The organism is Armatimonadota bacterium (assembly GCA_028871815.1).
GTDB lineage: Bacteria > Armatimonadota > Chthonomonadetes > Chthonomonadales > Chthonomonadaceae > REEB205.
Genome location: JAGWMJ010000003.1, coordinates 115,343 through 230,685 on the forward strand (window position 1 = coordinate 115,343; position 115,343 = coordinate 230,685).

Genomic DNA, 115,343 nt, shown 5'->3' on the forward strand with positions numbered 1-115,343 from the left:
GCGAGGTCGCGCTCGGCGCCGACGGGCAGGCTGATGGCTGCGCTCAGTTTTCGCGACAGGATGGCATGGTCCACCCGATCCGCAGCGATGGGTGTAAAGTCGATTGTCCGAGCCGGCGTGAGCATCGTCTGCAGGTCGGTTGGCATCCGACCCACAACGCCTACACGAATGACCTTGTCATGCTCCTTTTGAGCTTGTGTTCCGATAAGAAGCCCCATCAGGGCCAGGAGCAGTGGCGTTACGACCAGTGGCGATATGATGACCGACCAGAGCGTCCTCTTATCCCGAAAAAGCTCGCGCGTCTCTTTCCGGAAAATGAGTCCAGCCAAACGCTTTGGATTGGCCGGCATCAGTCGTTCTCCTCTCGTCTGGCCGCACCGCCCAGCACCGACGCCGGCGGACGATCCTGTGCGCCACTCGCGCCGATCAGGTTGAGGAAAACCTCCTCAAATGCAGTGCAGCCGGTGGCAGCCCGCAGTTCCGCCAAAGTGCCCAGTGCTGCGAGCCGGCCCTCATAAATGACTGCAATCCGGTCGCATAGCAACTCTACTTCACTCATAATGTGGGTCGAAAAGATGACTGCCCGTCCCTGGCTCTTGCAGCCACGTATGAACTCCTTGATGGAGCGTGCGGCCAAAACGTCCAACCCTGTGGTCGGCTCATCGAAGAACATGACCGGCGGCTCGTGCACAATGCATCTTGCAATCGCCACGCGCTGCTTCTGACCCGTGCTCAGGCGATCGCAGCGTCGATCCGCGAACTCCTCGATCTCCAGCTGGTCGAACAGGCTGCTGCAGCGCCGCCTCAGTGCGTTTCCATGCAAGCCGTGCAGCGCCCCAAAGTACTCGACATTCTCGCGCGCCGTCAGCCGTTCGTACAGTGCCATTGACGCTGAGAGGAAGCCGATACGTGCGCGAACCTGACTTGCGTGAAATCGAATGTCGAAACCGGCAACGGAAGCAGTGCCACTCGTCGGCGTGATGAGGGTGCTCAGCATTCGCAGCAGCGTAGTCTTGCCGGCGCCATTCGGCCCAAGGACTCCAAGGATCTCGGACTGGTGGCAGCTCAGCGAGATCCCATCGACAGCCCGGATCGTCCCGCGCTTCCGATCTGAAAAGTGGCGAACCAACGAATCGCACTCCAGCATCGCGCCTCCTGACGAACGGTTAAGTTCGGCTCTGGTAATGACGGCGAATTCCGCTACTTCGTTTCGCGAGCTACAACGGCGAGCGCTCACCGCGTTTCAGCAGTACACAGAAGAGGGGCGCCCCTACGAATGATGTGATCACACCGATCTGAAGCTCGTGAAGAAACACGCGTGAAAGCCAATCGGCCAACACCAGCATCGTGGCGCCGCCGACAGCGGACAGAGGAATCAGCCTTCGATGATCTGGTCCGGATATCTTGCGGCAAATATGTGGTACCACCAGGCCGACGAATGCGATTATTCCGGCCGCCGATACCGCCGCAGCAGTACAAACCGCGCCAGCGACAGCAATACGCCGCTTTAAGCGCTCCACGTTTACGCCCAGATGCAGGGCGGCTTCCTCACCAACCGCCAGGAGGTTTAACTCCCTCGCGCTGGCGTACAGCGCCAGTCCGCCAAGGATCCCGATCGGCGCCAATATCGCAACCACGCGCCAATCGACAAACTGCAGCGAACCGAACAACTGCGACATCACGTCGGCGCCACGACCGGAGTCACCGGCTCGTTGCGCCAGCGTTACCATCAGCGGAACAAACGACCAGAGAAACGTACCAACAACCACACCAGCAAGAAGGAAGCTGTGTACCGCAATGCGCCCGCCAACCGAGGCAAAGCGGTAGACCAACATCATGGCCGCGATTCCCGCTGCAAACGCAGCAACGGGCTGCGCAAGGCCCGCGAACAGCCCCGTACCACCGAGCAGAATAACGACCATGGAACCGACTGCGCTGCCCGAAGAGACACCTACCATGTACGGATCAGCGAGCGGGTTCCGCAGTAAGCTCTGAAACGCAACTCCAGCCATGGCCAGCAGCGCTCCGACCAGGGCGCCGCCCAGAGCACGCGGCATTCGCAACTGCCAAACGATGGCGTCCGCCGCAGCCGTGCTGCCGTGCAGCCGTGGCACAGCCGCACCGACGAAAGGCAGGTGACGCGCAACGGTTTGAAGCACCACTACCGGTGTAATCAACCTCGCAGCGGCAGGATCGCCCATGCCGACATCCAGTAGGACGGATGTACCGAGAAGCACGCATGCTCCGGCGCCAAGCCAGTACCATCGGAACCGGCGGCTGCCACGCAGGTCAGTCGGGTATTCTTCTCCGTCTCTAGCGCTTGGGAACGACATTCGGCGACCCTGCAAACGCGCGAGTGTTAAACAGACGCGGATGAAGATACTCGGCGAGCTGCAATGCGGCACGCGCCAGGCGGGGTCCCGGTCGCTCGAGCGTTTCCGGATCGGATGGCGCAAAGAACCTTTTAAATCGAATCGCCGGCACGACGTTCCAGCCCGGCAGTCGCATTAGGCTTGCCTGCAGATCGGGCGAGCAGATGATGTCATCCGGTCGAGCCGCGATAACCTCCTCTGAGGAGATGATGCCGCCACTCGCGGCGGAGTGCGCGATGTTGGCGCCTCCGGCAATTCGTACGACGTCGTCAATGAACGATCCGGACCCGGTTGTGTAAACCGGGTTGGCTCCATAAGCGATAAGCACCTTAGGATGTGACTTTGCCCGAGCTGTACGGTCTGAAAGACGCTTGAATGCCCCGCGCATGCTCGCAACAATCGCCCCAGCTTTGGCGGATGCACCGCAGGCGGTACCGATCATCTGAATGGCGCGATAAACGCCGCGGATCGTTCGTGGATTCACGACCAATGTGGGGATGTCAAGCCTGCGCAAAGCGGTTATGGTAGGGCCGTTGATACTCTGCACGGCAACCACAAGGTCGGCGTTGCGCGCCAAAACCGCCTCTTCTCGAATTGGGTAACCGCCAACTTTGGGTACCTGACGCGCCGCCGCCGGATAGTCACATGCCGTCGTATCGCCTACCACACTGCGGCCAACCCCCAGGTCAAACAGAATCTCGGTATTGCTCGGCGCCAGCGATACAATGCGGGCCGGCTTGGCGCTCAGCGTTATGCGTGCGCCGGTGTCATCAACAATCGTACGTGGCCACACTCCGTGCGCCACAGAAATGGACGAAACGGCGTGACGCCCTCCGGCGCATCCGCTGCACAGCATAGGTAGCATCACAGCGGCTGTTACAAGCGTGAGAGGTCGTACAAAGCTCCTGAGGAAGCGCAGGGTAACGGTATTGAAAGTGGTAACTCCATCGACCAAAGTCGGCCAGTTCAAACCGCGGGTGCGGTGGTGCGCAGCGCCAATGCGCGCAGCTGTTCAACCTCGCCGCGCGTCATTTCGCGCCACCGACCGCGTGGTAGACGTCCCAGCTTCAGTGGGCCAATTGCAACACGACACAGCGCGGTCACCGGGTGTCCAACGGCCTCAAGCATCCGCCGCACCTGACGGTTACGGCCTTCAAACACCGTAATCTCCAATGCGTCAGCGTCCGGCACGGTCAGCGCCGGCAATCGGCGCACATGGCTCGGTTGCGTTTTACCGTCCTCCAAATCGACGCCGGAACGCAAAACGTCCAGCGTTTCAGGTTGCAATATGCCCTTGACGCGTGCCCGATAAACACGGGGAACGTGGTGGCGTGGATGCATCATGAGATTTGCGAACGCGCCGTCGTTCGTTAAGAGTAACAGTCCACTGGTTTCTCGATCCAGCCGCCCAACCGGGTAGAGTCGACCCATATCCGACGGCGCGAGGTCCAACACGGTCTTTGATGCATAACGGTCGCTGGTGGTACTGGTAACGCCGGTAGGCTTATGCAGAACCAGGTACCGATGTAGCTCACTTAACAGGGATACGGATTTACCATCCAGTGTAATCCTGTCGCGCGTGGGATCCACTTTCACGCCTAACTCCAGACGGTTGTTACCGTTTACCGCTACCCGCCCGCTGGCGATCAGCAGTTCGCTGGCCCGTAGTGACGCCACTCCGGCGCGCGCGAGAAGCTTGTGAAGACGTTCTGGTTCTGCGCTTGACCGGGGCATTGCGTAAGGATACCAGAAGCAGGAGCAGCAGGATGGAACAGATCCAAAAGCCACCGAATGCCGCCGTATTCTGGCGCGCTGCCGCGTGCGGCACGGGACGTTCTACCACCAGCGGAGTACTACACACAGGCTGACCGTCGAGCAGTACGGTATCTTCACCGGCAATACCATGCATCGCCACCGGCGCCTGAAGCGCATGGATACTGCTCTGGACACGTACACGCGGGGTCGTTCCGCGCAGCACGTCGTAGTGGAGGTCGGCCAGCGTCTCAACCGACACGTGTGAGACGGTGCCGCCCGATACATGACATCGCCCAACCATGGTGCCGGCCCTTTCCGCGATCTTTGGCGTAAAGGCGCCGAAACCGTAGTTCATGAGCTCAGTCGTCTCGTTCAGATAGTTGGGGCTGTGGAGGACCACGGAGATGAGATGCAGTCCGTCGCGAACGGCGGAACCTACGAAGCAGTGCCCAGCCGGTACGGTCCAGCCGGTCTTTACGCCGTCGGCGCCGGGATAATCTGCGAGGAAGTGGTCATGCGTGCGAATTGCCTCATCCTTCACATCGATCGATCGCTGAATGTCGATGAGCCTTGTCCGGAATACGGCGGCCAGGCGGGGATCGGTAAGCGCCACACGGGCGAGGGTCGCCAGATCGCGCGCCGATGTAAAGTGCCCTGGCGCGGTTAGCCCATGGCAATTGGCATAGTGAGTATTCGTCAAGCCCAGTGCGCGGGCGCGCTTGTTCATCAGCTGTACAAAAGCAGCCTCGCTGCCTGAGGTTGCCTCTGCTGCCGCCACACATCCGTCGTTTGCCGAGCGCAAGATCATGGCATAGAGCAGATCATGCGCGGTCAGGCGCTCGCCGGTCTTCAGGTGGAGGGAGCTTTCGCCCACGGAGGCGGCATATTTGCTTACCGTGATCAACTGCTCCGGTGGCACGCGCTCGCAAAACAACATGGCTGTCATAATCTTGGTGGTACTGGCCATCGGAAGACGGTCATCGGCGTTGTGCGCGTAGAGCACCTGCCCGGTGTCACCGTCAACAAGAATGGCGCTCGTGGCTTGAATAACCGGGACAACAGGTAGGCGCGTTTGTCTCAGCGCCAGGGCGGGCGACGCCAAACTTAATCCAGCCAGCGCGCACCCCATAAGTCGTACGAAGAAGGTCAGTGCGCTCCGGGCCCTACCGCGCGTGGCGCCGCTCAACCTCTCGGAAAAAAGCACCTTTTTTGTCGCGCGAATCGAGTATAATGACCCGGTCAAGGCTGTCGCCGCGATATATCGATTTGTGCGGCCTGGGAATGGGAGATGCTCTTTGGCACAGGTTATTGTTAAGCCGGGTGAAGGTATTGACATGGTTTTGCGCCGCTTCAAGAAGCAGACGATGGAGAGCGGCATTTTGAAAGAAGCCCGTGCGCACGAGCGCTACGAGAAGCCGAGTGAGCGGCGCCGACGCGAAGAGGCCGCTCGACAGCGCAAGTTGGCCAAGGCACGACGCATCGAGAACCGCGACGTTCGCTAGTTCCGGTTGAGGGCGGACGTCCGGCACTGCATCGCCCGCTGGCCGATCTGCCTCATCTAGGGTGGTGGTTGAGTTGGCGGCGTTTTACCACTGCCGGAACCGGTACCACCGGCCTGCGTTCCAGAGTTACCGCCTTGCGTGCCGGATCCTCCGTCCGGCGAACCGCCGTGACCGCTGCCCGCTCCACCCGCCGCGGTCCCGCCCAAAGCGCCGCCGCCGGACGGAGCGCTTGGCACCGGTGAAGTCGATGGGCTCATCGGCGGTGCGGCTCCGGGCGGCAGGACCGCCGGTTCATCCACACTCACCGGCGGAGTGAGTTCGGAACTTCCGCCAGTAACCGCAGCTGCCGAGCGCCGTCGCCAGGGCCGACTTGCGATCGTCCGTCTACGCACGCCCGTGTACCGCACCATGCGCATGTCGGGTACATCCACGTTCACGGGCGCGTCTGGATTGTTGTTAAAGAACACGCGCCGTATCATCGCCTCACTTTGCGGGACTTGCGTATAGACGTAACTCGGGCCTTCGGTGGAGGGCAGCGTGTCGAATTCAACCGAGGTATGTGGCACCTGCCGAGCAAAGTTGACCAGCGTTAGCAACTGGTCGTCGGTCATATCCGTTTGAATGTTGTTGGTCACGGCGTCCAAAACATCGGGCAGTGAGGCCCAGATCGCCGGGTCCTTCGCCTTCTGCCGCATCGCGGCGAGAAACTCATGCTGGCGGTCCAGCCGCATCAGGTCGCTGTCTGAGTGGCGGATGCGTACGAAACCCATCGCCTGGTAACCATTCAGATGCTGGAACCCGGGCGATAGGTGCACGTGCAGGTTCGCCCAGTTGTCATCGTAATTTAGAGGTTTGTTCACCAGCAGCGATACGCCGCCCATCGAGTTGACGATCTTCTGGAAGCCCTCAAAGCTCATGCTGATGTACCGGTCGGTACTGATGCCGAATACGCGCTGTACAGTCGCTTCTGTCAGCTGAGGACCGCCGAATGCATGAGCGGCATTGATCTTGCAGATACCATGTCCCGGTATCTCGACGGCTGTGTCGCGAGGGATGCTGACCACCGTGATGGTGTTGTTGAGGAAATCCACGTGGGCGATCATCAGCGCATCCGTACGTGCCGGGGAATTCAGGATAGGTACGGGAACGCCGTTCTCGTAATCGTGGTCACAACCCATCAGGGCAATGTTCACCGCCGTCTGGCCAGGGAAAAAGTTGTCTGGCGTGTAGTTCGCCCCTACGCCATGCAAGAGTGAGGTTACCGGATGGCTGAGGCCCGTAAGAACGACGTTGCGAAATATGCGGTTCCGCCACATTCGGCCGGCAAATGCCCCAACTCCTGCAATCAGCACAAGGGACGTAACGGCCGTCATGCGACGTACAAGCACCCAGCCTCTGCGCGGCGCCTTCCGAGCGGCAGGCGCATTGCCGGCTTGTGCAGCCTTTGCCCGCCGGGCTCGCACCTGTGCGTCGGTCAGCCGTCGCGCCCCAACGCCCTTTGTGGAACCACCCGTTTCGTTGTCAGACAAATCACGTTCCTCACCGGGATCCGCGGAGATAAACGCGGATTACCACCGAATCGTCACCACAGGATAATATACTACCCGCGCCGCGCGTCTGGCGCACTCAGCATATGCCCACGTGCCGTCTGCCTTACATCGGCCCGCCGGCGGATCGATAAAACGATGTTGATCACAACAGCAGCCCTGCTTCTTTCGCTAACGAATGCGTCCAGCGCAGCTCCGCCAAACCCATGGCCGCCGCGCCGATTTTCCATCTCGGCCTGGTGCGCGCCACCAGTTGCCTATACCAACCTCACGACATACCAGGCTATGGAGCATGCCGGGCTCACACTGGTAATGCCACCGCTTGGCCAAGCTCCTACCGTGACAGAAAACCTGCACATTCTGGATCTCTGCCGAGCGTGCCACATGCAAGCCATCATCGCCGACGCGCGAATGCCTGCCGGCATGTCTTCAGCCGGCGCGACGGCAGCCGTAGCGAGTATCGCAAAGGATTACGCGCATCAGCCCGCGCTCCTCGGTTACTTCCTGGCCGACGAACCCGGCGCAGACGCTTTTGCCAACGAAGGATCGGTGATTGCGGCGTTTCGTAGAGCGGATCCTTCACACATTGTGTACGTCAATCTCTTTCCAAACTACGCCACCACTAATCTGCAACGGCCACAGAGTCAACTGCAGACTAACACGTACCACGGTTACGTCACGAAGTTCGCAGCGGAGGCGCGTCCGTGGTTGATCTCGTGGGACTACTATACGCTGCTCATCTCGCACGATCGGAACGGCTTCTTTTCAAACCTTGCCGAATGCCGGACGGATGCCGCCGCCGCCGGTTTGCCATTCTGGCAGATTGTACTCTCTACCCAGATATTGAGTTATCGGTCTCCCACGCTAGCGGAGTTACGGTTCCAGGCACTGCAAACGCTGGCATACGGCGCGCACGGGCTCCTCTGGTTCACCTGGTGGCCGCCGGATTCCCAGGGCCTCAAGAGCAGCCACGACGTGGTGGACGCAACCGGAAAGCCGGCAGCGCTCTTCGGCGACATCTCGACCGTGGATGCCGAGACGTCAGAAATCGCGCGATGGCTTTATACTGCTCTGTCGCTCCAGGTCTATCAGACCGGCGATATCCCGGCCGGCGGCAATCCGCAACCACCGGATGCGATGGCATTCACAACTTCAAAAACCAACTGGACAATCGGAGTATTTCGTGGTGGTGATGGGTTTGTGTATGTGCTCGCAGCAAATCGCGACTATACAGCCCCAGCCACCATGGATCTGTCTCTGGAATCCAACGGTGACCCGGTTCAGATGCTGGATCTGCACAACGATCGATGGGTTTCCGCTGCCGGAAAGCCCGATGATAACAACAACATGGTTGTGCCGATAACGGCTGGTCCGGGCGACGCGGTACTGCTTCGGTGGCAATAACCGCGACGTACTATCGAGCCATATTCCGCAAGACAAACCAGAGGTTCGCCGGACGTTCGGCCATGCGGCGCATAAAGTACGGGTACCAGTGAGTGCCGAATGGCACGTAGACGCGCATGCGATATCCTTCGGCAACCAGTGCAGTCTGCAGATCACGCCGAATGCCATAGAGCATCTGGAATTCGTATGCCTCCGGCTTGATGCTATGCTCGGCGGCGTAGCGTTGAACCCCGGCGATCATCGCCGGATCATGCGTGGCGAATCCGTGGTACAAGCCGGAATCGAGTAGCATGCCGGCCAGACGAAGATAATTCGCGTCAACTTCGTGTTTGTGCCGAAAGGCAACAGTAGCTTGCTCCTTGTAGGCGCCTTTGCACAAGCGTACCCGCACACCGGCCTTGAGCAGGGCTTTGACATCCTCCTCGCTTCGGTAAAGATACGCTTGAATCACCACGCCCACATTGTGCTGCGCCGGTGTACCATTCCACATCGCCATGCACGTATCGAGGGTGCGCTGCGTGTGGGAGCTGTCCTCCATGTCGATTCTTACAAAACCGTCGGAACCTGCAGCCGTGAGGATCCGACCGAGGGTTGCGCGGCACAACTGTTCATCAAAATCGAGGCCGAGCGCCGTCAGCTTCACCGAGATATTCGCGTCCAATTGCTCGCGGCGAATGTGCTGCAGCATCTGAAGGGCTACGCACTCCGCCGCCTCAACCTCGCCGGCATCGGCTACACTTTCGCCTAGAAAATCGAGCGACACCGCAATCTTCTGTGCGTTCAGCTGTCGGATCGGCTCAGTAGCTTCCTCAAGCGAGTCGCCCGCCACGAAACGCCGGGCAAGGCGCCTGGAAAGCCTGTTGTTCCGTGCGTACACTTCCAACCAGTGCGAGCCGGCAAGCTGAAGCAAAAGCGTGCGTACGACCAACGGAGTGTGCTCCCGAGCGTTGATTGGCAGGTGCGTGCCCGTGCGGGGCCGAGTCCAGTTATATCATAGACTCTGGGCATGGCGATTTGCGCCCGTATGCCGGTCCGCTGGCGTAACGCAGCTCGATATACCATTCTAAATCGACTACGGAGATGGCATGCAGAGTTTCTACGATTTGGATACGCCTGCGCTCATTGTTGATTGTGATCGGCTTGAGCGAAATATCACACGAATGTCACGAAGGGCAGAGGCAGGCGGAAAGCGGCTCATGCCGCACGCCAAAACCCACAAGTGCCCTGAAATCGCTCGACTACAACTCGCCGCAGGGGCGGCGGGTCTGACTTTGGCGAAGGTTTCAGAAGCCGAAGTCATGGCCGATCTGGGAGTGAACCTCTTCATTGCGAACCAACTGGTTGGTCCGCACAAATTGGAGAGGCTGACCAGTGTGCTGCGCCGCGTGCCGGTTCGCATTGCCATTGATGGAACCGATACTCTTCCCGCGCTGGCCGCCGCCGCTGCGGCCGCCGGCACTCAGATTGAGCTTTCGATAGAAGCGGATACCGGTCTCGGACGGGCTGGCGTACGCAGCGAAGGCGAAGCTGTAGAGTTGGCGCGTGAAATCAGCGCACGACCCGGGCTTCATCTCCACTCCATCTTTACGTACGAGGGTCACGTGATGCGCCTTGCCGAGGAACATGCGCGCGCCGCTGCAGCCGCAGCCGTCGCGAAGCAACTGCGCCATCTGGCCGAGGCTTTGGCTGCTGCCGGCACGCCCGTCGAGCATGTCAGTGTGGGTTCTACACCGGCGTCGCAATACATGGCCGGCGAGCCCGGAATCACCGAAATGCGCTGTGGAGTCTATGTATTCAACGACCGGATGGAGATGCGTCTAGGCGTGCCCGAGGAGGATTGCGCACTTTCCGTCCTTACTACGGTGATAAGCGTCCGGACCGACGGCCGGATAATCGTGGACGCAGGAACAAAATCCCTGGCCGGAGACTGCCCATTCGAGGATCGAACCTACGGATCAGTCATCGGATGGCCGAGCCTAAAGTTTGCGGCGGCCAGTGAGGAGCACGGACACCTTCAGCTGCAGGAGGGTAGGGCGCCGCGCGTCGGCGAGAAGCTGCGGATCATTCCCAACCACGCGTGCACATGTATCAACATGCATAACCAGATGACGGCGGTACGCAATGAGGCCATTGAGGCGGTATGGCCCATCGCTACGCGCGGCTGTGTCCAGTAACCGGCGAAACCATCATTTCCCAGCCAGAATTCGCTCGTCGCCCTGCCGTTGAGTGAATCCGATCTCGTCCAGGTATTCGAGCGCCTGAAGCGCGAACTTTCGGTTCGTGGCAAATCGGTCGCGGAACCGCCCGACTGTCACAGAGCCGTTCCGGAGCACCTCGTCACGTACAGCCACTTTGATTGTGTCGAGGGTTTCCGTCAGATAGTACAAACCGTCGCCGATGGGCGCAAAGCGACCCAGTGATACCCCGGCTGCCACCAGCGCCTGAACTGCATCCCGATGCGCCTTGACGTTGGCCGCCACCTCGTCCATTGCAGGCGTTACAACGCCGGAATCGCGATAGATCGCTTCGATTCGCTGCAGGAGCTCGGTCTGCCGCTCGCTCAGCACGAGCCGAAATCCGGCAATACGGACCAGCGGTCCGTCCGTTTCCAAAACGCCCGCACTGCTCCAAAAGGCGATCAGCGCCGCAAAAAGCTTGCTTTCGACGCGTCGAGACAGGGCTGCTCGAAACTCCTCGCGCTGGGCGCCGGCCCGGAGCGGGTTGGTTCGATGGTACTCACCCAGCCACGCCACTGCACGGGCGGTCAGACGATCGGACTGCTTCGTGTGCGCAATACCCCAGTTCGCCAGCGCGAGGGCATCGCCGCGCTCGAACAGGGTCTGCTCCATCGCCACTGCGTCGGTTGCGGAAAGGCCCATTCGTGATGCAAACTCTGCATGCGAAAGGCCGAATTCCTCCTGGCTCAAGAGTGCGGCGCCCATCGCCGCGCCAGGCGCCTCCTCGCGCGCCTGAAGTGCTTCCAGCTGACGCCGGACGGAAAGTCGATTGGCTTTTGGCTGCGGGTCGGCCACTCGACCACCTGCAAGGGTCGCGCTCGGCGAACCCGCACGGATGATTACAAGATCGCCGCGCAAACAGGCGAGCGCACGATCACTGCGGAATCGTGCAAAAACCGGCCCAATTGGCGCCATCGCATTGCCGACCCGCAATCTTCCCAGGCTTTCGGCGGCGCCGGTATGGAGTCGCACGCGCATTCCGTCACGCAGTCGGTGTCGCTGCGACGGCAGCCAGCGGAGTACCAGGTCGAGTTGCCGCGCGGCCGGGATCGCTCCCGGCACGCACAACTGAAAGCCGCGCTCCACCGCGGATGGATCGATGCCGGCCAGATTGACGGCCGTTCGTGTACCAGCCTCCGCGACGTTCACCTTCGAGCCATGCACCTGGATGCCACGAATCCTGGCCGTGAATCCGCGCGGTGCGATCTCCACGGTATCGCCGGCGCGAAGCAACCCGGATGCCAGGGTTCCCGTCACCACGGTACCAAATCCCGCCATCGTAAACACGCGGTCCACCGGCAGCCGCGGCCCCAGTCGTAAATCCCGTTCAGCCGCACGGCTTGCCGCCGCCATCAACTGCTGTCGCAGCTGCTCCAGGCCGCGACCGGTACGCACCGAGACGCGTACGATCGGTGCGCCGGAAAGTCTCGTTTCGGCGATATGCAGCCGAATATCGGCTTCTACCTCATCGGCCCACTCCTCCTCAACCAGATCGGCTTTGGTTATCGCCACAACGCCGTTAGAAATCTCCAGGAGGTCGAGGATCTCCAGATGCTCAGCTGTCTGTGGCATTACGCTCTCATCTGCGGCAACCACCAACAGGGCTACGTCGATTCCCGTGGCGCCAGCCAGCATATTTCGGATGAAGCGTTCATGTCCGGGTACATCCACAACACCCGCGATTTGACCGTTCGGCAGCTTGAGCGCAGCGAATCCGATATCGATCGTCATCCCGCGCTCGCGCTCTTCCGGCAGTCGGTCCGGATGAAGGCCCGTAAGCGCCTCTATGAGGCTGCTCTTGCCGTGGTCAACGTGGCCAGCGGTACCGATAATAATGTGCTTCACAGATCGTGCCCAGGCACTGTCAATCCTGCGATTTGATGGGCGCAAACTCTGCGAGCGAGGCGTACGGTCCTTCAATCAGCCGGGCAGCTCGGTCATCGGCGCGCGCCCAAACCCACCCGCGTCGTCCAGACTCGAACCCCGAGAACGATGCACACGAGCCGACGTCACCATCTTTCCGCACAGCAATGACGGCCGCGCCATAGTCACCGTGGCGCTCGGGTGGGCGTTTCCGCAGCAGATAACGGATCGCGGCAACACAAGCCTCTTCGGCGCCCATGCCAAGTTCCATCAGGTGTACCACGCGGTACGAGAGGCACACCTTCATGATCTCATCACCGTGACCGGTTGCCGCGGCGGCGCCAACCTCGTTATCTGCGTAGAGTCCGGAACCAATGATCGGCGAGTCACCGACGCGGCCCGGTACCTTCCAGGCCATACCGCTCGTGGTGCAGCCGGCGCCGATGTTGCCGTCGGAATCCCGTGCAACCAAACCGATCGTGTCGTGGGTATCGCTGGGACGGCGAGGTGGTTCTGATGCCGGCTCGTCGAAGTGCGCTACTTGCGGCGCCAATCTCTGCTCCAGCCACTCTGCATAGCGGGCGCGCGAGTTCTCCGTCTGCAGGTCGCCTTCGCGCGCGCCGTTTTGAATGGCAAACCTCCTCGCATTGTGACCAACCAGCATGGTGTGCGGGGTGCGGCGGCCAATCATTCGCGCTACCGAAATTGGGCGGACAATTCCCGTCAGAGAGGCAACGGCGCCGGCTTCATGTTCAGGACCGCCCATGATAGCAGCATCCAGCTCGATGACGCCTTCCGCGTTCGGCATGCCACCGGTCCCAACGGAGGTGACCGACACATCATCCTCCGTCACGTTAGCTGCGCGCTCAATTGCCTCCAGTACCGATGCGCCGCGGCTCAACTCTTCGTATCCGCGCTGCGCCGCGAGCAGCCCAAAGGGCCAGGTGGCAAGAAAAATCGGTTGATGCGTCATTCGACTGCGGCTCCAAACTTCTTCATGCTTTCCCGTCGAAGCAGCTGCTGCCGATACATCTCTCGGAAGATTGTAAACCGAGCGTCATGATACGCGGCAGTCGCTGGATTCGGCCGGATTATTTCGCCGGCGGACGCCATACCCTGCATCGCCTCTACCAGTGTCGAATACGCGCCGCTAGCTACCGCGCCAAGCATGGCGCTGCCAAGTAGCACCGCCTCGGATTCACGCGGCAAGATCAGGTTAAGGCCCGTTGCATCGGCATGCTCACGCAGCCACAGCGGATTACGGGTGCCGCCACCGGTTACGTAGAGCGTGTTGATGTGGTAACCGGCTTCGTTCAGCGCGCGCACAATATCCCGAGACCCGTACGCCACGGCCTGCACTGTGGCGTAGTACTGCACCGCTTGTGTACTTATCGAAGTATCCAGCGAAATGCCATCGAAAACCGCGCGAGCATGCGGGTCGGCATGGGGCGACCGGTTGCCGATAAAATAGGGTAGCACGTGAAAGTCGCGCGTGACGAACGCGGGAATCGCCAGCGACTCGGCCGCAGCGAGCCTTGCCACCTCGTTGTTGAGCAGTTCGTAGACGGTTGATCCAGTGTTCTCCGCCTCGGCGCGCAGACGCGCGGCGTTTGGATGGGCGTCGATTGCATAATCGATCCCGCTGCCACCGGAGCTTTGCCCGCCCTCCGTCAACCACATATCGGGAACCATCGCGCCGTAATACGGCCCCCACAATCCGGGAATAAAGCGCCGCTCAGTTGATACGGCCATGTGGCAGTTGCTCGTGCCGCCAATCAGGGCCATCGCCGTCTCGAATGGCTTCTCCGAGGAATCTACGGACTGCCGTGCAGCACCAAGCACTCCCAGCCCACCAGCATGTGCGTCAATCATGCCGGTGCCCACAACGCAGGTTGTGCTCAGGCCGGTCTCGTGGGCCGCTTCCGGAGTCAAACCACCCAGCGGCGATCCCATGGAGCGCACATCGACCGACACCTTACGCTCCCGGAATGCGTCGTCGATACCAATGGCCGCCAGATAGGCCGGATCGAACCGGTGCTCATGTGCCAGCCACGTCCATTTGCAGGTCAATGTACAGACACTGGCCGCAAAAACCCCACTTGCCTTCCATGCCAGGAAATCGGCCAGGTCCATAAAGCGGCCTGCGGCTCGCCATGTCGACGGATGGTTACGCTTCAGCCAAAGCAGCTTCGGCGTCTCCATCTCGGGCGACATTCGGTCACCTACAAACTTGAGTACATCGTAGCCGCCCTCGGTGATCTCATCCGCCTCGCGCAGCGCACGGTGGTCCATCCAAACAATTACGTTACGCTCCGCGTCACCTGCCGGGTGAACGGAGAGCGGCTCGCCATTACGATCCAGCACCACAAGCGAGCAGGTCGCGTCAAAGCCGATGCCAGCCACAAGTCGCGGCTCAATGCCGGAGTCGGAAAGGCACCGGCGCGTTACGGCACATACGGCACGCCAAATGTCGTTGGAGGACTGCTCTACATGATCCGGCTCCGGATACCAGAGCTGAATCGGGTGTGCAGCCGTAGCGACCCGCTGCCCGTCCAGCCGGAACAAGCCGGCCCGGACGCTGGCAGTGCCTGCATCCACGCCGATCACAAAGCGTTCCGTATCGCTAGGCAAGTGCAATCTCCCCATGAAACGCCACGGCGGCCGGACCTGTCATCACGACGCGACTATCGCCCAACCACTCCACCGAGAGGTCGCCACCGGGCAGATGTACGGTAACGTGGCGTGCCGTTAGCCGATTGAGGACGCTGGCGACTACGGCGGCGCACGCTCCGGTCCCACATGCCAGCGTCTCACCGGCGCCACGTTCCCACGTGCGAACCTTGATCTCGTTTCGTCCGAGTACCTGAACAAACTGAACGTTCGTTCGGCTCGGAAACAGCCGGTGACTCTCGATTAGCGGACCGAGACGACTTACCGCAGCTGCACCGGCGTCGGCAACGAAAAGCACAGCGTGAGGGTTGCCCATCGACACCGCTGTGATCTCCACCTTCTTGCCATCTACGTTGATCGTCTGACCAACGACGGGGCCGTCACCATCGACCCGCATTGGAATAAGCTTCGGCTTTAGTACCGGCTCACCCATATCCACACGGACGCTGACAAATGCGCCATTTCGGACATCCAGGCGAAGGTTCTTCACGCCGGCCAGCGTCTCCACCGTTAATTGACGGCCGTTAGTCAGGCCCGCATCGTACACCCAGCGTGCGAAGCACCGGATTCCGTTGCCGCACATCTCCGCCTCGGTGCCATCGGGGTTGAACATGCGCATGCGGAAGTCCGCGCTTCTGGACGGCAGTACGAGGATGAGGCCGTCGCCGCCGATGCCGAAGCGCCGATCGTTCAGGGCAATGCTCCAGCCCGGTAAGCGCTCTTCGGACAGGGCGTCGTGGAGGCAATTGATTACGACAAAGTCGTTGCCAATACCGTGCATCTTGGTAAATGGCAAGGTCGCAAGCTGAGCCATTTACACAGTCGCCTCGGCGCTGACGGACTCGTCTTCGGCCACCTCCGAAACTTCACCGTCGGACTCAACCACCTGACGCGCTCTATCGCCGGAATGCTCGCTCCGTGGTTCACGATGAGCATCCTGATGGAAGTTTGGCACAGGCCGGCTGGGCACAATCGAGGTTACTGCGTGCTTGTACACAAGCTGGGTCGGCTTGCCGCCGGAATCGAGCAGGATCGTAAACGCATCGAATCCGCGCACGTATCCCCGCAACTGCACACTGCCGATCAGGTAGATCGTCACGCCGATATTCTCTTTGCGCACTTGATTCAGGAATATGTCCTGAAGGTTCAATTGCATTTTGTTCATAACGAAATTCCCCCATATAAAGGATTTGGGAAAGAAAGCCCGGCACTGCAGCTCAGGCCGGAATTTGGTATGAGGAGGTTACGGCCGCGCCTTCGCTGTTATCCGTACCATCCACGCTATCCGTGCGCTCGACGCGGCGCACTATCTCATCGGCAATGTCAGCGGCCGACCTGCCATCTGCGGTTATCCATATCAGCTCCGGTTCGGCCCGCAACCAGGTTAGTTGGCGGCGAGCATAGCGTCGCGTATTTCGCGTTATGGTTTCGGCAAGCGCACTCTCCGCGATTAAACCCTCCTTTACCTGAAGTATCTCCCGATAGCCGAGCGACCGAAACCCGGCGGCGCTGGCATGAACACCGGAGGCCAAAAGCAGATCTATCTCCGCCACGAGGCCACGAGCCAACATCGCTTCAACCCGGTCCTGGATTCTGCGGTAGAGGCATTCACGATCCAGATCCAGTCCAAATACTACCCATTTCGTTCGCGGACCGCCGCCGGGCGCGAACTGCCGCATGGAAAGTGGTACTCCCGTGGCCCGAAATACCTCCAATGCCCTCTCTACGCGCACGCGATTGTTCGGGTGTACCGTGCGCGCGGTATCTGGATCCACCCGTTCGAGTTCCTGATACAGATCCGCCGCACCGCGCTGTTGCATTTCATGATGCAATGCGGCTCGGATTTCTGGGACTGCGGGCAAGCTGCCAAGGCTCCATCCACGGACCAGCGCGCGGATGTAGAGACCCGTGCCTCCACAGACGATTACGCGGCGAGCTCGTCTGCGAATCGCATCCACTGCACATTCTGCGGCTTCTTTCCACCTTGCCGCATTGAATGCTTCGTCCGGGTCGGCGCAATCCACGAGGTGAAATCGGACTTTCCGCTGCTCATCCGGCGTCGGCTTGGCTGTACCGATGTCAAACTTCCGGTATACCTGCGAGGAGTCGGCATTGATGACCTCGCCGCTCAGTCGCTGCGCCAACTCCACGGCGACTGCGGTTTTGCCGCTCGCCGTTGGCCCCGTAACGACAATGCTCGCCGGAATACCGCTGCAGGTCACAGTGCACCTATGCAGCAGTCTCTAATGATCACCGCAATCCGTGACATGAGCTACCCACCTGTTGCGTCACCCAATAGCTCGCCGGGCGCCACAACATGGATGCGCCCAGCGTATTCCGCAGGTACCAGCTCCTTCATCGCTGCGGGCGTACCTGTGAGCGTTGGAAAAGTGCCGTAGTGGAACGGCAAGACGTGCGGGTAACCCAATAGACGCATCGCGTGGGCGGCCTGGCGTGGTCCCATCGTGTAGTAGCCGCCGATCGGCAAAAGCGCCAGATGTGGTGCGTACAGCTCACGGATGAGCGCCATATCACCGAACACGCCGGTATCGCCTGCCGCATATACGACCAGGCCATCGCTGAATTCAATCACAAAGCCAACCGGGTCTCCGCCGGATACCAGCGTGCCGTCCGGCTCCGTAAAGCTGCTTGTATGGACCGCCTGGACAAAGGAGACTTTGGCGCCACATACCGGCACCTCACCATCGATGTTTGCGCCTTCCAGGTTGGTTACGCCGTGCGACGATAGCCAGCCGGCGACCTCTATCACGCCCAGGGCATGGCACTCCGGATTGGACTGCAGCAAGCGGACGGCGTCGCCAACATGGTCGGAGTGAAGATGAGTAATCAACATCGCATCCAAAGGGCCGGGATCGGTGCGGTACGCCTCCGGACACTGCGGGTTGTCCGTCAGGAATGGATCCAACATGATGCGCTTGCCGGCCGGCGTTTCAAACAGAAACGTTGCATGTCCTAAAAACCGCAAACTGGTAGCAAATCCCAGGCTCAAAATAACACCTCCGGATGACGATGGGGTCGGGCGCCAACGGCTTTACGCCCTATCTATGGTACCGCGCCACAAGCCCAGTGGGAAACGCGCGTGCGGGTAGAATGGTTGCGTCACGCCGCAGAAAGCGAACTTGCGCTTCGAGGAGATTGGAATGCCGGAGATCTTTGAAGGCAAAACTGTTTTGATCACGGGCGTACAGAACCGATGGAGCATCGCGTGGCATGCTGCATGCGCTCTTCACTCGGAAGGCGCCAGGCTTCTGTTTTCGGTGCTCGGCGAGAAGGCTGCCAGCAATCTGGGAAAACTGCTCGATGAGCACCAGATTGTCGCACGGGTTTATGAGTGCGATGCGGCGGATGAACAGCAATGCCAGAGCATGTTCCGGCACGTTCGAGCCGACGCAAACGGCAGACTGGATGGCGTGGTCCACAGCATTGCTTACGCGAACCGAGACGAACTGAACGGTGAGTTCGTCGCAACATCGCCTGAAGGCTTCGCGATTGCACTTGACCGAAGCGCATACACGCTGGTGCGCCTTGCGCGCGGAGCTCGACCACTGATGCAGGAACACGGTGGCGCCATCGTGGCGCTCACGTATCTCGGCGCTGTACGGGCGGTGCCGAACTACAACGTGATGGGCGTGGCAAAGGCGACCCTGGAGGCGTGTGCGCGGTACCTGGCGGCAGACCTGGGCCCGGAACAGATTCGCGTCAATTCGGTATCCGCCGGACCGATCAAGACGGCTGCAGCCTCTGCTATCGCCGGCTTCGATACGATGATTAAGAACGTTGCCGGCGCATCGCCATTGCGCAGACCGGTGGCGCCCGAGGAGATCGCAAGCGCCGTGATGTTCCTCCTCTCTCCGTGGTCGTCTGGCATCACCGGCCAGGTGGTGTATACCGATTGCGGCTATTCGATCGTAGCGCACGCATGATGGCCTCGCCGGAGGCCCGGAGCCGATGAGTTCACCTTTCACGCGCCCGCCACGCACCCTGTTGGGGCCCGGGCCCAGTGCGATGTCGCCCGCAGTTCTGGGGTCGCTAGCGCGACCGCCGATCGGATACCTGGACCCGGAGCTATGGCCGCTCCTGGAGAGAATGCGAACACGACTGCGCGCGTGTTTCGGCACCAGCGCGGAGTTCACCATCCCATTGACCGGTACCGGAATGATAGGTATGGAGAGCGCCGTCGGAAACCTGGCTGGGCCCAGCACGCATGTGCTCGTTGGAGTTAATGGGTTCTTCGGAGACCGGATTGCCGGCATGTTCGCCCGTTATGGCGCCACGGTCGTACGATTCGAAGCCGAGTGGGGGATGCCGCTGGATGTTGCAGACGCAAAACGCGCGGCGGCCGATATGCCGAGGGTAGACGTCCTGGCGATAGTGCACGCCGAAACATCCACCGGCGTGCGGAACGACCTCGCACCGTTTGGCGCTTTCGCCCGCGAACACGACGCCATATTCCTGGCAGATGCCGTCACCTCACTGGGTGGGATGCCTGTTGCGATGGACACTGTCGCCGTCGATGTGTGCTATTCGGCCACGCAAAAGTGCCTCGGCGGTCCGTCCGGTTTGGCGCCGATTGCGGTGTCCGATAGGGCGCGCAATCGCGTATGCAGCAGCGCGTCGCCGTCATGGTATTCCGATTGGAACCTGCTTGCGCAGTACTTCGATGCGCCGCATACCTACCATCACACCGTGCCGATTTCCCTGTACTATGCGTTGGACGCCGCGCTCGGTGAGATAGAAGCAGAGACTCTGGAAGCACGTTTTGCCCGCCACGAAAATGCTGCAAACCTGCTTCTCTCGCTTTTGTCGCCGCTCGATATAGCGCCATTTGCACACGAGAGTGCGCGACTGCCGATGCTCACCACGGTGCGGGTTCCAGGCTGGGCGAGTGATGAAGCCGCCGTGCGGGGAACGCTGTTGAACGAGTTCGGAATTGAGATCGGCGGCGGGTTGGGGCACCTCAAGGGCAGGATCTGGCGTATTGGTACGATGGGAGCCTCCGCACAACCACAATTGATTGAGATGCTGGCAGCAGCACTTTACCAGTGCATGAGGCGCTCATCGGCTCGGCCCTCCTCTTCACGTCCGGACATGGCGAACTTATGACGAACCCTGCAACAGAGCCGAAGCCACGAGCCGGCGGTGGCGCGGCCGCGCGCATGTACTGGACGCGGGAACGCGGTACGGCTCGGCTGCTCGCTGTCTTCGTCGCCCTGATTGCCGTCTGGTACGTCTACGGTCAGATACGCGATCACATACTGCTCGAACATCGTTGGCCGGTGCTTCAGCCGGATGCCCAGGGCCTGACCGTGGTCGGTACGCTCGACTCGCAGTTCCACTTCGATCGCAACATCTTCAAGGTTGTTCTTGCCAACAAAGCGAGCCACGTAGAGCTGACCGACTTCGGCTGGCATACCGTGTTTGGTCAAGACACCGGTCTCTTTAGCGATACAGTCGGGAATACCATCAGCTCCGCCATCATGGTCGATGACGCTATGGGCTTCGCCATGCTGACTCCGTTTCTGCGCGCTACTATCCGGTCGCTGCTGGGCGATCCACACGCCTACGACGCGGTCACCGCCAGCACGCCGATAACCGTGGTCACCGGAGATAAGCGCGGCACGGTTCACACCACGCTTGGCGCGCTAATTCATAAGTTTGAGGCCGCGGCGCCGGCCGGTGATGCACCCGCGGAGGTCGACTCTGGCGGAGGTGGGGGCAGTGGTGGCCACCAGGTGAGCCACGGTGTCACGGTTCCCGGTTCCGTGCTCCTCGCGGCATGTCCGGTCGTCCTTACCGGCGCGCAGTTTACCCACGCCGATCTGGAGGAGCACGCTGCGAGCATTCTCGAAGGGCCCACGTATACGGTGCACCTCTATCTTACGCCGGAAGGCCGCTCACGCTTCTACCAGTGGTCACGCGTGCACGCAAATGAGGACCTTTGCTTCATCGTAAACGGCACCGTGGAAACGGCAGGGCGCGTGGCGCAGGCCCTGGATGTGAACGACTGGGAAATAGGGCCGATGACAGACGAAGATGCGGCACACGCCCTGACCAACTACGTCAACCGAAAGCACGGCTGACCCGGCGCACCTCATTCAGCCTGCGAGCCGCCGAATGGCATGCATCAACAGAGCCATAATAGTTGGCGCACTGTCTGCAGCGTACGCTGAAATCGACGCGTGATCCGGCGCCGCATTGCCCAGGCCGGCGGCCATGTTGGTCACTACAGTCAGCGAGGCGTAACGCAAGCCGGCCTCACGGCAGAGGATCGCCTCGGGCACACCCGTCATGCCTACAACGTCGGCTCCCCATGCGGCAAACATCCGCACCTCTGCCGGCGTCTCAAAGCGCGGGCCGTCGGTGCCCAGGTAGACGCCGTTATGATGCACCTCCAGCCCCAAATCATCTGCGGCCATCCAGATGGCTTGGCGAGCGGTCTCGCTATAGGCGTTGGTGAAATCCGTATGCTGCCAGCCGGCGCGATCGCGAAACATCGTCGTGGCGGGACCGTGCATAAAGCTGATAAAGTCGTGCGGTGTTACCAGAGAGCCTTCCGTTATCGAGGGACGCAGCGAACCGGCGGCGTTAGTGGCCAATACTGTGCCCACCGCCAGCGATTCCAGCGCCTCTACGTGGGCGAAGTGGTCGATCTCATGGGGAGGAGCCTGGTGATCCTGTCCGTGTCGGGGCAGAAAGTAGAGATGATGCGGCTCCGTATAGTTATCGGCAAGGCTCCACAACGTGACTTCGCCGGAGCTGGTCCGCACGGAGACCGGCTCGGACCAGATTTCGCCACTCAGCGCGTCCAGACCCGTGCCGCCGACGATGGCGAAGTTGGGCCGATCTGTCATGCCGCAAGCAGAAAGCGCGGGTCGGAACTAAAGCCGACGGTGTCGTTGAAGTGAACAACCAGCCCGTTGGTGGCCCCGGCATTACCGTGAAGGTAGTCAACAACCGCACGTTCGAGCGCACGGCGATCCGGACGCGCATGATCATGTTCGGCGAACCGCTGGATACCGTGGTGCGCGAATACGCACAAGGGCAGATTGGTCCCAATGCTATACTTTGCCTCTCCGAGAAGCTGGTGTCGATTTGCGAAAACAATGTGCGGCATATCGATTCCGTCCGCGATACGTGGCTTGCCCGACTCATTGTACGGTATGTGACGCGGTACCCGAACGACATCGGCTTCAGCCACCCCAAGAAGATGCAGGTCGCGATCGACTGTGCCGGCACGCCGCGGATTGTGATTGCCGTCCTCATCGGCGGGCTCACACGGCTGCTTCTGAAACGGCGCGGTGATTTCTACCGGATCGCCGGACACGGAATAGCTGAGATCGACGGATTCAATCCGGAAGCCATGAAACCGTTCGATGAATACGCCATGCTGCCGCCTCGCGATCCCGTCGATACGTGTCGCCGGCTGTCGGAGGAGTTTGGCTGCGCGTGCTACATCATTGATGGAAACAACATCAACGTGAAGGTTGTGGGAATGAGCCCCGGGTTGGAGGATCGAGGCTTCGATGCGGCTACTGCCCGGCTCGTGATGCTGGATAATCCGATGGGTCAGCGCGACGAGCTTACGCCGATCTTTGTCCTACACGAACGCCCGACCGCGGAGATCGCCGCTACCGATGGCTGAGGCCGCCAAGCCTGCGCGGACGTCGCCTGGACGGCTTTTCGCGACTGGAACTTGTTGGATCTTCCCGGCCCTTCTACTCTGGCCGATGGTTTTGGGCCAACGCCTCTACTGGGGAGACCTGCTGCTCTACTTCGGACCAATGTACAACAATGTGGCGCGCCAATTGCGAGGCGGTCGCATCCCGTTGTGGAATCCCTTGGTGCTGGGAGGGCAGCCCCTGTTGGGTAATCCACAGATGGGGATATTCTTTCCAGCGACGGCTGTGCTGATGCGCGTTTCAGCCTGGACCGCGATTACGATATTCGGCTATCTGAGCATTGGTATGGCCGCTACGTTTATGTACCGCTATCTCCGGCGGTGGACGCACACGCGTGCCGCTGCACTGACCGGAGCTCTAACGTATGCCGGCAGTGCGGCGCTCGTCGGGAGACTGCAGTTTCCTCCGATGGCCCTGACGATTGGCCTTGCACCGTTGGCGTTCGAAGCCGTAGATCGCCTCGTGGATACGCCAAACCTGCGCCACGGCTTACTTACGGCAGGCGCAGTAGCGCTGATTGTACTTGCGGCACATCCACAGGCAGCTTACCTATTCACCCTGCTGCTGCTATTCTACGGCAGCGCGCGCGTGTGGGCCGCCTCGCACGAAGCGGAGCGCCGCGGTTTGAAGGCCATCCAGTTTGCCATCAGCCGGGCGGCAGCTTACGCCGCGTGGGGATTCCTCGGCATCTGCATTGCTGCAATGCAGTGGCTACCCACGCTGCAGCTGATGCTGGAGAGCCCACGGGAACGGATGACCGAAGCTCAAGCGAACCGCTTCGTCTTACATCCAGTTCAATTGCTCACTTATCTGTGGCCGAAGTACGTGGGTTCACCGGTCCGCGGCGACTTCTGGGCACCCGGCAACCCGTGGGAGGCTGCCGTGTTTGTGGGCTGGCTGCCGCTCACGTTTGTTGTGATATCGCTCTTTGCAGGCGATAAGCGCCGCGTCAAGTGGTTTTGGTTTGCGGGCTGGGCTACTGCGCTGTGGTTAGCATTCGGCAGAGTCGCTGGACTTTACACCGTTGCGTTCTACGGTGTGCCTGGTGTCGCGCGATTCCACGATCCCGCCCGATTCCTGCTCATCGGGTCTTTTGCCCTCTCAGCTCTGGCAGCGTTCGGCGCGGATCACACGTTCATGCGCTGGCCCGCGCAGCGCGCGATCAGCGCTGGCGCCGTTATACTTACAGCCGTCCCAATGCTCTGGTTCGGCCGCAGCCTGCTTCCCATGGCATCCAACCACAGACTTCAGGAAGCGGTGCGGCGGCTGCCTATTCCGGCAGCTGGACGCGTTTACAGCATGTCGTCACGGGCCTTGTGGGATCGGTACCTTAACTACGCCAGCTACGGGGACGCCGCCGCTCCAACCATTCAAAACGTCCTGGCGGCCGGCGTACCCAATACGGGCATGCTTCGTCAGAGCGCCGAGGCATCCGGTTATGAGCCCGTGCCGGTGCTGGCAGCCAGCGAATTGGACGGCGCGATCCGGCGTCTGGCCGAGCGTTCCGATCCGGCATTCGCAAACGAACTGCAGCTGGCCAACGTCACCACGATTATCGGCGTGGAGCGCGTTGTGAATCCGGACCTCGGCGATGCGCGAGGCTTCGGCGCCGAAACGCAGAGAGTTATGCAGCCCTCCCATGCATTCTGGCTTGCCGCATCCGAGATTTGCGTACCGAACACACGCCGAGCTATCGCTGTGACAACCAGTCCGCAGTTTCGGCCCTCCGCGGTTGCCGTCGTAACCGGCGCACGAGGCGCGTTCGCTACACAGAATGAAAGTGCGACGCCGGTAGGAAGCGTCACGGTGCCGCCCGGTCAATTCAATGAAGACCGCATCCGTTTGTGCGTAAATGTTACGGCGCCACGCGCCGTTCTGCTCTGCAGCCGCACGGCATATCCCGGCTGGCGCGCCTGGTGTGATGGCAAGCCCACGCCGGTATTCCGGGCCGACATATCGCTCCTGGCGGTAGAGGTTCCTAACGGCAAGCATGACGTAGTGCTGCGATATGCGCCCTTTGTCTACCGTTTAGGGCTCTATATTTCAGCGGTGTCGGTGCTGGTGGCGGCATCTGCCGCCGCATTCTGGCTGTGCGCCGGCGCCCGCTTGGGAAAGAGTGAAAATGCAGGTAAGTGAAGCGATGAAGACCCACGTTCGGTGCGTGCCGAACACCGCATCACTAGCAGAGGCTGCTGACGTGATGGATCTTTACCAGCTCCGCATGCTGCCGGTGCTGGATCCCGAGTCGCGTTTGATCGGCGTGATTGGCGAGGCCGATATCCGGCGCGCCATGCAAGTCGGATGGGACTCACCCGTGAGCCAAACGCTGTTGCGAAACAGCAGCGTCGCTCTTGCCGGCTGCGTAGCGGACTGGATGGCGGCGCCCGCCGTGACTGCTGCGGAGCATGAACCTATAGGCGAAGCAGCCGTCCGGCTTTGGGCGTCCGGCCATGATCGACTCCCGGTACTCAGTGACGCCGGTATGGTTACCGGCCTACTCAGTCGCATCGACGTCATTCAGGCGGTGGCTGAAGGATTGCTGTAAGCCGGCACGACTTCCGCGCAACGAGCTGGGCGATCTCGACTGCGGCATGCCGACAACAGCCGGACAATTGCGGTATGCTTTTTCGCCGGAGCGGCGCCATCAAGCGGACTGGCGTGTCGCCAGGCGGACATCCAGCCAGTTAGCGGTGCGCTGCGCTATGCCACCCGGTGCAGGTATATGCGGGGTCTGCGGTGCAACGGGTAACGCGACACTATGAGTTACAATATGACTCGGTTATTGTCCACGCTTCCGCAACTTCGAGGAGAGAGCATGCACTCGCGCAACATCACTCGCTGTGTCACCACGGCCGCCCTTTTGGCGCTGGCAGCCGTCAGTTTGTCCGCGTTGAGCGGCTGCAAATCCGGCAACACCAACACTGTCGGAAAAGAGATCATTGTCGGTGAATATGGCGCGCTCACCGGACCTCAGGCATCCTTCGGTAAATCGACCAACGAAGGCATTCAGTTGGCTACCGAGCAGGCAAACGCCGCCGGCGGCATCGACGGCAAGACGATCAAGGTGGTTGTTGAGGACGATATGAGCGATGCCGCCAAGGCGGAGATTGCCGTGAAGCGCCTCATCGACGAAGAGCACGTGATCGCCGTCCTTGGCGAGGTGGCCAGCGGGTCTAGCCTGGCCGGCGGACAGGTCTGCCAGCAGGCTCACATTCCAATGGTCTCGCCGAGCTCGACCAATCCCAGCGTCACGCAGATCGGAAACGACATATTCCGGGTCTGCTTTATCGATCCATTTCAGGCGGCGGTTGTAGCTCGATTTGTGCACGACTATCTTCATGTAACCCGCGTGGCCACGTTTACCAACAAGAGCGCGCCGTACAGCACGGGCTTTACGCAGAACTTTATAACGGCCTTCACGGGGATGGGCGGTCAGGTAATAGCCCAGCAATCTTATGGCCAGCAGGATACCGACTACCGTGGCGCGCTCAGCACCATAAAGGCCACTAACCCGCAAGCGATCCTGGTGCCGGGCTACTATACCGACGCTGGAGCCGTGTGCAAACAGGCACGCGACCTCGGCATCAAGGTGCCGATCGTAGGCGGCGACGGCTGGGATTCGCAGCTGCTGTTCAATATCGGTGGCAGCGCGGTGAATGGCTGTTACTTTTCCGACCACGTCTCGATGGACAATCCGAGCCCGGTTGTCCAGAAATTTGTGCAAGATTACAAAGCGCGCTTTGGCCACACTCCGGATGCCCTTGCAGCGCTCGCGTACGATGCAGCAAACCTGACGTATGCAGCAATGAAACGCGCAAAGGCCCTGACACCCGACGACATTCGAGCCGCGATCGCCACAACGACCGATTTTCCGGGCGTCACCGGAAAGATCACGATCGACGCGAACCGCAATGCAAGCAAGCCGGCGGTGATCATCGGTGTTCAAAATGGGCAGTTCAAGTACGTCACGACCATAACCGACCCCAGCAAACCGCTGTCGCAGCAGCCTGCGGCGCCTTCAGGCGGGCAGTAGCCTTTGCAGGCAGTTCAGCAGTTTCTGCAGCAGGTCATTAACGGCGTACAAACCGGCAGTGTGTACGCGCTGATCGCCGTGGGCTACACAATGGTCTACGGGGTGCTGAAGTTCATCAACTTCGCCCATGGCGATGTGTACATGGTCGGCGCGTATATCGGATTCTTCACGGTTACCGGTTATCTGGTGCATGCCGACCCCGCAGCTCAGGGTATCGCAGCGCTGATGATCTGTATGGTGGGCTGCGCATCCCTGGGCGCCCTGATCGAGCGCCTCGCATATCGACCGCTCCGCAACGGCCTCAGCGTGCGTGAAGCAGTGCCCTGGGCTATTTTCTGGTCGCTATACGGCGGTCTGTTCGGTTTCCGGATCGCACAGCACATCATCGGCGCCACGCTCATGGGTGGCAAAGCTCTACCGCCTGTCGAAATCGGCTTCATTGTGGCCGCCGGCATCACGTTCGCCGCGGCGGTACCTCTGCTCAAGCTGCTCTTTGGCGCGCTATCAAAGCACGTCAAGCCGTCGCCGAGCCGGCTCACCGCCTTGATCACCGCTATCGGAATCTCGCTTTTGTTGGAGAACCAGGGTCAGGCGATCTTCACGGCGAATCCGCGGGCGTACCAGATCAAGGGCGTGGATCGCCCATGGCAGCTATCGTTCATTGGCGTTCACCTTACGGTGAGCAGCGGGAGGATGGTTGTACTGGTCGCCGCCGTGATACTAACGGTGGTTCTGGTGTACACAGTCCGATTCACGTCGGTTGGTCGCGCCATTCGGGCAGTCTCCTTCGACCCGGACGCCGCGGCCTTGATGGGCATCCCGACGGACCGCCTCATAGCCACCACCTTCATCATTGGCTCAGCGTTGGCTGGAGCCGCCGGATTCCTTAACCACGGACTGACCCGGATCAACTTCGATGCAAACGTGGGGATCGCGCTAGGGCTTAAAGCCTTCGTGGCTGCAGTACTCGGAGGCATCGGCAGCATCGAGGGCGCCGTGCTGGGCGGCCTGCTTATGGGCCTGGCCGAAAGCTTCACGGCAGGCTCCTCATTCTCTACGTTCAAGGATGCCATTGCGTTCGTCGTGCTCATCATCGTCCTGCTGGTGAAACCGGCCGGCTTGATGGGGCGCGATGTACCGGAAAAGGTTTAGTTCAACTTCCGGTACTGCAGAGCGCCCCTTGCCCATGACTTTACCTTCAGAGAACACGGCCGGACCGCTGCGCGATTATGGTCGACGCGCGTTGGGTCTGGCGCTGTTGGCCATCGCGCTTATGGCAGCCAGTGCCGGAAACAGCCGACTGGTCGACTATGTTCAAGACATCGTGCTGCAATGTGGCATTGCGGTCATTCTGGCCGTGTCACTCAACATCGTCAACGGATTTACAGGTCAGTTTTCCATCGGCCACGCCGGATTCATGTCTGTAGGAGCGTATTGCGGCGCCTCGATAACCTACCTGGAAGCTCAGCGACTGCATGGCGGCCAACCCGGAATAGCGTGGATGCTGCTGGCCATGCTGGCGGGTGGCCTGGTTGCGGCGCTCTTCGGATATCTGGTGGGCGTACCCAGCCTTCGTCTTCGCGGCGACTACCTGGCCATCGTCACACTGGGCTTCGGCGAGATCATTCGCGTCGTGATGGAGAACATCAACGAGATCAGCCCGAAGCTGCAGTTTATGGGCGGAGCCATGGGCTTCTATAACGTGCCGACACTCACAACTTTTCCGTTGGTGTTCGGTGTAGCGGCTCTCGTGATAATCATCTCGCGAAACCTCAAGGTCTCGTCACACGGTCTGGCATTTCTCTCCGTACGGGAAGACGAAGTTGCGGCCGATGCGATGGGCGTGAACACAACGTCGGTCAAGGTGACCGCCTTTGTCCTGGCCGCCTTTTTTGCCGGTATTGGTGGCGTGCTGTTTGCCCACTCGCTGTTTTTCCAGCCTCAAACCTTCAACTTTATTCTCTCCATGAACTATGTTGTCATGATTGTGCTGGGAGGCTCCGGCAGTATTACGGGCGCGGCAGCCGCGGCTATTGTGCTCACGGCGCTGCCGGAGTACTTGAAGTCCATTCAAGACAAGATCCATTTTCACGACGAATACCGGCTGGTCATCTATGCTCTACTGCTCGTGATGACGATGATTTTGCGGCCACAAGGAGTGTTCGCCAACGGTGAACTGCGTTGGCCGTGGAAACGTAAATCTGCCCCGCATGATGGTCCGGACGATGCCACATCCGACCCGCCGCCGAGCGAGCTGGTCCCACAGCTGCCCGAAGGCGTAGGGCACCAGATCCTGGAGATCACCGCGCTCGGCAAGAAGTTTGGTGGTCTCAGCGCCCTCGAAGACGTTAACATCGATATGGCGCCCGGCGAGTTGATCGGCTTGATCGGCCCCAATGGCGCCGGCAAAACCACGCTGTTCAATATGCTTACGGGTGTGTATCAGCCAAGCGACGGGACGATCGCGTACTGCGGCGCTGCGATCTGCGGGCAGCGGCAATGGGCGCGCGGTCCACGCGCCGCGCTGCTTGCGATGGACTTCTGCGTAGCTCTCATCGGGGGTTTCATCGTAGCCGCGATCATGTCAACAGCCCTGGTTCCCGCACTGCTTACACCATTCGATCATACGCTGCAGGCGGTCATTCGCTGGGCATTCATCGTGGCTGCCGCGGCTGCAGCCATCATAACCGCGCCACGCCGACGACGGACGCGCCCCGGTTTGAAGCCGTACCAGTTTGCTGAGCGTGGAATTGCGCGAACATTTCAGAACATCCGGCTGTTTCCGAACCTGACCGTTCTGGAGAACGTCCGCATCGGCACCTACCTCCGGCGCAAAACCAACCTCTTCGATGCGCTCTTCCGTTCAATCCGTCTCAAGAAGGAGGAGGCTCATTCCATCCAGTTCTGCCGGCAGCTCCTCCACCGCTTCGGACTGCAGGACTCGGAAGGAGAGCTGGCCCGGAACCTGCCGTATGGCGATCAGCGTCGGTTGGAGATTGTGCGCGCGCTTGCCACACACCCGCGGCTGCTTCTCCTGGATGAACCGGCCGCCGGCATGAATCCTCAGGAGAAGACGAGCCTCATGGATCTGATTCGGCAGATACGCGAGGAGTATAACCTGACGATTCTTCTGATCGAGCACGACATGAAGGTCGTAATGGGCATCTGCGAGCGGATCTACGTTCTGGACTACGGCAAGATTATCGCATCGGGCACGCCGGAGGAGGTTCGCAAGAATCCGCGGGTAATTGCGGCGTATCTCGGCGAGGAGATCGGTGACGACACAACCGGCGCCGCAGAGGCCCAGCCGGAGCCGGTATGAGATGCAAGGTGTTCGCCCGATGCTGGTAATCCGCAACCTTCAGGTCTATTATGGAGCGATCCACGCTCTTGACGGCATTTCATTGGAAGTGAATGAAGGCGAAATCGTTACCATGATCGGCGCAAACGGAGCCGGCAAGAGCACAACGATTCGCACCGTATCCGGGTTGGTACGTGCGCGCGATGGCGAGATACTGTTTGAGAACACGCCGATACATAGAGTGCCGCCCAACCAGATCGTTCAAATGGGTATCGGGCAGAGCCCGGAGGGCCGCCGCGTTTTCGCTGAGATGACCGTCCGCGAGAACCTCGATCTAGGCGCCTATACGCGGCGCAAGGACCTGGCCGGCATCAAGTCCGACATGGAGAAGGTCTACGGCATCTTTCCGCGCTTGAAGGAGCGCCAGCACCAGATCGCAGGCACCCTTTCCGGCGGTGAGCAACAGATGCTGGCGATGGGTCGGGCACTTATGTGCCGGCCGCGCCTCTTGATGCTGGATGAACCATCGCTGGGCCTCGCGCCGTTCCTGGTGCAGACGATATTCCAGGTTATTCGCGAAATCAACTCGGCAGGAGTAACCGTGTTGCTGGTGGAGCAGAACGCCCACCAGGCGCTTCGCATAGCGAATCGTGGATATGTGATCGAGACGGGCCATATTGTACTTGCCGACACGGCGCCAAACCTGCTGAAGAACGCATCGGTGCGGGCCGCGTACCTCGGCGAGTAACGTGGGCGCGCTGCTCCTCAAGGTGGCAGCCGGCGCGGGCCTCGGGTGGCTCCTGATGCATGGCGTCGATCAGCGCGTGCGCGCCGAAGCGCTGGCAGCAGCACACACCTACTTCGGCCAGAATGGTACATTCACAGCCGCGGTGCGCTCTCAGGGGCTATTCGGTAACCTTAGTGGCCGTATAGGTGAAATCGATATCCGGATCGCCGATGCCCACGTAACGTCGCTGCGGTTCGATCTGGAACGGCCTCGTGGGCCAAGTGGGCGGATTGGTGTACTTACCGTGCAAAGCACGAACCTGGTACTCGCGCGTATCCGTCTTCAGCAGTTCAGCGCCAAACTTCGAGATATTCGCTATCGCCTCAATGATGCCATTTGGAACAATCGACTGGTTCTCGTTGGCGCCGGGCCGGGTACTGCCCAGGCCAGGATATCGCCGGCAGCCCTGCAGCTCATGCTTGCGGGGAGACACGGCGGGGTGCTGAGCGGCGTGCACGTAGGCCTTAGCTTCGACGCGATCACGTTGACCGGCGAGCTAAGTCTGCTGGGCGCAAGGTTGCCCTTTGCCGCCGCCGGGCGCTTATGCGCAGACGAACAGGGCAGGTTGGATTTCGTACCCGACTGGGTACGCTGGGCGGGACACGAATTGGCTTCTGCCCAGCTTCAGCTTCTAACCCGCATGATCAATCCTGCATTCGATCCATCCATCGACCTTGGCACAGGTACGCTACTCCGCATGACAGGAGCGCGCGTCGCCAACGGATGCGTCGTTCTGGACGCCGATCTGACACTGCCCGACGCGAGCCCAGCCCTGAAGATCCGGTCCAGGAGGAGAGAATAGCTATGACGCCCGAGCTGCAACAAACGCCGCTTTCACAGGTACACCGCGCTCTCGGTGCTCGCATGGCGCCGTTTGCCAACTGGGAGATGCCGATTGACTACACGGGAATCCTCTCCGAGGCCGCTGCTGTGCGTGAGCACGCGGGCATATTCGACATCAGTCACATGGGCAGGTTGTTTGTGCGTGGCGCGGGAGCATTCGATACGCTTCAACGACTGACGAGCAACGATGTCGCGGCATTGCATCCCTCGATGGCTCAGTACTCGCTGCTTACAAACGCTCGCGGCGGAATGCTCGACGACATCATCGTCTACCGTACGGCCGCAGACGAGTATCTTGTTGTACTTAACGCAAGTAATGCGGAGAAGGATATTGCCTGGCTCACTGGGCATGCCTCACCGGAAACTACCTTCGACGACCAAACAGGGCAGACCGGCATGATCGCCGTTCAGGGCCCGGACGCCGTGGCAATGGCAGCGAATCTGGCAGGTGAACCTGCGTTGGCACACCTCAGCCGATTCCAATGCATGCACGTTACGGCGTTTGGCGCGCGCTGCTGGTTTTGCCGCACAGGGTATACGGGCGAAGACGGATTCGAAATCGTCATGCCGGCTGCAATAGCTCCCGATGTGTGGCGCCAACTTGGCGAGGCCGGGGCCGCGCCGTGCGGTCTTGGGGCGCGTGACGCGCTTCGTATTGAGGCGGGGTATCCTCTTTACGGGCACGAAATCGGCGAGGATGTTGATCCGGTCTCTGCCGGATTGATGTGGGTGGTAAAGCTGTCGAAAGGCCCGTTCACTGGTCGCGAGTCCATCGAGGCAGTGAAACGTACCGGCCCGCCACATCGCCTCATGGGGCTGATCGTGGATGGCCGTTCGGCGCCTCGGCAGGGCGCAGAGGTGTTCCTGCAAGGCGCGCACATCGGTGAGGTCACCAGCGGCGTATTCTCACCGACCCGTGGGCAAGCAATCGCCATGGCATGGATTGCCACAGCCAACGCCAAAGCCGGCGCCACGGTGCAGGTTCAGGTTCGTGACCGGCTGTTTGGCGCAACTGTAACGCCAAAGAAGGACCTGCTTGCGGACCGCAAGCCGTAATCCACGAAATCAACTCGTATTGCGGGAGACCATTATGGACGGCCAGATTCCCAACGATCGTGCGTACACGCCCACTCATGAATGGGTCAAAGTAAGCAATGGGTTAGCCACTATCGGCATTACGGCCCACGCCGCGTCTGAATTGGGCGACATAACTTACCTGGACCTTCCTGAGCCGGGCATGGCCGTTGCGGCCGGCGCAAAGGTGGGAGAGATCGAGTCCGTCAAGGCAGTCTCCGACTTCTACAGCCCGGTCTCGGGTGTCGTCACGCAGAGAAACGATGCCATCATTGACAGTACGGAAGTAGTTAATCAGTTTCCGTACGAGGCCGGGTGGCTGATTTGCGTTGAACTCTCAAATGCAAGCGAATTGGACTCGCTGCTGGATTCCGCAGCGTACGGTGAACTGCCCGGATAGGGCGCCAATGAGCGTCGCGGGCCTTCGCGTTATTGTCCAGCCTGGTGCCACTCCTTCGTGGAACATGGCCATGGACGAAGCGCTGTTCGACAGCGCCTGCGAATCCGGCGCTGCGGTTCTGCGGCTGTATACATGGCCGGCGCCGGCGGTCACCATTGGGTTCACGCAGTGGCGAGAACCAAACAGCTGGCCTGTAGCGCCCAGCACGCCAATCGTACGACGTATCACGGGCGGTCGTGGGATCCTTCACGGAAACGATGTCACTTTGTCGCTGTCACTGCCGGCAAACGTGCTGTCGCGATTTGCCGTGCCGCGCCGGCCGATGGCGATTTACCAGTGGCTCATGCCGGCATTCGTTGACGCGTTCAAGGAGCTTGAAGTCTGCGCCGCCACGGGTACTCACACGGCGCGTGCTGCCGGCGCCAAAGCCGACTGCTTTGCCACTGCGCTCGCGGGTGACCTGGTGGACCGTTCCACCGGTGCGAAGGTGCTTGGTGCAGCCGTCCGGATCCGGCAGAGCGGCGCTCTGTTGCAGGCAACAATCCCTTATTGCCGTGAGTGGAGCGAACTGGCTGCAATCCGCAGCTGCATTCTCGGTGCGCGACCCGACTCGCGTCCGGCGCTGGAGTGCCGCAGCGAGGAGCTTGTCAGCGCTATCCAGCACACCATAAGCCGCCTCATTCAGGAGCCTTGTGTGGCAGAACCCGCGCGCCAGCACGAGCTGGCGCGCGCCGAGACACTGGCGAATATCTACGCGTCGCCAAACTGGAATCGCACTGGTCAGCGACCGACGGATACCGGTTGACACGACCCTCGTCGTGTGATATACTGCGTTCCACTTGCTTCCGGCCACAAAGCGGCCGGGTTCGCCGATTCGGACCGTCGGCATCGATTGATACAACCCACACCAACGGCTAAGGAAGAGAGGGCAGCAGGATGGCGGCAGCGCCAACAGGCAAGAAGATTCTCGCGGTGGACGACGAGCGAAGCATCGTGCGCCTCGTACAGGTCAACCTCGAGCGCGCCGGCTATCAGGTTGTTACCGCATTCGATGGCAAAGAAGCCCTGGAAAAGGTGGCGAGCGAAAACCCAGACATGATCGTGCTGGATGTGATGATGCCGTATATGGACGGCTTTGAGGTGCTGCAGCAGCTCCGCAAAAACCCCAGTACGCGCGAAGTACCGGTCATCATGCTCACAGCCAAGGCCCAGGATGCCGACGTATTTCGCGGGTACCAGATGAACTGCGACTGCTACCTGACCAAACCGTTCAACCCAATGGAGCTTCTAGCCTTCGTTCGTCGGATATTCAAGGCGCAGGAGCAGGGCGACTCCGACAGTAACGTGCTCGACCTCGGCGGCTAAGGCTGGCGGCTACAAACCCGTACCGTGACGTCGCCGGCACGCAACACACTTATTTGGGCCAGCGCCACAGCCGCAGCCGCAGGCATCGTTGCGTTGGTGGTTGTGTGGCAAGTCCGTAGGCGCTCGGAAGAAGTTTCGACGCCCGATCACAACCGTGACGTGCGGGATGTACTCACCGACGTCCAGCGCAAGCTAGCTGATATTGAGCGCAAGCTGCCGGCCGCCGATTGATTTAGAACCGCCTCATTACGCAGCGCAGGGCAGGGCAACCTATGCCGCTCACGGTGTGGTACACGTGTTACACGCCCCCACGCCGTGAGCGGCCACCAACCGGTGGCTACGGGCTGACTTCGATGATCTCGAAGGAGTTCGGAACCATCTGGCGGCGCCATGGAGGTTCACCGGCGCTTGCCGGCTGAAACCGGGCCGTCGCAAGAAACACGTGGTGCGTTTTTGTATCCAGCGCCATTGTTCGAGCTCCCGGCGCCGTCGGCACATCCGCCACAACCGAGAACGCGGAGTTGCTATCCTCGTGAATGAGGGTGAGCGTTCCGGAGCCACCATTCGAGCTAAAGGCCAGTTCAGCCCCAGGATCGAAGCCGGCCGCGTCCGGGCCGCTGCCGATTGCTGGGGTTGCAAGTACAGCGCCTGTATCAGCGTCCATCACGACCATCATCTTGTTTCGGCAAACCGCGAACAGTCGCCGGTTCTGCCGATCCATGGCGATGCCCGACGCTTCCTGGCCCGGCGCTATCGGCCATGTATGCGCAATGGTCAGCTTCTGCGCATCAATCGCCACGATCTCGCTCTTGTCCTCCAGATTGTCGTATACCATACCGCGACCATCGGCGATAGCGTATTCCGGGCGTCCGCCAAGCGGGATTGAGCCAGCGACCGTACCCGTCGCCGCATCGATCGCTGTCGCCGTCTCGGCACGTCCGTTGAACGTAAATACGCGGTTGGTCGCTGGATCAAAAATGATGCAATCGGGTCCCTGGTCCACCTTCACGGTACCGATCACCTTCAGAGACCGTGTGTCGAAGATTGTAACGGTACCGGAGCCACCGTTGCTTGTAAAACCGCGATGCAGCTTTGGTGCAATGGCTATTCCATGAACTCCGGCGGTACCCGGAATCTCTCCGATCACTTTGCCGGTACGCGTATCCAGCACCTGAACATGGTCGGAACGGCTGATATAGAGCCGATGCGCGGCGGCTTCGGCATGGATGTAGTCCCACCGTCCTTGCCCGCCTAGCTTGAATGTGCGAGTGACGTGGTACGTCGTTTGACTTTGCTGGGCGCCAGCCACCGCGGCAACCATTACCGCGGCAATCGTTGCGGCGACAACTCTAAAACTCCTCATCTGGACGTAACTCCTTTTCCCAACTGCAGGGTCTGAATACACATCAAGTGTGTGGAATTAGCATTAAAACCGGATGAATGACCTCTGTATAGACGCGTCCGGCGCCTTAGAGATTGTTAAGGGCGAGATAATGCAGTGGGCCGATAATGAACGTCCGATAAGATATGTTATGGAGATTCTCCGATACGATGGAGCGTGGTTCGTGAACCGCAACCAGTTGAGATCAGCCGCGCGCTCGCTAGTTAACCGGAGTCATAAGTTAACCGGAGTCATACGTCGAAGAGCGGCCGCTGTTTTGATTGCCGGAAAGCTCCACGGGCGGCGTAACGCGAGGCCGTACGGCAAATGTGGAGCGTGGCCTCGTTCGGCAGCGTTACGTCTCGTGCTGTGCGCTCTCCAGCACATGCTCCGAGGCGTAAATCGGTGCATCAAACCTCAGCGCCATCGCAATGGCGTCGCTGGGCCTTGCGTCAATGTCAATCGTAGCGTCGTGGTAAGCCAGTGTAATGCGGGCATAATACGTGTTCTGCCATAGATCGTCGATCGTCACACGCTCAACCGACGCACCAAGCCGTTCCAGCACCACCTTCAGCAAGTCGTGAGTAAAGGGCCGGTCCGGTTGCCCATGCTCCAGCGCCAGTTGTATGGAGCCGGCCATTTCGCGTACTACCCAGATTCGGAACTCGCGACCCTGGTTGTCGCGCAGTTGCACAAAAAACGAGTGACCGCGCGTGATCGTTGTGCCGCCCTCAACGGGCGTCTCTTCGATGCCTTCCCAAACGTTAACGACGCGAACCGCCTTCTCGTCCAGCTTGCGGTCACCACGCGTCTGCTCCTCCGGACGCATGGCGCCACCCTCACCCGGGCGATCATCCTCCGGTCGCCAATCCCCGAATAACTCGCGAAAATCACTCACCGTCAAATCTCCATGCCGCGACTCTTGCGCCGTAGCAACTAGTCCGGGTCACCTTTGAGTGTCTTCTCAACCATCTTGAGGAACTCCTCGTTGGACTTGGTGTGAACCAGACGGTCCCTGAGAAGTTCGGTGGCTTCGGAGTTATCCAGACCGTGCAGCAGACGCCTGAGCTTGACAATCTGCTTGAACGTCTCGTCGTCATACAACAGTTCGTCGTGGCGGGTACCCGAGCGCAGGGTAATCGCTGGAAAGATACGCTTCTCCGCAAGGGCCCGATCCAGTTCAACTTCCATGTTGCTGGTTCCCTTAAACTCCTCGAAGATCAGTTCGTCCATCCGGCTACCGGTTTCCACCAACACAGTAGCCAGAATCGTGAGGCTGCCTCCCTCTTCAATGTTACGGGCTGCTCCCAAAAAACGTTTCGGGCGATACAGCGCAGCCGGGTCCAGTCCACCCGAGAGGGTCCGCCCGCTGGGATTCACGGTGAGGTTCGAGGCACGCGCGTAACGTGTGAGGCTATCCATCAGCACCACCACGTCTTTCTGGCTCTCGGCCAATCTCTTGGCCTGCTCCAGCACCATCTCCGCCACGCGCATATGGTTCTCGGGGGTCTCATCGAATGTAGAACTTATTACCTCGCCCTTCACCGAGCGGCGAATGTCGGTAACTTCCTCCGGTCGCTCGTCGATCAGCAGCACAATCAGCGAGCATTCCTCGTGATTAGCGGTTATCGCGTTGGCAATCTTCTTCAGTATCGTCGTCTTGCCGGCTTTCGGCTGGGCGACGATCATTCCGCGCTGCCCCTTGCCCACAGGCGACAACAGATCCATGATCCGCCCGGTCATCTCTTCCCGTGTGGTCTCCAGCCTGAGCAGGCTATTTGGGTAGATGGGCGTCAAGTCATCAAAGTTTGTACGGGCGCGCGCGGTATCCGGATCCAGACCGTTAACCGTCTCCACGCGCAACAGCCCGTAGTACTTTTCCTGATCCTTGGGCGGGCGCACCTGACCGCAAACGTCGTCGCCTGTGCGCAGGCCAAACCGCTTGATCTGCGTCTGCGAAACGTAGATATCCTCGGCGTTGGGTGAAAAGTTGCTCCGACGGAGAAAGCCCCAACCGTCCGGTAGGATCTCCAGAACGCCACGCGCGTTCGTTAGGCCATTGCGATCGGGCTGCACCTGCATGAACTTGGCGATCAGCTCGTCTTTTCGAGCCGATCCTGAGGCATTACTCACTCCAGAACTCCTGATGAACTAGTAGACATACCGTGAGACCAAACTACGGGAAAACACACCAGTCGCGATACTGCAGAACCCACCGGTCACTCCCACTCGATGGTGCCTGGCGGTTTGGAGGTTATGTCGTAGACCACACGGTTGATCGCCTTTACCTCGTTTACCACCCGACGGCTCACTCTCTCCAGAAGCTCCCATGGAAGCCGGCTCCACTCCGCGGTCATGGCATCGCGGCTCGTTACCGCGCGAAGAACCAACGGGTATCCGTAGGTACGTTCATCGCCCTGAACGCCCACCGACTGAATGGCCGGAAGAACGGCCAGCGCCTGCCATACATCGTCGTACAGACCAGCCGACCTCAGCTCTTCTATGAATATCGCGTCTGCTTCACGCAGAATGGCGAGTCGCTCGCGTGTAACCTCGCCGAGTATCCGAATTGCAAGTCCCGGTCCGGGGAACGGGTGTCTCCGCACCATTTCCTGCGGTAACCCAAGCTCGGTTGCTGCAGCCCGCACCTCGTCTTTGAAGAGGTTGCGGAGCGGCTCAACCAACTCCAGGCCGAGCTGTTTCGACAGGTACAGGTTATGGTGCGTTTTTATTGTGGCTGCGTTGTCGCCGGCGCCCGACTCAATAACGTCTGGGTAAAGCGTTCCCTGCGCCAGGAATCTTACGCCCGGCAGTTTGGCCGCTTCCGCCTTAAACACCTCTTCAAACGCCCGCGCTATTGCCTTGCGTTTCTCCTCAGGATCGATAACGCCGGAGAGGCGCCCCAGAAAGTGTTCCGCCGCTTCCACGGTTTGCAGTGGAACTCGAAGGGCATCGCTGAAGGCAGCACGAACCAGGTCGGCTTCGCCTTTACGGAGCAGGCCGTGATCCACAAACACACAGTGTAACTGCGATCCGATGGCTCTTTGCAGCAGAGCTGCCAGGCAACAACTATCCACACCGCCTGAGACGCCGCATAGTACTCCGGCCGCCCCAACCTGGCGTCTTATCTGCTCTATAGCCTGCTCTACGAAATTCGCCGCCTGCCAGTTTCCGTCACAACCGCAGATATCGATCAAGAATGATTGCAGCAACTTCCCGCCAAATGGCGTGTGCTGTACCTCGGGGTGAAACTGAACGCCGTAAAGTCCGCGCTCCGTACACTCCATCGCTGCCACGTGCGCTGAAGCGGAAACGGCAGTTACGGTAAAACCCTTCGGCGGACGATCCACCACGTCTCCATGACTCATAAAGCAACTGAGCGTGGTACCGGGGGGTGCGTAGCCGGCAAATAGCCGGCCCGGCGCCGTCACGGTGATTTCCATCTGGCCGTACTCGCCGCCGCCTCCCTTCTCCACGTCGCCTCCCAACTGCATCGCCATAAGCTGCTGCCCGTAACAGATGCCCAACACCGGCACACCAAGGTTGTAGATAGCGGGATCTGCTATCGGCGCTCCCTCGCCATACGCACTCGAAGGACCGCCGGAGAGTATCAACCCCGCCGGCTGCCTGGCAGCTGCATCGTCGGCGGATATACCGGCCGGCACCACCTCACAGTAGACGCCACATGCACGGACTTGCCGTGCGATAAGCTGCGCATATTGAGCGCCGAAATTGAGGACAAGAACGGCGCCGGGCGCGGATGTTGACGGATTCACGGGTGGGCTTTTGCCACGTTGCGGTACGGTAAACGAGCCGATTTAACGGCGGGAGATGAACGAACGGCGGTAGATAGGACTACCGTAGCCTTGCGAAGCGCGCGTTCCGCTATGGCTCAACGCTGGGCCAAGCTGCGCGGGAAGGTCACACACGCCGAAAGACGAAGAACACGCCGCCAAAGCGAGACCGGATACATGCAAATGGTGTGCCGCGACCTCGGAAACATTATAGCGCACATGGCGCCAGCGTGTCAAACCGCACGGATTGTCTCGACGCACTCCTTGATTTCTACTACTCTACGCTTCGTCATCGCCGGAGGGTTCCGCCTGGCGCATTTCGGCGCCATTCTCATCCTGTTCCGCCAGAATCACCGCGGACGGCGTTTGGCCATCCAGTTCATCCTGCGGCATGTGCATCCACTGAAGATACCTCGCGGTCAACTCGCTGCGAATGTCATCCATGTCGGCACTCTCCTGCAGCATCCGCAGCCGATCACGCTGCCACCGCGCATTTGCTTCATCGTACAGTGCGCTTTCGCGCATTCCCATCGTTTCACCCCAACTTGCGCCGTCGGCGAACTCTGTTGGCAGAAGGAGACACCGCGAATCCATATCATCCCGATAGTCGGTGAGCCAGTTGCGAATGTCTGCACGCTCCGGATCCCTGGCGGCGGCCAGAATATGCAAGTACTGATGCAATCGCATCGTGTATCGTTCGCGCTCGGCTAGAATCTCCTCCAGCCACTCCGGCCACTGGAAGCCCGATTCTACCGTGAGGAAGCCATACAATAGCGCAAGTGTATCCGGCAGCACTGCGCCAATTGACACGTCGGAACAGGTACGGATGTACACGTTATCTACAAATCGACGCAACTCATATTCGCCGGCCTCCGCCGGCCCTTCTGAGAACCCGTCGCACAAGTAGTCCACCAGCACTGAGGCGTTCTGATAGTGCGTGCCCACATCGGCATCGCTCAGGTGCGCCGAGTTCCCGCACCACATCGCAAACCGGACCAGAAGTTCAGCTCCACTGTCGGCACATTCCTGCCCTGCCCCGCTCGTATCGCCGTCCTCATAACCGATCCTCATACTTCTCCTTACCCTGGCGCCACTGGTGACGACGCCACTCAATGCGGAGTTGCATAGATGAACAGCGCTATGCAGAACAACCCAAGCACCGCGCACAATCCGCCAACGCCGGCGCCACGGTACCGATCGGGAAACACGCTCGTCCAGCCGAAACCGCCGAGCAATGCCATCGGCAGAATTGCAGGATAAAGATACCTGCCCTGCGCTTGAAAGTACCTGGATAGAAACACGGCGAACGAGAACGCCACCGCGCCAATCGTCAGAGCCATGAGCGCCATTGCGTCCTTTACAATCTGCGGCTGGCTATTTCGAAACTGGTGCATCTTTACCAGTCCGGCAAAGCACGCGAGGCAGATGCCAAGAGCCAGGACGTAAACCTGGGCTGGGAGAAAGACGGGCGCACCGATCACTGCCGAACGCGGCACACCGTAGACTGCCCAGAAGCTTTTAAAGCTCCAGCGGCAGACCAACCAGGCGTAGCCGCCCCAGTTCTCAACACCCAACCCGGGAAGCTTGCCGGCCGCCACGTCGCGCGCCTGTACGGTGCCGCCAAACATGGAGTTGAACGCGCGCAGGGGAAGTAACTCGTGGTAAATGATCATCGACCGGACAAACCACCAGCCGGAGATGGCGAACGCGACACCGGCAACACTAGCCGTTGCCAGCATCACCTCACGTCTGCCGTGCCGCCGGCGCCAAGCCATGGCCAACGCCACCGCGATGATCGGTACCAGTAAGAGACTGGTTGCTTTTGTGAGTAGCGCTGCGCCAAGACACAGGCCAGTTATCAGCGCCAACTGCACAGAGAATCCGCCGGAAGCGCCAAGAATGCAGCAGAGCAGCACCGCACTGAACCACATTTCCAGCATCGCGTCGTTGTTTACCGCGGAACTGATCGCAATATTGCCCGGCAGCGCTGCGGCAAACGCGAGTGCGGCAACCGCTATATCGCCACGTCCGGGCCAGATCAATCGCACAGCGGCAACGATGAGAGCCAATGTGAGCAGCCCGCACACGATAGACGCCACACGTGCTGCGCGGTAACCGAAATGCAGAAACACTGCGGCGACCGCGTAGTAGAGCGGCGGCTGGTGCCACTCATAAGATTGCTGCCTGGGATCACGCCGTGCCTCGGCAGCAGTTGGAAACCCGCCGTTGCTGAGCGCGCGGGCATAGTTGACATGTGCTGCCTCGTCCGGAGCATCCTGATAGCCCGTTTGCCCAACCGGCGCAACGGCGGCGTGCCAGATCCCGCAAACCAGAAACAGCCCGAACAGCAGAACGGTGAGCCCGCGCCAAACCTGTTGCATCTCAGCCGATGTCGGCCGCACTGGCACAGACACGCGCTTCATGGTCGCTGCGTCCCGAGCCATTTCGGCGCCATCAAATCCCAAACCACCACACCATGCCGCTCGAATACCGGAGACCCGTAACTTCGGAGCAGGTTCTGTACGCTGCTACGCCAGTCGTGAATCGGAAATGTGGGCCGCAACCACCAGGCTGATATCGCCTCCAGTTCCTCACCATTCGGGCCATGCGGAAAGGCCGGGTCAGTGCCATCCGCGGGATTCCAGTTGAGGTTTAGCAGCGCGTAACGGATTTTATGGCGGCGCAGCCAGGTAAACAGTAAATCGCTGCGGTCGCTGGAGCCGTACGGAATGTAACTGGAGTGCTCACCGTTGCCCCACAGGTAGAATCCGTTCAGGTAGAAACCGCGCGTATCGTCGTATAGAACCGTGCCCCACCCTGCTGCTCCATTTCGATTGAGCCATTGCATCGCGTCATAGTTGTCAATATGTGAAGCTGCCTCACGAGCGGCATGAGCGGGACTCACTACATCCGGCAGCACCTCGGAGAGCGAGTATGCAGCCGGCGGCAAGCCGTACCGGGCTGCAGCCAGAGTATCCGTGGGCCATACGGTAATACTCGCTGTGCAGAGAACCGTTTGAAAGACCAGCGCCAGGCCGGCCGCCCACCCGCATGCCGCGGTTGCAGCAGCGCGTAAGTCGCGAATTGGCGCCGCGAAGCGAGCGCGCCGCATGAGCTGGACCGCCCCCCACCCTGTGACGATCGCGGCAACCGGGATGACCCCGGTGAGGTACCGCGCGAATTGCGCTGAAAAGAACCACGCCAAAAACTGCGCTGCCAACAGAGAGCCCAGGACGCGAATGGCTCGAGGTATGCGCCCGGCAGCGGTCAGCGCAAAAGCCCAGGCAAAGTAGATGCCGCCCAGCAAACCGGCAACCGTATAGTCGCCCGTATTACCATAAACGTTGGGCCGCGTCAGGAGGCGCCATGGCGTTAGCGCCAGCATTCGCAGAGCGCCGGCAAAGGTGCGCGTTTTGTTCAGATAGCCATATCCGGATTGCTCCGACTGATATGCGGCGCCGCGCGCGGCTGACCAGTAGCGGCTGGCCGGAAAGAGTTTGAACATAAATGGGTAGACCGGGTTGTGCATCACTGCCACGTTCTTGATGTACCACGGGCAGCCGGTGAGAATCGCCGCGCCTGCGAAAGCCGCAACCGTGCGCGCTCCCAACCGAGCCGAAATAAGCACGGCCAAAATCAGGACAAACGGTATGATTCCCAGATACTTGATCCCGAGGCCAAAGCCGCAAGCCAAACCGCAGATTACAGCCAGGCGCACGCCAGCAGGTCCAAAGTCGGCACCACCATCGGCACTACCGTCCCACTTGCGGCATACAGCCTCCGCTGCCGCCATAGCAGCCAGAGTGGCGTAGAGCCCGGCAGCAACATCCACGTATGCGGTGGCGCTTTCCCAAAGGTATAGCGGCGTAGTTGTCATGGCTAGAGTGGCTACTATAGCTACACTCGATCCAAACCGGCGGCGGCAGAAACCCCACAGCGCCGCCCCGGTTAGTACTGCCGTAAACAGGTGGATCATCGCGCTGGTAGCGTAGCCCGCGCTACCTCCAAACAGCAGCCCGAGTGTGTAGAGCATCTCCATCGTAAATGGGAAATTGCTGTGATGCTCTGTCCACAATGGAACTATCCGGCCGGCAGCCAGAAACAACTTTGGATCTGCAAGGTGATATGCCAGCGCATCCCACTCGTGCCCGGCAGGCATTCGGTAGCAGGCGCAAATACTGACCGCCGCGAGAAAAAGGAGGACGGCCGCGCCGCAAAGCTTTGCGATCCTGACGGCGACCATGGGACCGCGGACGCGCCGGCCCGCAACTAGCAGCCACGCAATTCCATTCCGTGTTACGCCCGGCACGGTTGGCGCGCCGAGCCCAGCAAGAGCAACAAGCCAAAGCGCTAGCGGGACGGGCCGAAGGAAACCGGCCAATCCCAACAGCCAGACTCCGCCGCCACCAACACCGAGGCCAATTGCTCCACTCCAGGCAAAACGCTCGGCGGAATCCAACGGCTGGCAGGCACACAGGCGGAGCAATCCTGCGCCGGCAAGAGTTGCCGCCGCACAGATGCACAGCGCAGCTGCTAGCGGCAGCAAAGCGGCTCCAGCCTGGAACTCCAACACCGTGCGGCGCCGCGCGGAACCTCCAAGTTGACCTCCACAACGCCAATGTGCCGGGCATGGCAGCCGGCCTGTACGATTCGCACGTCATTCACCAACAACGCCTCGGGCAGCTCGGTGTGCGAGTGGCCACCGATAATCAGATCGATGTCGCCGGTCGCTTCGGCAAGCTCAGCGTCGCCACGGCAGCCAATATGCGTCACGGCAATCACCAGGTCCGGCTGCCAGCGCGTTCGAAGATGTGCTGCCATCCAGACTGCGGTTGGAATCGGCTGGTCGAACCGCCAGTGACTGAGATGTGCCGCCTGCATCCTGTCGGTTATCATAGCCACCATAACCCCAAAGACGGCGACGCGGGCGCCGCTCTGGTGCGTGAAGCAGACCGCCGCTTGTGTCGGCAAGCCGTCGGTATCGGGCCGCGCGAGCACCTGGTTCGAAAACCCAGTTGCCGAGTCTGCACCGTTACTTTCGGCCAAAGGAACTTCGCCGCTACAGATTGGCGGCTGCCCCTTGCGCCGGAGGTTGGCGCACAAAACCGGAAATCGGGTCCGCGTGAGTTTCGCCCGGAATCCGGGTTCGCTGAAGTGAAAGTCGCGGTTGCCGGGGATCGCGGCATCGTACCCGGCGTGGTTCATCAGGTCGTGAGTTGCCTCGCCATTTCGCGAATATGTGGCATTTCCCGACGCTCCCTGGTCACCTGCGTCCAGCAGCAGTGCGTTTGGTGCGGCGGCAAGTTTACGCTGTCGCAGGAACTCCGCATCCTCGCGGAGCAGCCGCCCGTGAAAATCGTTGGTGTGGAGAATAGTCAGCCGCATCGTGTGTTGCGCGCAGCGTATAGATCAACCGGCTGGAGCCGGATGTTCGCCCGGCGTAGAAGCGCGCAGCCATTCGAGATACGCACGTATTGCTGTAGTGCGGTCGCCTCGTGCGTTCAATATTTCCTCACACACCTCGCGGACGGCGCCGCGCCCGCCCGGTGCCCGCGTCACGAAATCGGCGGCAGCGCGGAGGTCCTCGGCAGCGTCGGCCACAGCTATGTTCAACCCGGCGCTGTCAAACGCGGGCAGGTCATTCAAATCGTCACCGATAAAAGCCACAAAGTGGCGAGGCACGCCATTCGCCTCCGCCAAGCCGGCCAGGCATGCGGCTTTATCTCGTACATCCTGGCACAGGTCGTCAATGCAAAGCTCGTGGGCACGCTGTTCGACGGAGGCGCTGGTTCGGCCGGTGATCCACGCAGATCGAATTCCAATCCTGCGCAAGAGCACCAGTCCTAAGCCGTCGCGTACGAAAAAGCGCTTCGTCTCGGTCCCAGCGCCAGAAAGCATTATGCCGCCATCCGTGAGCACGCCGTCCACATCCATCGCGAGCAGCCGCACCGATGCGAAGCGACGGTTCAGATCGTGTGGCTCGGGCCTCACGGCTTGCCGGCCGTACCAAGCAGAGTTTTAAACTCTGTTTCGTTCGCCGCCTTTCCGAGGCCCTCTTCGTACGAGATCAGCTTCTGCTGAACCAGCGCCGCCAAAGATTGGTCGAGCGTCTGCATCCCATGACGCTGACCCGTCTGGATAATCGAACCGATCTGATACGTTTTGCTCTCGCGGATAAGATTGCGAACAGCCGGAATCGCCACCAGCGTCTCAAACACGGCCATCCGGCCCTCCCCATCGACCCGCTTCACCAACGTTTGCGATATCACGCCGAGCAAATTGACCGACATCTGCATCCGGACCTGCTGCTGCTGATGCGTTGGGAAGACATCAATTACCCGATCAACCGTTTGCACGGCGTCGGTTGTATGCAGGGTACCAAACACCAAGTGGCCCGTTTCCGCGGCGGTGATCGCTAGCTGGATGGTCTCCAGATCGCGCATCTCGCCAATGAGGATCACATCGGGGTCTTCGCGAAGAGCCGAGCGAAGCGCGTTTGGAAATGCCAGCGTATCGGTGTCGAGCTCGCGCTGATTGATCAGCGCCTGACGGTCGGTGTGCACGAACTCTACCGGATCTTCAATCGTGATGATGTGGACCGGCAGCTTGCCGTTTATGTAGTCGATCATCGCGGCCTGGGTGGTGGATTTGCCGGATCCAGCCGGGCCAGTTACCAGCACCAGCCCACGCGGCCGCTCAGAGAAGGTGCGCGTAACCGCCGGCAGCCCCAAATCGTCAAGTGAACGGATTTCGTACGGTATCACCCGGTAGGCCGCGCCGATATTGTTTCGCTGCGAATAGAGATTGCCGCGAAACCTGGCCAACCCCTTGATTTCGTACGCAAAATCGAGTTCCAACTCCTCTTCGAATCGCGTGCGTTGCGTTTCGGAGAGATTGGAGTACGCCAGCCACTTCACCTCATCTGCGCTGAGCGCCTCCATATCGAGTGGGATCAAATCCCCATGGACGCGTACCAGTGGCGGGCTGTCGGCCTTGATGTGCAAGTCGGAACCATTGTTACAGACGCAGGATTCCAAAAGTTGATCGAGCACAACGGGAGACATTACCGCAACTCCTGGGGTCGGCAACTATAGCGGGTCAGATACATCGGCTACTATTCCCAGTCGCATTGCGCGCTGCCGGAATTCGAGTGGATTGGAGCTCTTTGCCAATGCGTCCTCGAATTCGATGATATCGCGGCCGGCGAGATCCAATAGGCTGGCGTCCAGAGTCTGCATGCCATGCTGTTGCCCAGTTTGAATATCGGTGTAGATTTGATAGGTTTTGCCCTCTCTGATCAGCGTACGGATGGCGCTGGTGCAGACCATTACCTCAAATGCCCCTACCCGGCCCGTACCATCTTTGCGCATCAGAAGCGTCTGGGAGATGACGGCCTGCAGCACCACGGAAAGCTGCATGCGTATCTGCTGCTGCGCTTCCGGTTCAAATACGTCAATAATGCGGTCAATGGTTTGCGGTGCATCGGTCGTATGCAGGGTTGCAAACACGAGGTGGCCGGTTTCAGCCGCCGTTATTGCGAGCTTGATGGTTTCGAGGTCGCGCATTTCACCAACGAGAATCACATCGGGATTCTGCCGCATAACGTGCTTCAGAGCTGCGGCGAATGTATGCGTGTCCACCCCAACCTCGCGCTGGTTCACCGCGCACATTTTGTCCTGATGTACATATTCGATCGGGTCTTCGATCGTTACAATATGACCCTGGCGGGTTTCGTTTATCAGATCGATAACGGCAGCAAGCGAGGTTGACTTGCCCGATCCGGTTGGACCGGTGACGAGAACAAGGCCGCGCGGCAGTTGGGCGATTCGCTTTGCAACCTGCGGAATGCCAAGCTGATCAATCGTGCGGATTTCGTAGGGAATGACGCGCATAACCGCGCCGATGTGCCCCTGCTGCCGGAATATATTGACGCGGAATCTCGAGAGACCCGGGACGGCATAGGAGGTATCCAGCTCCATGGTCTGCTCGAATCGCGCCTCACGGTCCGGAGACATGACGGGATGAATCAGTTCGTAAATGTCGTGTTCGGAAATAACGGGCATGTCGAGCCGAGTCAGTACACCGTGGATTCGCATCACTGGTGGCTCGTCCACGCGCAGGTGCAGGTCAGAGGCCTCACGCTCTACCAACAGTTTCAGGAGGTCATCAATATGAAGCATTGGGCTTGGACGGCAATATCAGGAGGCAGGCAAAAACAACGCGCAACACCAGAAGCGGCGCGCCCGTTGGTCGATTTCCGGCGCATGCCGGCGCCACCGCGCTAGCCAGACGGAGCTACCGGCAGCCCCGGCACCTGCGGCGCCGCTGCGCCCGCGCTATCAGCCGTGATCTCACCCTTACTGGCGGCCACTCGGATCAACTGGCGCATCTCCGTCGGCTGTCCAGCATTCGCCAACGCATCCTGCTCTGTGATCAGGCCGGACTTGAGATACCGCAAAAGGCACTGGTTCATCGTCTGCATGCCCCAGTAGGATTCTGTTCCCGCCTGCCGAATTGCGCTATAGATGTCGTCCGATCGCCCTTCTTCCACCATCTTTACGATCGTTGGAGTAATATCCATCACCTCAACGGCAGCCAGGCGCCCTGAGCCATCGGCGGTGGGCACCAGTTTCTGCGACAGCACTCCGCGCAGCGAAACCGATAGGCGGAGCCAGAGCATCTGGCGTTCGTGCGGCTGAAACATGTTAGAAATACGGTCCAATGTCTCGGCTGCACTGGCGGTATGTACGGTAGCAAAGACCAGGTGACCGGTTTCCGCCGCCTGCAACGCCACGTTCATTGTCTCGATGTCGCGCATTTCGCCGATGAGGATCACGTCCGGCGCTTGTCGCAGCACGTGCGTCAGCGCGGCTTGAAAGCTCAGAGTATCGATACCGACCTCGCGCTGGCTGATGACCGCGAGTTTGTCCTTGTGTACAAACTCGATCGGATCCTCAACCGAGACGATATTCACCCGCCGCGTGGAATTAAGAATATCAATCATCGCGGCGAGTGTGGTGGTTTTGCCGCAGCCTGTCGGCCCGGTCACCAGGATGAGCCCGGCGCGGTGAACCAGAAAATCACGCACCTTCAACGGAATTCCCAGCTCCTCCAGCGACTTGATCTTTGTTGGGATCAGCCGGCAGACAGTAGCCGTGTGGCCACGCTGGTTGTAGACGTTCATTCGGATCCGGAGCTCCTCGCCAATGGAGAACGCGAGGTCCATTTCCGACGTCTCTTCAAAAGCCTTCTGCTGCCGCGGCGTCATTTTGCCCATGCAGAGCGTGTGGACCTCGTCCGCCGTCATCACGGGGAAATCTGTTCCGGCTATATGGCCGTGGATACGCACGGATGGAGGCGTATTCGCACGAAGAAACAGATCGGAGGCCGACCGCTCACCGGCCCACAGCAACATCTCGTCGAGATCAAGCGCCATTGGTTTCTTGTTCCTCAGTCCATGCACGCGGTCGATTGTCTACGCCAAACGCGGTCCGGCCCTCAGCAGCCTGACCATTACCGTCCATCCGCTCAGAAATCCAAGCGCTGCGACGAGCGTCGCGGCACCGGGTGGTACACCCCGCCTGGCGCCAGCCCGATCTGGCCGTGAACGTCCACCCAACCGGGCACAGGACACGGGCACGAGATCTGCTGGACAGAGGTGCCTTCGCACAGTACAGGCAAACTGGTACGCGTTCCCAGATTTGACGAGATTTAGCGTCAATTCGGCATTCCGGATGCTGGTCGGTCCATGGTATGGTTCAGCCACATCGTCCTGAATGACGATGAATGCTGGGACGCTTCGAGAAACATTGTTGAGATAAGGCAGAAGTTCCGGAACGCCTCCGGGCATCTGAGGCGCATCCAGCAGCGTTGTAGAAACACCTGGGTTTGCAAGAGCGCGGGATTGTTGGACCACAATCCCGGTATGCCTCCAGCCCGCGGCGCGACACATCGCAAGCACCCGACGCCGAAGCACGGCTTCATCGCCTGGTCCGGAGAATGTCAGCCGCGCCCTATCGGCCGACACGACATCGATCCACAGAGTAGTTGCACGTACCCGAGCGCTCCGCGTTTGAGCGCTGCTCGGCGCGCTACTTACGCCGACGGCCACCGCCAGCACCACACCGAGATGGCGAAGCAACAGACGAACGGACGCTCCGCTCAGCCAGCGATCCTGGCCACACTCCGTGCACTGGAGGTGTGGAGCTGAGGAGACTCGAACTCCTGACTTCCTCAATGCCATTGAGGCGCTCTCCCAGCTGAGCTACAGCCCCACGAAGCCGGATCGACGGGTCTCGCCGGCGGACGCTCCATTATACACCACGACCTGCCGGTGCATCAACGGCGGTAACGAGAGGCTCCGCAGGAACGACGCACTTGCGCGCCGAACAGCGGCACGCGGGAACTTGCCGGCTGAAAGGAGCGCTGCGATGCCACGAATATGGGGAGAGACACTGACTCGCGAAGCGCTTCTTCAGCGCGTCGGCGATATCATTCAGGTCGCCACCGTCCGTGCAGTAGAGCTTGCGGACGGTGCCGAGCGCGGTGTGCGTGCCCTCGAGGTATGCACGGGTAGCGGACTCGCATTTACGATACTGGCTGACAGAGGCATGGATATCTCCACCGCCACGTACAACGGGCGCGCACTTGCCTGGCGATCGGCAACTAGCGACGCACATCCAGCCTACTTCCAGTCCGAGGCCGAAGGAGGGCGAGGCTGGCTTCGCCAGTTCTACGGCGGTCTTGTGGTTACTTGCGGGCTAACCTGGGCCGGAGCAAACGATGTGGATGACGGCCAGCTCTTTGGCCTGCATGGGCGAGTCAGCAATCTGCCGGCTACCAACGTATCGTGGGACGGACGTTGGAATGGAGATGACTACGAAATAACGATACGCGGCCGCGTCCGACAGGCAACGGTTTTCGGAGAAAACCTGGAGATGACCCGAACGATCCGATCGATGCTCGGTGCATCGCGCCTGGTGATACAGGATGAGGTGACAAATCTGGGCAGTCAGCCTACAGAACACATGCACCTTTACCATATCAACATCGGCTGGCCCACACTGTCGCCGGGCGGGCGGCTTGTGTCGCCAACGCTGTCGGCGATCCCCAGAGATGATGAAGCCGAGTTGGGTAAGGCGGAGTTTGCCCGGTTTGGCGAACCCACAGCCGGCTACCGCGAGAAGGTCTACTTCCATACCATGGCGCCGCTTGCAGATGGACGCTGTGCTGCCGCAGTCGTCAACTCAAGCGTGCCGTCCGGCTCGGGGCACGGTGGATTCGGGGTCTATTGCCGATGGCGCCCGCACCAGCTACCGCGCTTCACCGAATGGAAAATGCTGGATGCAGGAACGTATGTGGTTGGCATGGAGCCGGCGAACTGCAGCGTACTCGGCCGGGCGCAAGAGCGCCGGGATGGCACGCTTGCCGTTCTGCAACCGGGCGAAACCGTACCCTACGAGGTGGAAATCGGCGTTCTTGATGGAGCTGGCGAGCTGGCAGCATTTGAAGGCGAGTGCCGGGCAGCCGTCAGCGGCGCCTCGTCGGCAGCGTGACGTCGCCTGAATTGGCGGCACGCCGTCGGCCGACCGAGCGGGCCGCTGCGTTCGCCATCGGGGCCGGCGCACTCGCGATCACATTGCTGCCGTACGTTCAGGGCTGGGCAGGCGCACATGGGCGCGTGTACATGTGGCTGGGTTACAACCTCGACGACAGCTGCGTCTATCTCTCATGGATGCATCAGGCCGCGCACTCCGGCCTGCGTGTTTACAACCTGTTCACAACCGACGCGCAACACGGTTTAATTGCTAACCCACTGTTTCTCGCTTTAGGCTGGTTCGGCGCCGTGACGCACATGCCTTTGGTTGCGGTGAACCAACTGGCGCGGCTGGCCGGTGGCGTGGTACTGCTTGCGGTGGTCTGGCGACTGCTCAAAGCCACCATCCTTGAGCCGCGGAGTCGCCTCATGGCATTCGCGCTCATCTGCTTCTCGTCGGGTCTTGGCTGGCTGCCGTTGTGGTGGTCTGTCCCGCCGATCGCAACGCCAATCGACAAGTGGCAGCCGGAAGCGATTACGTTTCTGTCGCTCTACCTCAGCGCGCTCTTCGCATTCTCAATCGCGATGCAGGCGGCCGTTATCGGCCTGTTATACGGCGCGATGCAGCGAAGAGATTGGCGCCTCGCTACCGGCGCCGGCCTGCTGGGCGCCGTGATCGGCCTGACGCACTCGTACGACGTCATCACAATCTCAGCAGTCTGGCTGTCTTTCCTCGTGGTGGAGACGGCCGCCGCGGTAGCCGGCCACAGCACAGAGGCGCGCCGCAAGGCATTGGCTGGTTGGCTCCACGCCGGCATCGCTGGGGCGCTTACGCTGCCGTCGGTGGCCGTGATGTATCACGAGTTCCGGACTGAAGCCGTTTTTCACGCACGAGCCGAGGTGCCGACACTTGCGCCCGCACTGGCATGGGTAGTGCTGGGCTACGGGATTACGTTGGCGCTAGCCATTGGCGGGGCGATTGTGATCTGGCAGCGTGGCGGCTTCGGCGTGGCGCCAGGAGCATCCGCACCGCGTGACCATGATCCTTTCTTCCGAACAAATACAGCAGCTCGCCTCATGCTGGTGTGGGCAGTCGTCAATGTGGCCATTGCCTGGATGCCGGGCGCGGCTTTCCAGCGAAAGCTGATACAGGGCGCTCACCTGCCACTGGCGGTTCTGGCCGCCGGCGGCGCGCTGGCGTTCTGGCGATGGCTGTCACGGCGAACGCCAGGCACCTCATACTCACTGTTCACCGTCTCACTTACCATCGTGTTGGCACTGACTAATATCCGATTCCTGGTGCGCGAGGTTCGGAATAACGAGCGAAACCGTGTTCAAACGATGCTGGAGAGAGCCTATCTGAACCCAGGAGAATTGGCCGCGCTGCAATGGATCGCACGGCATACACCGAAACGAGACGCTGTTCAGCCGTTGCCGTGGGTAATGCAACCCGATCCACATCATATCGCCGCCTACGATATTACGCTTGCCTCCTTTACGCCCGGCCTCATCGGCAGACACGTTTACTGCGGGCACTGGGGCGAAACACCAGACTTTGGCTCGAAGTTCAATGAGCTCGCAAGGTTTGCCTTGCCTACAACAACCGACACGCAGAGAATTGCGCTATTGCGAAAGATGCATGTGGCATACCTCATCTTTTCGCAGAAGGCGCGTGGCGACACTGGCGCCGACACGCTGGAACCGATGTTCCGCGGAAGGGTGGTGCTGCCCGACTACCTGAAGTTGGTCTATTCCAACCGCGATGCCGACATCTATCTGGTACAACTGCCGCTGGGCGCAAGCCGGAGTGCGCCCGGGTAATTATCACAGGCTACCGTGAAAACCGCAATCTGCAACGAGACTTTCGAACACTGGCGGTGGGACGATACGCTGGATGCCATTACAGCCGCCGGCTACGACGGCGTGGAAATAGCACCATTTACGTTTGCCAGCGAGCCCGCCGAGATTACAGCCGATGACCGGGCTTCCATTGCGACAGCGGCCCGGCGTCGCGGACTCCAAATCGCCGGCTTGCACTGGCTCCTGGTCTCACCACCGGGCCTCTCACTGACCAGTGATGATACCGAGGTGCGGGTACGTACCGTTCGACACCTGGCCGCGCTCGTTGAACTGTGCGCCGACCTCGGCGGCGCCATCATGGTACTGGGCTCGCCGGCACAACGGCGAATACCGGCTGGCTTGAACACCGCCGGCGCCACGCTGCGGGTGGTGGAAGCCCTGGCCTCCGTGGCGCCCGAGGCGGAAAAACGCGGTATTACAATCTGCCTAGAGCCACTGCCGGCGCCGGAGGCTGATCTGATCTTGACACTGCACGAAGCCGTTGACGCTATTGCGCAAGTGGCAAGCCCCAATCTCCGGACGCTGATCGACGTGAAAAGCGCTTCAGCCGAGTCCACCGATGTGGCCGCAGCGGTGCGCACGTGGGCCCCATGGGTCGCGCACTTTCATGCCAACGATACCAACATGCGAGGACCCGGGACCGGGGACACCGACTACGTCCCGATTATGGCTGCGCTGCACGAGATCGGTTACGCGGGTTGGGTGTCGGTGGAGGTCTTCAACTACGAGCCCGACCCGGTGACCATAGCCAGAGAAAGCATCAGCTACGTTCGACGCTGTAACGAGGCTGCAATGCGATCGCAGAGGGCATAAGCCAACCTATTTACCCGGGCCAAGCGGATAGAGCAGCTTCTGAATATCGGGCTGGTTGAAATTCTGCATGGTTACGACCGTAACCCCGGTATCCACCTGCTCGGGATGGTTAGACTTCACCTCGTGGGCCTTGATGGCCTGAACGACGCGCTTCACGCCTTGATATCCCATCTGGAAAGGGCGCTGCACCACCAGTGCCTGAATAACGCCATCCTTCAGGTCAGCAATCTCTTCGTCACCGCCATCAAACGCCACAAGCTTTACTTTGCCGGTGTCGCCTTTCTGCCGGATCGACTGGGCGGCACCAACGGCTCCGCCCTGGTTGCATGCAAAGATGCCGGCGAGCCCGGGATGCGCCGCCAGCATAGAATCCACAGCATCCTGCCCCTTGTTGACATCGCTGTTGGAATAGAGCGTTACCACCAGATGCAACTGTGGATACTTCGCCAGCTCTTGCTTGAAACCGTTCTCCCGATCGTCGGATGATCCGGCGCCCTTTACAAACGGCAGCAAGCCCACATCCCCACCCTTGGGACCAACAAGCCTGGCAAGCTCGTCGGCCGCATCCGCGCCACCGGTCACATTATTTGTAGCAATAAACGCTACAGATGTATCCGGCGTGATGCCACTGTCGATCATGACCACCGGTATGCCGGCAGCCTGCGCCTTTTGCACTTCCGGCGCCAGGGCATGCGCATCGCACGCAGCCATTACAATTCCGCTGACGCCTTTGACTATCTGGGCGTCGAGTATGTTCTTCTGCTCCACCGTCTGCGTCTCTTCCGTAGGACCCTGAAAGATGATCGACGCGTTGTCCTCCGCGGCTGCCTTCTCGGCGCCCGCCTTCACCGTCTGCCAGTATGACTGCGTGACGCCTTTCGGTATGAGAGCGATCTGGAGTTTGCCACCAGCGCCGGCCGAGCCCGGACGGTGGCATCCGGCTGCCCCAACGGTTGCGATCACTCCGGCAGCGCAAAACATGCGACGTACGGCGGCACTCGGGCGACCTGCACTACGGTGACCTTTTCGCATTTCGATTCTCCCTGCTTGGTTCGCTAAACGTGCGGCTAGAAGATACCTTCGGCGGCATCCCCTGTATGTACTGCTGCAGCGGCGGCAGCTCTTTCAAGGGCAGCATGAACCAGCTGCCCGGCGCGGTTCAGCGCGGAATTGGAGCCATGGACTTTGATCGCATGTTGAATGTCCTGTTCCGCGCCGCGCATATCGCCCGGCGCCGCGGTTGCGATTGCGGTGCGGTATCCAGCCTCAGACTGCGCCAGGTCATTTTGAACTGCGTGAACAAGGGCAACGTTAAAGAGGACATACACCAGACCGGGACTGATGGCGAGAGCCCGCGCCGAACTGGTGAGTGATGCGGAATAGTCACCAGCACCATACTGCGACCAGCCCATGTTTCCCCAGACTGTCGGATTGTTCGGTGTAATCGCGATACACGCCTGATACTGCTCGACGGCCTGAGCGTGGTCGCCGGCGGCTTCATACGCATCCGCTAGCTGTGCGATCAGAAGCGGGCTCCTGGGTGCGCGCGCCAACTGCTCCTTCGCGCTGGCAATGGCTTGCGGATACCGCTTCAAACCCTCCATCGCCGTGCAGTCCGTCGGGTCGGCAACGAGTGCCGCTTCATATTCCCGTTGCTCCATCGCCAGATCGCCGGCCTTGTGCGCGGCATCGGCCAGCGCATCATGAGCTCCCGCGAAACCGGGAGCGGCTCCCACGGCATTCTGAAATGCCGCAACAGCGTGGCCGAAATCACCCGCCTGTACGTAAGCCTGACCCAGCCCCATTCGGAACTGCGGGTTGAGCGGATCGCGCTGCACCGCTTGTTGAAGTTCGGCGTAGGCTTGACTGTAGTTTCCGGCAGAAAGCAGGGCATTCCCCAGGCTGAAGTGGAACCCCGGCACCGCTGGATTGAGGTTCACCGCCGTCTGAAAGGCTTTCACGGCATCCGGAAAGCGGTTGAGTTGGCTATTGGCTGCTCCCAGATCCATCCAGGCGCGGATATCTTTCGGATTGGCAACCGTAGAACGCTGGAAGGTTGCGAGGGCTTCCACCACTTTGCCTTGCGCCATCAGGTGCTCGCCATCCGTGTCCAACTTGGAACTATCATCAGCCGGCGCAGTGGGCTTCGCTGGCGCCCCTGGCGGAGGCTTTGGCGCCGTCTGGGCAATTGCGTGGGTTGCAGTGCAGGATGTGATGGTGTACAAGCCCAGCATCGCGAGAATGCCGCCCAGGCTGACAATCCGGTGGGAGATCTGCTTTGTGTTCTGGTTCATGTTCGCCTGCGAATGCGGTCGTAGAGTACGGCAATTACGATAACGCTGCCGACAATAAGGTACTGGTGCCCCTGCTCAAGACCGGCCAGGTCGCAACCATTCTGGATCACCGACATGAGAAACGCGCCGATGATCGCGCCGGGAATGCCACCCGTTCCGCCAAATAGGGATGTTCCGCCCATTACGGTAGCTGCTATCGACCACAGCTCCATCTGCGCACCAGCCGTGGGCTGGGCAACCCCAGCGCGCGAAACGTCGATAACCGCCGCTATTCCGGTGACGAATCCCATCAGCGTCATGATGGAAACTGTCATCCAGCGCATATTGATACCCGACAGGCGCGCTGCTTCGCGATTCCCGCCAACAGCGTACACCGACCGACCCCATCGCGTCGCGGAGAGAACCACGTGGATAATGATGGCGCAGACGATCATTATCACAAACGCCCATGGCAGGCCGGCGCCCATTCTGGTTTGAAAGAGCCCGCCCGAACCAAACACCTCGAAGCCTGGCGCCAGCGGCGAGATATTGATGCTGTTGGACACGATAAGCGCGAGGCCGCGGCAGGCAAGCATGGCGCCAAGCGTGACGATAAAGCTGGGTATCCGGCCATAGGCTGTCACCAGCCCGTTGACCACGCCAATGGCGGAGCCGGAAGCGCATGCTACCGCGATAGCGGCGATGACACCAAAATGATGATCGCGCATTGCCACGCCGGCCATACAGCCGGCGAATGCAAGGTTAGACCCCACCGAAAGGTCGATTTGTGCGGCGATAATCACCACCGTCTGACCGACCGCCAGTATTGCAACAACCGAGGTCTCGCGAGCCAGGTCCTGAAGGTTGACGAGGCTGAGAAAGCGCGGCTGATACCACCAAAGGCCCACACTGAGCAGCGCCAAAAAGCCCAGCGGCGCCATCGCGTCGCGAACCTGCTCGTTGAGGCGCGCCCGTCCAAGCAAGGAGAAAGGTGACGTCAAACAGCGATCTCCGGCAGATTCGCGCCCCATCGGAGGCAACGCGCCTGGGGCGCATTGTGGATTACAACGCTCACCGGCGGGTTTCCTGCTCGTGCAGGAAGCCAACGAGCCATTCACGAAACCGGCCGCCATGAAGTTATCAAACTATGTGCTCATTCTGGTGGTGTCGATCCTTCTCCCCATCGTCGCTCCGGCTGCCCCGGCCGACGCTCGCCCATCCGGCGATTCGCTCGCACGGCGCATCAATAGCCTGCTGAACAAGCCAGGTTTGCGCGAGGGCTTTCAGGGCGTCCTGATCAAGTCACTAAAGAGCGGCCGGACGCTGTACGCCCGGAATGCCGATAGCCTCTTTGTCCCGGCATCCAACAACAAGATCCTCACAGCATGCGCCGCACTCGGTGTGCTCGGCATCGACTTCCGATGGCATACGCGGGTGCTGGCGACGTCGCGACCAGACAAAGATGGCGTGGTGAACGGAGACCTTGTACTGCAAGGTTCTGGCGATCCGATCCTCACAGCCGACGATCTGAATGCTCTGGCCGGTCAGTTGAAAGCTGCCGGCATTCATCGCATAACCGGAAACCTGCGCTTTGATGATTACCGCTTTGACCGCCAGTTCCTGGGTGAAACCTGGGCTTGGGACGACGAGCCCTACTACTATTCCGCCCAGATCAGCGCCCTGAACGTGGATGAGAATGTAGTGGTGGTGCACGTCCAGCCCGGCACGGGCATAGGCGACCCGGTCGGCGTAAGCGTAACGCCCTTGGCCGACTACGCCACGGTGCACTGCACGGCCGTAACGACGGCAAAAGGCACGCCGGTAGGACTCGATGTTACTCGCCGGCGCGGCCGCAATACGATCCTAATCTCGGGCAGTCTACCGGCCGGCATCGCGCCCGCGAAAGATCCTGCCATCGCGGTTACGTACGAAGACCCTCCGCGCTTCGCCGCAACACTCTTTCGGTCGGACCTCATCAAGGCCGGCATTGAGATTGCCGGCGGCACTCTGGAAGGCCACAGCCCTGTTGGCGCGGTGCTGCTGGCCGACCACCTCTCGCCCGCGATGCCGGAGGTGCTCCGCCGGCTCAACAAGCCGAGCGACAACCTGATAGCGGAGTGCTTGCTGAAGTCGGTTGGAGCGCAGATTGATGGACAGGGCACCGGCGGGGAGGGCGGCACCGCATGCCTCGCCGCGCGCACATGGTTCCGTACCATTGGTCTGCGGATGAGCGAGGTTCGGCAGGCCGATGGTTCCGGGCTATCACGAGACAACTTTGTGTCACCCCGGAATATCGTACGCACGCTGGTGTGGTTCACCAAACAACCCTGGTTCAGGCAGTACGATGAGTCGCTCCCGGTCGCCGGCGTGGATGGCACGCTCGCGCGCCGGATGAAGGGTACTGCCGCCGCCGGCAACTGCCATGCGAAGACGGGTTACGTGTCGCATGTAAGCACCATTAGCGGATATGTGCGAACGGCGGACGGCCAGCCGCTGGTTTTCTCGATTCTGATGAACAACCATTTGTGTCCTAACCGCGTCTGCGAACAGGCTCAGGATGCTATCGTCGTCCTGCTCGCGAGCCTGCGCGGAAACGCCGGCGCCCATCAATCGGACTAAAGACATGGGCTGATGTCCACAATCGGCACGCCACCCCCACCAGCCCGCCGCAAAGCCCGCGACCTTGCAGCGAGCCACCGGTCCCGACGTCGAATTACTGGCTTGTGGAAACCAGCCCGGCAGGCGCCGACGGGGCGTCCGACGCCTTGCCGATCGCTGGCGGTTTGCGAATCAACGAGGCGGCTGCACCGCGTACACCCGGCGCAGCGTTCTGCGGCATGGCGCCGCGGATTTGGGCGCTCTGGTCCCTGGATTCGCCAGAAAGTGCGGGCGCGTTGCTTTGCGCAGCCACAGGCGTCACTCGGACCGTGGTGATCGGCGAATCTGAACTTCGGCCAACGAGCGCACCGACGCCAATTCTCAAGCAACGCCCTGCGATCACGATGCGGTCGGCCAGACTGAGCCCACCACGTTCGGCTTGAGCCGCCAGATATCTGCAACCGGCTACCGCGCCGGAACCGTTTGATGGCGCGTTACCCGGACGTGCCGCGAGGCCGACGAGGAAAGTAGTCGCTAATACGGTGCAGACCATTCGAAAGAGATTTATTGGGAGTTGGCGCAGTCGTGTCTTCCACTGCCGCCGTCTGACCGCGGCCCGAACCACCTTAACGATGTTCGCCGGTTGGGCTATTGCCTCACGCAAACGGTTTTCGGCGCCGACCGCCAACAACTTATTGATATTCCGGTAGGACGTTTGGCATTCACCGCAGCGGGCAAGATGCCCCATAACCGCCGGCGCGCCGGCATATCCAGCGCCGTTGCGGATGACGTCGATCAACTGGTTATCGTCGCAACAGACATCTCGCTTCGATTCCCCTTCAAGCCGGGGCGGCTGGGAACCTTCTGTTTCGTCGCCCACCTCCGAGCCGGTAATACCGGCCCCACACTCACCATCTTCTTGATGTCTCGATACCATTTGTTAGCTCCAGTCTGGTTTGGGCACGATGCGGTGACCCTTGATAACTCTACAAAAAGGTGCGTTCACGCTCTGCGTTGCAGAAGTTCGTGAAAGCCTTCACAGTGAGCCACCGTGTTGTGTTCCAGCTTGCGAATACCGAAAGTTTCCGCAGGTGCGAGCTAAGCCTATATATTCACTATATGTAATTATATGCTACGTGACAAAACGTATTCGCCAGATGTACGTACGTATAGAAATTCCTTCGCGTGGTGAGTACGACGGACGAAGGAATCCTGATCTGCCGTCGCAAATGACCCGTATAACACGACCGAAACATGGCGCTGCCACCGAGGGGAGTTATGATACGTACTAATGACTTACTTGCCCTAGGAGCGTTTACTATTACTGCCTACGCACCGCACGGTTGGCGCCGATCACGGCGCATCGATCGGCTTGTCGCCACTCTCGCACAGCTGGACGCCGAACTGGCTCGCGCCTCGTCGTGGAGTTCGTACCAGGAGAGGAAACTCGTGCTGCGCGAGTGGGCCGAGGCGGCCCTGATCGATGTTCGAGAGGGTCAGATCCTCGCCTCGATGGCGTGGCAAAGACTCCAGCAGCGCGTCCGGGATTCCCGACAGCCTAATAGGGGGAGCGACTGCGGGGCGACCTGAGGAGTTCGCTCTCCGCGCAGGCCGAAACCGGGCGTACGAGCCGGCGCCGGTCGAGTGCAACCTGCCGGGCAGCGACCAGCTCGGCGGCCACCAATTCCGCAAATGCTCGTGTACGCGTGTGTTCCGGCGCTTCGGTAGGGCTGGCCAACAGCCGTTCCACATGGCTCAAACTCGCAATGTCGCCGGCCTGCGCGATCAGTTTCAACGACGCCAGCACCAACTCCGGCTGTGAGGATGCTAGCCCGGTGACCGCGGCACAACGCAAACTGCCCGTCAAGGCCTCACACTCTCCTGCTGCCGATAGCGCTGCTGAGGCCGCAAGGCAATCCGGCGATAACTGTGCGGTTTCCGCACGGAGACGACCCGATTGCGCCAGTGCCGGAAGAGCCAGCTTACCGGACCGGGTGCGGACACAGAGTTGGACAGCGCCAACTGCCACCAGCAACGGGCATATGAAGCATACGACGGCGAATGCGGGGTTGCGGCCGTCCAGAGTGGGAAGCAGACCGAACAAGATCCATAGCAGTGCCGCGGAGCCGACGCATGCCTTGCCCGAAAGCTGCGTCAGCGCGCGGCAAGAACGGAATGTTCGTAATCCAGGTTTGGAGCCAACCACTTTTCCGCAGTCTCCAGATCCCAACCTTTGCGCGCGGCGTAATCCGCCACCTGGTCGCGCGCAAGGCGCCCCACCGGAAAGTAGCGCGCCTGCGCATGCCCGATATAGAGCCCGGATACGGATGCGCCCGGAGACATCGCCAGGCTCTCCGTCAGCTTGATTCCGGTGTGAGCTGTGGCGTTCAGCAAACGGAAAATCGTCTCCTTCTCGGTATGGTCCGGACACGCCGGGTACCCGGGCGCCGGACGTATTCCGCGATACTTCTCGCCGATAAGCTCTTCATTTGACAGTGCTTCGTCAGCGCCAAAGCCCCAGTCGAAGCGGGCGATCTGGTGCAGGCGCTCGGCAAAGGCCTCCGCCAGGCGATCTGCCAGGGCCTCCGCCAGTATTGCATTGTAGTCATCATGCTCACGCTGGAAACGCTCCACCAGCTCCTTCAGATTCGCGCCGGCGGTAACGGCAAATGCTCCGATGTAGTCAGCGAGGCCTGTCTGCAACGGCGCCACATAATCGCTCAGCGAGTAGTTCACCTGTCCGGGGCCTTTGTCCGCCTGCTGCCTCAGGGTATAGAGCACATCCAGCCGCTCGCTCCGCGTACTGTCCGTAAAAAGGACGATGTCGTCGCCGACGCTGTTGGCTGGCCAAAAGCCGTATACACCGCGGGCCGTTATCGCCTTGTCATGCACCATCTGGCTGAGCAAGGTGCGCCCGTCGTCATACAGCTTTTGCGCTGCATCCCCCACGACTTTGTCGGTAAGGATCTCTGGAAAGCGTCCGCGCAGTTCCCATGCGTGGAAGAATGGCGTCCAGTCTATGAATGGAACGAGCTCAGCCAGTGGATAGTCGCCAAGGGCACGGATACCGGTGAACGACGGCGTGGATATGTTGTCGGCGCCCCACTCCACCTGCGGTCGGCGCCTCCGCGCAACGGCTATCGGCAGGAGTGGTGCAGCCTCACGACGCCCGGCATGCTGCAGCCGTAGCGTCTCCTGCTCCTCGCGCGCGGTTGCCACGAATCCATCGCGGTTCTCGGAACTCAACAGGTTGGACATCACGCCGACCGCACGCGAGGCATCCAGAACATGGAGGACGGGGTTCCGATAGTGCGGTGCTATTTTTATGGCGGTGTGCGCCCGGCTGGTGGTGGCGCCGCCAATCAGCAGCGGTATCTCAAAGCCCTGGCGTTCCATCTCGCGCGCAACATGCGCCATTTCATCGAGCGATGGCGTGATCAACCCGCTCAGTCCAATAAGATCGGCTTGAACCTCACGCGCCTTTTGCAGGATGGTTTCACACGGCACCATTACGCCAAGGTCGATCACTTCGTAGTTGTTGCAGCCCAGCACAACGCCGACAATGTTCTTCCCGATATCGTGCACGTCGCCCTTCACGGTCGCCATCACGATCCGACCCTGAGTGCGCGCCGACAGCGCCTGCTGCTTTTCCGCGTCCATGTAGGGCAGCAGAACCGCAACGGCCTTCTTCATCACTCGGGCGGATTTAACTACCTGGGGCAGAAACATCTTGCCGGACCCAAACAGGTCGCCGACAATGTTCATGCCATCCATCAGCGGACCCTCGATCACCTCAAGGGGCCGGCCATACAAGAGGCGCGCCTCTTCCACATCCTCTTCGATGAACTCAACGATGCCCTTCACCAACGCGTGCGAGAGTCGTGCCTGTACGGGTTCCGTACGCCAGGTCAGGTCGGCAACACGGGCTGCACCCTTACCTTTCACCGTTTCAGCAAACGCCAGAAGTCGCTCGGTCGCGTCGGGTCTTCGGTTGAGGAGAACGTCTTCAACCAGCGCCAGGAGGTCCGTCGGAATCTCTTCGTACACGGCAAGCTGGCCGGCATTCACGATGCCCATATCCAGGCCGGCTGCAACAGCGTGGTAGAGAAACGCGCTATGCATGGCCTCGCGCACTACATTGTTGCCTCGGAAGGAGAACGAAATGTTGCTGACACCACCGCTGACTTTGCAGAGCGGTAGGCGCTGTTTCAAAATGCGCGTGGCTTCAATGAACGCCACAGCGTAGTCGTTATGCTCCTCCATACCGGTCGCCACGGTAAGAATGGCCGGGTCAAAGATGATATCCTCGGGTCGGAATCCTACCTCCTCGGTCAGCAGGCGGTACGCGCGCTCACAGATTGCCACCTTGCGATCAACCGTCTCGGCCTGACCGGCTTCATCAAACGCCATTACCACAACGGCGGCGCCGTAAGCGCGGGCAAGCCGGGCCTGCTCCTTGAACTTTTCCGGCCCTTCCTTCAGGCTGATGGAGTTGACGACGCACTTGCCGGCAACGCAGCGAAGGCCGCATTCGATAGTCGACCAGCGTGAGCTGTCGATCATCATCGGTATCCGGGCGATATCCGGTTCAGCCATCGCCAGATTCATGAACTTTGTCATGGCCGCGTCGGAATCGAGCAGCGCCTCATCAAAGTTCACGTCCAGGATGTTCGCGCCGCCGACTACCTGCTCGTGTGCGATCACCAGGCCCGCTTCGAAGTCACCGGCCAAAATCGCACGGGCAAACTTCGGCGAGCCGGTCACGTTGGTGCGTTCGCCGACCATTGTAAAGTTCGAGTCCGGGCGAAGCGTTAGCGCTTCCAGACCGCTGAGACGTGTCCACGGCGCAACCGATGGCGGTACGCGAGGCGGAACGCCTTCCACCGCCTGCGCAATCGCCCGGATATGGTCTGGCGTGGTGCCGCAGCAGCCGCCCACGATGTTCAGCCAGCCGTTTCGCGCCCACACGCCGAGTTGTGGCGCCATCGATTCCGGCGTTTCGTCAAATCCCGTATCCGAAAGAGCGTTCGGCAGCCCCGCGTTCGGATAACAGCTGACGAAGATCGGTGCAATCGCGCTCAGCTCCTCGATGTACGGACGCATCTCCTTCGGACCTAGCGCGCAATTCAGCCCGACCGAAAGGAGCCCCGCGTGCGCAATTGAATTCCACGCAGCCTCAGCGGTCTGGCCATTCAATGTGCGCCCGCTCAAATCGGTGAGCGTAATGCTGGCCATAACAGGAACTCGCCGCCCACCGTCGTCGAAAAACCGCTGGATGGCGAACAATGCCGCTTTCAGGTTGAGCGTGTCGAACGTCGTCTCGGGCAGCAGCAGGTCCACGCCACCTTCCACCAGTGCGCGCACCTGCTCGAGGTAGGCGTCGCAAACCTGCTCGAACGTAACGTCCCGAGCGCCGGGATCGCTGATATCACGCGAAAGCGACAGCGTTTTGCTGAGCGGCCCAATGGCGCCGGCAACGAAGCGCGGACGGCGCGGGTTGCGAGCAGTCGCAGCATCCGCGCACTTGCGGGCAAGATGCGCCGAAGCCAGGTTCATCTCCCGGACCAGTGAGGTGGCGCCAAAATCATCCTGCGAAAGGCTGGTAGCGTTGAACGTGTTCGTTTCGATGATGTCTGCGCCCGCCTCAAGATACGCAGCGTGTATCCCGCTGATGATATCAGGCCGGACAAGGCTCAGGATATCGTTGTTATTCTGAAGGCGAGCGGGGTGGGCGGCGAATCGTGTGCCGCGGTAGTCCTCCTCCTGAAGCTTGTGCCGCTGTATCATGGTGCCCATGGCGCCATCCAGCACCAGGATACGGCCCGCAAGCAACTCCTCTATGGGCGGTCGGTCAACATCATCGGCCACTTCTCAGAATCACTCCCTTCAAACAGTATACGAACGCCACTCTCCGCGTACGGCGTGCCGTTATGGCGCCCACAACCGTGCGTGAGAGTATACCGCAGGCGCCTCTCGCACACTCCGAGGCAATTAGCTGGCGGATTCCTCGAACGGCGGTCGGTCGTATCCACCACCAAACGGCGCCTCCGGCCGACTCCAGTTTCCGACCAGCGCACGACGAAGCGGCGTTGTTCGCTCCATGAATGCCGGGTCGTTACCGAAACGGTCGCTGGGAATCAGCCACGGCGGGCTGTAGACAATGTGCTGTATCAACCGGTCGTGATTTGCCTCGTTATCGGCGCCACAGTGATATACGCCCTGGTGAAACAGAAGTGCTGAGCCTGCAGGGCCACAAACGGGCTCTGCGTTCGGCAAATCCGCGACCGTCAATCCAGCCGGCAGCTTCACCGAAGCATTGTGGCTGCCCGGTATGATGACGATGTTGCCCATATTTGCCGCCGACTGATCGGTCAGGAAGTACCCAACGCGCAGCTGCACCAACGGTGTGGGAAGCGCCAGCCGCCGGAACTCATACGCGCCGCTACCGTCCTGGTGCAGCCCCTGCCCGGGAAAATGCGCTGGCGATAACGTGCACCAACTGCTCTGAACGATAAAGTAGTCACCGAGCAGCGCACGCACTTTCGGCAATACCGATGGGTGATCGATCAACTCCTCAATTGCGGGCTCTTTCTCGTAAAGGGCGCCGATTTGCCGCCACTTGCGGTTGGGCAAGTCGCCATGTGCGCGCTGTGCCGCTTCCAGGCATCGTTCGGTTTCGCCCGTTGACAGGGCGCCGGGTATCACGAGATAACCCGCCACATCGAACAGAAACCGTTCCGTCTCGGTCATCGGGCCGGGCTTGGCCAAAGGCATCATCGTTCCGGTAGCTCCTCCAGGATAATAGTCACTCTTGTCACTCAACTGCGCTTGAATTGCCGGTCAAGGCTTGCAAACGGTATTGTCACCACGATCGGGCGTCCATGCGGACACAACCACGGGTTTTCGGTATCGGCAAGCTGCTCCAGCAGGCTCTCCATCTCCGGAACCGTCAGCGGGTCACCGGCCTTTACCGCCATTTTACATGCGTTTGTGATGGTGACGACATCACGCTCTACGAGCAGCCTTCGCGAAACAGATTGATTCACCAGCTCGTCGATCGTATCGCGAAGAATGGCTTCGGCGTTGCGAGATCGGAGTGCCGTCGGCACGGCCCGCACGATAAATGCTTCCTTACCGAACGGCGCGATGTCCCAGCCCGCGCGCGCGAACTGATCCAGGTTATCGCCGACAATCACCGCCTCTCTGCGCTCAAGCGCCAGGTTCCAGGGCACGGCCAGCTGCTGCGATGGAATACCGGCGCCGAACCGCTTTTCGGTTAGCCGCTCGTAGAGCACGCGCTCGTGCGCCACATGTTGGTCGATGATCGCGAGACCGTCTGCCGTTGCGGCAACGATGTACGTGTTGCGGGCCTGGCCCAAAACGCGAAATGAACGGAGTTGGTCGGCGTACGGCTTCGCGGGCCCTGTCGCATCCCCGTTTGAGCTCGATGACGTATCACTTTGACCTACCGCGAACGGGTCACGATCCGAGCCACCAAGCGCAGATGCGTCGGCGACGGGAAACCGCAACTCGGCTTGAGCCGTGGCGCCGGGATCGCCCGTGTACCGCTCCGCCTTCAGCCAGTCGCCGGAAAACCCCGTACGCATCGCGCCGGAGCCGAGCTGTGACACGATGCCGCTTTTCAGCAAACCGGCCTTGACCGCGGTGGATACCGCATGGTGGATATCGGAGTCGCGGGTGAATCGCACCTCGGACTTGGTTGGATGCACGTTGACGTCCACCTGCTCGTTGTCTACAGCAATAAAGAGGACGGCCACGGGAAAGCGGCCCTCGGGGCTGAGCGACCGGAATGCCTCCTCCAGGGCATGTGTCACGGTGCGGCTGCGTATGGCTCGGCCGTTAACAAAAACGAGTTGGTGGCTCCGCCCGGGCCGCGACACATCCGGCGGACCGACATAACCACTCACATATAGCGATCCGGCACCATCATGAACCGGTATAAGCCGCTGTCCGATCTCCGGTGTCCAAAGCGCCGCGATTGCTGCCAGCATATCGCCCTGTCCGCTCGTGCGGAGCATCTCCCGCTGCCCGGCCAGAATGCGGAACGCTACATTCGGATAAGCCAGGGCGAGAGGCGCGACGAGATCGCCGGTCCGGCTCGCCTCTGCGTTTGGGCTGCGCATAAACTTGAGGCGTGCAGGTGTGTTGTAGAAAAGGTCATGGACCTCGACAACGGTCCCAAAAGCCATTGAGACTTCATCATCGGCGACGATTGTACCACCAGTCACCTCAATGCGAACGCCCGTTTCAGCCCCTTCGGCTCGCGTCGACAGGATCAGGCGTGAAACGGATGCGATAGAAGGCAGCGCCTCGCCGCGAAACCCAAGCGTCGTGATGCGGAACAGATCCTCGGCGGTCCGGATTTTGCTGGTGGCGTGCCTTTGCAGCGCAAGCACTGCCTCGTCACGCGTCATGCCGTAACCATTGTCGGCAACCGACAGCAAGGCGCGACCACCATCCTCCATCCGGACGGTGATCCGGGTCGCCCCAGCATCCAGCGCGTTTTCCACCAACTCCTTGGCGGCCGATGCCGGCCGCTCCACCACCTCACCGGCGGCGATACGGTTCGCTGTATTCTCATCCAGGAGAATGATTCGACTCATCGATCAGCGTCACTCTCGGGAGAGGGCAATAACGCATCGCAAAGTATCGTATCCGTATCGCTGTACGCCGGCGCGCAGCAACAGAGCAACACCAGGGGCTCGACGCCGATGTTACGAATCTGATGCCGCTTGCCTGGCGGAATGGCAATGGCGTCGCCGGCTGCTACGGCTCTGGTCTCATTTTCAATGGCCATTAGGCCTATTCCAGACAGCAAATAGTAGATTTCCTCGGTAGCCGGGTGAACGTGAGCCGTTGTTTCGCCTCCCGGTGCGAGGCGCGCCTCCGCCAAACTCTGTGCCGCGATCTCCGAGTTGCGAAATGACAGCAGTTCCCGAATCGTGGATCCGTCCTTCGTCGTGAAAGGCGGCACGCTTGCCAGCGACACAATCTCCATCAGGATGCTCCTTCCGTAACACCACGCGCGCGTTACCACCGTGGTATATCATCATACCGGTCGCTGCTTGCGATCAGTGGCCAAATCTGCACTATGAGGAGCAATCGAAATGGATAAGCGCGCTGTCTCGGCGCAAGCGCCGGCCACCGGGTCGCCTTACTCCCCCGGAATCATCGCCGACAACTTTGTTTTTGTTTCGGGCCAGGTTCCAATGCATGTCGATACAAAGGAGGTTGTCCGCCATGACTTTGAAGCCAGCGTTCGGCTCTGTATCGAGAACGTTCGGCGCGTACTTCAGGCAGCCGGCGCCGATCTAGAAAACTGCGTCAAGGTGGTGGTTTTCCTTAAGGATATGGATAACTTCGCGAGGCTGAACGCTGTTTACACAGAGTATTTCGGGGATGTAAAACCAGCACGCAGCTGCGTTCAGGTTGCTCGGTTGCCACTCGACGTGGACGTTGAGATTGAGGCGATCGCGATTCTGTAGCGAACCATCTGCTAGATGCCGGCGAACAGCTCCTCAACGAAGGTCGGCGCATCGAAGTCGGCGAGGTCACCGGCCCGCTCACCGGTACCTATCAGCTTGATAGGTAGGCCCAGCTCTTCAACAAGGCTGACGACTATGCCCCCGCGTGCCGTGCCGTCCAGCTTGGCTAGCGCAATGCCGGTGATAGGAATGGCCTCCATAAACAAGCGAGCCTGGCTAATAGCATTCTGCCCGGTTGTGGCATCTAGCACCAGCAGGATCTCGTCTGCTGGACGGCCAAGTTCGCGGTTTGTCACGCGCTCAATCTTTTTGAGTTCCTCCATCAGGTTGGCGCGCGTATGCAGCCGCCCCGCCGTGTCGGCGATCACAAAATCGGCGCTTCGCGCGCGCCCGGCCTTGAGGGCATCAAACACAACAGCTGAAGGATCGCTGCCCTCCCGGTGCTTCACCAGGTCGCTCCCCGTGCGCCGTGCCCACAGTTCCAACTGGTCGATCGCGGCAGCCCGGAAGGTATCTCCCGCGGCGAGGACGACGCGTGCGCCCCGGGACTGAAGCCTGTGCGCCAACTTTGCGATCGTCGTCGTTTTACCGACCCCGTTAACGCCAACGACCAGGTACACGGTGGGCGGGACGGGCGAGACTGCTAAACCAGTTCGGTAACGCTCAGCGGAGGCGGCCAGAATCGCAGCGGTCTCCTGCTTCATGCGGCGCACAACATCAGCCGACCCGACGATGCGCTCGTCACGGACGGCTAAACGGACGCCCGAAAGAAGCTTCTCTGCAGTGCGAACGCTGATGTCACCGGAGATCATCAGCCCTTCCATCTCGTCAAAAAGCGCTTCGTCAATTCGGCCGCGACCGGTAATTGCCGCGTCGATTCTCTGGACGACGGTGCGAAAGAGTTCGAAGGGCATAGAGTAAGTGGGGCCAGTACGGATCGCGGCCGGTCTGCAGGAGTTTACCCGACGCACCAACCCAGCTTCGGTTGACAGTTCAGTTCGAATCGACGCGCGTGCCCGGGGGCTCCGGCGAAAACAGTGCCAGTTCGCGCCCGTAGAGGAACATTACGACCAGGCAGAACCAGATCGTGACCATCCGTGGCGGAGCGAGCTGGAGCAGCCATCCGGCCGCGCCGCCGCCCACCAGCGCGCCAACCATCGCCGGCGTTGTGTAGTGTGGGTCCAGAATTCCGTGGCGGCCCTGCCAGGCGGAGGGAAGTATGGCAGCGGCACTCACCGCGCCGACACACAGAACCACAACGACGCTCACCGGGGCGTGACCGTACCACAGCAGCAGCGGGTACAGCCACACCGGCGTGGCCAGGTTGCTCAGTCGAGACGCCGCGCCGGCAACTACACCGCTAACCAGCAGCTGCAGCAACGTGGGCCACCGCGTGGCAGCCTGATCCGCGGCCGGAGTATGCGTCACCTGCAGTAAAACAACCAGTCCGATACCCATACCGACCGAGTACCAGCTCCGCTTCAGCCGGGCCAAGGCCGGTATGGCTGCAGCCGGTCCCGCAGCGGCAGCTCCGGCGGTTGCCGAAACAAACAGCGTGGCGATCCCTGCGAGAACGGCAAGCGCACCGGCGTGCATGCCCGCCGGTTGATGACGCCAGCTTGATGCAACAAGCGCAAAACATACGAACGTGGAACCGCCGGCGACAGCGGCGCGCAGCGACGTGGCAGCAGAGCGGGCTTCTGCGGTACCGAGCATCCATGTCAGAATCGGTGCAAACGCAATCTGCGCCGGCATGCCGGCGAACGAGCCGCCAAACACTGTCAGAGCAGAGGCGACAGCCACAACGTTCCGCTTGATGCGGACAACGTTGAGCGACCTGCCGCGGCCGCCTAGGCGAAACCTCAACCCTTTATCCCCGTCAGCGTAACTCCCTGAATGAAGTAACGCTGGGTGAAAAAGAACAAGAGCAACACCGGTAGCATCACGAGAGTGGAGGCGGCCATCATGAGCGCCGGCTCGCCACCGTGCGCCGTTTGAAATAGCTGGAGCGCGTATGCAAGCGTCTCACGCGAGGGTGAGCTGATGTAGATCAGGGGCCCGCGAAAGTCGTTCCAGGAACCCATAAACGCCATGATTGAAATGGCGGCGAGCGCCGGCTTGAGTTGTGGCATCAGAATTCGCCAGAAGGTGGAGAACCACGAAGCCCCGTCAATCCGCGCGGCCTCCTCCAGCTCCACGGGCACCCCAAGGAAGAACTGCCGCAGCATGAAGATATAGAAGGCCTGACCAAGGAAGGTTGGAGCCCACAATGGAGTAAGCGTATCCACCCAGCCAACATCGCGAAACAGCAGGAACAGCGGCATCATGGTAACCGCCGACGGTAGCATCATTGTGGCCAGAAGTACTGTAAAAAGAACGTTCCTGCCCGGAAACCGCAACCTGGAAAACGCGAAGGCTACGAACGACGAAGAGAAGAGCGTACCGAGAATTGAGAGGACCGAGACCAGCACGGTGTTTTCAAGAAAGACCAGACCATGATCGGTCTCTGGCGGGAGGAAGCGAAGCGCCTCCGGATAGTTGGACCAAACCGGCGCGGGATGCCGTATTTCGGTAAGCGCCGAATGCGGCAGCACCATCCGCTTCCCGGCGAGCGACTGCGGAGCGAGCACGAGTATGTTGACGGTACCTGTATCGCTCTGGTGCAGTTCCGCCACACGAGCACGCACTCCGTTGATGGTGGTAAGCGCGAGTCCGACACGCGCGCGATCCACCCGAACTGTGGTCTGCTGTGTGGGAATCCACACCGGCGGAAAGCGGCTCAGTTCCGAGTCTTCCTTGAGCGAAGTCGACACGAGCCACGCAAACGGAACGAGAAAGATAACGCTTCCCGTCAATAGAACGAGGTGAATGGCCGTGCGGCGCCGCATATCGCGCAGTACGCCGGCATCGCGCTGCGGCAGGCGCCGTATCGCAAGGATCCATACGAGGCCGAACACAACGTCGGTGGTAATTACGAGTGCACCGACCCTCTGGCCGGCGCCGCCGCGGACGAGCGCAAAAGCGACGAGACCTATAATTGGAGCAATAAGGGCGGTAAGCCCAATCTGAGATCGCTGCTTGATACCGACCGCTGCGAAAACCAGAGCGCCCCAAACGGCGAAATAGAGCGCGACAACAATGCCGATCCAATACCAGGGTGAGTGGAGGGCGTACGACATGGGTGCTGTTACTTCTTCTCTCCCTCGTAGTACACCCACAGCGGCGCCAGCTTTAGCTGGATCAGAGTGAGAACGAGGATGATAACGAACAGGATCCACGCGATTGCGGAAGCATAACCCATCTTGAAGTATTGAAATGCGTTCTTGAACAGGTAGATCACCGGCATCAGCAGGCTGTCCACAGGACCGACCGAACTGCTCGGATCACCTCCGCTAAGCACGTAAACGCGGTCGAACTCCTGCAGGGCGCCGATCGTGCCCATAACCAGGTTGAAGAGGATATACGGCGACAGCATTGGCACCGTCACGTGCACAAACTTGCGCCACCAGTTGGCTCCATCGAGGCTTGCTACTTCGTACAGGTGTTGGGGAATGCCCTGCAGCCCGGCCAACCATAGGATCATGCCGGAGCCGGCGCCCCACAGCCCCTGCAAAATCAGGCCCGGTTTCGCCCACTCCGGCACGTTGAACCAGCCTGGAGGCTTGAGACCAAACCAGTGGCCCAGCGTCAACTGCCAGGCGGCGTCCACCAGGCCGCGATTCGGGTCACCATTTAGGAGCCACCACCAAAGCAAAGCGCTCGCAACCACCGGCACTATGGACGGCAAGTAGAAGCACGTCCGGTAGAAACTCATGCCCGACACCTTGGCGTTAAGCAACATAGCCACTGCCAGGCCGGTGGCGATACCTAAAGGTATGCCGATCGCCGCGATGTAGAGCACATTGTTCAAGGATGTGAGCAGGTAGTACCGGTCCTGCCCCAGCAGCTGCGTGTAGTTCTGCAGTCCGGCCCAGCGAGCGGGATGCAGCACATCGTAACTGCAAAAGCTCAGCGCAAGGCTGACTACGATCGGCCCGAGCGTCAGGCCGACCAGGCCCACGAGCCATGGCGCCGCGAAAAGATAGCCGGCGATAGCTTCCGCACGTGCCAGCCGGCGAAGCCGGGCAACGCGAACCCACACCGATGCGATGCAATACAGAAGGATGGCGCCGCACAGTACCCAGAATGCGACGATGACAGGCCGGTGGATGCGCGGCAGCCGACGAACCGACCACGCCGCATCCAGCTCTCGCTGAACCACGGCAGCGCTTCGCGTGAGCGCCGCGCGCGGCGTCATTCCTGTAGTACGGTGATGGGTTGCGTTGTCAAATGCCCGGACCTGCTCGTCCCAAAGCCGCTGTCCCACAAAGGTCACCGGTCGGAATCGTGCATGCGGCAGCAGCTTCAGAAAGCCCTCCATGGCGGCTCGAAATCGCGGATTGGCCGGCATGTACTTCGCAAACACTGCAGCCGTCGCAAGGCGATTTGCCGACATGCCGGGCACAAACGCCCTCTGCTTGCTCCGGTTATAGGCCTGCTGAGCACGGGCATCCACAAGCGCCGCCTGAGGACTGCACATCCACTGGATGAACTGCCACGCAAGACGCAGGTGCCGTGCCCCGCGCGGTATAGCGAATGAGTATCCGCCAGACCAGGTCACAAATCGGTCCGTATCGTGCTTGAAGCGGCCGGTCAGCGCGAGTCGCGCCGCCGGTACGGGCGCCGGCGCAACACCGAAATCCAGGTCCGGGCCGTATCGCGCGATGCTCTCGGCAACGCCGGAGTCATCCACCTTCATGGCTACCTGGCCCGTCAGAAACGGATCGAGTTCGTTCTCCTGAAAGCCGGACTGGAATGCACTCACCCGGTCAACGCCGCCCAGCGCGTCGTACATCTTGACCATATACTGCAGCGCGCCCACGTTTGCGGGTGACGCCAATGTACACGTTCGGCCGTCCGGTGAAAGGAACGATCCGTCATTCTCCCACGAGTAGAGATAGAGCCATGCATTGCCGTAGTTGGGAATGAAGCCGATACGCGTGTAGCCACCGTTTCCGTTGAACTGCGTCAGTTTCACCGCATCGGCGTACAGCTCGTCCCAAGTCTGCGGCGGGCGCGCGTGCCCCCGCGAATCCACGATTCCGGCCTGCCGGAAGAGGGTCTTGTTGAACAGTAGCGCCCGATCGTCCGTGGAAGTCGGTATGGCATAGACGCTGCTCTGATGCGTGAATGGATTCGTGAACGTTGCCTCACGCCAGCATGGAGCGTAGTAATCGGCTGGTCGCACCGCAAAGGGTCCACTATTTTCGTGCGCCAGAAACCCATCCAGTGGAGTGAAGGCGTCGCGGATGGCCCAATCTCCAATCGTGAAGCGGTCCTGCCGGATTACGTCGGGCGGCGTCCCGCCGACGATAGCGGTCATGAGCTTCTGGGGATTCATGCTGCCGGCGCCCATTGAGAGCACGCTGACGGCCACGCCGGGATGCATCTTTTCAAAGGCGTCTATTTCCGCCTCCAGCCCCTTCGTCTCGTCGCCGAACTCCAGTCCCCAGACCACAAGAGTCGTTTTGGGCTGCAAACGCCGGGCAGCACAACCGTTCAGGCCAAGAAACGTGCCGAGCGCCGCAATCAAAGCAGCAAGCTTGCGTGTAGTCATTCGGCCGGGTATACTGACCGGGCGAACAGGAGGTTTGAGCATTGCCGAATATCAAGTCCGTCAAGAAGGATGTTGTTAAATCGCGTAAGAATCACTTGCGCAACATTGCTGCAAAATCGGCAATCAAAACATTCACAAAGAAGGCGCGCACGGCCATTCAAACCGAGCCCAGCGCCGAGTCGACGGCGCAAGCCGTCGCAACCGCATGCAAAGCCATTGATAAGACGGCGCAGCGTGGAATCATCCACAAGCGACAGGCAGCACGGCGCAAATCGCGCTTGATGCATCAGGCTTGGCTCGCCTCCCAGTAGGCGACGCCAGCGGGCTTGCCGGTGCGCTTTGAGCGGCACGCGTGTCATGTACGGCTCGCCGCGCGGCGGTCAAGTCGCGCTGGGCGCTGGCTAATTTGCATAACCAGCAACTCGAGATTCCGTGCCGGATTCAGACCGAACCGTGCGTGGGATTCAAGCACCCCACCCTTGTTCGCCAGGTCGCACTCCAAAGCGAGTTCCAGCGCTGAGCGGATATCCTCGGCGTTCCAAACGCGGGCCTGACTCCAGCACTGCTTCATGCGCCATCCCAGGCTGGTCACACGGCCATCCTCCGGTAGCTCTTGCAGCAGAGTTTCCGGGACGGAGGCCGCGTCTGCGCGAATCCCTTGCCCGGCGATGTGGACCGCCTGCCAGATAAACCGCAACTGCCGGGCTATCAACGCTATAAGCCGTGCGGCAGCCGTTTGAGCCCGAGGCTCGAATGCCAGGGCTCCGTGCAGGAGGCGCATCGCGCGATCGGTATCGCGAGCGCACACGGCATCGACAAACGCGAAACCCACATCTTCCGCTGCGGCTATCGTCACTGCATTCACGGCAACCTCGGTAACTACCGCGTCACCGGCCCAACTTGCCGCCTTGTCTGCCTCGTTACCGAGCGTCCAGAGATCGCGTCCCGTAAGCTCAACCAGGCGGTGGGCAGCGTCCTCGGTCATCGCCTGCCCCAAAGCATTGACACGGCGGATGCACCAGAGGGCCGCATCCTCCTCCGAAAGCGCGGGAAATTGTACAACCGCGCCAGCTTCGGCCACTGCGGCGTCCAGCGCAGGATGCACGCCTACCTTGCGGCGGCTTTCATCGTTTTGTGCCCTTACCAGAAGCAAGAGGCAGGCCGTCGGTGGTATTCGGCCTATCGCGGAAGCCAGAGTCGTGGCTTGCACGGCCTGGGTTCTGTCGCGCCACGTTTCCACCCCATGTACCACCACCAACCGCCGGCCGGTGCCCATCGGTGGCTGCATCGCGGCCGATAAGATGGTCGCCGCGGTGTCGCGCTCCGCATCAAGGCGCTCATAGTCGAACTCCGGGAAGTCGGAATCCACGGTTTTCGCAGCCAGCGCCGGGGCGAGCGCCGCTTTGAGATACTCCTCCGGGCCCCAGGCCAGGATGATTCGTGGGCACTCCGGCTGCCACAATCGCTCAAAGTTGGCCGTACGCTGGTGCAGGTTCACGCCTGCGGCGCCTCCTGCGCTTCGTGCATCTCCCTGCGAATTGCCGGCATCGCAGTTCGCAGTAGGCGATATGCCTTGTCCGCGCTCGCCACGTCCTGGGCGTCTGCCACCTCATTCGAATACCGGTAGTGCGAACAGAGTTGTGTGAGCCGGAGAAACGCTGTGCGCGCGTCGATGTGATTGTCGCCAATTCTAGCGGCCACAACGTCACCCCACTCATCCGGCGTAAGGGACTCCGGTCGCTTTATCCGACAGGTTGCCAAGAGATCGCACGTGGCGCCGTACCAGACCAGTATCTGCCGGTTTGAAGCCGGTGCGTGCCACGCCCGGGCGCTCGCCACCCTGCTGAGACGATTGCGTGCTTCGGTCACCGCAACGATCCCCAACAAGGCGATGATGGCGGCGCCGGCGAAAATCGGCAGCGGGCCATGCGACACGAGCCAGCGCAAAAACGGTTCCCGCCGACCATTCGAACCGGCGGCGCTGCCATGCGCCAGCGCCGCCCCTGCCGTCGCATCAAATGGCACCCAGCCAACGTGCGGAAAGTAGACCTCCGTCCAGAGGTGCTTGTCTTTCTCGCGCACCACGTAGTAGCCACGTGGGTCGTGCGTGCCGGGAAGAAATCCGGATGCTACGCGCGCCGGTATACCGGCGTACCGGCACAACATCGTGAGGGCCGCGGCGAAACTGTCGCAATACCCTTCGCGGCTTTGAAACAGAAAATATGCCGCTACATTTACGTTGCGCGGCGCTGCCGGGGTCGACAAGTTGTATTTGCAGCTGCTTGAAACGTAGTGCTGCAGGGCCATGACCTTGTCGTATTCATTGCTGATGCCAGCTACCGTCTGGCTTGCCACGGCTTGCAGTCGGGCATCGCCGGCTGGGTCTGTTGTTTGTGTCTGAAGGTAGAAGTTGGCAACCTCCGGCGGATACGCCGGTGCGGCGCCCACGCTCCGCAGAATCGCTGGATCACTATCCGGCACGCGTGAGAGCACGTATAACACTGCGTCGACGCCGAGCGCCGTGGAGGGCTCGAGTCCTTCACTCTGGTTATATGTGACGCCGCCCATCACGCCCCGGACCTGCAGTATGGTGCCCGCGCCGTAGATCTGATTGAACGATCCGTTCACGATATGCACAAACTGCCCGGCGAAGACCGCATTCCGGCGTGAGCGCGCATCCGGGTCCGTGGGATTGGATGGAGTGGTAAACACGTTGGCCGACGACCCGGCGTCGACCTCGTCCGGTCGTGGCCCGCTAACCGGGCCGGGCGGAGTAATCGCACCACCCGGGCTGGCCGATAGGGGAATCGCCGCTTGCCCCACATTGTTGGTAAAACTGTGGCCGCTGAACTGATCGAACGTGGCGCCGCGCCAATAGTACGGCTTGCCTGAGGTTACTTCCATAAGCGGCTGGTCGCTGGAGGTTACCGGACCATCGTCGATGTTCACGGAGAACTGTTCGCCAACACTTACGTCGGGTACCAGCTTGCGCAGCGGCTTCGGTGCGTTTCGGGCAATGTCGCGCATCGCCGCCGGGAGCGCAAGCGCCTGGCCGACCACTTCCACGGGCGCCTGCAGCACGGACGCCACAGCAAACCCCGCAACAACACAGACGAGTACCAGCTGGGCCTGCCCGCCGAAACGCATCGCATGCGTCTCGAGGGCAGCGCCGGACTTGACCGCGCGCTGGGTTCGCAGGAAGTTCTCGTGCACCAGCATTACGGTGGAGCCGATGATAAACACAAAGAACGCATACTGCACCGGCACGTCGGCCGTTGCCGTACTTACCAGCGAGAGCATCGTCAACGACGGTACGCAGGAAAAGAGCACCCACTCGTCTGTGGTCAGCGTAAAGCTGTGCAAAACGCCAAGCCAGAGAAAGACCAGTTGTAACAACCGTCCTCGATCATCCGAGGCGCCGAACGGGGCGAATGCCGAGTCCGAGTGGGCACCGCTAAGCGTGAGATATATATAAAACCACACGGCAATTGCAGCGTAAGTTGGATACGGTCCAACCGCTATTCTTAGGCGGCGCATCGTGAAGCTCAGGCTGTAGCCGAGTACCGCCAGTCCGCTGGTAAGCAGCAGGAATGAGGTATCCGCCAGGCCGTAGTTCACGGCATAGATGCCCGCAAGTGTTACGGAGAGCCCGCCGAGGTACATTGCCGGCGCCGGTAGTCGCTCGGCTGGTTCCGCATCCGGCAGCCGGTCCGGCTGCAGCCGATCAGCCATATATGCCTCTCGTAACGGCTGCCTCGGGCTGCAGCATGCCCTCCGGACGGAACTCCACACGCCAGGCAGGCAGGCGGGCCGCCGTCAGTCGATCCAGGCCCTTCGCAACGGTTCGCGCCTCGCTCTTGTCGTCGGCAATCTGCACAAGCATCGCTCCGACCGCGGCGCCACCCTCCAGCACATGGCGGAGAGAATCCGTGAGTTCCTCGCCGGCCTCCGTACTAACGGCAATGAGCGCCGCTCCACGAAACAGCAGATCCCGATGCGCGCCAATGGCGGCTGAGACGCTTGAACCGGCGTCACGCTTTACCTCAGCGAGCCGCCGAAGGATGGCGTATAATCGGCCCGGCGCGAGCGACGGGACGGCAGGCATGTTCTCCGTCTCCGTATCTGTGGGCTCACCCGGACACAGGAGCGCCACGCCGGCGCCACGCTCGATCGCGGCTTTGGCAAGACTCGCGGCAAGTACCACAGCCGCTTCAAATGGGGCATCAGCGTCGCCGTCAGCAGCGCCGGAGTTATCGAGCGCGATCACAACGCTCATCGACTGAACTTCATCGAACTCAATCACCGCCAGGTTACCCGTGCGTGCGGTCTGCCCCCAATGAACCCGCCGCAGCGAATCCCCAGGCGCCCACGGACGCACACCGGCCATCTCGACGCTGGTTCCGGTTAGCGCCTCGTTCGTGAACTCTTCCCAACCGAAACGTCCACCACCCAGCCATGGCGCAATCATCGGCCTTGGCCTTGGTAGCACCACCACGCGACCGTCCAGCACCAGCCGGCGTCGGTAGGTGAAAATGCCAAGCGGGTCGGTGGCGGCTACGTCGACATGGCGCAGGGCAAATACGCCGCGCCGAGTGTATTGAACCGACAGGAATATCCGAGTGGACGACTGCGGTCCAACATTGAAGAGTGAGGGCTCCGACTCTGTAGCCACAATCGCAGTAGGCAGCACTTCTGCGATCGATATGAAGTACCGCGGTAAACGCGTTGGATTGGTGATGAGGTAACCGAGCTCGCCGCAGTCCCCAGCCCACGCTTCCGCGGATAACGACCTCTGCACGACCAGCCCGCGTAAAGCCAGCCAGCCCATGGCCCACGAAACTGCAGGCAGCGCCATGAGCAGCGCAGCCATATAATAGAGCTGCAGTGCGTTGACCTCACTGGCTACCAGAATCAGGCACACGGCGCCAAGCCCAAGCGTGATCCGCTTGAATGTCTGCATGGTCACGCGAACTTCACGCCGCCCCGACCGGCACAGTTTGCTGCTCCAGCGCCGCCATAACGCAGCTCTCCTGGGTCGCTCCGCGAATCCGGCCCTCCGGACGCAGGATCAGCCTGTGGGCCAGCACAGGCACAGCAAGCGCCTTTACGTCGTCCGGCTTTACATAGTTGCGCCCGCTGATCGCTGCTCGAGCCTGCGCTGCATGCATCAGGTGCAATGAACCTCTCGGACTGACACCCAGCGCTACTGCATCCATGTTCCGAGTGGCATCAACCACGTCGAGCATGTACGAGCGCACGTCCGGATCGACATAAACCGCCTGAACGGCAGCCTGCATCGCCGCCAGTTCGTCGACGGGCACGGCACTCTCGATGTTCTCCGCCGGCGCTGTGGTCTGGTTGAGATCCAGGATCTCCTGCTCCGCCTTGCGATCCGGATACCCGATCCGTATCCGTGCTGAGAAGCGATCCAGTTGTGCCTCCGGCAGAGCAAACGTTCCAGTGACATCCACGGTATTCTGCGTCGCAATTACGAAAAACGGGCGCGGTAAGGCGTGACTGCTGCCTTCGATCGACACTTGCCGCTCCTCCATGCACTCGAGCAGCGCAGACTGAACCTTGGGAGTGGTGCGGTTGATCTCATCGGCAAGAACGATGTTGGCGTACACTGGACCGCGCCGGACTTCGAATTCACCACTCTTCTGGTTGTAGAAGGTCATTCCGGTAATCTCGCTCGGCAGCATATCCGGTGTGAACTGGATGCGCTTGAACGAGAGGCCCAGTGATCGCGCAAGCGCCTTCGCCAGCGTGGTTTTACCGACGCCCGGAATATCCTCAATCAACAGGTGCCCGTTACTGAGGAGAATGGCAAGCGCCATCTCTACCGTACTGGTCTTGCCCTTTATCGCCGCCTCAACCGCATGTACAACCTGGCCAGCCTTCTCGGCAACATCTTTGTAATCCACATTCCCCTCATATTGCTGAAGTTATGGATGCCGGCGTGGCACGCTCGAGGTAATACCGGCTGCCCAATACACGGCATACGATGCTGGTCGCAAGTCACCAGGCTGCAGATTCGGAACCGGCGGCACGATTTCCTGCCACCGCTCGGCAAGACCGTCCGGGTGGCTCAACCCGGATGGCTACAATCCCCGAAGCATCTGCCGCAACTCGCTCACGTTGGAGGAGACTGCAGTAGCTTCCTCGCTGGTTACACGCCCCGATTTGCACAAGGCACACAGGGCCTGATTGATCGTGATCATGCCAAAGTGCGAGCCGTTTGCGATCGCGGTGTTCAGATCCGTAGTGTCGCCATCCTCAAGCTGCTTGCGGACGGTTGGCGACACGGTCATCACCTCCACGGCCGGGACGCGCGCCTTGCCATCGCTTCGCCGCACAAGTCGCTGTGAGCTGACGCAAAGGAGTGATGCGGCCAACTGCTGGCATACGTCCCGCTTTAGATGCTCCGGGAACCGATTCACGATCCGGTCGATGGTGGCCGCCGCCGAAGTCGTATGCAGAGTGGTCAAAACAAGATGACCGATCTCCGCAGCCTGCATGGCAACCTCAACGGTCTCTCGATCGCGCAGCTCGCCGATGGCGATAACGTCCGGCGATTGTCGCATGACGCTGCGCAGCGCGGTGTCGAATGAAGAGGTGTCGCTGCCAACCTCACGCTGATGGATCAAGCTGAGCTTGTCTTGAAAAACGTACTCCACCGGGTCCTCAACGGTGAAGATATTGGCATGTACGTTTCGGTTGATCTGCTCAATCAGCGCCGCCATCGTTGTGGTTTTACCGCTGCCGGTCGGCCCGGTCACGATCACTAACCCCTGCGGTTCTAACGCAACCGTTTTCAATTGCGCCGGAAGGTTCAGTTCATCAATGGTGTATGGCTGCAGTGGAATGATGCGAAGAGCGGCGCCAATGGCTCCGCGCTGGAGAAACAGGTTGCAGCGAACGCGGACCAGCCCGGGCACCGTGAAAACGGTATCCAGTTCGCGGCCTTCGGAAAGTTGATGCATCCACTCCGCCGAGTCGTCGGTGGCGTCGCCATCGCCTTCGTCGGCCAGGAGCATCCGGTCGCGGGAGGCGCTGTCGATGACTTCGCGGGCGAGTTCACGTGCGTCACGGCCAGTCAGGATGGGCAGGTCGGTCCTGGTCAACCGACCGTCGATCCGGAGTGCCGGCGAGGTTCCGGCCTTCACCACAACATCCGATGCCCTGCGGTGAATTGCGTACTCCACCAGCGCATGGATGTGTTGTCGCTCTGATGTTACAGGATCAACCGCCATGCAGTAACGGGCTCCTCGGCTATTATCTCGCTATTACTATGACGCTATCTGGCATGTCAGACGCGTACCCTGCGCTTGCGCTGTGCCTTCAGCGCTTTCGCGGAGTTGTAAAGCAGTACACCAACAAGTATAATGCTTTCAACCTCATCTTATTGCGGACGCACCCAGAACCGCCCTCGTGCCCAACTTGCATCGAATAACCGACCTGCCGATCAGCCTTCGCACCGCAATCAGCCAGCCCCTCCCCCTCGATCCATCCGACAGTGTGCAAACGGCAGTCTACCGGCTTCGCGTTTCGCGTATCGCCGTTCTGCCGGTCCTTGACGGTGACCGTCTTGTGGGGCTGTTTTCGCTTCGTGATTTGATGCAGCACAGCGCCGGCGCCGCGCCAGGCCCCGACATGATGCTCGCCCCGGTAGCGAAGATTGCGCATGCCCCGCAACTTTGGCTGCCCACCACCTTCAGTCCAACTGAAGCCATGGACGCATTGCTCAGAAGCGGACTGGAGGCCGCACCCGTAGGTGACGGCGCCGGGACATACTTCGGTATGGTTTCCCTTGCCGATCTGCTTACCACACCGGGCACGCCACCGAGGCCGCTCCGGATTGGTGGTATGGCCACGCCATTTGGCGTGTATCTCACCGATGGTTCGCGACAGGCCGGCGCAGGAAACCTTGCGCTAGCTGCAACCGGCGCATTGTTGTTCGTGCTTATCCTGCTGGCAACAGGACTCGTGACGGTAGTGGCTGCCGCAGTGGATTCGGTCACCGGCCTCCGGCTAACGGCGGCCATCGCTTTGATGACGGCGCAAGCGGCGCCGCGCGGCGGTTCCGCGTTCGCCCTTATTGCTGTACAGGCTGTGGTTGTGCTTACTTTTCTGACGATGATGCACCTGACACGACTCGCAGCGTTTCACGGCGCAGAACACCAGGCTGTTCATGCCGTGGAGCGCGGTGAACCGTTGGTTGAGAGCATTGTTCAGCGCATGCCGTTGGCGCATCCGAGGTGCGGCACCAACTTGATGACTGCGGCAATGCTGTTCACCGCCCTCACCGAGGCTCTGTCGCACCTGCCGACTATCACGGTAACCGGTGCCGCGAGCATCGCTGCGCTCAGCACGCTCGCATCCTGGAGAACCCTCGGCACGCAGATCCAATTGCGCTTCACAACCCGCCGGCCGCGCCACCGGGAGATTGTTAGCGGTATTCGCGCAGCGCAGCAACTCGTGGAGCAGTACGGAGCCAGCCAACCCGCCCGCGCAACTGTGCTTCGACGAATATGGTGTGCTGGTGTCCTCCAGACCGCTGCCGGAATGCTGACGGCGGCGATGTTGGCTAACGGAGTGCTCTGGCTGGGTCACCTAGTCCGATTATAGGCCGCACGGTGTCTGCCAATTCACTTACAGGAACGACTACTTGATAACCGATAAGCTAGCGGCAGCGGTCCGCGATACCCTTGAGGCGCTGTGTATGGATGGCAGCCTGTCCCTCAATAACCCGACCGCCACTCCCATCAGTATCGAGATACCGGGACGACCGGATCACGGCGATTATGCGTGCAATGTATCGCTTGTTATTGCGCGCGAGGCCGGTATGCCACCGCGGACGGTCGCCGCCTTGATTCAGGCACGGCTCGCTGCCAATTCCGATCTGTTTGAAAGTGTGACTATCGCTGGACCCGGCTTTTTGAACATGGTGCTCAACCGCGTGTGGATGCGCGACCTGCTCCTGGAGATTTCGGTGGCCGGCCAAGAATATGGCCGATCGCGTCAGTACGCAGGAGAAAGGATTCTGATTGAATTCGTAAGCGCCAATCCAACCGGCCCAATAAGCGTGGTCAACGGTCGCGCCGCGGCAGTTGGCGACGTTTTGGCGAACCTTCTACAGTTTGCGGGCGCTGCCGTCGCTCGCGAATTCTACGTCAATGATGCGCTCAACTCCACGCAGCTCGAGAGGTTCGCGCTCAGCGTCCGAGCACGGTACCTGCAGGAGTTGGGCCGCCCACTCCTGATCCCGCCGGCGGATGGCAGCGCCGATTCAGTTCTGGAGGCTGGTGCGAGCGGCAATCGAGACGGCGAACCGATCCTGTTTCCAGCGGACGGTTACCGCGGCGAATACGTGCGTGACATTGCTCGCGAGGTCGCCATCACCGCTGGACGCGCCTGGGAAACCGCGCCGGAAGACGAGGCGCTTCAGTTCTTTCGAGCCGCAACGCTCGAGCGCCTGGTGGCGTCGCAGCGCGCGGCGCTCCTGGCGTTTGGCGTAGAGTTCGACGTCTGGTTTTATGAGAGCGAGCTGTACGCAAGCGGCGCTGTGGATTCGGTCATCAATCAGCTGAAAGAGCGTGGCTGTACGTACGAATTGGACAGCGCGTTGTGGATCCGCAGTTCGGAATACGGCGATGAGAAGGACCGCGTCCTGATCCGCTCCAACGACAAGCCGACCTACGTTGCCGCCGACATCGCATATCATCACAACAAGTTTCAACGGGGCTTTAACCACCTGCTGGATATCTGGGGCGCAGATCATCACGGATATGTCCAACGCCTTACTGCTGGAGTAACTGCGCTGGGTTACAACCGGGAGGATTTGGAGATAATCCTGCACCAGATGGTCTGCCTGCTGCGAAATGGCGAAGCCGTAATGGGTGGCAAACGAGACGGCGTAGTGATCGAGCTGGAAACCGACCTGATCAACGTCATCGGTCGCGATGCCGCCCGATTCTACTTTCTCCTGGCGTCGCACGATACGCCCGCAACCGTCGATGTGGACCTGGCCCAACGCGAGAGCACCGAGAACCCTGTCTACTACGTGCAGTACGCCCATGCCCGCCTGTGCAACATTCTGGAGAAGGCGGCCGCGGCCGGGATTCTGCCGCCAACGGCTGAGGATGTGGATCCTGAGCAGCTTTGCGAACGGTCGGAACGCGACCTTGCCCGAATCCTTGCTCAGTTTCCGCAGGTGTGCCAGGTTGCAACAGAAATGCGTGAACCCCACCGGTTAACGCGCTTCTGTATCGACCTAGCTTCGGCCCTCAATACTTTCTACGAGCACTGTCGGGTTCTTCCCGGACCTGGAAACCCGCAGGACGTCGACTTGACCCGGGCGCGCCTTGCTCTGGTTGACGGAGCGAGGATCGTATTGGCAAATGCGCTGACCTTGCTAGGGGTTACGGCGCCCGCGCGCATGTGATCTGCATTGACGCGGAAGCCAAAGCATGATAAGATAGGCTGGATATTGGAGGCAAGCCGCATTGGCGGCATCGGATTCTTGCGCATGTATGCTCTGAACTTTTACACCGAATTCTACGAAGAAGTCCTCCGGAACGGTAGAAAAACCGTCACGATCCGTCTCGGCGACAAGTCGAACAAGTACGAAACCGGTATGATCGTTTGGGTAACTATGGGTGCCAGATTTGCTCGCCGCCAAAAGCTGTTTACGGCTATTCTGGATCGCGTGGACGTCAGGACGATTGACCAGCTCTCGCCACGCGAAATTCAAAAAGAGAACGGCGAGTTTCGTGCGCCGCAGGACGTTGCCCAGTTGCTGCAGCGGATATACGGTGAGGATATTTCCGTAGAAGACACGGTCACCGTAATCCACTTCTCCCCCGTTTCGGAGTATTAACTCCGGTGCCGTGGCGCACTCCTCGAACCGAAACCCATGTTCGTTCAGCGCGCCGGGATGTTCCAGGAGAGTTGATCTGATGCGTTTGATATTCCGCGTTCCGGCTTTCTCCGCTGCATTCCTGGCCGCGGCGGCCGGCGCCGCGCCGCCAAAACCGACCAGTGTGGCAATTACGCCACCGACGCGTAAGTACGCGCCGACTGCAGGCATCTACGTGGATGCGGCTGGAGGCAAGCACGCATGGAATGTGTCGGCTACGCACGCTATCTACTGGGATGGCAATCCCTGGATCGCAGCAGCCGCGTCCTTCCAACCGGCTTCGCTTGCTACCGCCGCGCCGTCGGCGTGGGTCGCCGATCAGGCTGCGATACTCAAACTGAAAAGCAGCGGGGCGGGAACGATTCTCGTGAATCCCGGCGTTCCACTGCCCACCGTCAACCCGGTGGCGCTGCAGCGACTCATCAGTTTTCTTGATGCCAATGGCCTCACGTACGGTCTCACCTTTGGTAGTGGCATTCAGACGCCACTCTCGGGAACGGTTGTAAAGCCGGCCGTTTACCGTTATGCGGCAGCGGATGGCGCACTGACGGCTACCTGGCAGGTGCCGAACTGTACGTCGGCCATCGTTACGCTGATCGATACCGGTGATGCAAACAAGATAATCCGTACAACTACCGTAGCGGCCAACAATGGCGTGGTCACGTGTCCGATTGATGTATCGGCTATTGGCAAGGTGGTAGCTATTATCTATCCGCAAATCACGGAGCCGCGGGTCTCCAGCGGGTCACTACCGGACATTTGGGAGCATTTTGACGGCTGGCGCGACTCCGCACTGGCGATGCTGAAACAGGTCCACTTCGGTCCGGGGTTCCGCTTTTTCTGTGACCCTCTGACGCCGCACATCGGTCTCCCAGGCGACACCGACTATATGATTCCAAACTCTCCGGAGTTTCTCCTGGAGTGGGAGGCGTTTTTGGCACGGCGCTACCCCAGCGTAGATGAAGCCCGACAAACCTGGGGCCTGGCCGAAGGCGATTATAAATCGCACAAAGATCTTGCCAGGCTCGTTCCACTCTGGTCAAACGACCGGGGCGCACCCTACTTCTATGACCCCGCCAGCCATCAAACGTACCGGCTGGTAGATGCTCGCGAATCTCGCTGGTGGGCCGATTTTCTCGACTTTCGCAATGCGTCCATTCAGTACTACATGAACGCCATCTGTCGCGTTCTGCGGCACTCGGTTGCCGACGTCCCGGTTGTCTATACGTGGTCCGTGTCACAGCCGTTATTCGCCGGCTCGATATCTGCAGACGGGTGCGATGGCCTTGTCGCCGATGTGCCGGCCGACGCAGAAGCGGCACTTGCGCGAAACCTGGCGCCCTGTTACGCCGAGGCAGAGCAGGCCCAGAAGCGGCTCTGGTGCAGCGTGGAGATAACCGCCCCGAAGCCGGCGTCGGGAGCGCCGACACCTGCCCGCGTCACCGCAATGCTCACCGATGCAGATCGGGCCGGCTTCAAGGGCTTCATTAGCGGAAGTACGGTCAGCACAGACGTGGCTAGTACCTTGCTGAGTTATGCGCATCGCGTGGCTCCAGGGGCCGCAGACTACGCGCCACGCGTGCTCTTCTACCCGCTCAACGCGCCAGGTCCGGCGGACGAGGGCTTTGTCTCATCCGACAGCTCGGTACTGTGGCTTGGCGCCTATCAGCCCGGCGATGCCGTCGATTGGTGGCCCAGCTATAGCGGATATGCCATGCAACTTGGCAACGTAACCGAAACAGTACTCACATCCCTCCGTGGCCGCCGCATTACGCATTTTCTTCTCGCGGATCCGCGCCATGTGCTGGTTCAAACTGCCGCGGGTACTCCCGTGCCGGTAAAGGTGGATGGGCGCAATACGCTGACGGTGACGCTCGATTCCGCACCAACTGTATTCTTCACCGAGGGCCAGCGTCTGGTGCCCGAGGAAGCCGCCAGCGATACGATCGTGCAGCTGATCGCCCTGATGCAGCGCGCCACGGCTGGTCACGTACCCACGGTGGACAACGTCCGACCATCGCTGGACAGAGCCCAGTTTGCATTCCACCAGAAGGATTACGAGCAGGCGTACACCTTTGCCCGAAGCGGCCTCGACGATCTAACCCTGTCGGATCTGCCGTACATCTGGATAGAAGGCGAAAACCCGTTCAACAACATGCAGACGTTTACGCAGGTCGCCTCCAATCCAGCCGCGAGCGGCGATGGCTACCTGCTGCTGGATACGTCCAACGCGCCGGGCAACGCCGGGTACGGCGCCCGATACGTGTTTGATGTACCAGCCGACGGAAAGTACAACTTCTGGATGGCATGCACCCCGCCCGGTCCAGAGACATCGCCAATACGCTGGCGCCTTAACTCCGACCCGCTTCAGGACGTGGCCGACCCGGCCGCAGTAGGCCCACTATACATGCAAGGCCACTTCGGCTGGATTTTGCTGGGCACACAAGATCTGCATGCCGGGTCAGGCCAGGCAGTTACCATCTATGCCGTTGACAAAGCCCCAGCAACGAACAAATACCTGTTCGGAATCGATGCCATCTTAATCACGACACACGTGTTCACACCCAATGGCACCGCGCGGCCGCTGCCCGTGAGCCTAACCAGCAAGCGCCTCGTGCCGTCAAAGAAAGGGCGCGGCTCAGTAGTCCCAGACGTGCTGCCCGGCCCCGACTAGCGGCGCTTGCTGCGGGGCGCCACCGTGCGACGACGATTTGCCCGCTGCCGCTTCTTTAGCGAAGCCGGCTCTCCAAAGCGCGACCGCATGGCGGTCTGCCCGGTAGCACTTCTGGCCCAAACGACGAATGCAGCAAATCCGCCGATCAGTACGATTGCCGTTATCAGGTATTGCATGACGCGTTTCCCACGGCGGGCTCGGGTGACTGTAATCTCCGTGGCACTCGCAAACTTGCCTTTCGCCGCCGGCCCATAGATTCCTCCATGGGTCCCCCTGGGAGCAGCGCCGACGGAACAGCATGAGGTGGCCGCCGCGCCGCGCGGAGAACTAGATTCCCACTCGCGTTACCTCGTGCCTCCCATCATCACCGACCTCGATAGTGAGGCCGCCGTCCAGCACCCCACCAGCTGTAAGCTCCCGCAGACCCGGTGCGCCCAAAACCAGCAGCGCGGTGGAAAGTGCATCACACAACTCCGCCGAATCGCCGACGGCTGCCGCCAGCAGACACGCATGAACCGGTCGACCCGACCGGGGATCGATTACGTGCCCGCGCCATTCGCCTCCAACGAACACCTGCTTACCGCACGGCGTTGAGACGGCCAACGCTTTGTCACGCAGCACCAATTCATGCAGACGTCCCGGCCCGGCTTCGTCCAACGGCTCGTGAATCGCAATGCGCCAGCCCGCCCTACCGGGCGGTGCGCCAATGCATCGCGCACTGCTGGTTCCACTCTCCACCAGCGCGTGATCCACGCCGTTCTCGCTCAGTGATTCGACAATTGCGTCGATCGCGGTGCCTTTGCCGATTGCCCCGGTATCGAGCAAAACTCCCTCACGTAGGAACCTGACCGATCGTGTCGAACGATCTATCTCAACAAGGTGCATGCCGGTGATCTTCAACGCTGCGTCCAGGTCGGCCGGCTCCGGCTGCAGCCCTACACCGTCCGTGATGCCCCATGCATCCAAAAGTGGCCCAACCGTGATGTCAAACGCTCCATGCGTCACGCAGGTCAGAGCGGCGCAGCGCTGTAAAAACGCAAGCACCCGCCCATCACTACGTACCGGTTCCCTGGCGGCCCGTGCGTTAATATCCCAAACATCGCTGCCCGGCATGTATCGGCTCAGCATGGCGTCGAGACGCACCGCCTCTTGCAGGGCTTGCCTTGCCGCGGCCTCCAGCCGCACGGCGTTACCACCGGTGAGCGCCACCTCGAATCGCGCTGCCATAGCGCCCGTGGAGGCCCGAATCAACGGGAACGTCATCGCTGCGAGGCCGAACCAGACAGCAATACCAAGCCGGCGTGCAACACACCACGGGCGCGGCACCTCGAAGGGGCCGCGCCACTCCGTGGTATCACCGGATCGAATCCGGCGCGATTCTCACAACCTGAACCTACGCGCTAACTCGGCGCGTTTCGGGATCGAACGTATACTCCTTCCGATGCCGGTACGAAAGCTCACCCAGCGAGATCATGATCTGAACGCGCAGGCCAAGGTCGATGTTGCAGTTCGGTATGCCGTTGGTCCGAACCGCGTCGAGGAAGTTGCGCTCGTGCGCTGCGATATCCTCGCCTGGCCCTCCGACGGGTAGTACCCCACCCTCGACTTCGTCACTCCAGATCCGCTCCGGCTTGATCTCGACGCCATCTCCACCGAAATAGATCGTGGCCTTGTTCCCGCGCACCATATCCTGCCAGCCGATTTCGTTGATCACGGTGCCGAGCAGCATGATCGAGCACTCGTCCTTCATATCAACGATGATGTTGGTGAAGTCGGGGACTTCACGATCGGGCTTGTGTGTTACCGGATTGATCTTTTGGACGTAGAGGCCGCCCAATGATGCGACGTGGATCGGGAAGCCCTCAAATCCATCCTGCGGCTGTGCCAGCGCAATCATGAGCGGGTGCAGGCGGTGCGGGAAGAGATCGCCCAGGATGCCGCTGCCATACTCCCAGTATTTGCGCCACCGGAAGAAACGATCCGGATCCCACGCTGCCGGCTCAACGCCACGGCGGAAGAGGTCCCAATTGACATATCCATCTCCCGTAGCGTGGGGGCTGGCGTCCGGATCGATCGTATAGTAATTCCACTCGCCCTCTTTGCTGTTACGGCAGTAACTTCCCTGGCCCATAACCGTATGGCCGATTCGACCACTCCGTACAGCGTCGCCTGCAACGTGCCATTTCAGGTCGGTGCAAGATTGAACTCCGATCTGCACCACCCGCTTCGTTCGCTTTGCCGTGGCGTGCATCGCATAGGCCTGCTCCACGGTCTTGCACATCGGCTTTTCGCAATACACGTGCTTTCCAGCGTCCATCGCGGCCATGGCCACGTCCGCGTGCCATTGGTCCGACGTTGTCACCCACACGCAGTCCAAATCCGGCCGCTCCACCAGCCGCCTGAAGTCATCGTAGGCGGCCGCGTCGGCAAGACCTAAAAACTGCTGCGCCTCCTTCTTGCGGCGGACGTACAGGTCACAGACGGCGATCGACTCGGTGTTGTTCTTCAGGTTGTCCTGTGCGTTTTGCTTCAAAAGCCGCACATGTGTCATTCCCTGGCCGCCCAGACCCACGTGACCAATCTGAATCCGGTCGTTGGCGCCGATAATACGCTGCATTGCTGCAGCGGTTGTGGGCATAACGCTCGCTGACGTGGCCCCGGCTGCGACGCCGATTGCAGCCTTCCGCAGAAAGGCGCGCCGCGTGTCGCCCTGCGGGATCGAATTATCACTCATAGTTGCAGAAATCTCCTTTGAGCCCATACGTGCCACCGCCTGCGCCTACCATCCGAGCACCGAGCTGCCGGCCTACGTCAGTGAGAACATTGTAGGATCGAAGACCACCGTGGAACCCGTCATCGAGGCATCGTGCGCCTTGCGAGCTATTACGGTAGCCTGATAGCCCACTGCCGCATCGGCATCCGGTTTCGCTCCGGTACGAACCGAGTTGATAAATGCGGCCACCGACTTGAATAGAGCCGTTTGGCTTACGTCGGTACCAACCGACGCAGGCTGCACTCCCTGAGCCAGCAGCTTCGTTGCGTCGGCGACCAGAGCGACTCCGGTGCCATCGACTTCATCACCGATGGCCAGCTTGTCCTTGCGGGCGTACACCTCCCAGCCCAAAAGCGGGGAGTCGATCTCCTTGAACATCCAGGCCCTCTGGTCCCTCACGAGGATACTGCAGTCGGAGCCCATGAAAACGTCCGAAGCCCCGTCAAACGACGAAACGAGAGTTCCATCGAATATGTATCGCACACTGTTTGGATATTCGAAGATCAACTGTACGGTATCGGGGACCTCGAGGCCCTCACTCTTCCAGAACATAATGTCGCCATGCCCGGTCACCTTGAGCGGCGGCGCGTTCAGAAACCAGGTGGCGATATCGATCTGGTGTATGCCCACCTCGCCGGGTAGACCGCTGGAGGTACTTTTATGCAGACGCCAGTTCAACTCCTGTTCGCGCGCGTCCGTTGGCGCTACCACGTGCCAACTGGTCTTCTTGCGCCACTGCGACCGGCCCTCACAGATAGTGCCCAATGCGAGACTGCGGATAAACCCCAGCACGTGGTGATGCTGCTTGTTGGCCCGGTACTGGAGGCCGGTCTGGAAAATGGTCTTGGCGGCTGCGCCAGCCTGAGCGATGCTTTTCGCGTCATCGAGATCGGAGGCCAGGGGCGCTTCGCAGTAAACATGCTTGCCGGCGCTCAGAGCATCCAGGACGATCTGCTTGTGTTCGTGAGATGGCGTGGCAACAAATACAGCTTGAACGGCGGCTGAGCTCAAGACCTGCTTGTAGTCGGCCACGGCCTGAGCTTGCGGCACGATATCGGTTGCGTGCTTGATAAACGCCGGCACCGAATAGCTATCGCAGACATAGCTCACCGATATTCCGTCCTGCTTCGCCAGAGCTGCCGTGATCTCACGCCCCCTCGGCCCAAGGCCGATTACGGCGCAGTTTACTGCCGCAGGCGCTGCCGTATTCGCGTGCGCGGGTTCTGGTTGCAACTCCTCCACCATAAAACCGCCTGCGGCGGCGGTTAACAGCGCGGAGTCCCGAATAAAGTCACGACGATTCAAATTAACCTCTTTCCCGGTGCCGTTCGATGGTGGAGTTCCAGCCCCAGCAGCTCCACGCTTATAGTCTACCCTCGCGGTTTGCGGACAGCGAGCACTCAGGTTGTACCAGACAGCGTGCCGCCGAGGAACCCCGTAAGCGCCAAAACTCCAAGAGCGACAAACGCAAGAATATAATAGGTTCTCGGCGGCGCCGCATCAGGCGTTGCAAAAAGCTTTCGCCGAACAAAAAAGAGGCTCCAAAGCATTACGAATGAGCCCGCGCCAAAAACTGTATGGAACAGAAGTGTGCCGGCCAGGGCCGCCCCACCAAACGCAATGCGCCACGCCAGAATGCCCGCGATGCAAGCCGGTACCGACATGACGGCAGCAGCCATCAAGTTGAATGCCGCCCCAATGTGCAGCTGCGGTGACCGGCGGACGAGCGCCAGAACATCCAACAGAAGGCTGAATACAAACAGCGCTATCGGAAAGTGAACCAGGAGCGGGTGCTGTGCGCGCGGAGAAAGCAGCGTGGTCCGTAGCGTGAACAGGCCCAGAAACGAACTGAGTCCGTCGGCATGGCTGCCCGACGCCAGTTTTGGTTTGCCGGCGTCGCCAGGAAAGCTGGTAGGATCCCCAGGGAGCGTATCGGCGCCAATCTCCTGGCCATTGGTGAATCCATCGCCGTCCGAGTCGATGTTGTCAATCGAGTGGAGGATCGATGCATTGATAACGCTCGCGTTGGCTTCCTTCAAGGCGTTGCGCACGGTCCGGCCATATGGGTTTAGATTCGGCGGCCCCGAAGGCGCGTGGCAAAGTGTGCATGCCTGCGCAGCTGCCGCGACGGTGCCACCGGGCACCGGATGGTAAACCGCTATGAATATCGGCGGAAATGTTGGTTTGGCCCACGCCATTCCGGGCGAGGTCAGCAAGCCAGCGGATGCCAGCAACGCAAGCGCTGCGCAGCGGATAGTTCGTACACGGTCAAATGCAGGGCGGAAGTTTGGCATCACATCCTTTTCTAGTTGCATGAACAGACGTCGATTGCTCTGCGTCCATCAACCGAACCCGATTCTATGGCACGCAAGCCGTCACTTTACTCACTACGAAATTGGGGTGGATGCTGTTCGCGGAGCCGTGTATGGGCAGCGGTTGATACACCGACCAGCCAGCATACGGGAGGAAGAGGCCAGGCGATTTTAGCACGGCGGCATCGTAGCCGCCTGACAAGCGCTATGTCAACCCAGGGGTGCGATCACCCACTCAGGTTGTTGATGGAAGATCTTCCAGAAGCGACACGGCATCCTCCTCAGCAGCCAGATGCAGCGAAATCAATGCCGAAAGCGAGTACAGGCATCGACTGACCTCGTGACGCTCGTCTGGATCAAGCTGCGGCCCTGTCGACCCTCTCACAACAGAACCGAGGTTGGCAACCAGCGCCGTGATCTCGGCATGCATGCGAAGCATGGCCGCCATCGGATCCGGCCCGCCAAGCTTCTTGGCCAACGCCGGAAACACAGCCCGTTCCTCGGATGCCTGGTGCGGTTCAACCAGCGCGGTCACTTCACTGTAAATCCGTCTCAGCGCGTCCAGCGCAACGAAGCCAGGCTCATCGAGGCGTCCCGCGGTTTCTACCATTTCTTGCGCCAGCCGCCGGAGAACCGCATGCTCGGCAACCATCCTCTGGATCTCGGTATGTGCGGAGCTTGTATCTGCAGGTATGTCTTTTGGCCGAACCAGTACCCGCAACGCATTCAGGATCACAGCCGCGTCGATCGCCTCTTGCAAAAAAGCCCCGGGAATGGGTGGCAGGCGCCCGCCGGCAGCAAACCCCATCGCGATAAACGACAGCAACATGCCGACGATGATCGACTGGAGTGCGATAAACCGCGACCTTCGTGCAATACCGATCAGTTCCGGAATGCGGTCCAGCCGGTCAACCAGCAGGACAGCGTCCGCCGCGGTGGCGGATACACCGGATCCATGGACACCCATCGCAACGCCAACGTCAGCCTCGCCGAGTGCGAGGGCGTCGTTCATACCGTCGCCGACCATCATCACAGGACCGGCGCGCTGTTCCTCACGGACAGCATCGATCTTATCCTGCGGCAGCAATCCCGTAAGTATCCGGTCGAGGTGCACGCGCGATGCAACCGCCTCGGCGTTCTCCAAACTGTCACCGGTAAGCATCACAATCCGGTTGAGGCCCAATGTCCGGAGCTGTCTGAGCGTGCGTGGAGCTTCCGGGCGCAGCGCATCATCCAACCGTACCACGCCTGAAAGGTTCCTATCTACGGCTACCCAAACTGATCCGGGACCGGCCTTCGCCGCGAGCCGGCGGGAGTGGATGCCGGAGGTATCTACGCCTGATGCGAGCAGGAGCTGCATGGCGCCGACGAGTAGTTCATGGCCCTCTACCGTAGCCGATACCCCTAGCCCACCCTTCGCCTGCACACTCGTTGGTAACGACAGGTTCAGCCCGGCTGCCACAGCAGCGCGCACCACGGCGCGGGCGGATACGTGTTCGACACTCTGTTCTGCCGAAGCTGCGAGACGAAGCACGTCGGTTTCCGTCCATGGCTCTGCCGCAACTATCGATGACACCAACGGCTCGCCGCGGGTGAGTGTGCCGGTCTTGTCAAAGAGCGCGATATGTACACCGGCGAGCCGCTCCAGAACGCTCCCGCCCTTTACAACCACGCCTCGCCCCGCTGCACGTGAGACGCCACAGACGAACGCAACTGGTGCCGCCAGAATCAGTGGGCAAGGCGTGGCGACGACCAGCACGGCGAGAGCACGCTGAGGGTCGCCAGAATGCCACCATGCCGCCGCCGTTACCACAAGGACTGCAGGCAGGAAGAGCACTGCCCACCGATCCGCCATCCGTACCAGGGGCGGACGCTCCATCGCGGCGTCCTCCACGCGGCGGATCATCCCCATCCAGGTGCTGTCTTGCGCGGTTGCTGTGGCAACCATACTGAACGATCCACCGCTGTTGCTCACTCCGCTGCGGATACTCGAGCCAACGACGTGAGCGACAGGGAGCGGCTCACCGGTCAGTGAGGACTCGTCCAGCAGGGCGGTCTCGGCGGCGACGCTCCCATCCACCGGAACAACCTCACCGCCGCGCACAAATAGCATATCGCCGACGGCTACCGCGGTCGCGGGTACATCTTCGAGCTGGCCGTTGCGCTGCAAGTGGGCGACGTCGGGCGTGCGGGCGTGAAGTTTGCTCAACTCCAGCCGTGCCCGGGCTGTGGCCGACTCTTCCAGCGCCGAGCCGCCCGCGACCATGACAGCGATGACGCCACCGGCCAGCCACGAGCCAAGCGCCGCTGAGCCGGCAAGCGCTATGAGCGCTATAACATCAACGCCTGGAGCGCCGCGGCGGATGCCCGCCAGCGCCTCAATGGTCAGAACCAGTATGACGGGCGTCATCGCCGCCGCATCCAGGATGTTCGCCACCAGCGGCAGCCCGGCAACGCCGAAGACAGCGGCTATTACAACGCAAGTCGCGGTGAATGCCGCAAGAAGCCGGCGGTGGCGCATCAGTTAGGCGGGCTCGATTCAGGCCGACTTGACGTAGATCGTACCGCCTTCTACCTTGGCCATGAAGCGGGTCAGCGGACGTGGCGGCGGGCCCGAAATCACGCGACCGGAAGCATCGTACTGCCCGCCATGGCAGGGACACACGAACCGGTTGAGGTTGTGATGCCAGCCCACGCGGCAGCCGGCGTGCGTGCAGATGGCCGACAGCGCAATAACGCCGGACTCGCTGTTCTGGACCCACACCGTCTGCTGCATAGAGCTCTTCATCCAACCGTCGTTGGAAGGCGATAAATAGTCGGCCGCTGTGAACGTTCCGGCCGGGAAATCGGCTACCGGACCCAATGCCACCCATGCACCCTTGCTTTTTGGCTGCAGCACCGGCGTCAAGAGAGCCGCGATAAATGGTATGCCGATAAACCCCGCCAGCAGTGCCGACAATCCGCCAACAAGCCAGCTGAGCAGCCGGCGCCGCGAGGGCGGGATATAAGGAACCTCATCATCGGGTTGAGGTGGTGCCGGACAGTTCATTTTGATGCTCCTTTCAAAGTGGCCAGATAAGTGCCCAACGATTTCAGGTCTGAAGCGGAGAGCTTGAACGCCGGCATCGTCGTCTTCGGATTATGCCCGGTGGGGTTCGCGACCTGAGACTCCAGCCAGGCCTCCGTCTCCCTGGAACCGACGGCATCCAGTGCGGGACCTACCTGCCCACCCTTACCGCCGATGCTGTGGCAGCCCGAGCAATTCTGTGCGGCATATACTTTCAGGCCGGCCAATGCCTGAGCCGACAGTCCGGGTGCGGCCTTGGGCAGCGCCGCGGCCGCTCCGGAGGCGCCACTTGCAAGGCTCTGCTGCTCACTGGTGAGTGCGATACCCGTCAATACAACCACGACAAGGAGTACCGCGCCGGTCGGCGCCAGCACGCGAACACGCCGCCGCGGATCCCGTTCTGGGCCGCGGTCCAACCACGGCAGCAGCAGTAGCGCCAGCCCAAGTACGGCTGGAATTACGACCACGCCAACTACCTCAAGCGAACCGGGTAGGTACTTCAAGCCCTGGTAGAGCGAGAGAAAATACCACTCCGGGCGTGGGACGAAGCTCGCGTTGGTAGGGTCCGCGCGTGCAGCAAGCCCGACCGGTTTGAGAATGGCGAGCGCGATAACAACACTGAAAGCACCGACGGCGACCATGATGTCGCGGAACGCCTGTTTTGGAAAGAATGCATCACCTTTACCGTGGTGAGGCTTCCAGGTGCCCGCTGAGCCCATCTTTCGCACCAGAAAGAGGTGTAAGCCAACAAACGGAACCAACAGCGCGGGAAAGAGCATGGTATGCGCGGTGTAAAACCTCATCAAGGTCATGGCGCCCACATTGCCTCCACCGCGCAGCAGCCGCATTGCAATGCCACCCACCAAAGGCACGCTCCGTGCGAGTGCAGTGCCCACCGTAGTCGCCCAGTACGCTCGCTGATCCCATGGCAGTAGATAACCCGTAAAGGCGAAGCCCGCAATGAGAAGCAGGAGGAACACGCCGATCAGCCACGTGAGTTCCCGCGGATTCTTGTAAGCGCCCCAAATGATGACGCGCAGCATATGCAGTGTCACCACGATCACGACCGCGCTGGCGGTGTACGAGTGAATGCTCCGCAAGAAGCTGCCGAACAGCACATCGTGTCGGATGAACTGAATGCTCGCATAGGCATGGTCGGGGGTGGGTGCATAGTTCAGAGCGAGGGCGACACCGGTGGTGATCTGAACAATCAGAAACATAAACGTGAGATTGCCCAGGCTGTGAGCCCACCCGATGCCTGGCGCCATCGGCTTGACTAACTCTTCTTTGGCGATCGTTACAAACCCACCGTGCTCATCCAGCCACTCTGCAGCTCGCTTCACGTCGCAGCTATCTCCTTCTATCGCGCCGGTTTACAGTTGCCTGGCAGAGAAACCGCCGCGAGAGGCGGCGGGAACCTGACAGCGAGTTATGGATACAGAACTCTTGCACACTTACGAACAAGGTACCCGCTCTAACGCCAATTTGCCAGCGAGCGGCCGGTCTTGGTGCGAATCTCACACAAAGAGCGTGAAACGCCGGCCAGCAGTGTCGTGGATACGCGTGTTTCTGCGCCGCCGATTGCGGCCTGCGATCACATCCTGTGCGACGGCCCGCCGGCTAAAGCTTACCGGCGCGCAGGAAACGGCCGCCCGGTTGAAGAAATATCGCACGTAATTCGGCTCTCCCATGGCGCTCGGTACCACACCGGCAGTTCCTCCGCCGGCGCGTGGTCCTGCGCAGTTGCTTTTATCACGAGGCAGTACCATGAAACCAATAAGATCGGCCGGCTGCTTGCTGGCTCTTGCATCGATATGCCTGGCAGTACCGGCTGCTGCGCAGACCGTAAACCCCGCACTCTATTCCGGCCTGGTATGGCGCAACATCGGTCCGTTCCGCGGCGGCCGCGTCTCGGCGGTAACCGGAGCCGTCGGTGAGCCCGGTGTCTTTTACATCGGGCTGCCGCTGGGTGGCGTGTGGAAGACTACCGGCGCAGGTACCACCTGGACACCGATCTTCGACTCGATCAAAACCGCATCGTGCGTCGGCGCAATCGAAGTTGCCCCGTCCGATCCCAACATCATCTATGTTGGGATGGGCGACCTCATAACCGGCGGCGGCATCGATGAAGGCAATGGAGTTTACAAATCCACTGACGCGGGCAAAACCTGGACCCACCTTGGTCTGGACGACACCCGCCAGATTCCTTCCATACTCGTCGATCCGCACAATCCGGACTTGGCGATGCTCGCCGCACAAGGCAATATCCACGCGCTATCCACGATGCGCGGCGTCTATCGAACCACGGATGGCGGCGCCAGCTGGACAAAGACACTCTACGTGGATAACCAGACTGGTGTGCAGAAGATTGCATGGGCGGAGGATGACCCCAGCGTAATGCTGGCTACCACCGTTCATCACTACATTGCGCCGCCCCAGCCGGGCCGTCCGCCGGCCTTTGGCGGACCGTTCGGTGGAGCGCAACCCGGCACACACCTGTTCAAATCTACCGACGAGGGACTAACATGGCACGAGCTTACGGGTGGAGGATTGCCGAAGCTTGGAGGAAGAACCTGCGTCGCCGTGGCGATGCATACCAACGGTCAGCGCATGTTCCTCGTCGGCAACTTCGGACTCTATCGCTCTGACGACGGCGGCGCTACGTGGCGGCAGATGGACGCTGCGGATCATCGAGTGGCCAACGGACAGGGAGGCTACAACTGCGGCGTGTACGTAAGCCCCGCAGATCCCAACACCGTGTACGTGATCAACACATCCTCATACATCTCGCGGGATGGCGGCAACACATTCACAGGGTTCAAGGGCGCTCCCGGTGGAGATGACCCACAGCAGATGTGGATCGACCCGACCAATGCCAAGCGAATGCTGCTTGGCATGGACCAAGGCGCCACCGTATCGCTGGATGGTGGTCTCACCTGGAGCAGCTGGTACAACCAGCCCACCTCCCAGATCTACCACCTTTCCGTAAACAACGCGTGGCCATACTGGGTGTTTGGCACCCAGCAGGATACGGATGCCGTGTCCACCGCAAGCCGGGGCAACCTCGGCGAGATCACGCCCCTCGACTGGCTGCCGCATCCCGGGTCCGAGTTTGGCTCCATCGCCGCCGACCCGCTCGATCCCAATATCAGCTACGCCAGCGGCGGCGGCGGCGGCGTGATGAAGGTCATCAATCCCAGCGGACAGTGGTTCAGCATTGGACCGAGCCTCGATCCATCGCTGTCGCTGTTCGGCGGGCGAAACCAGCCGATGATGTTCTCACCGACGAATCCGCATGAACTTATGGTCGGCTTCCAGTACCTGATGGCGACCACGGATGGCGGCATGCACTGGTTCAAGCTCAGCCCGGACCTTGGCCATCCCAAAGGGTATGTCCCACCCGCCCCCGGTGCACGACCGGCCGTCCGCCGGCGGCCCTCCGGCGGAAACGCGCCAGAGGACGAGACAAGCGGAAACGCCCAGTTCTTCCCGGGTCGCGGTGGCGCCATAGACTCCTTTTCTCCGTCGAGCGTCGATGGCAAGATTATATGGGCCGGCACTTCCAACGGCCTGATCAAGCTGACGCGTGACGGCGGTAAGACCTGGTCCGATGTCACTATTCCGGATTTGCCGAAGCAGGATCCGGGCGATGTGACCTGCATCGACGCATCCCACCAGGATCCGGCAGAGGCCTATGCGGCAGTCGACCGGCAAATGACTGGAGACTACACGCCCTGGTTCTATCGCACCCGCGATTACGGCGCAACGTGGACGAAGATCGTCGCCGGCCTTCCCACCGACCAGCCGAGCGGCAGCTTCGCGCGCTTCATCCGGGCGGATACCGAGCGGAAGGGGCTCTTGTTCGCCGGGACCGAAAGCTCCGTCTACGTGTCGTTCAACGACGGCGACAACTGGCAGTCACTGATGCTGAACCTGCCGAACACCTCGTACCGCGACATGGTGATACACGGCAACGACCTCGTAACCTGTACGTACGGCCGGGGCTTCTGGGTGCTCGACGATATCTCGCCGCTGCGTCAGATCACGGCATCGATGGCCAACAGCGACGTTGTACTCTTCAAGCCGGGCAATGCGGTCCGCGTGCGCCGGAACGTTGGCAACGACACACCGTTCCCGCCAGAGGTACCGCATGCGCTCAACCCGCCGGATGGCGCAATCGTCTACTATTGGTTGGGCAAACCGGCCAGCGGGTTGGTAACGCTGGATGTTACCGATGCCGATGGACACGAGATCCGCCACTACTCCAGCGCGCCGATCACATCGCATGCAGCGCCGCCGCCCGAGCCCGACTTCTGGATCGCCAAAGTGATGCCCCTGCCTTCCAATGAGGGAATGACGCGCGTCAACTGGAACCTACGGTACGACGATCCGCCGGCATTCAATCACGGCTATGGGATCAATGCGAATCCTGGTCTTACGCCAGCAACACCGCAAGGACCGATGGTTCTTCCGGGCGTATACACGCTGACACTCCGCGCGAACGGACATACCGAAACCCAAACGGTCACCGTAACCAACGATCCTCGATCGCCGGCCACACCGGCGGACTTGCGATCGTTGTTTGCGCAACAGATCGCCATGTACAACGGCGGAAGAGCGGCCTACAACTACTACCAGCAGGTGGCAGATATGGAGACGGCGGTTACCGCCTCCGTCCATGGCAGCACCGACAAAGCGGTTACCGACGCGGCGGCGGCATTCACCAAAGAGCTCCAGGCGATCGGTGGGCAGGCGCAGTTCAACTTCCGCTTCTTTGGAGGTTTCCGGCGAGGCGGCCGGCCGCAAGCGCCGACCTTTGCCGACGTCAATCGCAATATGTTGAGGTTTCTCGACATGCTCGGGACCGGTGATCTGGCGCCGACCGAGGGGATGGTGAAGGGCTGCGATGCCGCTACGGCGAGCCTGACAAACTGCCTGGATCGCTGGCGGGCGTTGAACGGCAAGGACCTGACGGCATTCAATGCCGTGCTCTCAGCACATAACCTGCCAACCGTAGCGGCTGCGATACTGCCCTAGCTCAGCCGGCTGCGCCCGCGCTGCCCTGCGAACAGCGCAATATGCCGCACCGAGGGGCGCCTCCACTGACGGAGGCGCCCCTCGGTGCATGGAGGCGGTATTAATCGCTGCGGACCATGTCTCGCAACGACGATTACCGGCCGCCTGCGGATGGGTGGCGAATTGCGGCAGACCAGGCCAAAACACGCGGTGAACCCGGACTTCAAATGGCTGGCAGTTGCCCGGTATAGCCCGGTACGCAGCTTCGCCCACCTTGACCAAATGATTACATGCCGCCTCGTCCAGTAACAATGTGCCGTTGGAGGCATCGTTTGCCGATAACCTGCTTTTCGACCCCTCTGCAGGCAACGCACATCGTACAACTCGATGAACGCCGATGACGATGCTGCGAGGCGTGTGGCAAGCGCGAAAAAGGGCGCCCGGAGCTGTGCCCCGGACGCCCTCGTCCTGGCGTGCGTTATGTGCGCTCTCTACCTTACGCGGCGCGCTCCGCGAAACGCCGTTCGGTAGTAACCGGAACTCAGCGAATCTTCACGCACTCCGCCGCTTCTCCGACTGGAAGCGTGAACAAAGCGCCCGTTGCCAACGTACACACCGACGTGGGAGATGCCCGGTGTCACCGTGTGAAAAAACACCAGATCACCGGCCTTGAGGCTGCGATATGAAACCTTGGTCCCCAGTTGGAACTGCGCCCGTGCCGAGTGCGGCAGTGATACGCCGTGCTTTGCAAACACATAGCGTGTGAACCCGGAGCAATCGAAGCCGCCGCGTCCCGAGCCCCCGTATACATATGGCGTGCCGCGATATGCGAACGCCGTCTTGACAATGCGCACGCCCCGTGTTCCGGCTCCACTTCGTGATCTGCCGGACGCCATAGCAACGCGCACCGGTTTGGCTGCGCGCACTGCACCATTCGAGTGCCTGGACAATGCCAGCCGATGGTGAAGGGCCGCCGATGCCAATCGCGCTGCATGCGCCACAGCCAGTCGATGGTGGGTGGCCGCTGAAGCCACGCGAGCCGCTTGCGCCACTTCCAGTCGGTGTCGCCTAGCCGCGGAAGCCAGTTGCTGGTCGCGCTTTGTTTTGGCAGCCATCCGCCTGGAGGGCGCGTGTACCGCCCTACCCGAGTTGTGTTTCCTCTGAGTATGAGCAGCCGAGGCAATACGCTGAAGATGCTTCGCCCGCGCCGCTGCCTGCGGTTTGGCTACCACCCGGGCAATGCGCGTTGCTGGTACCGGCGCAGTTTTCCCCGCGCTGCTGCCGACAAAGTCGTTGCGGACCCAACCTACCGTGCCACTTGCAAGAGCAACCTGCGACCAGCCGTCGCGCCGGGCGGTAACGATTACGTGCGTGCCTGAATCGATGCATGTCATCAACGGGTGCTGCTCACCCGGCCCCATCCGTACGCTAACTCGGTTGGCAACGATTTGCCGAGGGAGATAGAGCGATCCGTGAACAACAACGTGCTTTGGAGGATCGGGAATTGTAACTACGGTTCCAATTCCCACAGTATTGCCATTACCCAGGTGATTGACTTTGAGGATAGCCTCTACCGATACGTGGTACCGCTGAGCTAAGAGCGAGAGGTTTTCGCCCTTCTGGAGTTTGTGATGCGTCTCGGCGTTTGCGAGTCCAGCAGCAACAGCCAGGGTAGCTCCGGCTATGAGAGTCGTGCTGGCTCCAAGTCTCAATAACTTCATAGGCAACATCCTTTCGGGTTTCGAGTTGGAGGCGCCATGGCGCAATGCAAGCCAGATGCGAACCATGCAGCGAACTCGTGCGTCCACTGGTTACCGACGAGGCGGGATCGTCCGCGAAAGCGCTTCCTGCTCTTCCACTGCCGCTGATGGGCAGATCTGCGCCCGGCCAACGGGCGCACAATAAGCTTAGCCTATTGGCGCGCAGCCTGTCAACCTTGCGCGTGGGCTCAACTAAAACCTGACCGGAGTAGAATTGTTGCTTCCTCGTAAAACCTGACCGAAAGGCTAAACGGCTCGCCGGCTTTCGGGAGGAATCGCAGCGGGACGGTGAGCCGGTTCAGACGATCATCATCTCGTACAACGTGGCCGGTATCCAGGGGCAGACACCGGCCGCAAAGGCCGCCCCGCATGAGTCCAAGCCCGGCGGAGGCGGGGCCGGATCGACGAATTGAGCCGGCTGTCCCGTACGCGGCGGAACATTCGGGGCCCGTGAAAGTCGGACTCTGATCCGACGCAACGAGACTGCGCAGTTCTCGACGGGAACTGATGCGTGCCCGGGATGCCTGATGGCGCAATCCGCCGTATCATCGCTGTGCTAGCGTCCAACATCCTCGGGCCGGCCTCACAATGCCGGTCCCAACGATCCGCGCGCTCGCGTCCCTCCGCGTACCGCTCCCCTTCCTGCTTGCCGACTCCGGGCTAAAAGTCACCGACCAACAGGGCCGCCGCCGTCGACGGTGCAGCGTGATGGAGCGCCGCCTGAAGCGCGGAAACAGCCTCGGTAAAGGTCCGCCAGTCGCCGGCAGCCAGAACCTCCGGATTGCGCCATACCAACGCCACGGGTTGACTGCCCTCCGCGCGCAGCGCCAGCACGAGGACGTCGCGAAACAGTTCCCAGCTCACGCCCTCGCCGGCCGGAGAGTTTGAGTTCGATCGAGAGTTCGACGTCCATGCTGAAAGCGCGGCCCCGGCGAAGTCGGAGCTCACGGCCGCGGCGGCGCCGTCCAGCTCCATCCACCGGATGTGCGATGCCTCCGCGCGCTTCCGGAGGCCCGCGTACGCGGCACTGTGATAGCACGCGAGGCGCAGAAATGCCGACGGTTTCAGCAGAACCTCCGGCCAGCGCGAGGAGGACTCAACATCCTGACCGCCGCTAGCGTCCTGGGCTTCGACGGCAGGCGACGTGGGCTCACCATTATCGACGACGAAGGCGGCATGCCGTGTCATCTGAAGCGCAGCGACGGCATACGCGGCGACACGCGGGCTGTAGCTGGTGGTCCATGGCAAGCCATACCAGGCGTAGTTCGTGAATTGGAGCCCGACACTGCCAATTCGCGCGGCGATCGCGGCGGCGGCGGCCTGCCACTCTTCCTGGTCGGATAGCCCGGCCGGCAGCCTCGGCATCGGGAGCATAGGTGTATCCCAGGCGGAACACAACGAGCTTAAGAAGCCGACGCGGGTGACAACGCCCGTCGTGTCGATCCGCGCCCTGTTGGCGCGCCCCCATTCGGGGAGTATGGCGTGCGGCGCCAGCAGCGTGATTGTCATCGCGTTGAAATTGAGCCGCAGAGCCTGCTACCAGTCGCCGCCCAGAACGGCGGTCGACTGAAAGCGCAAGTCCGATTCAAGGGCTGACTGAAGGCTGCCGATCGCGTCGACGAAAGCCACCGGGTCCCTCGCGGCAAGGGTCTCCGGACTCCGCCAGCCGAGTACGAGCGGCATATCGTTGTGGTCGTCCACGCTTTCAGACCAGATCTCCTCCACCCCGGTCCAGACCTCCCTGGCCAGTTGCTCGTCGGTCAATGCCGCGGCGTATCCGGATGGCCAGGCGCGCATCGAGGCCACCTTGAAGGCAGCTGTCGTTTCAATGGAAGCGCCGTCAAGCTCCAGCCAGCGCGCAGTACCCTCCATCGCGGTGCGGAGTTCGTCGTACACGACCGTTTCGCAGCAGACCACGCGCAAATGACTCGGCACATTCAAGCTGGTAAGCAGAAAATCAGCCGGGCAGCCGGTGGAAGCCCGCTGTGCCCGGCGCGTCGCTATGACCGGCATCGGTTCGCTTTCGGACGACTGTGCGGCCACGCGGAACCATGTCCTCGCAAGGTCGACCGATGCGATCGCGTAGGCAGCCGTCCTCGGCACACTCTTGATCATGCGCCAGCATCCACGCCAGCGACACTCTGCGTTCACGAGGTCCTTGATGCCCAGCCATGCGGCGAACCAGAACGCGAATTCGCGCCACGCGTCCAACTCCGTGTCACTCGCAATGGCGCTAGTGAGTATTTCATGCGGAATCCCAAATGCCGTTGAAACCGCGATGAAGAATTCCTGGCGGGATAAGACGCTGCCCGTCAGGAGCTCGCGGTCGAGTTTCCTCCAGGATGGCCCGGGTGGGCGATGGTTTTCCTTGACCGTTGCCCTCGCCATCATAACGACTCCTCCATGCAGATGGCAAAGGCGACGCCAGCCCTCACGGCCCCAGCGTCGGCAGCCGGTAGAACGTCACATAATGGTCCGGGGTGTAGTACCAAGCGCTGTCGGGAAACGTGATCAGCCTGCGAGGGACTCCGGCGCCGCCCGCCTCGGTTGGCAGCCTGTAGTATCGTCCCCTCTCGCCTTCAACGCCGGTCCCGCCTTCCAGTCGCCGTTCATCATCCGATCGCATACAAACCGGGTTGGCTAATTAAAGATCACCGGGCTGCACTTCCACTCGGTCAGCGTCACTCTGTCTTCCACGGCTTCGCACGGCGGCAGCGGTATGCGGAGCTTCACGCCGCTCTCGAAGACGACGCAAATCGCATTATCAGGCTCCAGCGTGGCTGCCGACGCTACCTGCATGATTGAAGCGAGCAGTTCATCCCTGTAACCCTCCAGTCCGATGGTCAGCACCTTGCCGTCAACCGACACCTCCGGCCACACCCGGGTGCTCAGTGAGGTCCAGGGGTGGAATCGCAATTCCAGAACGTCCAGGCTGAACGTCACCGATGTGAGAGTCCTGCCAGCAAGCCGGGCAAACGCCTCCTCTTCGTTCTTGATTCCGGCAGCGCCGTCCGTCATGTTACAGTGCTCCGCTCTCGGATGTATGCCGTCTCCCGTTGGCGCGCGGCACCGGCCATGCCTGTTCCGGGATTCGCAGCGCTCCAGCCGACATCGGGCAGCGGACTGCAGCGTGCCCTCGGCCTGTCCGGCGGCCCGCCAATGCGCCCCGTAATGCGGAGATCCGCTACCACTGGGGCGGCCTCTGTCGCCGGCCGCGCAACCAACGTAGATAGGGCCGGTCGCGGGTTTCCACGCTACCGGGCCAACCGACGGAGCCCCGTGCAGAGTCGCGATGCCTGCTTTATGGCTCCGAGCCCTAGCCCATCCACGCAGTGGTGGCCTACCAGACAAACAGATAGTGTTCCGGCCCGTTTAACATCAGCCTTTCTCCACACAAAGGGACCGGTCGTAGGAGTACGTTCAATTCGGCCCCGCTATCAAAGGTGATACAGATGGTTTCGCATCCGTCTGTCGTCACGCCTGTTACGACGCTCTGGATTAAAGCGCATAGAGCGTCATTGTAGCCAGGTGTTCCAGTAGCCAACGTTTCACCTGCAAGGTGCACTTCGGGCCAGACGAGAAGCGTCAACGAGAGGCACCCGCTGAAGTCCAGCTGCAGATAATTCACGACGAAGGCGACCGACTCCAGGCGTGCGCCAATCAGCCTGGCTACCTCCTCTGCCGCTTCGCTCGTCGTGGGTTCGCCTGGGTATTTCGTCATACTACGGCTCTGGAGATAACGGTATATGCCACCACGGGTTGTCCGGCCAGACCGGCTTGCCAGAATACGGATTGACTGATTGCCAACCTTTAGGAACCTGCCGTTGTCCATAGTTCACATACCCATTGGGGTTCGTCGCGCTGGGCTCCATGATGCGGACGTCGGTCACGTTGTCGGCCAGACCATTGCCGCCGGCGCCCCCGTTGTATTGGAAGCCGGGGTTCCGCGTCGGGAACGGACCGTTAGCACCCTTCGGAACGGGAATGACATCACCGCCTGGCGTCACGACAAAGGCGGTCTTGTCCTGCGCCGCCCCGCTTCCACCGCATGGCCCGTTATGAACCTCAACCCCGCCGCCGACTTGCCCAACGAAATAGTCGTGGACGCCATCGACGATGAGGTTGTAGACGGTATACCCGCCGCGGCGGTGCAAAACGTCAATACGGCTGACAACCAGCTTTGGCCCGGCGCGGGTGACGATGGAAGTGCCGAGCGCCAACTCGCCCGCGTACACAAAGCCCTTGCCCGCAACGTAGAACGGATGCTGCCGGGTGCAGAGCAGGGTTTCAACCGGCTTGCGGGAGCCGGGCTCCGTGAGCGTAACGCGAAGTAGCTGCGGCACGCTGCGGGCCGACGTGGAGATGTCCGACGATGGCGGAGATTAAACTGGGCCGGCGTGGTGGTTCAGCCACGCCTTCAATTCGGTCATGGGCTCTCGCAGAAAAGTGAGGTCCGTTGCGATTGCGAACTTCACCACGAAGCCGTCGTCGCTCATCTCGCCGATAGAGCCCGAGATTGTGCCGCGGCCGCTAGGGCCTAGTTCAACTGAGATTTCGCAGCCCCCATCTAATGCCTCGAGGTTCGCCGCACCAGATAGAGTCGCCATGACCTCAGCCAGATCCTGACAAAACATCTCCAAATCGGCCACGGTCGTATATGTACCCGCCGAGGCCGTTAGCGGGATCGACTCTACGGCCGCCGCCATGCGGATCCAGCGGTAGCCGTCTTCCGGATCCTGAGGCGGATCAAGAAATAACAACAGAGCCCTGGAGTGACCGCGGAGCGTAATATCAGCCGTGGAATCGGCGCCGGACCGGCCCGGCGGCGGCAGCCCCGTACTCAAGGCTAGGAGCCAACGCGCCAAGCGGAAATCACCTGTCCCGACTCGGGGTTGACATGTACGGTGAGTTCGTCATTCATAAACCTGAGCGCGCCGCGGTCCGTCAAGGAAGGCTCGCAGTTCTGTATCATGTTTTCTATCGCGGATGGTGGTATGCCGCGTTCCAACATCTTGTCGAGCGCGTGCCCGGAGTACCATCGCCCACCAATCTCCGTTCGCCAGCTTAGTTTGTATCCCTTTGAGAACCCAATCTCGTCGCCTGAGCGCCCGACAACATGCGACCCGTCGCCGCCGCCGCCCCCGCTTGGCCCGTTATGAACCTCAACCCCGCCGCCGACTTGCCCGACGAAATAGTCGTGGACGCCATCGACGATAAGGTTGTAGACGGTATACCCGCCGCGGCGGTGTAAAACGTCAAGTCGGCTGACAACCAGCTTTGGCCCGGCGCCGGTGATGATGGAAGTGCCGAGCGCCAACTCGCCCGCGTCGAGAAAACCCTTGCCGGCAACGTAGAACGGATGCTGCCGGGTGCAGAGCAGGGTTTCAACCGGCTTGCGGGAGCCGGGCGCCGTGAGCGTGACGCGAAGAATCTGCGGTACGACTTTGATGTCGGCGATCGGCTGCTTGAACAGGTGTCTTCGGCCGCTTTGTCCATTTCGTCATCTGGCTAACCCTGTGAAGGAATGGGTGCGCCACCAGTCCAGCCCACGCTACGGATACTCTATGCCGCTGGACACGCAATGGCCCTCGTACGCATCCACGATTCGGCCCCGGACAGCAGCGCTCGTGCCGGTAGCCTTCAGCGCGTGGTGATGCAGTGCGCTTCCGCCTCCTCCTGCACACGATAAATCGTCGCCCATGCCATCATCTCCACGTCGTCGGGGCCAACGAACAGCGTGCGTGTGACAGATTCGTTCAATATGCGGGCAACGTAGACGTGGCACGGCCATTCGGTTACGGGGAAGAGGGAGGAGCCCTCGAAGCGCGGCGAGAGGATCACGCTGGCAATGTCTTCGCCACCCATGCCATACGGCTGCCCTACCACAGGAGGGTCGACAGCGACGAGCATCAACTCGTTGCAAGATCGGCTTCGCAGTCGGCCCGCGATACGGCAGGCCCGCGGCGGCACGAACGCGGGCGATTCTCTGGCAGACGATAAGTAGAAGTCGGGCACCTTCTTCATCTTAGAATGCCGCGTTCGCGCCCGAAACCCGTCCGATGTTTATCTGGGTTTCAGGATTGGGCACAAACACCTCCGGCAACCCGCCGCCGCCGCCGCCCGGGCCCGCGACGCCACGCGGAAGACGACGCCCTCGGTGTCGTTAAGTGTGCACTCCAATACAAATCGGCCAGTGTTTCCTGGAAAAAGACCCGCCGCGACTCGGTAGTCATCCACGGTGATCGGATCCACCGTGGTGTAGTAGTTGCCGAGGCCTGGCGCTTCGCCACCAAACACACGATGAAGCTTTCTTTGTGGCAGGGCCGACCCGTCGCCGCCGCCCCCGCTTGGCCCGTTATGAACCTCAACCCCGCCGCCGACTTGCCCGACGAAATAGTCGTGGACGCCATCGACGATAAGGTTGTAGACGGTATACCCGCCGCGGCGGCGCAAAACGTCAAGTCGGCTGACGACCAGCTTTGGCCCGGCGCGGGTGACGATGGAAGTGCCGAGCGCCAACTCGCCCGCATAGACGAATCGCTTGCCGGCAACGTAGAACGGATGCTGCCGGGTGCAGAGGAGGGATTCAACCGGTTTGCGGGAGCCTGGCGCCGTGAGCGTAACGCGAAGTAGCTGCGGAGATTTGCGGCCCCGTTTTTGGCGCGGCGCCGCCGCCTCCGCCGACCGGAACGCTCTGCATTTCAGTGGCTACCTGTGCGGTGATACCCCGGTGGTGGTGCTTGTCGGTGTGTTCAGCACCGGGCTTAGGCTAAACGGGGTCGCCGCCGGCGAGAAGGCGTTAACGGTTATCTTGTTACCCGAGGTGGTTGGCAGCGAATATGTGCCGTTCCCGCTGTAGCCGATCGCAAGCTTCCACTGCCCGTCGCCCGTCTGGCCCGCAGCCGGGCGCGGCGGGCCAAACACCAGCGCGCTCGCGAACGCCAGCGGCAAAAACAATGCGAGAAAGGAGGCGCGGCGGGAGTTGATCCACGCAGTTCCGGGTGAGTGCAAAATGGTACAACAGGAGGCACTGTCGCGCATGGTATTAACCACCACTCATATGGGATGCGCCAGTATACGGTTTTGCGGCCAGAATGTCAGGTACGCGCGTTGCGTTAACTAAAACCTGACCGGAGTAGAATTGTTGCTGCATCGTAAAACCTGACCGAAAGGCCCAAACGGTTTCGGGGCGTCGACAGGAACCGTGGCTGATGCGCCGGAGCGGTCATGCCGTGCGAGCCGGTTGCTGCAGTGGATGTGCTTTCAAAAATCACCGCCGGGCACTAGAGGAGATGCTCCTCTCGCTCAACCATGCCGATATGTCGCGGCAGATCCTGACCGCACTCCGCACTGCACAAGTCCCAATGCCGCGGAGGGAATGCTAGCTCAAGGAATGGAACCCGTTACGCACGATGCCAGGCTGGCGGGCACGCCGGCCAGCCGTGTGGCAGGAGCTTCGGGCCTCCGAAGGTCAGATTCTTGCGTGAGACAACACGCAATGCCGCGCAAAAGGCGCCGACCTATCGACTCGTCTCAAGTGCCGAACAGGCGGCTCCAGGCCGAGGAGCGGCGTCGCAACGAGCCCTGGCCGTCGCGCTCGGAGTCCGCCGCAGCGGCCCCGGCTTCGAGGCCGTCTCGCAGCACTTCGCGTACCGAAACCACCATTGCGGTCACGTTGTCCGGTCCCCCTCGGGCGTTGGCCAGCACAATCAAGCGTCGAACTGCCTCCGCTGGCGAACAAGCCTCCACGGTGGCGCAAATTTCGTTATCCGACACGCAACCACTCAGCCCGTCGGAACACAGCAACCATATATCTCCGGCTCGGGCTTCCTCCCAGAAGAAGTCGACACGCGTTGTTGGCGCCGACCCCACCGATCGGGTAATGACGTTCCGAAATGGCGACATCTCGGCATCCGCGCGCGTCAGGGCGCCGCTTCGCACCTGCTCTTCTACCCAGGAGTGGTCCAGCGATACCTGCCGGATGTCTCCATTCCGAACGAGATACGCCCGGCTGTCGCCGACCTGGGCGATGACCACATCGCCACCAACAATAACGGCTGCTGTAAGTGTGGTAGCCATGCCGGAGCGTGATGGCAATAGGCGCGCCATCGCATAAATCCGGTCGCTCGCTGCCTGGATGGCCTCATTCAGTGCGCCATCGACATCTTCAAGTTCACTGTTGTAGTAGCCGGTGATCAGCATGCTCAACGCGGTTTCACTGGCAATCTGCCCGGCATTGGCGCCGCCGACGCCATCCGCCACAGCAAACAGCGATCCGCGCGCAGCAACCACGCCGGGCTCTTCCGGCTCATACCACTCGAACTTGTCTTCGTTGTTCTCGCGCACACGGCCCATATCGGTGCGCGCAGCAACCTTCACCACAACCTTCGTTTCGGCGCCAACATCCGCATACGCGCGCCAGCCCAATACAAGTTCGGCGCGGTCGATCCGTGCGGTTCGATCCGTCACAGCCGGTTCAGGCGTGTGTGTTTCAGCCGAAACCTCGGGCTCACTCATCCTGTACGGAGTCCGCGGGGGGATTCTCAGCGCCATCCGAGAGGCCGTCGCTCACGCCGCCACCCCCGGATTCTCCTGAGCGTGCAGCAAGCTCGATACGGAACGCACGTACCCCGATCTGAAGAGTATCTGCCGGACTCAGAAACCGCGGGATGTGCGGAGCGAGGCGTTCGCCGTTTACCAGGGTGCCATTTGTGCTGCCGAGATCGGTGACCATCATGCCGCCGTCGGCGACCTCCAGCCGGACGTGGACGCCCGATACATAGTTGTCATCGCTAATTACGATGTCGTTGGCGGCGCCACGGCCGGCCGTAACGGTCGCCGCAGTAACCGCGAACTGCTCGTCACCGGTAGCAGCCCGCAGCCATCCAAACGGCTCTGCCCCCTCAAAACCCTCCGACCCGGCGACGGTGTCATCGGTCGGCAAGACCTGAGTGACCTCCGCTGCCGCCGCCACCGCTTCAAGCCTCATCTGCCAGCCACCGAGCTTTATTGACGCGCCGTCAGCCAGCGGGCAGATCTCGCCAGGATTGAGCCTTCTTCCGTCTACGGACGTACCATTCGTGCTGTCAAGATCCTGGATGGTCGTCCCACCGGGCCGAATCGCAATCTCGGCATGCGTGCGCGACACCGAGCCATCCGGAGAGATGATGTCGGTATCCGCACGGCCGATCGTGGTTTTACCCGACCGGAGCGGAAATCGCCGCCCGTCGGATGAGATCAGCCACGCCAAAGCCGCTTCCGTTGGCGGCTCAAGCTGCTGTGGCGCCGGCTGCGACAGCAAGTAGCCGCACTCGCCACACCAGATCTCAACATCCGGCGTGGAGCCGGCGCATACTGGGCAGACGACCGATCCGCCGAGCCGCGTGCGCTGGCCGTCATCCGGAAGAACGCCGGTAACTTCCTGCCCTGCTACCAGGGTCCGGTCCACGTTGGTCTCCATCAGCTACCCTCCTCACGGCGACCCTGATCCAGGCTTACAATTGCGCCCATCAGCGTCTTTTGCGCATCGGCGCCACCGTGTCGCAGCGCGTTCAGAGCCTCATCCACCTCGCGCGCCGATCCAGCGGCCCCGGCGTGCGCCAACATCGCGCGTGTCTTCTCCAATTGCGCGGCTGCGCCGATTGCGGTGATCTGCTGGGTGCGCATACCCATCACCGTCCGCTGCAAATCGGCCGAGGCGCGAGCCATCTCCAACTCGGCCGCCACAACCTCGCTGAGCGGAGCTGCCGCCGAGGCAGACGCATCAAAATCCACCACAACATCGCTCCGCAGCGACTGGCGGCAGCCCATGGCAATATCTTCGTACTGAATGAGCGCCTGCGCAACACGGTACCGACCGGCGGAATGGCGCTCCAACTCCATCTCGAAGAGCACGGTCTGGGCCGTACCGCGCTCGATGTCTGAGAGTTGCATCTCCATTCCGCGTCCACTCCAACTGGCAGCTTGTCCGTAAACCTGACGGATCTGCACCCAACGTGCCGGTTCCAGCCTTACCGTTACGTTCCGTGCTGCGGTCGACATCATCGTATGCAGTTCATGCCGGAACACCTCGGGGAGCATGTCGGAGCGTTGGATGTGGTAGTAGGATCCGCCACTGCGCTTTGCAATACCGGCCATGAGCTCCTCGTTGTAGTCAGGCCCGAACCCGAGCGCGCTGATGGTGATGCCTCTGGAACGCTGGTCGGCCACGGCCTGCACGATCGAGGTGTAGTCCTTCAGGCCCGCAGTGGGCTCGCCGTCGGTAAGCAGCAGTACCCGGCTTACGTAACCGGCAGCCTGCCCCATCACGGAGGATACTTGAGCGCACGCAGCAATCATTCCGTCGTACAGGTTCGTGGTATTGCCCACCTCGAGCCTGTGGATATGCTGCTTCACGAGGTCCTTGTTGACCACGCGCCGAGCAGGCATCAGAACATCAATCTGCTCTTCAAACACAACAATCGAGAGAATGTCGGTCGGTTCCAGCATATCAACAACGTGGTCGCAGGCGCGCTTCACGTATTCAATCGGCTCACCCTCCATGCTGCCGGAACGATCGATGCACAGGCACACGTTCACCGGAGCTCTACGACCGGTCTGCTGGCCGGCGGCGCGCAAGACGAGCAGCGCGTGATCGCGCATACCGGCGGTAGGCGCGATGGCATGCCCGGAGATGCACTCGGCCTGTAGCGCCATGGCCGGCGCTCCCATCACCGTGGGCCCGGCGCCCAGTTGTCCGCCGATTATGGTCGGAGCAGCGCCGGCGCCCGAAACCATCTGCGTCTTTTCTTCCATCACCGCCTCCTAATCAAATCGGAACGTGCTCTCTCCAAACTGCAGTGTATCCCCCGGTTTGAGGGATTGGGACTGCACGCGCACACCATTCACAAAGGTGCCGTTCGAGGACCCGTTGTCGGTCACCATCGCCTGGTACCGGGCGCACTGGATCGTGGCGTGCAGGCGTGAAGTCAAGCCGTCGGTCGCCAGCGATATACGTGTTTCAGCGCTTCGGCCAACCGAGTTTGGTCCATTGGCAAGCGCAAACGTGACACCCTGGTAGGGACCGGCAATGCCCGTGAGCCGGTGCTCGCCGGGAGCGCCTGCCGATGTTGTATCGGGCGCCGCGATCGCCGGCGCAACGGGAGCGCCTACGGTGCAGCCGCAGTTTCCCCTTGCATCACGCAACAGACCACAGAATGGGCAAGCGCCGGGAGCGGCGCCGGGTGCAACGGCCAAAGCTGGAGCCGACCTCGCCGTGTCGGGTTGGCGCGTCCCAACACCGGGCAGTCCGGCGCGCTGCCGAAATCTTATGGCGTGCGAGCCAATACGAATCTCGTCACCATCGCGCAGCGGAACGGCGCTGCGGGGTTCAAGGCGGTTGCCATTCAGCCGCGTGCCGGTTTGTGTTCCGGCATCCACCAGCATGTACTGCTTCCTGTGCACCTGTATCGCCGCGTGCTGGCTGGCCACGCTGTTATCACCGAACAGCGGTACCTCGGCGCCTTCATCGCGACCCATTATGTTGAGCGCCCGGTCCAGAATGATGTCCTTGCCCTCGTTCCGTCCAACCATCACACGCACCCAACCAGGCTTGAGGATCTCCTCCACCAGGCCGGTAAAGAATCCGGTGCAGGCGCCGACGGCGGTGAGGCCGATAGCGCGGCTGAGGCCGCCGACATCGTGAACGCCGCTGGCATTTGTGGCCGCAAGCTCCATCTTGCCAAACCATTGTGCGGCAAGGTCGAACACAAAGCCGCCGGCCAGGCCACCAACCAGGCCACCGATAAGCCCGTGCCAGGACTTTCGGAATGAGAGCGAGCCAATTCCGACTCCCGCGCCGACCAGTGAGCCGAATGCTGCCCAGCCCACCGATCGGGCGAACACCTCCTGGACGAAGCCTGCCATTCCCAGCGCTTCCGGCGCTACCTGTCCGCCAAGCGCCGTGAAGAGCGCATTGCCGATTGAAAAACCCAAATAACCCAACGCCATACCGGATGCCGCCGAGATCAGCGCGCCGCGCACCATCAACTTCGGCGAACCATCCACGACGCCATCGACCAGACCCAGAAACAGGCCGATGAACCCACCTACGGCCACGATGAAGATCAGACCGTCGCGGGCGCTGAGGTCACCAAGCGGGTGCGCGGAGTAGTTGACGTAATACTCCTGTACGGCATATCCAACAAAGCCGCCGACGGCGCCGAGCAGCAGGCCCAACAGGATTCGAGATCGCATACCTTGGGTCGCCTAACCCGCGTCAAACCGGAAGCGAGTGAGCCCCACATGCAGCTCGTCTCCCGTTTGAATTGGCGACGGCTGATCGGGCGCAATACGGATGCCGTTCACAAAAGTCCCGTTAGCGGAACCCAGGTCCGTCACAGTCCAGCCTTCAGGTCCACTTCTCAAAACTGCATGCCGCCTTGAAACGTTCCCGTCGGCGCTCAACGCAACCTGATTGGTGATATCCCGGCCAATAGTCAGACTGGAACCGTTCAACTCGAAGCTGTGACCACCATAAGCGCCGGCGGACCCAAAGATGCGCGGTGTACCGGCT

At 60.8% G+C, this 115,343-nt stretch carries 101 protein-coding genes and 1 tRNA gene (2 of these 102 running past the window's edge); 31 read left to right on the plus strand and 71 right to left on the minus strand.

What is annotated here, in order from left to right; genetic code table 11:
- From KGJ62_04950 to KGJ62_04975, 6 genes are all read right to left on the minus strand, one after another.
- On the minus strand, positions 1 to 350 hold the 5' end (the start) of the coding sequence (locus KGJ62_04950) for an ABC transporter permease (GenBank protein ID MDE2125919.1). It extends 853 nt beyond the left edge of the window; only the first 350 of its 1,203 coding nucleotides appear in the window; its start codon is at positions 348 to 350; the stop codon falls past the left edge of the window.
- Positions 350 to 1,147: an ATP-binding cassette domain-containing protein gene (locus KGJ62_04955; protein ID MDE2125920.1), complete on the minus strand. Its 798-nt coding sequence runs from the start codon at positions 1,145 to 1,147 to the stop codon at positions 350 to 352. The genes KGJ62_04950 and KGJ62_04955 overlap by 1 nt, the downstream gene beginning before the upstream one ends.
- 70 nt (positions 1,148 to 1,217) lie before the next feature.
- The gene (locus tag KGJ62_04960; GenBank protein MDE2125921.1) at positions 1,218 to 2,237 is read right to left on the minus strand and encodes an iron ABC transporter permease; all 1,020 of its coding nucleotides are present in this window, start codon (positions 2,235 to 2,237) and stop codon (positions 1,218 to 1,220) included.
- Positions 2,238 to 2,313: 76 nt separating this feature from the next.
- Positions 2,314 to 3,165, minus strand: a complete 852-nt coding sequence (locus tag KGJ62_04965; protein MDE2125922.1) for an ABC transporter substrate-binding protein — start codon at positions 3,163 to 3,165, stop codon at positions 2,314 to 2,316.
- A gap of 173 nt (positions 3,166 to 3,338) precedes the next feature.
- Entirely contained in the window at positions 3,339 to 4,106 is a 768-nt protein-coding gene (locus tag KGJ62_04970; protein MDE2125923.1) for an rRNA pseudouridine synthase, read from the minus strand.
- Positions 3,988 to 5,229, minus strand: coding sequence for a D-alanyl-D-alanine carboxypeptidase (locus KGJ62_04975; protein MDE2125924.1), 1,242 nt, complete (start codon positions 5,227 to 5,229; stop codon positions 3,988 to 3,990). The genes KGJ62_04970 and KGJ62_04975 overlap by 119 nt, the downstream gene beginning before the upstream one ends.
- A gap of 193 nt (positions 5,230 to 5,422) precedes the next feature.
- Here KGJ62_04975 and rpsU point away from each other — a divergent pair, with 193 nt between their 5' ends.
- Positions 5,423 to 5,629 (plus strand): 30S ribosomal protein S21, encoded by a 207-nt coding sequence (gene rpsU, locus KGJ62_04980; GenBank protein MDE2125925.1) that lies wholly within the window; start codon positions 5,423 to 5,425, stop codon positions 5,627 to 5,629.
- A 56-nt stretch (positions 5,630 to 5,685) separates the two neighbouring features.
- Here rpsU and KGJ62_04985 read toward each other — a convergent pair whose 3' ends face one another.
- Positions 5,686 to 7,158 carry an LCP family protein gene (locus KGJ62_04985; GenBank protein ID MDE2125926.1) on the minus strand — a complete coding sequence of 491 codons (1,473 nt, stop codon included), beginning with the start codon at positions 7,156 to 7,158 and terminating at the stop codon, positions 5,686 to 5,688.
- A gap of 156 nt (positions 7,159 to 7,314) precedes the next feature.
- Here KGJ62_04985 and KGJ62_04990 point away from each other — a divergent pair, with 156 nt between their 5' ends.
- Positions 7,315 to 8,580, plus strand: a complete 1,266-nt coding sequence (locus KGJ62_04990; GenBank protein ID MDE2125927.1) for a hypothetical protein — start codon at positions 7,315 to 7,317, stop codon at positions 8,578 to 8,580.
- A 10-nt stretch (positions 8,581 to 8,590) separates the two neighbouring features.
- On the opposite strand, the gene KGJ62_04995 is transcribed toward KGJ62_04990, so the two are convergent.
- Positions 8,591 to 9,508 carry a proline dehydrogenase family protein gene (locus tag KGJ62_04995; GenBank protein ID MDE2125928.1) on the minus strand — a complete coding sequence of 306 codons (918 nt, stop codon included), beginning with the start codon at positions 9,506 to 9,508 and terminating at the stop codon, positions 8,591 to 8,593.
- Between the two features lie 157 nt (positions 9,509 to 9,665).
- On the opposite strand from KGJ62_04995, the gene KGJ62_05000 reads away from it, so the two are divergent.
- Positions 9,666 to 10,754, plus strand: coding sequence for an alanine racemase (locus tag KGJ62_05000; protein ID MDE2125929.1), 1,089 nt, complete (start codon positions 9,666 to 9,668; stop codon positions 10,752 to 10,754).
- Positions 10,755 to 10,766: 12 nt separating this feature from the next.
- Here KGJ62_05000 and selB read toward each other — a convergent pair whose 3' ends face one another.
- The 7 genes from selB to KGJ62_05035 all read right to left on the minus strand — a co-directional run bounded on the left by selB (position 10,767) and on the right by KGJ62_05035 (position 18,354).
- The gene (selB, locus tag KGJ62_05005) at positions 10,767 to 12,662 is read right to left on the minus strand and encodes a selenocysteine-specific translation elongation factor (protein ID MDE2125930.1); all 1,896 of its coding nucleotides are present in this window, start codon (positions 12,660 to 12,662) and stop codon (positions 10,767 to 10,769) included.
- A gap of 19 nt (positions 12,663 to 12,681) precedes the next feature.
- A complete protein-coding gene (locus tag KGJ62_05010) occupies positions 12,682 to 13,653 on the minus strand; it encodes a N(4)-(beta-N-acetylglucosaminyl)-L-asparaginase (GenBank protein MDE2125931.1) in 972 nt (323 codons plus the stop codon).
- Positions 13,650 to 15,326 carry an FGGY-family carbohydrate kinase gene (locus KGJ62_05015; GenBank protein MDE2125932.1) on the minus strand — a complete coding sequence of 559 codons (1,677 nt, stop codon included), beginning with the start codon at positions 15,324 to 15,326 and terminating at the stop codon, positions 13,650 to 13,652. The genes KGJ62_05010 and KGJ62_05015 overlap by 4 nt, the downstream gene beginning before the upstream one ends.
- On the minus strand, positions 15,304 to 16,146 hold the full coding sequence (locus KGJ62_05020; GenBank protein ID MDE2125933.1) for a diaminopimelate epimerase: 843 nt from the start codon (positions 16,144 to 16,146) through the stop codon (positions 15,304 to 15,306). The genes KGJ62_05015 and KGJ62_05020 overlap by 23 nt, the downstream gene beginning before the upstream one ends.
- Before the next feature lie 18 nt (positions 16,147 to 16,164).
- Positions 16,165 to 16,515 (minus strand): RNA chaperone Hfq, encoded by a 351-nt coding sequence (hfq, locus tag KGJ62_05025; protein ID MDE2125934.1) that lies wholly within the window; start codon positions 16,513 to 16,515, stop codon positions 16,165 to 16,167.
- Between the two features lie 52 nt (positions 16,516 to 16,567).
- Positions 16,568 to 17,557 carry a tRNA (adenosine(37)-N6)-dimethylallyltransferase MiaA gene (gene miaA, locus KGJ62_05030; protein ID MDE2125935.1) on the minus strand — a complete coding sequence of 330 codons (990 nt, stop codon included), beginning with the start codon at positions 17,555 to 17,557 and terminating at the stop codon, positions 16,568 to 16,570.
- Between the two features lie 65 nt (positions 17,558 to 17,622).
- Positions 17,623 to 18,354, minus strand: coding sequence for a metal-dependent hydrolase (locus KGJ62_05035; protein MDE2125936.1), 732 nt, complete (start codon positions 18,352 to 18,354; stop codon positions 17,623 to 17,625).
- Between the two features lie 157 nt (positions 18,355 to 18,511).
- On the opposite strand from KGJ62_05035, the gene KGJ62_05040 reads away from it, so the two are divergent.
- The 3 genes from KGJ62_05040 to KGJ62_05050 are packed head-to-tail and all read left to right on the plus strand — an operon-like array spanning position 18,512 to position 21,451.
- Positions 18,512 to 19,294, plus strand: a complete 783-nt coding sequence (locus tag KGJ62_05040; GenBank protein MDE2125937.1) for an enoyl-ACP reductase — start codon at positions 18,512 to 18,514, stop codon at positions 19,292 to 19,294.
- Positions 19,295 to 19,319: 25 nt separating this feature from the next.
- Positions 19,320 to 20,474: an alanine--glyoxylate aminotransferase family protein gene (locus tag KGJ62_05045; GenBank protein ID MDE2125938.1), complete on the plus strand. Its 1,155-nt coding sequence runs from the start codon at positions 19,320 to 19,322 to the stop codon at positions 20,472 to 20,474.
- Complete coding sequence (locus tag KGJ62_05050) at positions 20,471 to 21,451, plus strand: hypothetical protein (protein ID MDE2125939.1); 981 nt, start codon at positions 20,471 to 20,473, stop codon at positions 21,449 to 21,451. Before KGJ62_05045 ends, KGJ62_05050 begins: the two co-directional genes overlap by 4 nt.
- A gap of 15 nt (positions 21,452 to 21,466) precedes the next feature.
- Here the strand turns inward: KGJ62_05050 and KGJ62_05055 are convergent, their stop codons facing one another.
- Positions 21,467 to 22,222, minus strand: coding sequence for an MTAP family purine nucleoside phosphorylase (locus KGJ62_05055; GenBank protein ID MDE2125940.1), 756 nt, complete (start codon positions 22,220 to 22,222; stop codon positions 21,467 to 21,469).
- Between the two features lie 50 nt (positions 22,223 to 22,272).
- Between KGJ62_05055 and KGJ62_05060 the strand changes: the two genes are divergently transcribed.
- From KGJ62_05060 to KGJ62_05120, 13 genes are all read left to right on the plus strand, one after another.
- Complete coding sequence (locus KGJ62_05060) at positions 22,273 to 23,013, plus strand: hypothetical protein (GenBank protein ID MDE2125941.1); 741 nt, start codon at positions 22,273 to 22,275, stop codon at positions 23,011 to 23,013.
- Positions 23,006 to 25,186: a YfhO family protein gene (locus KGJ62_05065; protein MDE2125942.1), complete on the plus strand. Its 2,181-nt coding sequence runs from the start codon at positions 23,006 to 23,008 to the stop codon at positions 25,184 to 25,186. Before KGJ62_05060 ends, KGJ62_05065 begins: the two co-directional genes overlap by 8 nt.
- Positions 25,187 to 25,190: 4 nt before the next feature.
- A complete protein-coding gene (locus KGJ62_05070; protein ID MDE2125943.1) occupies positions 25,191 to 25,595 on the plus strand; it encodes a CBS domain-containing protein in 405 nt (134 codons plus the stop codon).
- 270 nt (positions 25,596 to 25,865) lie between these two features.
- Positions 25,866 to 27,083 (plus strand): ABC transporter substrate-binding protein, encoded by a 1,218-nt coding sequence (locus tag KGJ62_05075; protein MDE2125944.1) that lies wholly within the window; start codon positions 25,866 to 25,868, stop codon positions 27,081 to 27,083.
- Between the two features lie 3 nt (positions 27,084 to 27,086).
- A complete protein-coding gene (locus KGJ62_05080) occupies positions 27,087 to 28,235 on the plus strand; it encodes a branched-chain amino acid ABC transporter permease (GenBank protein MDE2125945.1) in 1,149 nt (382 codons plus the stop codon).
- A 34-nt stretch (positions 28,236 to 28,269) separates the two neighbouring features.
- Entirely contained in the window at positions 28,270 to 30,405 is a 2,136-nt protein-coding gene (locus tag KGJ62_05085) for a branched-chain amino acid ABC transporter ATP-binding protein/permease (protein ID MDE2125946.1), read from the plus strand.
- A 19-nt stretch (positions 30,406 to 30,424) separates the two neighbouring features.
- Complete coding sequence (locus tag KGJ62_05090) at positions 30,425 to 31,132, plus strand: ABC transporter ATP-binding protein (GenBank protein MDE2125947.1); 708 nt, start codon at positions 30,425 to 30,427, stop codon at positions 31,130 to 31,132.
- Between the two features lies 1 nt (position 31,133).
- Positions 31,134 to 31,973: a hypothetical protein gene (locus tag KGJ62_05095; GenBank protein ID MDE2125948.1), complete on the plus strand. Its 840-nt coding sequence runs from the start codon at positions 31,134 to 31,136 to the stop codon at positions 31,971 to 31,973.
- A gap of 2 nt (positions 31,974 to 31,975) precedes the next feature.
- Positions 31,976 to 33,070 carry a glycine cleavage system aminomethyltransferase GcvT gene (gcvT, locus tag KGJ62_05100; GenBank protein MDE2125949.1) on the plus strand — a complete coding sequence of 365 codons (1,095 nt, stop codon included), beginning with the start codon at positions 31,976 to 31,978 and terminating at the stop codon, positions 33,068 to 33,070.
- A 34-nt stretch (positions 33,071 to 33,104) separates the two neighbouring features.
- Positions 33,105 to 33,488 carry a glycine cleavage system protein GcvH gene (gene gcvH / locus KGJ62_05105; GenBank protein ID MDE2125950.1) on the plus strand — a complete coding sequence of 128 codons (384 nt, stop codon included), beginning with the start codon at positions 33,105 to 33,107 and terminating at the stop codon, positions 33,486 to 33,488.
- A gap of 7 nt (positions 33,489 to 33,495) precedes the next feature.
- Entirely contained in the window at positions 33,496 to 34,293 is a 798-nt protein-coding gene (locus KGJ62_05110; GenBank protein ID MDE2125951.1) for a hypothetical protein, read from the plus strand.
- A 131-nt stretch (positions 34,294 to 34,424) separates the two neighbouring features.
- On the plus strand, positions 34,425 to 34,853 hold the full coding sequence (locus KGJ62_05115) for a response regulator (GenBank protein MDE2125952.1): 429 nt from the start codon (positions 34,425 to 34,427) through the stop codon (positions 34,851 to 34,853).
- Between the two features lie 24 nt (positions 34,854 to 34,877).
- A complete protein-coding gene (locus tag KGJ62_05120) occupies positions 34,878 to 35,084 on the plus strand; it encodes a hypothetical protein (GenBank protein ID MDE2125953.1) in 207 nt (68 codons plus the stop codon).
- A gap of 106 nt (positions 35,085 to 35,190) precedes the next feature.
- Here the strand turns inward: KGJ62_05120 and KGJ62_05125 are convergent, their stop codons facing one another.
- From KGJ62_05125 to KGJ62_05185, 13 genes are all read right to left on the minus strand, one after another.
- Positions 35,191 to 36,216 (minus strand): YncE family protein, encoded by a 1,026-nt coding sequence (locus tag KGJ62_05125; protein MDE2125954.1) that lies wholly within the window; start codon positions 36,214 to 36,216, stop codon positions 35,191 to 35,193.
- Positions 36,217 to 36,589: 373 nt separating this feature from the next.
- Positions 36,590 to 37,132: a bifunctional nuclease family protein gene (locus tag KGJ62_05130; GenBank protein ID MDE2125955.1), complete on the minus strand. Its 543-nt coding sequence runs from the start codon at positions 37,130 to 37,132 to the stop codon at positions 36,590 to 36,592.
- A gap of 38 nt (positions 37,133 to 37,170) precedes the next feature.
- A complete protein-coding gene (gene rho, locus KGJ62_05135) occupies positions 37,171 to 38,382 on the minus strand; it encodes a transcription termination factor Rho (GenBank protein ID MDE2125956.1) in 1,212 nt (403 codons plus the stop codon).
- Between the two features lie 71 nt (positions 38,383 to 38,453).
- Entirely contained in the window at positions 38,454 to 40,010 is a 1,557-nt protein-coding gene (gene guaA, locus KGJ62_05140) for a glutamine-hydrolyzing GMP synthase (GenBank protein MDE2125957.1), read from the minus strand.
- 297 nt (positions 40,011 to 40,307) lie between these two features.
- Positions 40,308 to 41,099, minus strand: a complete 792-nt coding sequence (locus KGJ62_05145; protein ID MDE2125958.1) for a hypothetical protein — start codon at positions 41,097 to 41,099, stop codon at positions 40,308 to 40,310.
- Between the two features lie 38 nt (positions 41,100 to 41,137).
- The gene (locus KGJ62_05150) at positions 41,138 to 42,451 is read right to left on the minus strand and encodes a glycosyltransferase family 39 protein (GenBank protein ID MDE2125959.1); all 1,314 of its coding nucleotides are present in this window, start codon (positions 42,449 to 42,451) and stop codon (positions 41,138 to 41,140) included.
- Positions 42,448 to 44,574, minus strand: coding sequence for a hypothetical protein (locus KGJ62_05155; GenBank protein MDE2125960.1), 2,127 nt, complete (start codon positions 44,572 to 44,574; stop codon positions 42,448 to 42,450). Before KGJ62_05155 ends, KGJ62_05150 begins: the two co-directional genes overlap by 4 nt.
- On the minus strand, positions 44,562 to 45,413 hold the full coding sequence (locus KGJ62_05160) for a metallophosphoesterase (protein ID MDE2125961.1): 852 nt from the start codon (positions 45,411 to 45,413) through the stop codon (positions 44,562 to 44,564). The genes KGJ62_05155 and KGJ62_05160 overlap by 13 nt, the downstream gene beginning before the upstream one ends.
- A 24-nt stretch (positions 45,414 to 45,437) precedes the next feature.
- The gene (locus tag KGJ62_05165) at positions 45,438 to 45,962 is read right to left on the minus strand and encodes an HAD hydrolase family protein (GenBank protein ID MDE2125962.1); all 525 of its coding nucleotides are present in this window, start codon (positions 45,960 to 45,962) and stop codon (positions 45,438 to 45,440) included.
- Between the two features lie 53 nt (positions 45,963 to 46,015).
- A complete protein-coding gene (locus KGJ62_05170) occupies positions 46,016 to 47,092 on the minus strand; it encodes a type IV pilus twitching motility protein PilT (protein MDE2125963.1) in 1,077 nt (358 codons plus the stop codon).
- Positions 47,093 to 47,116: 24 nt separating this feature from the next.
- A complete protein-coding gene (locus tag KGJ62_05175; protein MDE2125964.1) occupies positions 47,117 to 48,208 on the minus strand; it encodes a type IV pilus twitching motility protein PilT in 1,092 nt (363 codons plus the stop codon).
- A 101-nt stretch (positions 48,209 to 48,309) separates the two neighbouring features.
- Complete coding sequence (locus tag KGJ62_05180) at positions 48,310 to 49,464, minus strand: PilT/PilU family type 4a pilus ATPase (protein ID MDE2125965.1); 1,155 nt, start codon at positions 49,462 to 49,464, stop codon at positions 48,310 to 48,312.
- A gap of 765 nt (positions 49,465 to 50,229) precedes the next feature.
- A tRNA-Ala gene (locus KGJ62_05185) sits at positions 50,230 to 50,302 on the minus strand.
- Between the two features lie 156 nt (positions 50,303 to 50,458).
- On the opposite strand from KGJ62_05185, the gene KGJ62_05190 reads away from it, so the two are divergent.
- The 3 genes from KGJ62_05190 to KGJ62_05200 are packed head-to-tail and all read left to right on the plus strand — an operon-like array spanning position 50,459 to position 54,237.
- Entirely contained in the window at positions 50,459 to 51,583 is a 1,125-nt protein-coding gene (locus KGJ62_05190; protein ID MDE2125966.1) for an aldose 1-epimerase family protein, read from the plus strand.
- Positions 51,580 to 53,385, plus strand: coding sequence for a hypothetical protein (locus tag KGJ62_05195; GenBank protein ID MDE2125967.1), 1,806 nt, complete (start codon positions 51,580 to 51,582; stop codon positions 53,383 to 53,385). The genes KGJ62_05190 and KGJ62_05195 overlap by 4 nt, the downstream gene beginning before the upstream one ends.
- Positions 53,386 to 53,400: 15 nt before the next feature.
- Entirely contained in the window at positions 53,401 to 54,237 is an 837-nt protein-coding gene (locus tag KGJ62_05200) for a sugar phosphate isomerase/epimerase (GenBank protein ID MDE2125968.1), read from the plus strand.
- Between the two features lie 6 nt (positions 54,238 to 54,243).
- Here KGJ62_05200 and KGJ62_05205 read toward each other — a convergent pair whose 3' ends face one another.
- Genes KGJ62_05205 through KGJ62_05215 form a run of 3 tightly spaced genes read right to left on the minus strand, consistent with a single transcriptional unit; the run spans position 54,244 to position 57,511 of the window.
- Positions 54,244 to 55,269, minus strand: coding sequence for an ABC transporter substrate-binding protein (locus tag KGJ62_05205; protein ID MDE2125969.1), 1,026 nt, complete (start codon positions 55,267 to 55,269; stop codon positions 54,244 to 54,246).
- Between the two features lie 35 nt (positions 55,270 to 55,304).
- On the minus strand, positions 55,305 to 56,531 hold the full coding sequence (locus KGJ62_05210; GenBank protein MDE2125970.1) for a tetratricopeptide repeat protein: 1,227 nt from the start codon (positions 56,529 to 56,531) through the stop codon (positions 55,305 to 55,307).
- Positions 56,528 to 57,511: an ABC transporter permease gene (locus KGJ62_05215; protein MDE2125971.1), complete on the minus strand. Its 984-nt coding sequence runs from the start codon at positions 57,509 to 57,511 to the stop codon at positions 56,528 to 56,530. The genes KGJ62_05210 and KGJ62_05215 overlap by 4 nt, the downstream gene beginning before the upstream one ends.
- 130 nt (positions 57,512 to 57,641) lie before the next feature.
- On the opposite strand from KGJ62_05215, the gene dacB reads away from it, so the two are divergent.
- Complete coding sequence (gene dacB / locus KGJ62_05220; GenBank protein MDE2125972.1) at positions 57,642 to 59,129, plus strand: D-alanyl-D-alanine carboxypeptidase/D-alanyl-D-alanine-endopeptidase; 1,488 nt, start codon at positions 57,642 to 57,644, stop codon at positions 59,127 to 59,129.
- Between the two features lie 94 nt (positions 59,130 to 59,223).
- On the opposite strand, the gene KGJ62_05225 is transcribed toward dacB, so the two are convergent.
- The 7 genes from KGJ62_05225 to KGJ62_05255 all read right to left on the minus strand — a co-directional run bounded on the left by KGJ62_05225 (position 59,224) and on the right by KGJ62_05255 (position 68,127).
- The gene (locus tag KGJ62_05225; GenBank protein MDE2125973.1) at positions 59,224 to 60,045 is read right to left on the minus strand and encodes a hypothetical protein; all 822 of its coding nucleotides are present in this window, start codon (positions 60,043 to 60,045) and stop codon (positions 59,224 to 59,226) included.
- Between the two features lie 416 nt (positions 60,046 to 60,461).
- Complete coding sequence (locus KGJ62_05230) at positions 60,462 to 60,632, minus strand: hypothetical protein (GenBank protein ID MDE2125974.1); 171 nt, start codon at positions 60,630 to 60,632, stop codon at positions 60,462 to 60,464.
- 34 nt (positions 60,633 to 60,666) lie between these two features.
- Positions 60,667 to 60,975 carry a hypothetical protein gene (locus KGJ62_05235; GenBank protein MDE2125975.1) on the minus strand — a complete coding sequence of 103 codons (309 nt, stop codon included), beginning with the start codon at positions 60,973 to 60,975 and terminating at the stop codon, positions 60,667 to 60,669.
- Positions 60,976 to 61,262: 287 nt separating this feature from the next.
- Positions 61,263 to 64,904, minus strand: coding sequence for a methionine synthase (gene metH / locus KGJ62_05240; GenBank protein MDE2125976.1), 3,642 nt, complete (start codon positions 64,902 to 64,904; stop codon positions 61,263 to 61,265).
- A gap of 195 nt (positions 64,905 to 65,099) precedes the next feature.
- Positions 65,100 to 65,885, minus strand: coding sequence for a phytanoyl-CoA dioxygenase family protein (locus KGJ62_05245; GenBank protein ID MDE2125977.1), 786 nt, complete (start codon positions 65,883 to 65,885; stop codon positions 65,100 to 65,102).
- Positions 65,886 to 65,926: 41 nt separating this feature from the next.
- Positions 65,927 to 67,732: a DNA mismatch repair endonuclease MutL gene (gene mutL / locus KGJ62_05250; protein MDE2125978.1), complete on the minus strand. Its 1,806-nt coding sequence runs from the start codon at positions 67,730 to 67,732 to the stop codon at positions 65,927 to 65,929.
- Positions 67,729 to 68,127 (minus strand): cupin domain-containing protein, encoded by a 399-nt coding sequence (locus KGJ62_05255; GenBank protein ID MDE2125979.1) that lies wholly within the window; start codon positions 68,125 to 68,127, stop codon positions 67,729 to 67,731. Before KGJ62_05255 ends, mutL begins: the two co-directional genes overlap by 4 nt.
- A 109-nt stretch (positions 68,128 to 68,236) precedes the next feature.
- Here KGJ62_05255 and KGJ62_05260 point away from each other — a divergent pair, with 109 nt between their 5' ends.
- Positions 68,237 to 68,614: a Rid family detoxifying hydrolase gene (locus KGJ62_05260; GenBank protein ID MDE2125980.1), complete on the plus strand. Its 378-nt coding sequence runs from the start codon at positions 68,237 to 68,239 to the stop codon at positions 68,612 to 68,614.
- An 11-nt stretch (positions 68,615 to 68,625) separates the two neighbouring features.
- Here KGJ62_05260 and ftsY read toward each other — a convergent pair whose 3' ends face one another.
- The 4 genes from ftsY to KGJ62_05280 all read right to left on the minus strand — a co-directional run bounded on the left by ftsY (position 68,626) and on the right by KGJ62_05280 (position 74,270).
- Positions 68,626 to 69,528 carry a signal recognition particle-docking protein FtsY gene (gene ftsY, locus KGJ62_05265; GenBank protein ID MDE2125981.1) on the minus strand — a complete coding sequence of 301 codons (903 nt, stop codon included), beginning with the start codon at positions 69,526 to 69,528 and terminating at the stop codon, positions 68,626 to 68,628.
- Between the two features lie 79 nt (positions 69,529 to 69,607).
- Entirely contained in the window at positions 69,608 to 70,480 is an 873-nt protein-coding gene (locus KGJ62_05270) for a hypothetical protein (protein MDE2125982.1), read from the minus strand.
- Positions 70,477 to 71,793: a carbohydrate ABC transporter permease gene (locus KGJ62_05275; GenBank protein MDE2125983.1), complete on the minus strand. Its 1,317-nt coding sequence runs from the start codon at positions 71,791 to 71,793 to the stop codon at positions 70,477 to 70,479. Before KGJ62_05275 ends, KGJ62_05270 begins: the two co-directional genes overlap by 4 nt.
- An 8-nt stretch (positions 71,794 to 71,801) precedes the next feature.
- Positions 71,802 to 74,270 (minus strand): extracellular solute-binding protein, encoded by a 2,469-nt coding sequence (locus KGJ62_05280; GenBank protein ID MDE2125984.1) that lies wholly within the window; start codon positions 74,268 to 74,270, stop codon positions 71,802 to 71,804.
- A gap of 41 nt (positions 74,271 to 74,311) precedes the next feature.
- Here KGJ62_05280 and rpsT point away from each other — a divergent pair, with 41 nt between their 5' ends.
- Complete coding sequence (rpsT, locus tag KGJ62_05285) at positions 74,312 to 74,581, plus strand: 30S ribosomal protein S20 (GenBank protein ID MDE2125985.1); 270 nt, start codon at positions 74,312 to 74,314, stop codon at positions 74,579 to 74,581.
- A gap of 44 nt (positions 74,582 to 74,625) precedes the next feature.
- On the opposite strand, the gene holA is transcribed toward rpsT, so the two are convergent.
- The 5 genes from holA to KGJ62_05310 form a co-directional block, all read right to left on the minus strand.
- A complete protein-coding gene (gene holA / locus KGJ62_05290) occupies positions 74,626 to 75,768 on the minus strand; it encodes a DNA polymerase III subunit delta (GenBank protein ID MDE2125986.1) in 1,143 nt (380 codons plus the stop codon).
- Complete coding sequence (locus KGJ62_05295) at positions 75,765 to 78,002, minus strand: transglutaminase domain-containing protein (GenBank protein ID MDE2125987.1); 2,238 nt, start codon at positions 78,000 to 78,002, stop codon at positions 75,765 to 75,767. Before KGJ62_05295 ends, holA begins: the two co-directional genes overlap by 4 nt.
- The gene (locus tag KGJ62_05300) at positions 77,995 to 79,236 is read right to left on the minus strand and encodes a DUF58 domain-containing protein (protein ID MDE2125988.1); all 1,242 of its coding nucleotides are present in this window, start codon (positions 79,234 to 79,236) and stop codon (positions 77,995 to 77,997) included. The genes KGJ62_05295 and KGJ62_05300 overlap by 8 nt, the downstream gene beginning before the upstream one ends.
- Positions 79,237 to 79,243: 7 nt before the next feature.
- The gene (locus KGJ62_05305) at positions 79,244 to 80,194 is read right to left on the minus strand and encodes a MoxR family ATPase (protein ID MDE2125989.1); all 951 of its coding nucleotides are present in this window, start codon (positions 80,192 to 80,194) and stop codon (positions 79,244 to 79,246) included.
- Between the two features lie 177 nt (positions 80,195 to 80,371).
- Positions 80,372 to 81,523, minus strand: a complete 1,152-nt coding sequence (locus tag KGJ62_05310; protein ID MDE2125990.1) for a PilT/PilU family type 4a pilus ATPase — start codon at positions 81,521 to 81,523, stop codon at positions 80,372 to 80,374.
- A 178-nt stretch (positions 81,524 to 81,701) separates the two neighbouring features.
- Between KGJ62_05310 and KGJ62_05315 the strand changes: the two genes are divergently transcribed.
- The 4 genes from KGJ62_05315 to KGJ62_05330 all read left to right on the plus strand — a co-directional run bounded on the left by KGJ62_05315 (position 81,702) and on the right by KGJ62_05330 (position 87,862).
- Positions 81,702 to 82,898: a DUF1385 domain-containing protein gene (locus KGJ62_05315; protein MDE2125991.1), complete on the plus strand. Its 1,197-nt coding sequence runs from the start codon at positions 81,702 to 81,704 to the stop codon at positions 82,896 to 82,898.
- Positions 82,899 to 82,938: 40 nt separating this feature from the next.
- Positions 82,939 to 84,714: an arginine--tRNA ligase gene (locus tag KGJ62_05320; GenBank protein ID MDE2125992.1), complete on the plus strand. Its 1,776-nt coding sequence runs from the start codon at positions 82,939 to 82,941 to the stop codon at positions 84,712 to 84,714.
- An 84-nt stretch (positions 84,715 to 84,798) separates the two neighbouring features.
- Positions 84,799 to 85,149 (plus strand): ASCH domain-containing protein, encoded by a 351-nt coding sequence (locus KGJ62_05325; protein MDE2125993.1) that lies wholly within the window; start codon positions 84,799 to 84,801, stop codon positions 85,147 to 85,149.
- Positions 85,150 to 85,228: 79 nt separating this feature from the next.
- The gene (locus KGJ62_05330; protein ID MDE2125994.1) at positions 85,229 to 87,862 is read left to right on the plus strand and encodes a hypothetical protein; all 2,634 of its coding nucleotides are present in this window, start codon (positions 85,229 to 85,231) and stop codon (positions 87,860 to 87,862) included.
- Between the two features lie 327 nt (positions 87,863 to 88,189).
- Here the strand turns inward: KGJ62_05330 and KGJ62_05335 are convergent, their stop codons facing one another.
- The 7 genes from KGJ62_05335 to KGJ62_05365 all read right to left on the minus strand — a co-directional run bounded on the left by KGJ62_05335 (position 88,190) and on the right by KGJ62_05365 (position 97,357).
- Positions 88,190 to 89,125 carry an FAD:protein FMN transferase gene (locus tag KGJ62_05335; protein MDE2125995.1) on the minus strand — a complete coding sequence of 312 codons (936 nt, stop codon included), beginning with the start codon at positions 89,123 to 89,125 and terminating at the stop codon, positions 88,190 to 88,192.
- Between the two features lie 130 nt (positions 89,126 to 89,255).
- Positions 89,256 to 90,596 (minus strand): Gfo/Idh/MocA family oxidoreductase, encoded by a 1,341-nt coding sequence (locus tag KGJ62_05340; protein ID MDE2125996.1) that lies wholly within the window; start codon positions 90,594 to 90,596, stop codon positions 89,256 to 89,258.
- Positions 90,597 to 90,668: 72 nt separating this feature from the next.
- Positions 90,669 to 91,940, minus strand: a complete 1,272-nt coding sequence (locus KGJ62_05345) for a Gfo/Idh/MocA family oxidoreductase (GenBank protein MDE2125997.1) — start codon at positions 91,938 to 91,940, stop codon at positions 90,669 to 90,671.
- Positions 91,941 to 92,035: 95 nt separating this feature from the next.
- Entirely contained in the window at positions 92,036 to 92,950 is a 915-nt protein-coding gene (locus KGJ62_05350) for a hypothetical protein (GenBank protein MDE2125998.1), read from the minus strand.
- A 232-nt stretch (positions 92,951 to 93,182) separates the two neighbouring features.
- Positions 93,183 to 95,468 (minus strand): heavy metal translocating P-type ATPase, encoded by a 2,286-nt coding sequence (locus KGJ62_05355; GenBank protein ID MDE2125999.1) that lies wholly within the window; start codon positions 95,466 to 95,468, stop codon positions 93,183 to 93,185.
- An 18-nt stretch (positions 95,469 to 95,486) separates the two neighbouring features.
- Positions 95,487 to 95,996, minus strand: coding sequence for a ubiquinol-cytochrome c reductase iron-sulfur subunit (locus KGJ62_05360; protein MDE2126000.1), 510 nt, complete (start codon positions 95,994 to 95,996; stop codon positions 95,487 to 95,489).
- Positions 95,993 to 97,357, minus strand: a complete 1,365-nt coding sequence (locus tag KGJ62_05365; GenBank protein ID MDE2126001.1) for a cytochrome b N-terminal domain-containing protein — start codon at positions 97,355 to 97,357, stop codon at positions 95,993 to 95,995. The genes KGJ62_05360 and KGJ62_05365 overlap by 4 nt, the downstream gene beginning before the upstream one ends.
- Before the next feature lie 424 nt (positions 97,358 to 97,781).
- Here KGJ62_05365 and KGJ62_05370 point away from each other — a divergent pair, with 424 nt between their 5' ends.
- Complete coding sequence (locus KGJ62_05370; GenBank protein ID MDE2126002.1) at positions 97,782 to 101,051, plus strand: exo-alpha-sialidase; 3,270 nt, start codon at positions 97,782 to 97,784, stop codon at positions 101,049 to 101,051.
- Between the two features lie 470 nt (positions 101,052 to 101,521).
- Here the strand turns inward: KGJ62_05370 and KGJ62_05375 are convergent, their stop codons facing one another.
- The 11 genes from KGJ62_05375 to KGJ62_05425 all read right to left on the minus strand — a co-directional run bounded on the left by KGJ62_05375 (position 101,522) and on the right by KGJ62_05425 (position 109,495).
- A complete protein-coding gene (locus tag KGJ62_05375) occupies positions 101,522 to 102,751 on the minus strand; it encodes a C40 family peptidase (GenBank protein MDE2126003.1) in 1,230 nt (409 codons plus the stop codon).
- 699 nt (positions 102,752 to 103,450) lie between these two features.
- A complete protein-coding gene (locus KGJ62_05380) occupies positions 103,451 to 104,299 on the minus strand; it encodes a hypothetical protein (protein ID MDE2126004.1) in 849 nt (282 codons plus the stop codon).
- Between the two features lie 27 nt (positions 104,300 to 104,326).
- Positions 104,327 to 105,181, minus strand: coding sequence for a hypothetical protein (locus KGJ62_05385; protein MDE2126005.1), 855 nt, complete (start codon positions 105,179 to 105,181; stop codon positions 104,327 to 104,329).
- A gap of 40 nt (positions 105,182 to 105,221) precedes the next feature.
- Positions 105,222 to 105,416, minus strand: coding sequence for a hypothetical protein (locus KGJ62_05390; protein MDE2126006.1), 195 nt, complete (start codon positions 105,414 to 105,416; stop codon positions 105,222 to 105,224).
- A gap of 14 nt (positions 105,417 to 105,430) precedes the next feature.
- Positions 105,431 to 105,808 (minus strand): hypothetical protein, encoded by a 378-nt coding sequence (locus tag KGJ62_05395; protein ID MDE2126007.1) that lies wholly within the window; start codon positions 105,806 to 105,808, stop codon positions 105,431 to 105,433.
- A gap of 322 nt (positions 105,809 to 106,130) precedes the next feature.
- Positions 106,131 to 106,511, minus strand: coding sequence for a hypothetical protein (locus KGJ62_05400; GenBank protein ID MDE2126008.1), 381 nt, complete (start codon positions 106,509 to 106,511; stop codon positions 106,131 to 106,133).
- A 1-nt stretch (position 106,512) separates the two neighbouring features.
- Entirely contained in the window at positions 106,513 to 107,133 is a 621-nt protein-coding gene (locus KGJ62_05405; protein MDE2126009.1) for a hypothetical protein, read from the minus strand.
- Positions 107,134 to 107,172: 39 nt separating this feature from the next.
- Entirely contained in the window at positions 107,173 to 107,655 is a 483-nt protein-coding gene (locus KGJ62_05410) for a hypothetical protein (protein ID MDE2126010.1), read from the minus strand.
- Positions 107,637 to 108,263 (minus strand): hypothetical protein, encoded by a 627-nt coding sequence (locus tag KGJ62_05415; protein MDE2126011.1) that lies wholly within the window; start codon positions 108,261 to 108,263, stop codon positions 107,637 to 107,639. The genes KGJ62_05410 and KGJ62_05415 overlap by 19 nt, the downstream gene beginning before the upstream one ends.
- A 167-nt stretch (positions 108,264 to 108,430) precedes the next feature.
- Complete coding sequence (locus KGJ62_05420) at positions 108,431 to 108,700, minus strand: hypothetical protein (GenBank protein ID MDE2126012.1); 270 nt, start codon at positions 108,698 to 108,700, stop codon at positions 108,431 to 108,433.
- A gap of 153 nt (positions 108,701 to 108,853) precedes the next feature.
- The gene (locus KGJ62_05425; GenBank protein ID MDE2126013.1) at positions 108,854 to 109,495 is read right to left on the minus strand and encodes a hypothetical protein; all 642 of its coding nucleotides are present in this window, start codon (positions 109,493 to 109,495) and stop codon (positions 108,854 to 108,856) included.
- Here KGJ62_05425 and KGJ62_05430 point away from each other — a divergent pair.
- On the plus strand, positions 109,434 to 109,649 hold the full coding sequence (locus tag KGJ62_05430; protein ID MDE2126014.1) for a hypothetical protein: 216 nt from the start codon (positions 109,434 to 109,436) through the stop codon (positions 109,647 to 109,649). The two genes, KGJ62_05425 and KGJ62_05430, sit on opposite strands and share 62 nt — an antisense overlap.
- Positions 109,650 to 110,323: 674 nt before the next feature.
- Here KGJ62_05430 and KGJ62_05435 read toward each other — a convergent pair.
- The 5 genes in view from KGJ62_05435 to KGJ62_05455 are tightly spaced (at most 40 nt apart) and all read right to left on the minus strand, a layout consistent with a single transcriptional unit that may run on beyond the window.
- Positions 110,324 to 111,259, minus strand: a complete 936-nt coding sequence (locus KGJ62_05435) for a serine/threonine-protein phosphatase (protein MDE2126015.1) — start codon at positions 111,257 to 111,259, stop codon at positions 110,324 to 110,326.
- A gap of 40 nt (positions 111,260 to 111,299) precedes the next feature.
- Complete coding sequence (locus KGJ62_05440) at positions 111,300 to 112,250, minus strand: FHA domain-containing protein (protein ID MDE2126016.1); 951 nt, start codon at positions 112,248 to 112,250, stop codon at positions 111,300 to 111,302.
- Complete coding sequence (locus tag KGJ62_05445; protein MDE2126017.1) at positions 112,250 to 113,584, minus strand: VWA domain-containing protein; 1,335 nt, start codon at positions 113,582 to 113,584, stop codon at positions 112,250 to 112,252. Before KGJ62_05445 ends, KGJ62_05440 begins: the two co-directional genes overlap by 1 nt.
- A 9-nt stretch (positions 113,585 to 113,593) precedes the next feature.
- Positions 113,594 to 115,024, minus strand: a complete 1,431-nt coding sequence (locus KGJ62_05450; protein MDE2126018.1) for an FHA domain-containing protein — start codon at positions 115,022 to 115,024, stop codon at positions 113,594 to 113,596.
- A gap of 12 nt (positions 115,025 to 115,036) precedes the next feature.
- Positions 115,037 to 115,343 carry the 3' end of an FHA domain-containing protein gene (locus KGJ62_05455; GenBank protein MDE2126019.1) on the minus strand. It continues 962 nt past the right edge of the window, so the window shows 307 of its 1,269 coding nt (coding positions 963–1,269); its start codon lies off the right edge, out of view; its stop codon occupies positions 115,037 to 115,039.

Excerpts from the sequence above, each read along its gene's own strand:
- KGJ62_04955 (MDE2125920.1), bottom strand. The coding sequence starts at position 1,147 with ATGCTGGAGTGCGATTCGTTGGTTCGCCACTTTTCAGATCGGAAGCGC.
- KGJ62_04970 (MDE2125923.1), bottom strand. The coding sequence starts at position 4,106 with ATGCCCCGGTCAAGCGCAGAACCAGAACGTCTTCACAAGCTTCTCGCG.
- KGJ62_04990 (MDE2125927.1), top strand. The coding sequence starts at position 7,315 with ATGTTGATCACAACAGCAGCCCTGCTTCTTTCGCTAACGAATGCGTCC.
- KGJ62_05000 (MDE2125929.1), top strand. The coding sequence starts at position 9,666 with ATGCAGAGTTTCTACGATTTGGATACGCCTGCGCTCATTGTTGATTGT.
- KGJ62_05010 (MDE2125931.1), bottom strand. The coding sequence starts at position 13,653 with ATGACGCATCAACCGATTTTTCTTGCCACCTGGCCCTTTGGGCTGCTC.
- KGJ62_05015 (MDE2125932.1), bottom strand. The coding sequence starts at position 15,326 with ATGGGGAGATTGCACTTGCCTAGCGATACGGAACGCTTTGTGATCGGC.
- hfq (MDE2125934.1), bottom strand. The coding sequence starts at position 16,515 with ATGAACAAAATGCAATTGAACCTTCAGGACATATTCCTGAATCAAGTG.
- KGJ62_05040 (MDE2125937.1), top strand. The coding sequence starts at position 18,512 with ATGCCGGAGATCTTTGAAGGCAAAACTGTTTTGATCACGGGCGTACAG.
- KGJ62_05045 (MDE2125938.1), top strand. The coding sequence starts at position 19,320 with ATGAGTTCACCTTTCACGCGCCCGCCACGCACCCTGTTGGGGCCCGGG.
- KGJ62_05050 (MDE2125939.1), top strand. The coding sequence starts at position 20,471 with ATGACGAACCCTGCAACAGAGCCGAAGCCACGAGCCGGCGGTGGCGCG.
- KGJ62_05055 (MDE2125940.1), bottom strand. The coding sequence starts at position 22,222 with ATGACAGATCGGCCCAACTTCGCCATCGTCGGCGGCACGGGTCTGGAC.
- KGJ62_05065 (MDE2125942.1), top strand. The coding sequence starts at position 23,006 with ATGGCTGAGGCCGCCAAGCCTGCGCGGACGTCGCCTGGACGGCTTTTC.
- KGJ62_05070 (MDE2125943.1), top strand. The coding sequence starts at position 25,191 with ATGAAGACCCACGTTCGGTGCGTGCCGAACACCGCATCACTAGCAGAG.
- KGJ62_05075 (MDE2125944.1), top strand. The coding sequence starts at position 25,866 with ATGCACTCGCGCAACATCACTCGCTGTGTCACCACGGCCGCCCTTTTG.
- KGJ62_05085 (MDE2125946.1), top strand. The coding sequence starts at position 28,270 with ATGACTTTACCTTCAGAGAACACGGCCGGACCGCTGCGCGATTATGGT.
- KGJ62_05090 (MDE2125947.1), top strand. The coding sequence starts at position 30,425 with ATGCTGGTAATCCGCAACCTTCAGGTCTATTATGGAGCGATCCACGCT.
- gcvT (MDE2125949.1), top strand. The coding sequence starts at position 31,976 with ATGACGCCCGAGCTGCAACAAACGCCGCTTTCACAGGTACACCGCGCT.
- gcvH (MDE2125950.1), top strand. The coding sequence starts at position 33,105 with ATGGACGGCCAGATTCCCAACGATCGTGCGTACACGCCCACTCATGAA.
- KGJ62_05110 (MDE2125951.1), top strand. The coding sequence starts at position 33,496 with ATGAGCGTCGCGGGCCTTCGCGTTATTGTCCAGCCTGGTGCCACTCCT.
- KGJ62_05115 (MDE2125952.1), top strand. The coding sequence starts at position 34,425 with ATGGCGGCAGCGCCAACAGGCAAGAAGATTCTCGCGGTGGACGACGAG.
- KGJ62_05125 (MDE2125954.1), bottom strand. The coding sequence starts at position 36,216 with ATGAGGAGTTTTAGAGTTGTCGCCGCAACGATTGCCGCGGTAATGGTT.
- KGJ62_05145 (MDE2125958.1), bottom strand. The coding sequence starts at position 41,099 with ATGAGGATCGGTTATGAGGACGGCGATACGAGCGGGGCAGGGCAGGAA.
- KGJ62_05150 (MDE2125959.1), bottom strand. The coding sequence starts at position 42,451 with ATGAAGCGCGTGTCTGTGCCAGTGCGGCCGACATCGGCTGAGATGCAA.
- KGJ62_05160 (MDE2125961.1), bottom strand. The coding sequence starts at position 45,413 with ATGCGGCTGACTATTCTCCACACCAACGATTTTCACGGGCGGCTGCTC.
- KGJ62_05165 (MDE2125962.1), bottom strand. The coding sequence starts at position 45,962 with ATGGATGTGGACGGCGTGCTCACGGATGGCGGCATAATGCTTTCTGGC.
- KGJ62_05170 (MDE2125963.1), bottom strand. The coding sequence starts at position 47,092 with ATGTCTCCCGTTGTGCTCGATCAACTTTTGGAATCCTGCGTCTGTAAC.
- KGJ62_05175 (MDE2125964.1), bottom strand. The coding sequence starts at position 48,208 with ATGCTTCATATTGATGACCTCCTGAAACTGTTGGTAGAGCGTGAGGCC.
- KGJ62_05180 (MDE2125965.1), bottom strand. The coding sequence starts at position 49,464 with ATGGCGCTTGATCTCGACGAGATGTTGCTGTGGGCCGGTGAGCGGTCG.
- KGJ62_05190 (MDE2125966.1), top strand. The coding sequence starts at position 50,459 with ATGCCACGAATATGGGGAGAGACACTGACTCGCGAAGCGCTTCTTCAG.
- KGJ62_05205 (MDE2125969.1), bottom strand. The coding sequence starts at position 55,269 with ATGCGAAAAGGTCACCGTAGTGCAGGTCGCCCGAGTGCCGCCGTACGT.
- KGJ62_05210 (MDE2125970.1), bottom strand. The coding sequence starts at position 56,531 with ATGAACCAGAACACAAAGCAGATCTCCCACCGGATTGTCAGCCTGGGC.
- dacB (MDE2125972.1), top strand. The coding sequence starts at position 57,642 with ATGAAGTTATCAAACTATGTGCTCATTCTGGTGGTGTCGATCCTTCTC.
- KGJ62_05225 (MDE2125973.1), bottom strand. The coding sequence starts at position 60,045 with ATGGTATCGAGACATCAAGAAGATGGTGAGTGTGGGGCCGGTATTACC.
- metH (MDE2125976.1), bottom strand. The coding sequence starts at position 64,904 with ATGGGCACCATGATACAGCGGCACAAGCTTCAGGAGGAGGACTACCGC.
- KGJ62_05245 (MDE2125977.1), bottom strand. The coding sequence starts at position 65,885 with ATGATGCCTTTGGCCAAGCCCGGCCCGATGACCGAGACGGAACGGTTT.
- mutL (MDE2125978.1), bottom strand. The coding sequence starts at position 67,732 with ATGAGTCGAATCATTCTCCTGGATGAGAATACAGCGAACCGTATCGCC.
- KGJ62_05255 (MDE2125979.1), bottom strand. The coding sequence starts at position 68,127 with ATGGAGATTGTGTCGCTGGCAAGCGTGCCGCCTTTCACGACGAAGGAC.
- KGJ62_05260 (MDE2125980.1), top strand. The coding sequence starts at position 68,237 with ATGGATAAGCGCGCTGTCTCGGCGCAAGCGCCGGCCACCGGGTCGCCT.
- ftsY (MDE2125981.1), bottom strand. The coding sequence starts at position 69,528 with ATGCCCTTCGAACTCTTTCGCACCGTCGTCCAGAGAATCGACGCGGCA.
- KGJ62_05275 (MDE2125983.1), bottom strand. The coding sequence starts at position 71,793 with ATGTCGTACGCCCTCCACTCACCCTGGTATTGGATCGGCATTGTTGTC.
- KGJ62_05280 (MDE2125984.1), bottom strand. The coding sequence starts at position 74,270 with ATGACTACACGCAAGCTTGCTGCTTTGATTGCGGCGCTCGGCACGTTT.
- KGJ62_05295 (MDE2125987.1), bottom strand. The coding sequence starts at position 78,002 with ATGGCTGATCGGCTGCAGCCGGACCGGCTGCCGGATGCGGAACCAGCC.
- KGJ62_05310 (MDE2125990.1), bottom strand. The coding sequence starts at position 81,523 with ATGGCGGTTGATCCTGTAACATCAGAGCGACAACACATCCATGCGCTG.
- KGJ62_05325 (MDE2125993.1), top strand. The coding sequence starts at position 84,799 with ATGTATGCTCTGAACTTTTACACCGAATTCTACGAAGAAGTCCTCCGG.
- KGJ62_05330 (MDE2125994.1), top strand. The coding sequence starts at position 85,229 with ATGCGTTTGATATTCCGCGTTCCGGCTTTCTCCGCTGCATTCCTGGCC.
- KGJ62_05335 (MDE2125995.1), bottom strand. The coding sequence starts at position 89,125 with ATGACGTTCCCGTTGATTCGGGCCTCCACGGGCGCTATGGCAGCGCGA.
- KGJ62_05340 (MDE2125996.1), bottom strand. The coding sequence starts at position 90,596 with ATGAGTGATAATTCGATCCCGCAGGGCGACACGCGGCGCGCCTTTCTG.
- KGJ62_05350 (MDE2125998.1), bottom strand. The coding sequence starts at position 92,950 with ATGCAACTAGAAAAGGATGTGATGCCAAACTTCCGCCCTGCATTTGAC.
- KGJ62_05355 (MDE2125999.1), bottom strand. The coding sequence starts at position 95,468 with ATGCGCCACCGCCGGCTTCTTGCGGCATTCACCGCGACTTGCGTTGTA.
- KGJ62_05360 (MDE2126000.1), bottom strand. The coding sequence starts at position 95,996 with ATGAACTGTCCGGCACCACCTCAACCCGATGATGAGGTTCCTTATATC.
- KGJ62_05370 (MDE2126002.1), top strand. The coding sequence starts at position 97,782 with ATGAAACCAATAAGATCGGCCGGCTGCTTGCTGGCTCTTGCATCGATA.
- KGJ62_05375 (MDE2126003.1), bottom strand. The coding sequence starts at position 102,751 with ATGAAGTTATTGAGACTTGGAGCCAGCACGACTCTCATAGCCGGAGCT.
- KGJ62_05380 (MDE2126004.1), bottom strand. The coding sequence starts at position 104,299 with ATGACAATCACGCTGCTGGCGCCGCACGCCATACTCCCCGAATGGGGG.
- KGJ62_05385 (MDE2126005.1), bottom strand. The coding sequence starts at position 105,181 with ATGATGGCGAGGGCAACGGTCAAGGAAAACCATCGCCCACCCGGGCCA.
- KGJ62_05390 (MDE2126006.1), bottom strand. The coding sequence starts at position 105,416 with ATGCGATCGGATGATGAACGGCGACTGGAAGGCGGGACCGGCGTTGAA.
- KGJ62_05395 (MDE2126007.1), bottom strand. The coding sequence starts at position 105,808 with ATGACGGACGGCGCTGCCGGAATCAAGAACGAAGAGGAGGCGTTTGCC.
- KGJ62_05400 (MDE2126008.1), bottom strand. The coding sequence starts at position 106,511 with ATGACGAAATACCCAGGCGAACCCACGACGAGCGAAGCGGCAGAGGAG.
- KGJ62_05420 (MDE2126012.1), bottom strand. The coding sequence starts at position 108,700 with ATGCTCGTCGCTGTCGACCCTCCTGTGGTAGGGCAGCCGTATGGCATG.
- KGJ62_05440 (MDE2126016.1), bottom strand. The coding sequence starts at position 112,250 with ATGGAGACCAACGTGGACCGGACCCTGGTAGCAGGGCAGGAAGTTACC.
- KGJ62_05445 (MDE2126017.1), bottom strand. The coding sequence starts at position 113,584 with ATGGAAGAAAAGACGCAGATGGTTTCGGGCGCCGGCGCTGCTCCGACC.
- KGJ62_05450 (MDE2126018.1), bottom strand. The coding sequence starts at position 115,024 with ATGCGATCTCGAATCCTGTTGGGCCTGCTGCTCGGCGCCGTCGGCGGC.